This window comes from Pseudogemmobacter sonorensis, assembly GCF_042762395.1.
Lineage (GTDB): Bacteria > Pseudomonadota > Alphaproteobacteria > Rhodobacterales > Rhodobacteraceae > Pseudogemmobacter > Pseudogemmobacter sonorensis.
Genome location: NZ_JBEFZE010000006.1, coordinates 1 through 109,360 on the forward strand (window position 1 = coordinate 1; position 109,360 = coordinate 109,360).

At 67.8% G+C, this 109,360-nt stretch carries 106 protein-coding genes, 3 tRNA genes, 1 pseudogene and 2 riboswitches (1 of these 112 cut by a window edge); of the genes and pseudogenes, 58 read left to right on the top strand and 52 right to left on the bottom strand.

The features are described from left to right. Positions 1–51: 51 nt before the first annotated feature. Positions 52–1,005 (top strand): annotated as a pseudogene (locus ABNX41_RS06370) (glycosyltransferase family 4 protein); the annotation flags it as partial. On the opposite strand, the gene ABNX41_RS06375 reads toward ABNX41_RS06370, so the two are convergent. The 3 genes from ABNX41_RS06375 to ABNX41_RS06385 are packed head-to-tail and all read right to left on the bottom strand — an operon-like array spanning position 989 to position 5,453. Next, positions 989–1,804, bottom strand: coding sequence for a glycosyltransferase family 2 protein (locus ABNX41_RS06375; RefSeq protein ID WP_438668892.1), 816 nt, complete (start codon positions 1,802–1,804; stop codon positions 989–991). The pseudogene ABNX41_RS06370 and the gene ABNX41_RS06375 sit on opposite strands and share 17 nt — an antisense overlap. Then, on the bottom strand, positions 1,798–4,506 hold the full coding sequence (locus tag ABNX41_RS06380; RefSeq protein WP_438668893.1) for a hypothetical protein: 2,709 nt from the start codon (positions 4,504–4,506) through the stop codon (positions 1,798–1,800). Before ABNX41_RS06380 ends, ABNX41_RS06375 begins: the two co-directional genes overlap by 7 nt. Before the next feature lie 5 nt (positions 4,507–4,511). Further along, positions 4,512–5,453 (bottom strand): hypothetical protein, encoded by a 942-nt coding sequence (locus ABNX41_RS06385; RefSeq protein ID WP_438668894.1) that lies wholly within the window; start codon positions 5,451–5,453, stop codon positions 4,512–4,514. Positions 5,454–5,750: 297 nt separating this feature from the next. Between ABNX41_RS06385 and ABNX41_RS06390 the strand changes: the two genes are divergently transcribed. The 6 genes from ABNX41_RS06390 to ABNX41_RS06415 all read left to right on the top strand — a co-directional run bounded on the left by ABNX41_RS06390 (position 5,751) and on the right by ABNX41_RS06415 (position 13,053). Then, complete coding sequence (locus ABNX41_RS06390) at positions 5,751–7,475, top strand: heparinase II/III family protein (protein ID WP_438668895.1); 1,725 nt, start codon at positions 5,751–5,753, stop codon at positions 7,473–7,475. 26 nt (positions 7,476–7,501) lie between these two features. Then, positions 7,502–9,115 (top strand): bifunctional phosphoribosylaminoimidazolecarboxamide formyltransferase/IMP cyclohydrolase, encoded by a 1,614-nt coding sequence (gene purH, locus ABNX41_RS06395; RefSeq protein WP_438668896.1) that lies wholly within the window; start codon positions 7,502–7,504, stop codon positions 9,113–9,115. Positions 9,116–9,118: 3 nt separating this feature from the next. Further along, entirely contained in the window at positions 9,119–9,625 is a 507-nt protein-coding gene (lspA, locus tag ABNX41_RS06400) for a signal peptidase II (protein WP_438668897.1), read from the top strand. A 76-nt stretch (positions 9,626–9,701) separates the two neighbouring features. Continuing rightward, positions 9,702–10,244, top strand: a complete 543-nt coding sequence (locus tag ABNX41_RS06405) for a DUF3035 domain-containing protein (RefSeq protein ID WP_438669070.1) — start codon at positions 9,702–9,704, stop codon at positions 10,242–10,244. Positions 10,245–10,330: 86 nt separating this feature from the next. Further along, on the top strand, positions 10,331–11,725 hold the full coding sequence (locus tag ABNX41_RS06410; protein ID WP_438668898.1) for a M16 family metallopeptidase: 1,395 nt from the start codon (positions 10,331–10,333) through the stop codon (positions 11,723–11,725). Further along, complete coding sequence (locus ABNX41_RS06415) at positions 11,722–13,053, top strand: M16 family metallopeptidase (protein WP_438668899.1); 1,332 nt, start codon at positions 11,722–11,724, stop codon at positions 13,051–13,053. Before ABNX41_RS06410 ends, ABNX41_RS06415 begins: the two co-directional genes overlap by 4 nt. Before the next feature lie 40 nt (positions 13,054–13,093). Here ABNX41_RS06415 and ABNX41_RS06420 read toward each other — a convergent pair whose 3' ends face one another. Then, entirely contained in the window at positions 13,094–13,702 is a 609-nt protein-coding gene (locus ABNX41_RS06420; protein WP_438668900.1) for a LuxR C-terminal-related transcriptional regulator, read from the bottom strand. A 99-nt stretch (positions 13,703–13,801) separates the two neighbouring features. Between ABNX41_RS06420 and ABNX41_RS06425 the strand changes: the two genes are divergently transcribed. From ABNX41_RS06425 to ABNX41_RS06435, 3 genes are all read left to right on the top strand, one after another. Continuing rightward, positions 13,802–14,512, top strand: a complete 711-nt coding sequence (locus tag ABNX41_RS06425) for a CoA transferase subunit A (RefSeq protein WP_438668901.1) — start codon at positions 13,802–13,804, stop codon at positions 14,510–14,512. After that, a complete protein-coding gene (locus ABNX41_RS06430; RefSeq protein ID WP_438668902.1) occupies positions 14,512–15,168 on the top strand; it encodes a CoA transferase subunit B in 657 nt (218 codons plus the stop codon). The genes ABNX41_RS06425 and ABNX41_RS06430 overlap by 1 nt, the downstream gene beginning before the upstream one ends. Positions 15,169–15,300: 132 nt before the next feature. Further along, positions 15,301–15,771 (top strand): GNAT family N-acetyltransferase, encoded by a 471-nt coding sequence (locus tag ABNX41_RS06435; RefSeq protein ID WP_438668903.1) that lies wholly within the window; start codon positions 15,301–15,303, stop codon positions 15,769–15,771. 60 nt (positions 15,772–15,831) lie between these two features. Here the strand turns inward: ABNX41_RS06435 and gatB are convergent, their stop codons facing one another. Next, a complete protein-coding gene (gatB, locus tag ABNX41_RS06440) occupies positions 15,832–17,343 on the bottom strand; it encodes an Asp-tRNA(Asn)/Glu-tRNA(Gln) amidotransferase subunit GatB (protein ID WP_438668904.1) in 1,512 nt (503 codons plus the stop codon). Positions 17,344–17,491: 148 nt separating this feature from the next. On the opposite strand from gatB, the gene pdxR reads away from it, so the two are divergent. Then, positions 17,492–19,009 carry a MocR-like pyridoxine biosynthesis transcription factor PdxR gene (gene pdxR, locus ABNX41_RS06445; RefSeq protein WP_438668905.1) on the top strand — a complete coding sequence of 506 codons (1,518 nt, stop codon included), beginning with the start codon at positions 17,492–17,494 and terminating at the stop codon, positions 19,007–19,009. Between the two features lie 6 nt (positions 19,010–19,015). Here the strand turns inward: pdxR and hslU are convergent, their stop codons facing one another. The 5 genes from hslU to dapF all read right to left on the bottom strand — a co-directional run bounded on the left by hslU (position 19,016) and on the right by dapF (position 24,307). Next, the gene (gene hslU / locus ABNX41_RS06450; protein ID WP_438668906.1) at positions 19,016–20,317 is read right to left on the bottom strand and encodes an ATP-dependent protease ATPase subunit HslU; all 1,302 of its coding nucleotides are present in this window, start codon (positions 20,315–20,317) and stop codon (positions 19,016–19,018) included. 93 nt (positions 20,318–20,410) lie between these two features. Then, entirely contained in the window at positions 20,411–21,487 is a 1,077-nt protein-coding gene (locus ABNX41_RS06455) for a hypothetical protein (protein ID WP_438668907.1), read from the bottom strand. Next, positions 21,484–22,050: an ATP-dependent protease subunit HslV gene (gene hslV, locus ABNX41_RS06460; protein ID WP_438668908.1), complete on the bottom strand. Its 567-nt coding sequence runs from the start codon at positions 22,048–22,050 to the stop codon at positions 21,484–21,486. Before hslV ends, ABNX41_RS06455 begins: the two co-directional genes overlap by 4 nt. Positions 22,051–22,136: 86 nt before the next feature. Continuing rightward, positions 22,137–23,441, bottom strand: coding sequence for a tRNA (N(6)-L-threonylcarbamoyladenosine(37)-C(2))-methylthiotransferase MtaB (gene mtaB, locus ABNX41_RS06465; protein ID WP_438668909.1), 1,305 nt, complete (start codon positions 23,439–23,441; stop codon positions 22,137–22,139). Then, on the bottom strand, positions 23,438–24,307 hold the full coding sequence (gene dapF / locus ABNX41_RS06470; protein ID WP_438668910.1) for a diaminopimelate epimerase: 870 nt from the start codon (positions 24,305–24,307) through the stop codon (positions 23,438–23,440). The genes mtaB and dapF overlap by 4 nt, the downstream gene beginning before the upstream one ends. Positions 24,308–24,415: 108 nt before the next feature. Between dapF and ABNX41_RS06475 the strand changes: the two genes are divergently transcribed. Next, positions 24,416–24,491: transfer RNA gene (locus ABNX41_RS06475), tRNA-Lys, on the top strand. 155 nt (positions 24,492–24,646) lie between these two features. Then, positions 24,647–25,291: a DUF2268 domain-containing putative Zn-dependent protease gene (locus tag ABNX41_RS06480; RefSeq protein ID WP_438668911.1), complete on the top strand. Its 645-nt coding sequence runs from the start codon at positions 24,647–24,649 to the stop codon at positions 25,289–25,291. A gap of 278 nt (positions 25,292–25,569) precedes the next feature. Here ABNX41_RS06480 and hemN read toward each other — a convergent pair whose 3' ends face one another. Then, positions 25,570–26,925 (bottom strand): oxygen-independent coproporphyrinogen III oxidase, encoded by a 1,356-nt coding sequence (gene hemN, locus ABNX41_RS06485; RefSeq protein WP_438668912.1) that lies wholly within the window; start codon positions 26,923–26,925, stop codon positions 25,570–25,572. Positions 26,926–27,003: 78 nt separating this feature from the next. Between hemN and fnrL the strand changes: the two genes are divergently transcribed. After that, positions 27,004–27,750 (top strand): transcriptional regulator FnrL, encoded by a 747-nt coding sequence (gene fnrL, locus ABNX41_RS06490; protein WP_438668913.1) that lies wholly within the window; start codon positions 27,004–27,006, stop codon positions 27,748–27,750. A 217-nt stretch (positions 27,751–27,967) separates the two neighbouring features. Here the strand turns inward: fnrL and ABNX41_RS06495 are convergent. From ABNX41_RS06495 to ABNX41_RS06510, 4 genes are all read right to left on the bottom strand, one after another. Then, positions 27,968–28,043: transfer RNA gene (locus ABNX41_RS06495), tRNA-Thr, on the bottom strand. A 74-nt stretch (positions 28,044–28,117) separates the two neighbouring features. Next, on the bottom strand, positions 28,118–29,737 hold the full coding sequence (locus ABNX41_RS06500; protein WP_438668914.1) for a heme biosynthesis protein HemY: 1,620 nt from the start codon (positions 29,735–29,737) through the stop codon (positions 28,118–28,120). Positions 29,738–29,746: 9 nt separating this feature from the next. Continuing rightward, on the bottom strand, positions 29,747–31,048 hold the full coding sequence (locus tag ABNX41_RS06505; RefSeq protein ID WP_438668915.1) for a COG4223 family protein: 1,302 nt from the start codon (positions 31,046–31,048) through the stop codon (positions 29,747–29,749). A gap of 110 nt (positions 31,049–31,158) precedes the next feature. Next, entirely contained in the window at positions 31,159–31,887 is a 729-nt protein-coding gene (locus ABNX41_RS06510) for a uroporphyrinogen-III synthase (protein WP_438668916.1), read from the bottom strand. 57 nt (positions 31,888–31,944) lie between these two features. On the opposite strand from ABNX41_RS06510, the gene tsaD reads away from it, so the two are divergent. The 4 genes from tsaD to ABNX41_RS06530 are packed head-to-tail and all read left to right on the top strand — an operon-like array spanning position 31,945 to position 34,667. Then, complete coding sequence (gene tsaD, locus ABNX41_RS06515; protein ID WP_438668917.1) at positions 31,945–33,030, top strand: tRNA (adenosine(37)-N6)-threonylcarbamoyltransferase complex transferase subunit TsaD; 1,086 nt, start codon at positions 31,945–31,947, stop codon at positions 33,028–33,030. Next, positions 33,027–33,980, top strand: a complete 954-nt coding sequence (locus ABNX41_RS06520) for an NAD(P)H-dependent glycerol-3-phosphate dehydrogenase (protein WP_438668918.1) — start codon at positions 33,027–33,029, stop codon at positions 33,978–33,980. Before tsaD ends, ABNX41_RS06520 begins: the two co-directional genes overlap by 4 nt. A gap of 4 nt (positions 33,981–33,984) precedes the next feature. Continuing rightward, the gene (locus ABNX41_RS06525; protein ID WP_438668919.1) at positions 33,985–34,257 is read left to right on the top strand and encodes a YciI family protein; all 273 of its coding nucleotides are present in this window, start codon (positions 33,985–33,987) and stop codon (positions 34,255–34,257) included. Further along, complete coding sequence (locus ABNX41_RS06530) at positions 34,254–34,667, top strand: EVE domain-containing protein (RefSeq protein ID WP_438669071.1); 414 nt, start codon at positions 34,254–34,256, stop codon at positions 34,665–34,667. The genes ABNX41_RS06525 and ABNX41_RS06530 overlap by 4 nt, the downstream gene beginning before the upstream one ends. A gap of 376 nt (positions 34,668–35,043) precedes the next feature. Here ABNX41_RS06530 and ABNX41_RS06535 read toward each other — a convergent pair whose 3' ends face one another. From ABNX41_RS06535 to ahcY, 3 genes are all read right to left on the bottom strand, one after another. After that, positions 35,044–36,234, bottom strand: a complete 1,191-nt coding sequence (locus ABNX41_RS06535) for an MFS transporter (RefSeq protein WP_438668920.1) — start codon at positions 36,232–36,234, stop codon at positions 35,044–35,046. Positions 36,235–36,361: 127 nt separating this feature from the next. Continuing rightward, the gene (locus ABNX41_RS06540) at positions 36,362–36,703 is read right to left on the bottom strand and encodes a DUF2853 family protein (protein WP_438668921.1); all 342 of its coding nucleotides are present in this window, start codon (positions 36,701–36,703) and stop codon (positions 36,362–36,364) included. A 133-nt stretch (positions 36,704–36,836) separates the two neighbouring features. After that, on the bottom strand, positions 36,837–38,228 hold the full coding sequence (gene ahcY / locus ABNX41_RS06545) for an adenosylhomocysteinase (RefSeq protein WP_438668922.1): 1,392 nt from the start codon (positions 38,226–38,228) through the stop codon (positions 36,837–36,839). Between the two features lie 167 nt (positions 38,229–38,395). Between ahcY and ABNX41_RS06550 the strand changes: the two genes are divergently transcribed. Continuing rightward, positions 38,396–38,959 carry an HD domain-containing protein gene (locus ABNX41_RS06550; protein WP_438669072.1) on the top strand — a complete coding sequence of 188 codons (564 nt, stop codon included), beginning with the start codon at positions 38,396–38,398 and terminating at the stop codon, positions 38,957–38,959. A gap of 5 nt (positions 38,960–38,964) precedes the next feature. Here the strand turns inward: ABNX41_RS06550 and ABNX41_RS06555 are convergent, their stop codons facing one another. The 3 genes from ABNX41_RS06555 to ABNX41_RS06565 form a co-directional block, all read right to left on the bottom strand. Further along, positions 38,965–39,579 (bottom strand): Smr/MutS family protein, encoded by a 615-nt coding sequence (locus tag ABNX41_RS06555; RefSeq protein WP_438668923.1) that lies wholly within the window; start codon positions 39,577–39,579, stop codon positions 38,965–38,967. Between the two features lie 4 nt (positions 39,580–39,583). Further along, entirely contained in the window at positions 39,584–40,570 is a 987-nt protein-coding gene (gene mltA / locus ABNX41_RS06560) for a murein transglycosylase A (RefSeq protein ID WP_497883248.1), read from the bottom strand. A gap of 118 nt (positions 40,571–40,688) precedes the next feature. After that, positions 40,689–41,348, bottom strand: a complete 660-nt coding sequence (locus ABNX41_RS06565) for a Tim44/TimA family putative adaptor protein (RefSeq protein WP_438668925.1) — start codon at positions 41,346–41,348, stop codon at positions 40,689–40,691. 122 nt (positions 41,349–41,470) lie between these two features. On the opposite strand from ABNX41_RS06565, the gene ABNX41_RS06570 reads away from it, so the two are divergent. From ABNX41_RS06570 to ABNX41_RS06600, 7 genes are all read left to right on the top strand, one after another. After that, the gene (locus tag ABNX41_RS06570) at positions 41,471–41,986 is read left to right on the top strand and encodes an FxsA family protein (RefSeq protein ID WP_438668926.1); all 516 of its coding nucleotides are present in this window, start codon (positions 41,471–41,473) and stop codon (positions 41,984–41,986) included. A gap of 185 nt (positions 41,987–42,171) precedes the next feature. Further along, complete coding sequence (gene secB, locus ABNX41_RS06575) at positions 42,172–42,681, top strand: protein-export chaperone SecB (protein WP_438668927.1); 510 nt, start codon at positions 42,172–42,174, stop codon at positions 42,679–42,681. Positions 42,682–42,747: 66 nt separating this feature from the next. Further along, positions 42,748–43,863, top strand: a complete 1,116-nt coding sequence (locus ABNX41_RS06580; protein WP_438668928.1) for an aminotransferase — start codon at positions 42,748–42,750, stop codon at positions 43,861–43,863. 266 nt (positions 43,864–44,129) lie between these two features. Continuing rightward, the gene (locus ABNX41_RS06585) at positions 44,130–46,715 is read left to right on the top strand and encodes an Ig-like domain-containing protein (protein WP_438668929.1); all 2,586 of its coding nucleotides are present in this window, start codon (positions 44,130–44,132) and stop codon (positions 46,713–46,715) included. A gap of 22 nt (positions 46,716–46,737) precedes the next feature. Then, positions 46,738–48,063 (top strand): TolC family protein, encoded by a 1,326-nt coding sequence (locus ABNX41_RS06590; RefSeq protein WP_438668930.1) that lies wholly within the window; start codon positions 46,738–46,740, stop codon positions 48,061–48,063. Further along, positions 48,060–50,297: an ATP-binding cassette domain-containing protein gene (locus tag ABNX41_RS06595; protein ID WP_438668931.1), complete on the top strand. Its 2,238-nt coding sequence runs from the start codon at positions 48,060–48,062 to the stop codon at positions 50,295–50,297. Before ABNX41_RS06590 ends, ABNX41_RS06595 begins: the two co-directional genes overlap by 4 nt. Beyond that, positions 50,294–51,469, top strand: a complete 1,176-nt coding sequence (locus ABNX41_RS06600) for a beta-barrel domain-containing protein (RefSeq protein ID WP_438668932.1) — start codon at positions 50,294–50,296, stop codon at positions 51,467–51,469. The genes ABNX41_RS06595 and ABNX41_RS06600 overlap by 4 nt, the downstream gene beginning before the upstream one ends. Before the next feature lie 172 nt (positions 51,470–51,641). On the opposite strand, the gene fliP is transcribed toward ABNX41_RS06600, so the two are convergent. The 4 genes from fliP to fliF are packed head-to-tail and all read right to left on the bottom strand — an operon-like array spanning position 51,642 to position 54,847. Then, a complete protein-coding gene (fliP, locus tag ABNX41_RS06605) occupies positions 51,642–52,379 on the bottom strand; it encodes a flagellar type III secretion system pore protein FliP (protein WP_438669073.1) in 738 nt (245 codons plus the stop codon). After that, entirely contained in the window at positions 52,373–52,642 is a 270-nt protein-coding gene (locus ABNX41_RS06610; RefSeq protein WP_438668933.1) for a FliM/FliN family flagellar motor switch protein, read from the bottom strand. The genes fliP and ABNX41_RS06610 overlap by 7 nt, the downstream gene beginning before the upstream one ends. Then, positions 52,635–53,252, bottom strand: coding sequence for a FliH/SctL family protein (locus tag ABNX41_RS06615; protein WP_438668934.1), 618 nt, complete (start codon positions 53,250–53,252; stop codon positions 52,635–52,637). Before ABNX41_RS06615 ends, ABNX41_RS06610 begins: the two co-directional genes overlap by 8 nt. Next, entirely contained in the window at positions 53,252–54,847 is a 1,596-nt protein-coding gene (fliF, locus tag ABNX41_RS06620; protein ID WP_438668935.1) for a flagellar basal-body MS-ring/collar protein FliF, read from the bottom strand. The genes ABNX41_RS06615 and fliF overlap by 1 nt, the downstream gene beginning before the upstream one ends. A gap of 115 nt (positions 54,848–54,962) precedes the next feature. Here fliF and ABNX41_RS06625 point away from each other — a divergent pair, with 115 nt between their 5' ends. From ABNX41_RS06625 to ABNX41_RS06670, 10 genes are all read left to right on the top strand, one after another. After that, positions 54,963–55,442, top strand: coding sequence for a flagellar basal body-associated FliL family protein (locus tag ABNX41_RS06625; protein ID WP_438668936.1), 480 nt, complete (start codon positions 54,963–54,965; stop codon positions 55,440–55,442). 12 nt (positions 55,443–55,454) lie between these two features. Then, positions 55,455–55,835 (top strand): hypothetical protein, encoded by a 381-nt coding sequence (locus tag ABNX41_RS06630; RefSeq protein ID WP_438668937.1) that lies wholly within the window; start codon positions 55,455–55,457, stop codon positions 55,833–55,835. Further along, positions 55,832–56,386, top strand: coding sequence for a MotE family protein (locus ABNX41_RS06635; RefSeq protein ID WP_438668938.1), 555 nt, complete (start codon positions 55,832–55,834; stop codon positions 56,384–56,386). The genes ABNX41_RS06630 and ABNX41_RS06635 overlap by 4 nt, the downstream gene beginning before the upstream one ends. A 61-nt stretch (positions 56,387–56,447) precedes the next feature. Further along, positions 56,448–57,317: a flagellar motor stator protein MotA gene (motA, locus tag ABNX41_RS06640; protein WP_438668939.1), complete on the top strand. Its 870-nt coding sequence runs from the start codon at positions 56,448–56,450 to the stop codon at positions 57,315–57,317. Continuing rightward, the gene (locus ABNX41_RS06645) at positions 57,317–59,587 is read left to right on the top strand and encodes a hypothetical protein (RefSeq protein ID WP_438668940.1); all 2,271 of its coding nucleotides are present in this window, start codon (positions 57,317–57,319) and stop codon (positions 59,585–59,587) included. Before motA ends, ABNX41_RS06645 begins: the two co-directional genes overlap by 1 nt. 93 nt (positions 59,588–59,680) lie before the next feature. After that, complete coding sequence (locus ABNX41_RS06650) at positions 59,681–60,337, top strand: lysozyme family protein (RefSeq protein WP_438668941.1); 657 nt, start codon at positions 59,681–59,683, stop codon at positions 60,335–60,337. Between the two features lies 1 nt (position 60,338). Continuing rightward, positions 60,339–62,405 (top strand): flagellar biosynthesis protein FlhA, encoded by a 2,067-nt coding sequence (flhA, locus tag ABNX41_RS06655; protein WP_438668942.1) that lies wholly within the window; start codon positions 60,339–60,341, stop codon positions 62,403–62,405. Beyond that, positions 62,402–63,163 (top strand): flagellar biosynthetic protein FliR, encoded by a 762-nt coding sequence (locus ABNX41_RS06660; RefSeq protein WP_438668943.1) that lies wholly within the window; start codon positions 62,402–62,404, stop codon positions 63,161–63,163. Before flhA ends, ABNX41_RS06660 begins: the two co-directional genes overlap by 4 nt. Positions 63,164–63,167: 4 nt before the next feature. Further along, positions 63,168–64,241 carry an EscU/YscU/HrcU family type III secretion system export apparatus switch protein gene (locus ABNX41_RS06665; RefSeq protein WP_438668944.1) on the top strand — a complete coding sequence of 358 codons (1,074 nt, stop codon included), beginning with the start codon at positions 63,168–63,170 and terminating at the stop codon, positions 64,239–64,241. After that, positions 64,238–64,570 carry a hypothetical protein gene (locus tag ABNX41_RS06670; RefSeq protein WP_438668945.1) on the top strand — a complete coding sequence of 111 codons (333 nt, stop codon included), beginning with the start codon at positions 64,238–64,240 and terminating at the stop codon, positions 64,568–64,570. The genes ABNX41_RS06665 and ABNX41_RS06670 overlap by 4 nt, the downstream gene beginning before the upstream one ends. 17 nt (positions 64,571–64,587) lie before the next feature. Here the strand turns inward: ABNX41_RS06670 and ABNX41_RS06675 are convergent, their stop codons facing one another. The 9 genes from ABNX41_RS06675 to ABNX41_RS06715 are packed head-to-tail and all read right to left on the bottom strand — an operon-like array spanning position 64,588 to position 69,046. Then, positions 64,588–65,037, bottom strand: a complete 450-nt coding sequence (locus tag ABNX41_RS06675; protein ID WP_438668946.1) for a flagellar basal body-associated FliL family protein — start codon at positions 65,035–65,037, stop codon at positions 64,588–64,590. An 8-nt stretch (positions 65,038–65,045) separates the two neighbouring features. Next, complete coding sequence (gene flgH / locus ABNX41_RS06680) at positions 65,046–65,771, bottom strand: flagellar basal body L-ring protein FlgH (RefSeq protein ID WP_438668947.1); 726 nt, start codon at positions 65,769–65,771, stop codon at positions 65,046–65,048. Beyond that, the gene (gene flgA / locus ABNX41_RS06685) at positions 65,768–66,208 is read right to left on the bottom strand and encodes a flagellar basal body P-ring formation chaperone FlgA (RefSeq protein WP_438668948.1); all 441 of its coding nucleotides are present in this window, start codon (positions 66,206–66,208) and stop codon (positions 65,768–65,770) included. Before flgA ends, flgH begins: the two co-directional genes overlap by 4 nt. Next, a complete protein-coding gene (gene flgG, locus ABNX41_RS06690) occupies positions 66,205–66,990 on the bottom strand; it encodes a flagellar basal-body rod protein FlgG (RefSeq protein WP_438668949.1) in 786 nt (261 codons plus the stop codon). The genes flgA and flgG overlap by 4 nt, the downstream gene beginning before the upstream one ends. A 3-nt stretch (positions 66,991–66,993) precedes the next feature. Continuing rightward, the gene (locus ABNX41_RS06695; protein ID WP_438668950.1) at positions 66,994–67,701 is read right to left on the bottom strand and encodes a flagellar hook-basal body complex protein; all 708 of its coding nucleotides are present in this window, start codon (positions 67,699–67,701) and stop codon (positions 66,994–66,996) included. Positions 67,702–67,716: 15 nt separating this feature from the next. Next, a complete protein-coding gene (locus tag ABNX41_RS06700; protein WP_438668951.1) occupies positions 67,717–67,980 on the bottom strand; it encodes a flagellar biosynthetic protein FliQ in 264 nt (87 codons plus the stop codon). Continuing rightward, a complete protein-coding gene (fliE, locus tag ABNX41_RS06705; RefSeq protein WP_438668952.1) occupies positions 67,980–68,267 on the bottom strand; it encodes a flagellar hook-basal body complex protein FliE in 288 nt (95 codons plus the stop codon). The genes ABNX41_RS06700 and fliE overlap by 1 nt, the downstream gene beginning before the upstream one ends. A gap of 9 nt (positions 68,268–68,276) precedes the next feature. Then, the gene (flgC, locus tag ABNX41_RS06710) at positions 68,277–68,657 is read right to left on the bottom strand and encodes a flagellar basal body rod protein FlgC (protein WP_438668953.1); all 381 of its coding nucleotides are present in this window, start codon (positions 68,655–68,657) and stop codon (positions 68,277–68,279) included. 11 nt (positions 68,658–68,668) lie between these two features. After that, positions 68,669–69,046 (bottom strand): FlgB family protein, encoded by a 378-nt coding sequence (locus ABNX41_RS06715; RefSeq protein WP_438668954.1) that lies wholly within the window; start codon positions 69,044–69,046, stop codon positions 68,669–68,671. A gap of 84 nt (positions 69,047–69,130) precedes the next feature. On the opposite strand from ABNX41_RS06715, the gene ABNX41_RS06720 reads away from it, so the two are divergent. Further along, a complete protein-coding gene (locus tag ABNX41_RS06720) occupies positions 69,131–70,471 on the top strand; it encodes a FliI/YscN family ATPase (protein ID WP_438668955.1) in 1,341 nt (446 codons plus the stop codon). Here ABNX41_RS06720 and aroC read toward each other — a convergent pair. Further along, the gene (gene aroC / locus ABNX41_RS06725) at positions 70,438–71,538 is read right to left on the bottom strand and encodes a chorismate synthase (protein ID WP_438668956.1); all 1,101 of its coding nucleotides are present in this window, start codon (positions 71,536–71,538) and stop codon (positions 70,438–70,440) included. The genes ABNX41_RS06720 and aroC overlap by 34 nt on opposite strands. Positions 71,539–71,925: 387 nt before the next feature. On the opposite strand from aroC, the gene ABNX41_RS06730 reads away from it, so the two are divergent. The 4 genes from ABNX41_RS06730 (at position 71,926) to ABNX41_RS06745 (ending at position 76,494) form a co-directional block, all read left to right on the top strand. Next, positions 71,926–72,948: a TerC family protein gene (locus ABNX41_RS06730; RefSeq protein WP_438668957.1), complete on the top strand. Its 1,023-nt coding sequence runs from the start codon at positions 71,926–71,928 to the stop codon at positions 72,946–72,948. A gap of 181 nt (positions 72,949–73,129) precedes the next feature. Further along, positions 73,130–73,236: riboswitch (TPP riboswitch) on the top strand. A 42-nt stretch (positions 73,237–73,278) separates the two neighbouring features. Beyond that, positions 73,279–74,253: a thiamine ABC transporter substrate-binding protein gene (locus ABNX41_RS06735; protein WP_438668958.1), complete on the top strand. Its 975-nt coding sequence runs from the start codon at positions 73,279–73,281 to the stop codon at positions 74,251–74,253. Continuing rightward, on the top strand, positions 74,229–75,755 hold the full coding sequence (locus ABNX41_RS06740; protein WP_438668959.1) for an ABC transporter permease family protein: 1,527 nt from the start codon (positions 74,229–74,231) through the stop codon (positions 75,753–75,755). Before ABNX41_RS06735 ends, ABNX41_RS06740 begins: the two co-directional genes overlap by 25 nt. Next, positions 75,742–76,494, top strand: a complete 753-nt coding sequence (locus ABNX41_RS06745; RefSeq protein WP_438668960.1) for a thiamine ABC transporter ATP-binding protein — start codon at positions 75,742–75,744, stop codon at positions 76,492–76,494. The genes ABNX41_RS06740 and ABNX41_RS06745 overlap by 14 nt, the downstream gene beginning before the upstream one ends. A 75-nt stretch (positions 76,495–76,569) precedes the next feature. Here the strand turns inward: ABNX41_RS06745 and ABNX41_RS06750 are convergent, their stop codons facing one another. The 6 genes from ABNX41_RS06750 to ABNX41_RS06775 form a co-directional block, all read right to left on the bottom strand. Then, positions 76,570–77,364, bottom strand: coding sequence for a cytochrome c1 (locus ABNX41_RS06750; RefSeq protein WP_438668961.1), 795 nt, complete (start codon positions 77,362–77,364; stop codon positions 76,570–76,572). 19 nt (positions 77,365–77,383) lie between these two features. Then, on the bottom strand, positions 77,384–78,697 hold the full coding sequence (petB, locus tag ABNX41_RS06755; protein WP_438668962.1) for a cytochrome b: 1,314 nt from the start codon (positions 78,695–78,697) through the stop codon (positions 77,384–77,386). 11 nt (positions 78,698–78,708) lie between these two features. Continuing rightward, on the bottom strand, positions 78,709–79,272 hold the full coding sequence (gene petA, locus ABNX41_RS06760; protein ID WP_438668963.1) for a ubiquinol-cytochrome c reductase iron-sulfur subunit: 564 nt from the start codon (positions 79,270–79,272) through the stop codon (positions 78,709–78,711). 301 nt (positions 79,273–79,573) lie between these two features. Next, positions 79,574–79,867, bottom strand: a complete 294-nt coding sequence (locus tag ABNX41_RS06765; protein ID WP_438668964.1) for a hypothetical protein — start codon at positions 79,865–79,867, stop codon at positions 79,574–79,576. 215 nt (positions 79,868–80,082) lie between these two features. Then, on the bottom strand, positions 80,083–80,208 hold the full coding sequence (gene ykgO, locus ABNX41_RS06770; protein WP_202686358.1) for a type B 50S ribosomal protein L36: 126 nt from the start codon (positions 80,206–80,208) through the stop codon (positions 80,083–80,085). A gap of 75 nt (positions 80,209–80,283) precedes the next feature. Then, a tRNA-Val gene (locus tag ABNX41_RS06775) sits at positions 80,284–80,358 on the bottom strand. 235 nt (positions 80,359–80,593) lie between these two features. On the opposite strand from ABNX41_RS06775, the gene ABNX41_RS06780 reads away from it, so the two are divergent. Then, complete coding sequence (locus tag ABNX41_RS06780) at positions 80,594–81,463, top strand: N-formylglutamate amidohydrolase (protein ID WP_438668965.1); 870 nt, start codon at positions 80,594–80,596, stop codon at positions 81,461–81,463. Between the two features lie 66 nt (positions 81,464–81,529). On the opposite strand, the gene ABNX41_RS06785 is transcribed toward ABNX41_RS06780, so the two are convergent. Further along, entirely contained in the window at positions 81,530–81,844 is a 315-nt protein-coding gene (locus ABNX41_RS06785) for an H-NS histone family protein (protein ID WP_438668966.1), read from the bottom strand. 70 nt (positions 81,845–81,914) lie between these two features. Then, positions 81,915–82,469 carry an ActR/PrrA/RegA family redox response regulator transcription factor gene (locus ABNX41_RS06790; protein ID WP_438668967.1) on the bottom strand — a complete coding sequence of 185 codons (555 nt, stop codon included), beginning with the start codon at positions 82,467–82,469 and terminating at the stop codon, positions 81,915–81,917. 215 nt (positions 82,470–82,684) lie between these two features. Here ABNX41_RS06790 and ABNX41_RS06795 point away from each other — a divergent pair, with 215 nt between their 5' ends. Next, positions 82,685–85,030, top strand: a complete 2,346-nt coding sequence (locus ABNX41_RS06795; RefSeq protein WP_438669074.1) for a DEAD/DEAH box helicase — start codon at positions 82,685–82,687, stop codon at positions 85,028–85,030. A gap of 396 nt (positions 85,031–85,426) precedes the next feature. On the opposite strand, the gene pyrF is transcribed toward ABNX41_RS06795, so the two are convergent. After that, entirely contained in the window at positions 85,427–86,119 is a 693-nt protein-coding gene (pyrF, locus tag ABNX41_RS06800; protein WP_438668968.1) for an orotidine-5'-phosphate decarboxylase, read from the bottom strand. Between the two features lie 135 nt (positions 86,120–86,254). Here pyrF and ABNX41_RS06805 point away from each other — a divergent pair, with 135 nt between their 5' ends. After that, positions 86,255–87,028, top strand: a complete 774-nt coding sequence (locus tag ABNX41_RS06805; RefSeq protein ID WP_438668969.1) for a hypothetical protein — start codon at positions 86,255–86,257, stop codon at positions 87,026–87,028. 36 nt (positions 87,029–87,064) lie between these two features. On the opposite strand, the gene ABNX41_RS06810 is transcribed toward ABNX41_RS06805, so the two are convergent. Further along, entirely contained in the window at positions 87,065–87,556 is a 492-nt protein-coding gene (locus ABNX41_RS06810; RefSeq protein WP_438668970.1) for a hypothetical protein, read from the bottom strand. Between the two features lie 339 nt (positions 87,557–87,895). Here ABNX41_RS06810 and clpB point away from each other — a divergent pair, with 339 nt between their 5' ends. From clpB to ABNX41_RS06830, 4 genes are all read left to right on the top strand, one after another. After that, positions 87,896–90,511 (top strand): ATP-dependent chaperone ClpB, encoded by a 2,616-nt coding sequence (gene clpB, locus ABNX41_RS06815; protein WP_438668971.1) that lies wholly within the window; start codon positions 87,896–87,898, stop codon positions 90,509–90,511. Between the two features lie 123 nt (positions 90,512–90,634). After that, positions 90,635–92,479 (top strand): DNA mismatch repair endonuclease MutL, encoded by a 1,845-nt coding sequence (gene mutL / locus ABNX41_RS06820; protein ID WP_438668972.1) that lies wholly within the window; start codon positions 90,635–90,637, stop codon positions 92,477–92,479. Next, positions 92,476–93,666 carry a DNA recombination protein RmuC gene (locus ABNX41_RS06825; RefSeq protein WP_438668973.1) on the top strand — a complete coding sequence of 397 codons (1,191 nt, stop codon included), beginning with the start codon at positions 92,476–92,478 and terminating at the stop codon, positions 93,664–93,666. Before mutL ends, ABNX41_RS06825 begins: the two co-directional genes overlap by 4 nt. Beyond that, positions 93,663–94,592 (top strand): alpha/beta hydrolase, encoded by a 930-nt coding sequence (locus ABNX41_RS06830; protein ID WP_438668974.1) that lies wholly within the window; start codon positions 93,663–93,665, stop codon positions 94,590–94,592. Before ABNX41_RS06825 ends, ABNX41_RS06830 begins: the two co-directional genes overlap by 4 nt. Before the next feature lie 17 nt (positions 94,593–94,609). Here ABNX41_RS06830 and ABNX41_RS06835 read toward each other — a convergent pair whose 3' ends face one another. Continuing rightward, entirely contained in the window at positions 94,610–96,067 is a 1,458-nt protein-coding gene (locus tag ABNX41_RS06835) for an aldehyde dehydrogenase family protein (RefSeq protein WP_438668975.1), read from the bottom strand. Between the two features lie 317 nt (positions 96,068–96,384). On the opposite strand from ABNX41_RS06835, the gene ABNX41_RS06840 reads away from it, so the two are divergent. Further along, on the top strand, positions 96,385–97,041 hold the full coding sequence (locus ABNX41_RS06840) for a peroxiredoxin (RefSeq protein ID WP_438668976.1): 657 nt from the start codon (positions 96,385–96,387) through the stop codon (positions 97,039–97,041). Positions 97,042–97,106: 65 nt separating this feature from the next. Here the strand turns inward: ABNX41_RS06840 and ABNX41_RS06845 are convergent, their stop codons facing one another. Continuing rightward, the gene (locus ABNX41_RS06845) at positions 97,107–97,802 is read right to left on the bottom strand and encodes a glutathione S-transferase N-terminal domain-containing protein (RefSeq protein WP_438668977.1); all 696 of its coding nucleotides are present in this window, start codon (positions 97,800–97,802) and stop codon (positions 97,107–97,109) included. 159 nt (positions 97,803–97,961) lie between these two features. Here ABNX41_RS06845 and mscL point away from each other — a divergent pair, with 159 nt between their 5' ends. Both mscL and ABNX41_RS06855 read left to right on the top strand, forming a co-directional pair. Next, the gene (mscL, locus tag ABNX41_RS06850) at positions 97,962–98,348 is read left to right on the top strand and encodes a large conductance mechanosensitive channel protein MscL (protein ID WP_438668978.1); all 387 of its coding nucleotides are present in this window, start codon (positions 97,962–97,964) and stop codon (positions 98,346–98,348) included. A 91-nt stretch (positions 98,349–98,439) separates the two neighbouring features. After that, positions 98,440–98,904, top strand: coding sequence for an Lrp/AsnC family transcriptional regulator (locus ABNX41_RS06855; protein ID WP_438668979.1), 465 nt, complete (start codon positions 98,440–98,442; stop codon positions 98,902–98,904). 144 nt (positions 98,905–99,048) lie between these two features. Here the strand turns inward: ABNX41_RS06855 and rpsU are convergent, their stop codons facing one another. Further along, positions 99,049–99,255 carry a 30S ribosomal protein S21 gene (gene rpsU / locus ABNX41_RS06860; RefSeq protein WP_082400860.1) on the bottom strand — a complete coding sequence of 69 codons (207 nt, stop codon included), beginning with the start codon at positions 99,253–99,255 and terminating at the stop codon, positions 99,049–99,051. A 109-nt stretch (positions 99,256–99,364) separates the two neighbouring features. Here rpsU and ABNX41_RS06865 point away from each other — a divergent pair, with 109 nt between their 5' ends. Both ABNX41_RS06865 and ABNX41_RS06870 read left to right on the top strand, forming a co-directional pair. Further along, a complete protein-coding gene (locus ABNX41_RS06865; RefSeq protein WP_438668980.1) occupies positions 99,365–100,036 on the top strand; it encodes a COQ9 family protein in 672 nt (223 codons plus the stop codon). A gap of 16 nt (positions 100,037–100,052) precedes the next feature. Next, positions 100,053–101,045, top strand: coding sequence for an NAD(P)H-quinone oxidoreductase (locus ABNX41_RS06870; protein ID WP_438668981.1), 993 nt, complete (start codon positions 100,053–100,055; stop codon positions 101,043–101,045). Between the two features lie 87 nt (positions 101,046–101,132). On the opposite strand, the gene ABNX41_RS06875 is transcribed toward ABNX41_RS06870, so the two are convergent. After that, positions 101,133–101,780 carry a ribonuclease T2 family protein gene (locus ABNX41_RS06875; protein ID WP_438669075.1) on the bottom strand — a complete coding sequence of 216 codons (648 nt, stop codon included), beginning with the start codon at positions 101,778–101,780 and terminating at the stop codon, positions 101,133–101,135. 199 nt (positions 101,781–101,979) lie between these two features. Between ABNX41_RS06875 and ABNX41_RS06880 the strand changes: the two genes are divergently transcribed. The 5 genes from ABNX41_RS06880 (at position 101,980) to nrdF (ending at position 106,989) form a co-directional block, all read left to right on the top strand. Continuing rightward, the gene (locus tag ABNX41_RS06880; protein WP_438668982.1) at positions 101,980–102,720 is read left to right on the top strand and encodes a DUF1013 domain-containing protein; all 741 of its coding nucleotides are present in this window, start codon (positions 101,980–101,982) and stop codon (positions 102,718–102,720) included. A 174-nt stretch (positions 102,721–102,894) separates the two neighbouring features. Continuing rightward, positions 102,895–103,084, top strand: a riboswitch (cobalamin riboswitch). Positions 103,085–103,185: 101 nt separating this feature from the next. Next, positions 103,186–103,407 (top strand): glutaredoxin-like protein NrdH, encoded by a 222-nt coding sequence (gene nrdH, locus ABNX41_RS06885; protein ID WP_438668983.1) that lies wholly within the window; start codon positions 103,186–103,188, stop codon positions 103,405–103,407. Between the two features lie 18 nt (positions 103,408–103,425). Then, positions 103,426–103,842 (top strand): class Ib ribonucleoside-diphosphate reductase assembly flavoprotein NrdI, encoded by a 417-nt coding sequence (gene nrdI, locus ABNX41_RS06890; RefSeq protein WP_438668984.1) that lies wholly within the window; start codon positions 103,426–103,428, stop codon positions 103,840–103,842. Next, positions 103,824–105,950, top strand: a complete 2,127-nt coding sequence (nrdE, locus tag ABNX41_RS06895) for a class 1b ribonucleoside-diphosphate reductase subunit alpha (RefSeq protein WP_438668985.1) — start codon at positions 103,824–103,826, stop codon at positions 105,948–105,950. The genes nrdI and nrdE overlap by 19 nt, the downstream gene beginning before the upstream one ends. A 64-nt stretch (positions 105,951–106,014) precedes the next feature. Then, complete coding sequence (gene nrdF, locus ABNX41_RS06900) at positions 106,015–106,989, top strand: class 1b ribonucleoside-diphosphate reductase subunit beta (protein WP_438669076.1); 975 nt, start codon at positions 106,015–106,017, stop codon at positions 106,987–106,989. A gap of 80 nt (positions 106,990–107,069) precedes the next feature. Here nrdF and ABNX41_RS06905 read toward each other — a convergent pair whose 3' ends face one another. The 3 genes from ABNX41_RS06905 to ABNX41_RS06915 form a co-directional block, all read right to left on the bottom strand. Continuing rightward, a complete protein-coding gene (locus tag ABNX41_RS06905; protein ID WP_438668986.1) occupies positions 107,070–107,837 on the bottom strand; it encodes an ABC transporter permease in 768 nt (255 codons plus the stop codon). Between the two features lies 1 nt (position 107,838). Then, positions 107,839–108,627, bottom strand: a complete 789-nt coding sequence (locus ABNX41_RS06910) for an ABC transporter ATP-binding protein (RefSeq protein WP_438668987.1) — start codon at positions 108,625–108,627, stop codon at positions 107,839–107,841. A gap of 63 nt (positions 108,628–108,690) precedes the next feature. Continuing rightward, a protein-coding gene (locus ABNX41_RS06915; protein WP_438668988.1) for an ABC transporter substrate-binding protein crosses the window boundary here: on the bottom strand, positions 108,691–109,360 show its 3' portion. The gene runs 338 nt beyond the window's last position; 670 of the gene's 1,008 nt are visible here — the last part of the coding sequence; its start codon lies beyond the right edge, outside the window; it ends in the stop codon at positions 108,691–108,693.

Consider the following 109,360-nt stretch of genomic DNA (forward strand, 5'->3'; position numbering starts at 1 on the left):
CGCGCGATCATCCGCGCATAGGGCGGCGCGGGCGGCGCGCCGGGGACCGGCGGGCGGCTGCGGCATCTGGTCTATTGGCTGGAGGGGCTGGAGATCGCCCGGCGCTGCCGGTCGCTTGGCCTTGGCCATGTCCATGCCCATTTCGGCACCAATTCGGCCACGGTCGCCATGCTGGCCGCCGAGGCCGGAGGCTTCGGCTTTTCCTTCACCACCCACGGCCCCGAGGAATTCGACGCGGCCCGCGCGCATTCCCTGGGGGAAAAGACCGCGAGGGCGCGCTTTTCGGTGGCGATCTCCAGCTTCGGGCGCGCGCAGCTTTGCCGCTGGAGCGGCTATGAGATCTGGCCGCGCCTGAAGGTCGTCCATTGCGGGATCGAGCCCTGGCGCTTTCCCGAACCCGCCCCCCTGCCCGAAGGCCCGATCCGGCTGGTCGCCATCGGGCGGCTGGCCGAGCAGAAGGGCTTTCCCCTGCTGGTCGAGGCCATGGCGCAGGTGGCGTCCGAACTGCCGGGGCTGCATCTGACCATCGTCGGCGACGGCCCCTTCCGCCCGCTGCTTGCCGCGCGGATCGAGGCGGCGGGCCTTGGCGCGCGGGTCACGCTGGCCGGATGGCTGGACGAGGCGGGCGTGCGCGCGGCGCTGGCGGGGGCGCATGCGCTGGCGCTGCCCTCGTTCGCCGAGGGGCTGCCGATGGTGGTGATGGAGGCTTTCGCCGCCGGTCGCCCGGCCATCGCCACCGCCATCGCGGGGGTGCCGGAACTGGTCACGCCCGAAACCGGCTGGCTGGTGCCCGCAGGCGATGCGGGGGCCTTCGCCGGGGCGATCCGCCGCCTCGCCGCGCTTCCCCGCGCCGATCTGGCGCGGATGGGAGGGGCCGCCCGCGCCCGGGTTCTGGAGCGTCACGACATCGACCGCGAGGCGGCGCGTCTGGCGGCGCTGTTCGCCGGGGCGCTTGGCGGTTCAGCCCCCAACCTCACCGGCGCTCCCCTCAGCGACCGCGCGTGAACCCCGGCCCGGCCTTCCCGGCCCGGACGGCAAGGGACACCGCCGCATAGGCCGCGAACCCCGCCGGATCGCGCAGGATCAGCCGCGCAAGCCCGGCCTTGTCCAGACGCGGCTTGCCCTCGCGCGACATCAGGCCCGGGTGCATCGCCTCCAGCTCGCGCAGGCCCGCATCCTGGCGGCGGCGGGTGCGGACCAGGGCGCGCCAGCCCTCGACCATCGGCCAGTCGTAATGCCCGGGCACCTGCACCCTTTCCCCGGGCGCGAATTGCAGCCGCACGAAGGTATCGTCCGAGATGATCGGCGGAAACGCCCCCCATCGCGCCCGCCCGGCGGCATTCACCGCGAAAAGCCCGTAGCCCGGCGCCACCATGTGGTTGAACGGCAATTGCCGCCAGAACCGCGCATAGGCCCGCGTCAGCGCCGAGCGCGCGGGCGGGATCACCGGCGTCGCCCCGGCGTAAAGCGGGGCCTCGCCCGCCAGCGCCGTGGCGAGTTGGGCCAGCACCGGGGGCGAGAGGGTGCAATCGGCATCCAGATAGACCCGGATCCCGCCCCGTGCCGCCGCGTCGCCTGCATTCAGCGCCCCGGGTTTCGAGCCCTGGTCGCGCTCGATGACCTCAAGCCGCCAGCCCGGCGGCACCGCGACCCCGCGCGCCACCTCGGCGGTGTCGTCGCGGCAGCCATTGGCGACCACGATGGCCTCGGCCCCGCCCGGCACCGGGTCCGAGGCGAAGACCGCCCCCAGGCAACGGGCGATCCAGCCCGCCTCGTTCGAGGCCGGGACGATCACGCTCAGCATGTGGGGCAGCCCCGGGTCAGCGCGCGCCAGCGTGGATTGTCGTCGTGAAGATGGCGCAGCGTCCCCCAGCTTCCCCATTTGCCGGGGGCGGCGACATCGACGAAGGCGTTGAAGGGCGCATCGGTCGCCGCCGCCCAGCCCCGCAGCAGGCCGGAATAGATCTCGCCCATCTGCGGCGCATAGTTCAGCGCGGCGAAGAAGGCGGTCAGCTCCTCATCCTCGACGGCGGGGCCAAGGCCGACGACATGGGTGCCGCCCTCATACATCACCAGCCGCAGCCCGTGCCGGGCGGCGACCTCGGCGTGATAGGGGAAGATCTCGCCCGTCACCTGGGCCAGCGTGTCGACCGGCTGGCCGGTCACGCCGCCGTCGAGGATCTCGGCCGCCGCCCGTTCGATCGCCAGATCGAAGCGATGGGCCGCGACATGGGCCTCGGCCTCGGCCCCGGTCAGGCCGCGTTCCGCCGCGTCCTTCTCGGCGGTGGCGCGCGACTGCGCCAGCCATTCCATCAGCGCCGGGTGACGCTCATGCGAGCCGAGATGGCCTGAGACATAGCCCGTCACCGCATAGGCATCGAACCCTTGGGCGGGTGGAGGCAGGCCCTCGGCCAGGACATGCGGCGCGGCCAGAATATCCTCCTCCAGCCCCTGCCATCCGGTCTGGGTCGCCACCACCCGCACCAGCCGGTCGGCGGGCAACGCCTTGGACCAGATCGACATGACCTGGCCCGCGCGCAGGGCGTAATATTGCACCCAGGCATGTTTCGCGCCCCAGCGGGCCAGCCCCAGGTCCTCGGCCCAGGCGGCCTGGGCGAATTGCCAGTTCCAGACCTCGTTCGAATATTCCACCCAGGCGCGCAGGCCGGGGTCGAGCCCTTCGGCCACCGCCGCCGCCATATCGGCCACCAACGCATCCTCGGCCATATGGGGGATGTTCAGCCAGGGCTCGGCGCGCAGCCGGTTCGCCAGCGCCACGGCGATCTCGACCGGCACGCCCTCGCGCGCCCAGGAGTAATCCCCGGGCCGGGGCCGATCCGCTGCACGCGAAAGGGTGGAATCGTTCGTCGCCATCCAGTCCATGAAGCGCAGAAGCCGCGCGCCCTCGATCCGGGCCAGCCAGTCGGGGTTGAAGATCTCGCCCGCGGCGAAAAGCGCCTCGCGGTCCTCGCGCAGGATGCGGATGGCGCGGATGGGATCGGCCTCGTCGATTTCGAGCAGGGTCACGAGGACCGCGCCGGGGCCGGGGGTGTAGTCGAAGACGATGCGCCCGGGCGCGCGCGACACCACCCCGGCGCGCCCGTCGAGCCTGATCTCGCCGTGGCCCTCATGGCTGAGCACATATCGCCCGGCGACGCCGCCCGCATCGGCGGGCAGGTCGGTGAGGACAAGCGTCGCGATCCCGGTCAGCTCCGGGGGCAGGCGCAGGGGCCAGCCGTCCTGGTCCAGCGCGCCCGCGCGGCGCAGATCCGCCTCCCCCCAGCCGCCCCATTGTCCCGGCAGATGGCCTGTCCAGGGCCGCGCGGTCTTCATCACGTCGAGGAAGGGCTGCTGCACCGACCAGTCGTTTACCCCGGCCAGGCCGAAGCCCAGGTCGGGGTTGGTGATGGGGGCGAAGCCGGTCGGGGCTGTGGTTTCCGGGGGGGATGGGGCCGGGGCGGTTTCGGCGGCGGCTTCGGCGGCGGCCGTCTCTGGCGTCGCGGTTTCCGGGGCCTCGGCGGGCAGGCGTTCGGAGGCCGGGGTTTCGGAGCCGGTCGCTTCGGGGGCGATTGTCGCGGGTTCTGCCGCATCCGCGAGGGTTTCTGGCTGGATCTCGGGACCGGCCTCGGCCGGAACGCCGGGTATGAGGGAACTTGCGGAGGGGGTGTCTGCGGGCGGATCCTCGGCGGAGGGCGCGCCTGCGGAGGCAGCACCCGACCCGATGCCCACCCCTTCCGCCACGCTGGCCCCGCCCGCCGTGGTCTCGAACCCCGACACCGCCCGCCAGGCGATCCGCTGCAAGGCTGCCGCCTGCGCATCGTCGATCACCGCATCGCGCGAGGGCCAGATCCTGAACAGCCTTGCGGGCAGCCCCTCGGGCGAGGTGCCGGTCAATGCCGCGACATGCACCATCGCGACGAAATAATGCCCCTTGCCACCAAGCCGCCCCGCGTCGTCGAGGAAAGCGTCGATGGAGGAGAGGCCCGGCACCTCGCCCGCCTCAAGCGCAAGGGAAAGCGCCGCCATGGCCTGGCCCGCCGGGATGATCCGGGCCGCCTCGCCCGCCGCCGCCCGCCATTGGGGCAGGTCGGCCGCGATCCGCGCCCGCCATTCCCCGGCGCCGCCGGAGCCGAGCGGGGGCCAGCTCTCGTAAAGCCAGACACGGGTCTCGGGATTGGCGGCGCGGGCGGCCGTGGCCCAACGAGCGACAAGACCGGCGCTGTCCATCCCTTCGACGTGATCGGCGATCGGCTGGGCCTCGGTCAGCACCAGGTCGGTGATCCGCCCCGAGGTCAGCGCCGCGCGCCCGTCCACGCCGCCGACCTGGGCGGAATTGTCCCAATTCCAGGCCAGGGGCGCGCCCTCGATCCCCTGCACCTCGACCTCGGCGGGGGGCGTGCCGTCGCGCAGCGCAGCCGCCTGCATCCCGGCCTCGACCAGGCTGGGCAGATTGGGGTCGGCCAGCGAATGGCCGATGAAAAGGATCGCCGCCAGAAAACCGAACATACTCGTCACCCGTCTTGCATCACCGGAGGCAATCCATCGCGCCTTGCCACGCCGGTCGCAGCATAGGAGGTGACGACGCGCCAGACCACCTCTTGGATCGCGCGGGCGGCGGGCTCCGAGGGGGCGCCGCCCGGCGTGCCGTCGGCCTTCGGCAGCACATGGGGCAGGCCCAGGGGCGAGCGGCCATGGATCACCGCGAAATGGGTCATCGCCATGACCCAGGCGCCGAGGTCGGAGAAATGGATCTCGTCCGACAGCAGGTCTTCGCGGCCATTCACGCCGGGGATGCGCCCGGCCTCGGCCTCGCGCATGACGGCGGCCATGACCTGGCCGCCGGGAATGACATGGATCGTGCCGACCCCGGGCGCGGCCATGGCGGGGCGCAGGAGCCGCCCCTCCCACAAAAGCGCGAGGTCGCCGTCGATGCGTTCCAGCCATCCGGCGGGATCGTCGGTGCGGTGCCAGGTCTCGTAGAGATAGATCCGGGCCCCGGGATTGGCGGCGCGGATGCGGCGGGCCCATTCGGCCAGCGCGGCGGCGGAATCGTGATAGCGGATCGCATCCTTCAGCTCGACCATCTCGGTCAGGACGAAGACGGGGTAATCCGCGCTTGCCGCCGCCTCGTCGGCCGGGCGGAAGGCGGGGGTGGCGTTCTCCTCGGCAAAGCCCGGCACGGTGCCGTCGAGATGGCTTTTCAGCGAGGCGCCCCAGCCGAGCTGGCTGTTCCAGCCATGTCCGCCCGCTGCCGCCAGCATCGCGGGCATGTCGCGCCCGACCAGCGAATGGCCGAGGTGATAGACCCGGATCCCGCCCTCGGGCGGGGGCAGCGGCGTGGCATAGGCGGCGGCGAAGGCGGCATCGTCGAGCATGCGCGGTGGGGCAAGCCGCCACAGCAGCCCGCCCCAGAACGCCAGCGCCATCAGCCCGAGGCCGATCCAGATCGCCATTTTCGTCCCTTTCGCCCTGCGCCGCGCCGAAGCCATGCCGATCCCCCGCCTGCTGAACCCCTACCTGCCGACATATTGCCGTCCGGTTCGCCCTTGCGCCCGCCTTAGCACGATCCGCCGCCCGGCGGGACCGTTTCCGGCCGGGCGGGCGCCGCGATCGGGCAACACCGCCTTATCCGCCGGTTTCGCCCCGTGGTGACAGCGTGGCCGCCAGCGGCTATTGTCGCGGCCAAAGGCGCCCGGGCGAACCTGGGCAGAGGCGGGAACCAAAGGCCGGGCAGCAAAGGGCAATCGCGCGTGGAAGGACCGAACGCAATCCCCAGCGGCCGCGAGCGGTTGGCCAACCGCTATGCCGCATGGCGTGCGGGGCGGAAACCGACGGTCACCGCCTTCGTCTCGCAGCCCGAGCCGCGCTCTTTCGGGCTGCATGCGCGCGGCAAGCAGATTCTGGCGGGCAATATCCTGCTGGCGGGCCATCTGGCCGAGGCGCCGGGCAAGGCGATCTGGGACATTCCGCTCCCCGATGCCGCTTTCGGCGCCGAGGCGCATGGTTTCGCCTGGCTCGACGACCTGGCGGCGCTTGGCACGCCGCAGGCGCGCAGGCTGGCCCAGGACTGGACCGGGCGCTGGATCGCACGATTCGGCCAGGGGCGGGGGCCGGGCTGGACGCCGGGGCTGACCGGGCGGCGGATGATCCGCTGGATCCATCACGCGGCCTTCCTGATGTCGGGCCAGGACAAGGCCGCGCATGACGCCTGGTTCGCGGCGCTGGCGCGGCAGACGGCGTTTCTTGCCCGCCGCGCCCCCGCCGCCGCCCCGGGCCTGCCCCGGTTCGAGGCGCAGATCGGCCTGCTCTACGCCGGTCTGTCCCTGGCGGGGATGGATCCTCACGCCGCCCCCGCCGCCCGGGCGCTGGCGCGCGAATGCGCGGCGCAGATCGACGCGGGCGGCGCCATCGCCTCGCGCAACCCCGAGGAACTGGCCGAGATCCTCACGCTTCTGGCCTGGGCCGTGCGCGCGCTGGCCGAGGCCGAGCGCCCGATCCCCGCCGCCCTGTCGCAGGCGATCGACCGGATCGCGCCCTGCCTGCGCGTGCTGCGCCATTCCGACGGCAGCCTGCCGCGCTTTCACGGCGGCGGCGCGGGGATCGACGGGCGGCTGGACCAGGCGCTGTCGGCCTCGGCCATGCTGCGCCCGCCCGGCCATGCGGTGCAGGCCATGGGCTATATGCGGCTGTCGGGCGGGCGCAGCAGCGTCATCCTGGATGCCGCAGATCCCCCGGGGGGGGCTGCGCGGGCCGGCGCGCATGCTTCGACCGGGGCGTTCGAGCTGACCTCGGGGCGGCGGCCCCTGATCGTCAATTGCGGCTCGGGTCGGCCCTTCGGGGTGGAATGGCGCCTTGCGGGCCGGGCCACGCAATCGCATTCGGCGCTTTCGATCAGCGGGGCCTCGTCCTCGCGGTTCGGCAGCGGCACCGAGCTTCTGGAAGAGCGCGCCCGCGTCACCAGCCTGCGCCAGTCGGGGGGCGAGGACGCACTGGTCGTCATGGCGCATGACGGCTGGGTGGCGACCCATGGCCTTTTGGCGGGGCGGGAATTGCACCTGTCCTCGGACGGGCGCCGCCTGGGCGGCACCGATACGCTTTCGGCCCAGGGCGCGGCGGCGCAGGCGCGGTTTTCCATGCTGCTCGACCGCTCGAAGCTGGAAGGGATCGGCTTCACCATCCGCTTCCACCTGCACCCCGAGGTGGATGCCACGCTGGACATGGGGGGGCACGCGGTCTCGATGCAGCTTCGCTCGGGCGAGATCTGGGTCTTCCGCCATGACGGGCGCTGCCGCCTTTCGCTCGACGCTTCGGTGTTTCTTGAGAAGGGAAGGCTCAAACCCCGGCCCGCGCAGCAGATCGTGCTTTCGGGCCGGGCGCGGGAATTTGAAACCCGGATCGGCTGGACCTTGGCCAAGGCACAGGATACTCCGCTCGCCATCCGCGATCTGGACCGCGACGAGCCGGTCCCCATCTGACCGCCCGCCATCCACGAGAGGCCATCATGTCGATCACCGCCCCCGTTTCCTCTGCGCCCACCGAAGCCGTCCGCCTGCGCCGCGCGCTGATTTCTGTGTCCGACAAGACCGGCCTGCTGGAGTTCTCGCGCGCGCTGCACGACAGGGGGGTGGAACTGCTGTCCACCGGCGGCACGGCAAAGGCCCTGCGCGAGGCGGGCCTGCCGGTGCGCGACGTGGCCGAGGTGACGGGGTTCCCCGAGATGATGGACGGGCGGGTGAAGACCCTGCACCCGGCGGTGCATGGCGGGCTGCTGGCGCTGCGCGACAATGCCGATCACGTCTCGGCGATGGAGGCGCATGGCATCGGCGGCATCGACCTGCTTGTGGTGAACCTCTATCCCTTCGAGGAAACCGTCGCCAGGGGCGCCGATTACGCCACCGCGGTCGAGAATGTCGACATCGGTGGCCCGGCGATGATCCGGGCGGCGGCGAAGAACCACGCTTTCGTCGCGGTGGTGACCGATCCGGCGGATTACGCGCCCCTGCTGGCCGAAATCGAGGCGACCGGCGGCACCTCTTACCCGTTCCGCCAGCGCCTTGCCCTGACCGCCTATGCCCGCACGGCCGCCTATGACTCGGCGGTTTCGACCTGGCTCGCGGCGGCGATCGGCGAGGATGCGCCGCGCCATCGCGCCATGGCGGGCAAGCTGGCCCAGACCCTGCGCTATGGCGAGAATCCGCATCAGAAGGCGGCGTTCTACCTTGACGGCTCCGGCCGTCCCGGCGTTGCCACGGCGAAACAGTGGCAGGGCAAGGAACTCAGCTACAACAACATCAACGACACCGATGCGGCTTTCGAACTGGTGGCGGAATTCGCGGGCCAGGGCCCGGCGGTCGCCATCATCAAACACGCCAATCCCTGCGGCGTCGGCAAGGGCGCAACGCTGAAAGAGGCCTATCTGCGCGCCTATGACTGCGACCGGACCTCGGCCTTCGGCGGCATCGTGGCGCTGAACGGCACGCTGGACGGCGAAACCGCCGAGGAAATCGCCCGGATCTTCACCGAGGTCGTGATCGCCCCCGAGGCGACGGAGGAGGCCAAGGCGGTCTTTGCCGCGAGAAAGAACCTGCGGCTTCTGACCACGGGCGCGCTGCCACAGGCGGGGCAGGGCTTCCTGTCGTTCCGCCAGGTCTCGGGCGGGTTCCTCGTGCAGGATTCGGATGTGGACGGGGTCACGCCCGCCGACCTGAGGGTGGTGACCCGGCGCGCGCCCTCGGCCGCCGAGCTGGAGGATCTGTTCTTCGCCTGGAAGGTCGCCAAGCACGTCAAGTCGAACGCCATCGTCTATGTGAAGGACGGCGCCACCGTGGGGATCGGCGCGGGCCAGATGAGCCGCGTCGACAGCACCATGATCGGCGCGCGCAAGGCGGGCGAGATCGCGCAGGCGCTTGGCCTGGCCGAAAGCCCGGCTGTGGGGTCGGTCGCGGCCTCGGATGCGTTCTTCCCCTTCCCCGACGGGATCGAGGTGCTGGCCGCGAACGGCGTGCGCGCCATCATCCAGCCCGGCGGCAGCCTGAAGGACGCCGATGTGATCGAGGCGGCCGACCGGCTGGGTCTTGCCATGGTGCTGACCGGCCAGCGCCATTTCCGGCACTGATCCATGCGCGCCGCCGCCCTGACCGCCGCCGTGACCTTCGCGCTCGACCAGGTGTCGAAGATCGCGGTCGTGCACGGCATGGAGCTGATCCATCGCGGCGAGATCGCGGTCTGGCCGCCGTTCCTGGTCTTTCGCATGGCCTGGAACCGGGGGGTCAACTTCGGGCTGTTCTCGGGCGATGGCGAGGTGACGCGCTGGATCATCATCCTGGTCTCGCTGGTGATTTCGGTCTGGGTCTGGATCTGGCTGCGCAAGAGCGCGCCGGGGCTTGCGGCGCAGGTCTCGGGCGGGCTTCTGGTGGGGGGCGCGCTTGGCAATGTGATCGACCGGCTGCGCTATGGCGCGGTGGCGGATTTCCTGAACATGAGCTGCTGCGGCATCGACAATCCCTTCGCCTTCAACGTCGCCGATATCGCGATCTTTGCGGGCGCGGCGGGGCTGGTGCTGTTCGCCGGAAAGCCCGCAGGCGGGTCGGAGAGCGGGCCGGATGCGGGTGCCGGGGTCAGGTGAAAGACCCCGTGACGGGGACGATCCTTTAGGCTAAAGGTTGGGCCGGATGAGTGAGAACAAAACCTCGGGGGCTGGAATGCGGGCAAGGGCAGGCGTGACCGCCGTCGCAGTTGTTGCGGCTCTGGCGCTCGTCGGTTGCAGCCCGCGCGGCGAGGATGGCGCGCCGCTGCTGATGAACATCCGCTCGAATGGCCCGGACGAATTCGGCATCCTGCCGTCGAAACCCCTGCAGATGCCCGCCAGCCTGAGCGAACTGCCCCAGCCCACGCCGGGCGGGTCCAACCGGACCGATCCCACGCCCGAGGCCGATGCGATCGCGGCGCTTGGCGGGCGGCCGCAGGCCGCTGGCGGGGGCGTGCCCTCGGCCGATGCCGCGTTGTTCGCCCATGCCGGGCGCTTCGGCACCGAATCGGGGATCCGCCAGACGCTCGCCGCCGAGGATGTGGACTGGCGGCGCCGCAATCCGGGCCGCCTGCTGGAGCGGTTGTTCAACGTGAACGTCTACCACAAGGCCTATGAGGCAATGTCGCTGGACCAGCATGCCGAGCTTGCGCGCTGGCGCGCGCGCGGCGTCCGCACGCCTTCGGCCCCGCCCGATCCCGCCACCCTGGGGGATTGACCCCCGCCGCCCCCGTGCCCGCCCGCCCGGCCTTGCGGGCGACCGCGCACGGCAGCCCCGAGACACGCCTTGACCCGGAGGGACGGATGCGACTGCCCGGAATCCTGCATGGACTTTTGCCCGCGACCCCGACACTGACACGGGCCCTGACATGGGGCCTTGCGGGCGCCCTGCTTCTGCTGCTGGCGACCCTGCCCCTGCGGGCGGAAGAGGTCAGCGGCTTCACGCTCGACAACGGGCTTGAGGTGGTGGTGATCGAGGATCACCGCGCTTCGGTCGTGGTGCAGATGGTCTGGTATCGCGCCGGCGCCGCCGACGAGCCGCATGGCAAATCCGGCATCGCGCATTTTCTGGAACATCTGATGTTCAAGGGCACCGACACCATCGGGCTGGATCAGTTCTCGGCCATCGTCGAGGCCAATGGCGGCGACGACAACGCCTTCACCTCGTGGGATTACACCGCCTATTACCAGCGCATCGCCTCGGACCGGCTGGAGCTGGTGATGGAGATGGAAGCCGACCGGATGCAGAACCTGCGGATCACCGAGGAGATCGTCGTGACCGAGCGTCAGGTCATCCTGGAAGAGCGCAACCAGCGCACCGACAGCGACCCGGGCGCGCTGCTGAACGAACAGATGCGGGCGGCGCTGTTCCTCAACCACCGATACGGCCAGCCGATCATCGGCTGGCGGCACGAGATCGAGCGGCTTGGGCTTGAGGATGCGCTGGACTGGTATCGCCGCCATTACGCGCCGAACAACGCCATCCTTGTCATCGCGGGCGATGTGACGCCGGATCAGGTGCGCGCGCTTGCCGAAAAGCACTACGGCCCGATCCCGGCCTCGGGTGCCGTGCCGCCGCGCGACCGCCCGCAAGAGCCTCCCCATCTGGCCGAGCGCCGCATCACCTTCACCGACGAGCGGGTTTCGACCCCCTATGTCTATCGCAGCTATCTGGCGCCCTCGCGTCGGCCGGGCGATCAGAAGACCGCCGCCGCCGTGGGCATCCTGGCCGAGTTGCTGGGCGGATCCGGCCAGACCTCGTATCTGGCGCGGGCCTTGCAGTTCGACACCCAGGTCGCGGTCCATACCGCGGCTTTCCACAGCGGCACCATGCTCGATTCCGGCACTTTCGGCCTTTATATCGTGCCCGCCCCCGGGGTGGGCCTGGCCGAGGCCGAGGCGGCGCTGGACGCCACCGTGGCGCGTTTCCTTGAGGAAGGCGTCGATCCCGCCGCCTTCGAGCGGGTGAAGACCCGTTTCCGCGCCGCCGAGATCTACAGCCGCGACAATGTGCAGGGCCTTGCCAACATGTATGGCGAAGAGCGCGCGCTTGGCCTGAGCCTTGAGGACATCCAGGGTTACGGCGCCATCGTCGATGCGCTGACGCCCGAGGATGTGATGGCGGTGGCCGAGCTGGTGCTGAACAGGAATGCCGCCGTGACCGGCTGGCTCGACCTGCCCGGGGAGGGCGACGAATGATGTTTTCCCGCCTGATCCTGCGGCTGGTCGCCGGGGCCCTGCTGACCGCCGCCGCCCTTTCCGCCCCGCTGCGCGCCGATGTGACGATCCAGGAGGTGACCTCGCCCGGCGGGCTGACCGCCTGGCTGTCCGAGGATCGCGGCATCCCCTTCGTCGCGCTTGAGATCCGCATGCGCGGGGGCACCTCGCTCGACGCGCCGGGAAAGCGCGGCGCGGTCTATCTGATGACCGCGCTGATCGAAGAGGGCACCGGCGACCTCGACAGCTACGGTTTCGCCGATGCCCGCGATTCGCTGGGCGCGCGGTTCAGCTTCAGCGCCAGTTCGGATGCGATCTCGGTCTCGGTGCGGATGCTGTCCCAGACCCGGGACGAGGCGGCGGCGCTGCTCGCCCGCGCGCTGGCCGAGCCGCGCTTCGACCAGGACGCGGTTGACCGGGTGCGCGAACAGGTGCTGACCGGGCTGCGCAACGATGCGCGCGACCCGGCGCGGCTGGCGTCCGCGGCATTCGACCGGCTGGCCTTCGGCGATCACCCCTATGCCAGCTCGGGCAAGGGCACGATCGAAAGCGTGACCGATCTGACGCGCGACGACATCTTCGCCGCCCACCGGGCCAGCGTGACGCGCGAGAACCTCTATATCGCCGCCGCGGGCGATATTGGCGCCGAAGAGCTTGGCCTGCTGATCGACACCATCCTGGGCGACCTGCCCGGGACCGGCGCGACGCCGCCGGGGCCCGCGCCCTGGAACCTTGCGCCCGGAATCAGCGTGATCGACTTCCCCTCGCCGCAATCGGTGGTCTATTTCGGCCATCGCGGCATCCGGCAGGAGGATGAGGATTTCTTCGCCGCCTATATCCTGAACGAGGTTCTGGGCGGCGGCTTCTCGGCCCGGCTGATGACCGAGGTGCGGGTGCGGCGGGGGCTGACCTATGGCATCGGCAGCTATCTGGTCGGGCTCGACCAGGCCGAGATGCTGGTGGGGCAGTTCTCGGCCTCGAACGACAAGGTGGCCGAGGCGCTGGAGGTGATCCGCGCCGAATGGGACCGGATCGCCGCCGAGGGCATCACCGAGGATGAGCTGTCGCGCGCCAAGACCTATCTGACCGGCGCCTATCCGCTGCGGTTCGACGGTAGCAGCCGCATCGCCTCGATGCTGGTGGCGATGCAGGTGCAGGGCATGCCGATCGATTATCCCAACACCCGCAACGCCCGGATCGAGGCCGTGACCATGGCGGACATCCGCCGCGTCGCCGCCCGGCTGTTCCAGCCCGAAGAGCTGCGCTTCATCGTCGCCGGTCGGCCCGAGGGTGTCGCCGCGACGCCCTGAACCGGCCACCCGGGGCTGACTGACGCTGGGCTGACCGGCCCTAGGCCGCCTCGCGCGCGCCAAGCAGGCGGGCGACCAGTTCGGAGCTGTTCCTGACGCCCATCTTGCGGATCATGTTGGCGCGATGCACCTCGACCGTGCGGGGCGAGCATTCCAGCGCCTGCGCGATCTCCTTGCTGGTGAAACCCATCACCAGATGCCGCGCCACCCGCTTTTCCGCCGCCGTCAGGGCCGCGCCCGCCGCCGGGGCCTCTGCCCCCCGGCGCGCGGCCATTGCGGCGGGCTCCAGCGGCCGATAGCTCCAGATCGCAAGCCGGTGCGGCGCCTGCGGGTCCAGAGCCCGGCCACGCGCCTCCATCCAGACCACCTGTCCGTCCCGGCGCAGCATGAATCTTTCGTCACTGTGCAGCGCGCGGTCGCGCAGCGCCTTCGCGGCCCGGGCGCCGATCATCTCGTAATCGCTCCGGCGGGGATAGAGCATGCGGATCGACTGCCCCTCCAGCGCGGCGGCGGGCCAGCCGAAGACCTCTTCGACCATCAGGCTGGCGCGCAGGATCACCCGATCCGACAGCAGCAGGATCGCATCCGGCGCGTGACGGAAGGCCAGCCGTTCCGGGTCGGTCAGGTCGTGTGGCTCGGGCCCGGCCATGCGATGCCTTTCTACTTACATGTCTAAGTATTCTTACGGATGGAGCGCGGCACCGCAATCGCGGAAAATGCATGCGGATTTGAGGGGAGGCATGAGGGAATGGGGTTCAACAAGATCTACCCGGACGCGGCATCTGCGCTTGACGGCCTGTTGTCGGACGGTCTGCTGATCGCGGCGGGGGGCTTCGGGATCTGCGGCATCCCCGAGCTTCTGATCAAGGCGATCCGCGAATCGGGCGTGCGAGAGTTGACGGTGGCGTCGAACAATTGCGGCACCGACGGCTTCGGGCTGGGGCTGCTGCTGGAAAGCCGCCAGATCCGCAAGATGATCTCGTCCTATGTCGGCGAGAATGCGGAATTCATGCGCCAGTATCTCTCGGGCGAACTGGAGCTGGAATTCACCCCCCAGGGCACGCTGGCCGAGCGGATGCGCGCGGGCGGGGCCGGGATCCCGGGCTTTTTCACCCGCACCGGCGTCGGCACCGTGATCGCCGAGGGCAAGCAGCACCAGGATTTCGACGGCCAGACCCATATCCTTGAGCGCGGGATTGTCGCCGATCTGGCGATCGTCAAGGCCTGGAAGGCCGATCCCTCGGGCAATCTGGTGTTCCGCAAGACCGCGCGCAACTTCAACCCGCCCGCCGCGACCTGCGGCAAGGTCTGCGTGGCCGAAGTGGAAGAGATCGTGCCGCTCGGCGCGCTCGACCCCGACCATGTCCACCTGCCGGGGATCTACGTCCATCGCCTGATCCAGGGCGAACATGAAAAGCGCATCGAACAGCGCACCACGCGCAAGCGGGAGGAAGCGTGATGGCATCCGACACCAAGACGGCCGTGAAGGGCTGGGACCGCAACAGCATGGCCGCGCGGGCGGCGCAGGAATTGCGCGACGGCTGGTATGTGAACCTTGGCATCGGCATTCCGACGCTGGTCGCGAACCATATACCCGAGGGCGTGAACGTCACGCTGCAATCGGAAAACGGCATGCTGGGCATGGGCCCCTTCCCCTATGAGGGCGAGGAGGATGCCGATCTGATCAACGCGGGCAAGCAGACGATCACCGAATTGCCGCAGACCTCGTTCTTCGATTCGGCGCAGAGCTTCGCGATGATCCGGGGCGGCAAGATCGCCATGGCGATCCTGGGCGCGATGGAGGTCTCGGAAGAGGGGGACCTGGCGAACTGGATGATCCCCGGCAAGCTCGTCAAGGGCATGGGCGGGGCGATGGATCTGGTCGCGGGCGTGGGCCGCGTGGTGGTGGTGATGGATCACACCAACAAGGCGGGCGAATCGAAGGTCCTGCATGCCTGCACCCTGCCCTTGACCGGCAAGGGCGTGGTCGACCGGATCATCACCAATCTGGGTGTGCTGGATGTCGTCGAGGGCGGGCTCAGGATCGTCGAGACCGCGCCCGGCGTCTCGGAGGACGAACTGCGCGCCGCGACCGAGGCCAAGATCGTGGACTGATGGCTCCCGGCTGCCGGGCTTTGGCCTGGTGGGAAACCAAGAGCCGTCGGCGGGCCGGTCCTGCCGACGGGTGTCTTCTGCCGGAAAAGGGCCGCATCGACAGGCCCGCTCCTTCCGCGCTATGGCTTGGGCATGTATCCGATCCTTGCCCGTCCCTATCGCAGGGAAGACCTTTCCGCCTGCCTTTCGCTGTTCGACGGCAATGCGTCGCCGTTCTTCGCCCCCGAGGAACGCGCGGAGTTCCAGGACCACCTGAATGGGCTGGGCCCGGAGACACCTTTCCTTGTCCTGACCCAAGGCGGCCGCGTGGTGGTGGCCTGCGGCGGCCTGAGCCTCGCGCCCATGCTCACGCCCACGCGCCGAAGCGCCAGCATGTCATGGGGGATGGTCGATCGCCGGATGCATGGCCAGGGACTGGGCCGCCGGTTGACCGAGGCGCGGCTGGCGCTGGCCCGCCGGATCCCGGGCCTTGCCGAACTGACCCTCTCGACCAGCCAGCACAGCCGGGGCTTCTACGAACGGCTGGGCTTCACCGCGGAACGGATCATCCCTGGCGGCTTCGGGCCGGGGCTTGACCGCTGGGACATGATCCGGCGGCTTTGACCCGGGATCCGGCGCCCAGAGATCTGGCGCCCAGAGATCTGGTGCCCAAAGATCCGGGGCTCAGAGCCCCAGCTTCCTCGCCACCAGATCGTTCACCGCCGCGGGATTGGCCTTGCCGCCGGTCGCCTTCATCACCTGGCCGACGAACCAGCCCGCAAGCTTGGGATTGGCCTTGGCCTTTTCGACCTGGGCGGGGTTGGCCGCGATGATCTCATCCACCGCCGCCTCGATGGCGCCGGTATCGGTGACCTGCTTCATGCCGCGCGATTCGACGATTTCCGCCGGATCGCCGCCCTCGGTCCAGAGGATCTCGAACAGATCCTTGGCGATCTTGCCCGAGATCACCTGGGACGAGATCAGGTCGACGATCCCGCCAAGCTGCACGCTCGAGACCGGGCTGGCGCCGATGTCCTGCCCTTCCTTCTTCAGGCGGCCGAACAATTCGTTGATCACCCAGTTCGCCGCCAGCTTGCCGTCGCGCCCCCGGGCGACCGCGTCGAAATAGACGGCGTTTTCCTGTTCCGCCGTCAGCACCGAGGCATCGTAATCCGACAGGCCGTGCTCGGCCATGAAGCGCGCCTTGCAGGCATCGGGCAGTTCGGGCATCGAAGCCGCGATCCCGTCGACCCATTCCTGTTCGATCTCAAGCGGCAGCAGGTCGGGGTCGGGGAAGTAGCGGTAGTCATGCGCCTCTTCCTTCGAGCGCATCGAGCGGGTCTCGTTCCTGTCGGGGTCGTAGAGGCGGGTTTCCTGCACCACCGTGCCGCCGTCCTCCAGAATGGCGATCTGGCGGCGGGCCTCGTAGTCGATGGCGGCCTGGATGAAGCGCATGGAGTTCATGTTCTTCAATTCGCAGCGGGTGCCCAGATGGCCGAAATCCTGCGTCTCCTGGTATTTCTCATACTGACCGGGGCGGCAGACCGAGACGTTCACATCCGCGCGCAGGTTGCCGTTCTGCATGTTGCCGTCGCAGGTGCCCAGATAGCGCAGGATCTGGCGCAGCTTGACGACATAGGCGGCGGCCTCCTCGGGGCCACGGATGTCGGGGCGCGAGACGATCTCCATCAGCGCGACGCCGGTGCGGTTGAAATCGACGAAGCTCAGGTTGGGGTCGATGTCGTGGATCGATTTCCCGGCATCCTGCTCCAGATGGATGCGCTCGATCCGCACGCGGCGGGCGACGCCGGGCGACATTTCCACGATCACCTCGCCCTCGCCCACGATGGGGTGGTAAAGCTGGCTGATCTGATAGCCCTGCGGCAGGTCGGGGTAGAAATAGTTCTTGCGGTCGAAGGCGGACCTCAGGTTGATCCCGGCCTTCAGCCCCAGCCCGGTGCGCACCGCCTGTTCGACGCAATATTCGTTGATGACGGGCAGCATGCCGGGCATGGCGCAGTCGATGAACGAGACATTGGTGTTCGGCTCGGCCCCGAAGGTGGTCGAGGCGCCCGAGAACAGCTTCGCGTTGGACGAGACCTGGGCGTGGATCTCCATCCCGATCACCAACTCCCAATCGTGTTTCGCGCCTGCGATGACTTTGGGGGCGGGGGGCGTGAAGGTCAGGTCGAGCATGGCGGTCCTGCTTGGGCTTCGGGGCGCTTTCCCCGGTCTTTAGGCCGCGCGGGCCGCTGGGGCAAGGGGGCGGCGGGCCGGAGCGGATTGACAATCGCGGCGCGGCGGCGATCTGATAGGTCCAGTTTTTCCAAGATTAGGTCCAGCGATGGCGATCCCGGTCGAGGCGTTCTTTCTGGCCAGCGGCGGCGCGGGCACGCTGCAAAGCCGCATCCGCGCCATGGTGACCGAGGGCATCCTGTCGGGCCGCTTCCGCCCGGGGCAAAGGATGCCGTCCTCGCGCGGGCTGGCGGCGCATCTGGGCATCTCGCGCATCACGGTGACGCTCGCCTATGGCGATCTGGTGTCCTCGGACTATCTGACGGCGCGGGGGCGGTCGGGCTATTTCGTCTCGGACAATGCGCCGCGGGCGCCGGAATTTCCCAGTCCCGCCCGCCCCGCCGAAGAGGTGGATTACACCGCCTTTTCCGGCGGGCGGTTCTCGGCGGCGATGCGGGCGGTGGAGCGGCCGATGGACTGGGAAAGCTATCCCTGGCCCTTCATCTACGGCCAGACCGACCCCAGCCTTTTCGACCATCAGAACTGGCGCGCCTGCGCGCTTCGCGCGCTCGGGCGGCGGGATTTCCCGACCCTGACCTCGGATTTCTACGAACGCGACGATCCGGCGCTGATCGAACAGGTGCTGCGGGTGATCCTGCCCCGGCGCGGCATCGCCGCCGGGGCCGAGGAGGTGCTGCTGACGATGGGCGCGCAGAATGCGCTGTGGATCGCGGCGCAGGTGCTGCTGGGGCAAGGAGGGCGGCGACGCCGCGCGGTGGTGGAAAACCCCTGCTATCCCGGCCAGCGCCGCATCCTCGATGTCAGCGGGGCCGAGATCCTGCCCATCGACGTGGACGAGGCCGGGCTGCCGCCCTCGGGCACCCCCGGCTCCAACCCGGGCGCATTTGGTCGGCCGGGGCGGGGGGATGTGGTTTTCGTCACCCCCTCACATCAATGTCCGACCAATGCGACCATGCCGCTTGAGCGTCGCCTTGCCCTGCTTGCCGCCGCCAGCCGCGAGGATTTCGTCATCGTCGAGGACGATTACGAATTCGAGATGAGCTTTCTCAAGCCCGTCTCGCCGGCGCTCAAAAGCCTCGATCAGGCGGGGCGGGTGATCTATGCGGGCTCGTTCTCGAAATCGATCTTCCCGGGGATGCGGCTCGGCTATCTGGTCGGCCCCCCCGGCTTCATCGCCGAGGCGCGGGCGCTGCGCTCGATGGTGCTGAAACATCCCCCCGGCCATATCCAGCGCACGGTCGCCTATTTCCTGGCCGAGGGCCATTACGACGCGCTGATCAACCGGATGCGCAACGCCTTTCGCCGCCGCCGCCAGGTGATGGAGGAGGCGATCCTGGAGCAGGGGCAGCGCATCGCGGGCCAGGGCGGGTTCGGCGGCTCGGCCTTCTGGATGGCGGCGCCCGAAGGGGTGGATACCGCCGTGCTGGCCCGCAACCTGCGCGCCGAGGGCGTCCTGATCGAGCCGGGGCGGAATTTCTTCGATCCGGGGCGGGCGCGGATGAATTTCTACCGGCTGGCCTATTCCTCGATCCAGCCCGCGCGCATCCCCGAGGGGATCTTCCGCATCGGTCGCGCCATCCGCGCGCTTGAGGCGCGGGCGGGCTGACCCGCGCTACAGGACGTAGCGCGACAGATCGGGCGAGCGGACCAGCTCCCCCAGATTGACCTCGACGAAGGCCGCGTCGACCACCACCTGTGCGCCCGCGCGGTCGGGGGCGGCGAAGGAAAGCTCTTCGAACACCCGCTCCATCACGGTGTAAAGCCGCCGCGCGCCGATATTCTCGATGCTGCGGTTCACCTCGGCGGCGATGCGGGCGATGGCGGCGATGCCGTCTTCGGTGAAAGAGACGGCGACCTCTTCGGTGGCCATCAGCCCGGCATATTGCCGGGTGAGGGCATTGTCGGTCTCGGTCAGGATGCGGATGAAGTCGCCCTCGGTCAGGGCCTCAAGCTCCACCCGGATCGGCAGGCGGCCCTGCAATTCGGGCAGAAGGTCCGAAGGCTTGGCGACATGGAAGGCGCCCGAGGCGATGAACAGGATATGGTCGGTCTTCACCGGCCCGTATTTGGTCGAGACCGTGGTGCCCTCGATCAGCGGCAGCAGGTCGCGTTGCACCCCCTCGCGCGAGACATCGGCGCCGCGCGCATCGGCGCGGGCACAGATCTTGTCGATCTCGTCCAGAAAGACGATGCCGTTTTCCTGCACCGCGACCAGCGCGGCGGCCTTCACCGTCTCGTCGTCCAGCAGCTTGTCGGCCTCTTGCCCGATCAGCAGGTCGTAGCTTTGCGCCACGCTGATCCGCTTGCGGCTGGTGCGCTGGAAGGCCTTGCCGAAGAGGTCCTGCAGGCCCTGCAACTGCATCTCCATCCCCGCGCCGCCGCCACCGGGCAGGGGCAGGCTGGGCAGGGGGTCGGGGATCTCGATCTCGATCTCGGTGTCGTCCAGCTCTCCGGCGCGCAGCTTCTTGCGGAACATCTCGCGGGTCTGTTCGCGCGACTGCGCCCCGGCGATGGCGTCGATGACGCGATCCTCGGCGGCGCGGCGGGCCTTTTCGCGGACCTCTTCGCGCATCTGGGCGCGGGTCTCGATCAGGGCGGCATCGACCAGATCGCGGATGATCTGCTCAACGTCGCGCCCGACATAGCCGACTTCGGTGAACTTCGTCGCCTCGACCTTCAGGAAGGGCGCGCGGGCGAGCCGGGCGAGGCGGCGCGAGATCTCGGTCTTGCCGACGCCAGTGGGGCCGATCATGAGGATGTTCTTGGGATAGACCTCGTCGCGCAGATCGTCGGCAAGGCGCTTGCGCCGCCAGCGGTTGCGCAGGGCCACCGCCACCGCGCGCTTGGCGCCCTGCTGGCCGATGATGAAGCGGTCAAGCTCGGAGACGATTTCGCGCGGGGTCAGGTCGGTCATGGCATGGGTTCTTCGTTGTCAGGGATGGCCCAGAGGTAGGCCCCGCCCGCGCCCTGTTCAAGCACGGGCAGGCGGACGCCTGTCGGTGGCGGGTCACGGGGCGCGATAGGGGGGCAGGCGGCTTTTGCCGGGAAATTCGGGCAAGAGCCGCATCAGGCCGCCGCGCAGCGCCACCCACCAGGTGCCGATGGCGGTGACGCCAAGGCCAAGGGCGATCACGATCACCCCCCAGGAGATGTCGATCCCCTCTCGCGCATCCGCCATCCAGAACAGCACCAGCGCGATATAGGCCAGCGCCGCCGACAGGAAGGACCGCCGGTCGATCACCAGCGCCAGAACCGTGATCAGCACCAGGGCCAGCACCAGCCAGGCCATCGCCATGCCCGATCCGTCGCGGTAAAGCGTCAGCGCCACGGTGTTGACCAGCGCGGGCGCGGCCAGAAGGTGCAGCCAGAAGGCGGTGGCCGCGCGCCGCCCCAGCCGCCAGGGATCCGACATGTCGAAGGACATGCCGATCAGGAAGCAGACCGTGCCGAAGAGCAGCGTGGCGATGGCGAAGACCGGATTGGTGCCGATGTCGAAGAACACCGCCCAGGTGTCGCCGTCGTCGATGCCGGGCATGTCGTCATGCATCAGGGCGGTATAGATGGTCGCCAGCGCCAGACAGCCCAGGACGAAGGCCGAAAACGGCAGCCGGAACCGGGCATACCACAGCAGCATGCCCAGGCTTGCCAGCAACAGCGGCACCACGAAAAGCTCGCGCCCGGCGCGGAACAGGTTGGTGTTCATCGCCATCAGCCCCATCACGCCGAGCACGATGGCCCCGCCGAAGGCGACGGCCAGCACCATCGAGGGCAGGTTCATCCGCCGGATCCGGGTCAGATATTCGGCAAAGCCCCAGGCCAGGGCGGCGACCATGAAGGGGATCAGGTAAAGCCCCTGATCGCCCGCGAAAAGGAAGGTGACCGAGGTGACCCCGATCAGGGTGATCACCAGCCCGAGCGAGACGAAGATCTCGGAAAAGCCGCGGAAGAATTCGAAGGGCTCGTCCTCGGAGGGCATGGCGGCGCGCTGGCCCGCGCGGCTTTCGGCCAGGGCGCGCAGGCGGGTGGCCTGCGGTTCCGACAGGATGCCCGCCTGGACGGCGGCGCGAATGTCCTCATCGGTCATGCGGTGATCCTTTCGACGGTCAGATTGCCGTTGGTATAGACGCAGATCGAGGCGGCGATCGCCATGGCGCGGCGCGCGATCTCCTCGGCGGGCAGATCCGTCTCCATCAGCCCCCGCGCGGCGGCGAGTGCATAATTTCCGCCCGAGCCGATTGCGGCCACGTCGTGTTCGGGCTCCAGCACGTCGCCTGCGCCGGTCAGCACGAACAGGTCGCGCCCGTCGGTCACGATCAGCATGGCCTCAAGATTGCGCAGGTATTTGTCCATCCGCCAGTCCTTGGCCAGATCGACGCAGGCGCGGGCAAGCTGCCCGGGCGCGGCCTCAAGCTTTTTCTCAAGCCGCTCCAGCAGGGTGAAGGCATCGGCGGTGGAGCCCGCGAAGCCGCAGACCACCTCGCGCCCCTGGGCGCCGCCGGGGGAAAGCCTGCGCACCTTGCGCGCGCCGCCCTTGATCACGGTCTGGCCCAGGCTGACCTGGCCATCCCCCGCGACGACCACCTCGCCGCCCCGGCGCACCGCCAGGATCGTGGTGCCGTGCCAGCCGGGAAACCTGTCTTCTGCCATCTCGTCCTCGCATGGGTCATGGGCCCAGGGTCGTGGGCCCCGGATCATATGGCCGCACCCGAAGGCCTGCACAAGTCGGGAGCGCCTCAGCCTCGGGTTGCTTCGGGGGTCGCTTCGGGGCGGGCGGCCAGCCTGCCGCCCTGGATGCCGGTGATGCGGGCGGTCAGGATCCGGCCCTCGGGCTGGTCCGTCTCGAAGGCGACTTCGGTGAACTGCTCGGTCCGGCCCATGCGGGGGGTTTCGGTCAGAACCCGGTGCAGCGCGCCTTCCTGCGCCCGCAGGTGGCGGGCCAGCGCCAGATCGCCCTCGGCGCGCAGCCGGGCCGCGCGCTCGCGGATCTGGGGGCCCCTGAGCTGCGGCATCCGCGCGGCGGGCGTGCCCTTGCGGGCCGAGAAGGGAAAGACATGCAGGAAGGTCAGCCCGCAATCCGCCACCAGACGCAGCGAGTTTTCGAACATCGCCTCGGTCTCGGTCGGGAAGCCCGCGATGATGTCGGCGCCGAAGATCATGTCCGGGCGCAGGCGACGGGCCTCTTCGCAAAAGCGGATGGCGTCGTCGCGCAGGTGGCGGCGCTTCATCCGCTTGAGGATCATGTCGTCCCCGGCCTGAAGCGACAGATGCAGATGCGGCATCAGCCGCGGCTCGGTCGCGATGGCCTGCATGAGGTTCTCGTCGGCCTCGATGCTGTCGATGGAACTGATCCGCAGCCGGGCCAGATCCGGCACCAGCCGCAGGATCCGCATCACCAGATCGCCAAGGCGCGGCGTCCCCGGCAGGTCGGCCCCCCATGAGGTCAGGTCGACCCCGGTCAGCACCACCTCGTGAAAGCCCTTGTCGACCAGCCGCCTGATCTGCTCGATCACCACGCCCGCCGGGACCGAGCGCGAATTGCCGCGCCCGTAGGGGATGATGCAGAAGGTGCAGCGGTGGTCACAACCGTTCTGGACCTGGACATAGGCGCGGACGCGGCCGAAGCCGTCGATCAGATGGCCCGCCGTCTCTTTCACCGACATGATGTCGTTGACCTGGATCTTCTCGGTCTCGCCGATCAGGTCGGGGGCGGCCCCCGCGGGCGCGAGGCCCTGCCACGTCGCAGCCTGCATCTTCTCGTGGTTGCCGATGACGCGGGCCACCTCGGGCATGGCGGCGAAGGTGGCGGGTTCGGTCTGGGCGGCACAGCCGGTGACGATCACCGGCGCGCCGGGGTTCTCGCGCGCCAGGCGGCGGATCTCCTGCTTGGCCTTGCGCACCGCCTCGGCGGTGACGGCGCAGGTGTTGACCACCACCGCGCCCTGCAACCCGGCCTCGGCGGCCAGTTCCTTCATCGCCTCGGTCTCATAGGCGTTCAGGCGGCAGCCCAGGGTGGCGAAGACCGGCGGAACCGCGTTCATCGCACCCCGTCCAGAAAAGCCGCCGAGAGCCTGCCCTCGAAGACCAGCGCGGTCGGACCGGTCATCCAGACGCCGTCCTCGCGCCAGTCGATCTCCAGCGTGCCGCCGTCAAGCTCAAGGCCGACCCGCCGCCCGGTCAGGCCGCGCAGATGCGCCGCCACGGCCGTCGCGCAGGCGCCCGAGCCGCAGGCGAGCGTGATGCCCGCGCCCCGCTCCCACACCCGCATGCGCAGGCGGTCGGGGGCGATCAGGCTGGCGAATTCGACATTGGTGCGCTGCGGGAAAAGCGGGTCCCGCTCGATCAAGGGGCCCCGGCCCGCCACATCCTCGGCCTCGGCATCGGCGACGAAGAAGACGCAATGCGGATTGCCCATCCCCACCGCCACCGGATCGCCCGCAAGCGGCAGGTGCAGCGTGTCTTCGGCGCGGGCCAGGGGGATCTCGTCCCAATCGAGCTGCGGCGGCCCCATATTGACCGAGACGCGCCCGTCCGCCCCCCGCACCGCGCGCAACAGCCCGCGTTCGGTGCGCAGGGTGATCTCGGCCCGGTCCATCTCGCGCATCACCAGGTCCGAGACGCAGCGCGTGGCATTGCCGCAGGCGCCCGCGCGGCTGCCGTCCGCGTTCCAGAAATCCAGCGTGAAATCCGCCGCGCCCGCGAAGCCCTCTGGGCCTTGGCCGGAGGGCGGCCGGATCTCGGCCAGTTGGTCGAAGCCCACGCCCCGGTTGCGGTCGCCAAGCGCGCGCGCCAGCGCAGGCGTGACCACCGCCGATCCGCGTCCGCGCGAATCGATCACCACGAAATCATTGCCCGCTCCGTGCATCTTGACGAAGGGCAGGCCAGGGTTCGGATCATCCCGGTTCATGGCGCGACATATACGCGAGCTTCCTTCGCCTTGCCAGTGGGCCCGGTCGAGGGGTGGGCCGATTCGGCTTGCGGCCCGCGCGGGATGGGGGTAAAGCGCGCCCAGGATGGGCCGTTAGCTCAGTTGGTAGAGCAGCTGACTCTTAATCAGCTTGTCGTAGGTTCGATCCCTACACGGCTCACCATCCTCACGATCGAAGTCGTGCCGATGCGGCATGAGTCCGCACACCCTGTCAATCTGGTTTCCGTGGAGCGGCGAGAGGATCGGCCTCACATGGTATTGGTCGGTCGTTTCGGAGCCCATTGCGGTCATTGGCATTCAGGTGCGATGCTTCCAATCATGCCCAAGATGACCTTGCACATCGTCAATGCCCGCCATCAGCTTTCTGGCGTAGTTAATTGGCTTTCAGAGCGATTGGAGGATGCTTTTGCGGTATCTGCAAGGTATTTGCCTCTGCTCGATACGGATGTGATCCTAAGGGCCGGGAAAGCGGTCATTCAGGAGAAGGGGCATCTGGGATATGCTCCCGAAAGGGGGCTGATCTACGTTACCGTAGATCCCGAAAACCCTGCCCTGCGGGCGAACCCATCCCAGTCTTTGGAACGGATGCTGGCGCATGAACTGCATCACTCCTCGCGGTGGGACGGTCCAGGCTATGGCAAAACACTCGGCGAGGCGCTTGTTTCGGAAGGGTTGGCCGGGCATTTCGCGCAGGAAGCCTATGGCGGCGAGCGCGAGCCTTGGGAGCAACTATCAGCCATCACCTTGCGTTCCTACTTCCTCAAAGCTCAAGCTGATTGGCAAAGCGCCGATTACAACCATGGTGAATGGTTCTTCGGATCACAGGTGTTCCCGGCATGGGTGGGCTACTCCCTCGGCTATGAACTGGTTGGTCGTTATCTGGCAGCGCATGGCGATGCCCGTGCATCCAATCTGGTCCACGCCGACGCTGCCGATTTTCGTGCACTGCTCGACGCTGTTTGAACGGCAGCTTCATCCCGCAAGGCGGACAGTCGCGCCCGACGTGGGCAGGCTTACGCCATAGGCGTGCATGCTTCTGGTTCGGCTCTTCCGAGCTGATTAGCAACATGCTGATTTGGAAGAAAAGTAAATGCACGAGGATCGGGCAATCGGCCCGGGTGTGCATTCTTGTGCCCCAACGGCAAGTCGGATCGGCGGTGCCTGCGCCGAAGGCTTTCGGGCGGGTAGCGTCTACTAGGCCAAAAGCGGCTTTGCGGGCTTTCCGCGGTCGCTGAAGGGCGTCAGATCGCGGCGGAATGCTGGGCCTTCGACTGGTCGTAGGCGTCGAAGGCGCGGGCGATCAGCCGGGTCAGCGGCCGCGCGGCGGGCGGGATGGTCAGGACGCTGTTCACGACCGGCACCAGCCCCTCGAACCGGGCGGCGGCCTGGGTGAAAAGCGCGGTGAGCCAACCGGCGCTCACGCCGAATTCGGCGGCAAGCTCCGCGGCATCGGCGCGGAAGTCGCACATCAGCATTTCGATGATCCGGGCGCGCAGCGCGTCCTCGCCCTGGAAGCGGTGGCCCTTGACGGTCGAGAAGCGGCCCTCGCGGATCGCCTGGGTATGGGTGGCCGTCGCGGGCGCGTTCTGCGCGAATCCCTGCGGAAAGCGCGAGATCGACGAGGCGCCCAGCCCGATCAGCACCGGCGCGGTGTCATCGGTATAGCCCTGGAAGTTGCGCCGCAGCCGCCCGGCCTTCTGCGCGACGGCCAGCCCGTCGGCGGGCAGGGCGAAATGGTCGATGCCGATCTCGTCATAGCCATCGGCCGAGAACAGCGTCCGCGCGGTCTCGAACAGGCGCAGCCGTTCTTGCGGGGTGGGGATCGCATCCGAGGGGATCATCTGCTGGCGCCGACTCATCCACGGCACATGGGCATAGCCGTAAAGCGCCACCCGGTCGGGCGAGAGGCTGAGCAGCTTCTGCACCGAATCGGCGATGCGGCCCTGGGTCTGATGCGGCAGGCCGTAAAGGATGTCGGCGTTCAGGCTTTCGATCCCGCGCGCGCGGATCGCCTCGGCGATGCGGCGGGTCAGGTCGTAGGGCTGGTCGCGGCCGATGGTCTTCTGGATCTCGGGGTCGAAGTCCTGCACCCCGATCGAGGCGCGGTTCATCCCCGCCGCCGCCAGAGCGTCCAGCCTTGGCCCATCGACCTCGTTGGGGTCGATCTCGACCGAGAATTCGCCGCCCTCGGCCAGGGGCGCCACGCGGAAGATCGCCTCTGCCAGCGCGCTGATCTGGCCGGGGGGAAGAATCGTCGGCGTGCCGCCGCCCCAATGCAGCCGCGACAAGGTGACGCCCTTCGGCAGGTGCCGGGCCAGCAGCGCGATCTCGGCCTTCAGGGTTTCAGTATAGGCCAGGACCGGGGCGTCGGATTGCGTGCCTTGGGTGCGGCAGGCGCAGAACCAGCACAGCCGACGGCAGAAAGGCACATGCAGATAAAGGGAAATCCGCGTGTCCGGGGGCACGGCGTCGATCCATTCGGCGAATTGCCCGGGTCCGGTTTCGGCGCTGAAATGCGGGGCCGTGGGGTATGACGTATACCTGGGCACCCGCGCGTCAAAAAGCCCGAGGCGCGTGAGTTGCGCATCCATCTTCATGCGCATACCCTTAAGCGCGCGAGGGAAAGCCTTCCTTGACGTAGATCAACCCCCAGAAGGACCCTAGAAGGACCGCCGATGGCCCTCCAGGAAACCCCGATGCTGCATCTTGATTGCGGAGACTGCCCCATTCGCCATCGCGCCGTCTGCGCGCGCTGCGATGCGGATGAGATCGGCCGACTTGAGCAGATGAAATACTACCGCAGCTATCAGGCGGGCCAGACCATCGTCTGGTCGGGCGACCGGATGGATTTCGTCGCCTCGGTGGTGACGGGGATCGCCTCGCTGACCCAGACGATGGAAGATGGGCGCCGCCAGATGGTGGGGCTGCTGCTGCCGTCGGACTTCGTCGGCCGCCCGGGGCGGTCCGATGCGGCCTATGACGTGACGGCGACGACGGATGTCGTCATGTGCTGCTTCCGCAAGAAGCCGTTCGAAGAGATGATGCTCAAGACGCCGCATGTCGCGCAGCGCCTGCTTGAGATGACGTTGGACGAGCTGGATGCCGCGCGCGAATGGATGCTGCTTCTGGGGCGCAAGACCGCGCGCGAAAAGATCGCCTCGCTGATCGCGATCATCGCGCGCCGCGATGCCAGCCTGCATTTGAAACAGTCCAAGGGCACCCATGCGGTGGAACTGCCGCTGACGCGCGAGGAGATGGCCGATTACCTAGGCCTGACGCTTGAGACGGTGAGCCGCCAGATCTCGGCCCTCAAGCGCGACGGGGTGATCCGGCTCGATGGCAAACGCTCGATCACCATCCCGGATTTCGACCGCCTGCTGGAAGAGGCTGGGGACGATTCGGACGGCGGTCTGCTGGTGTAAGGCGCCGCGCGCCGTTGCCCGGGTGGCGCCGCACGAGCGGGCGGCAAGGCGCCTTGGCCCCGAATTCGCCAGCGCCGTGGCTCGCGGGCCAGGGATGGTCCGCAGGCGCGGATGCCGCCGACAAGAGCGGGCCTGGGCCATCGAGGCAAAGGGGCCCGGAAAAGCAAGGGGCCGCCCCGAGGGGCGGCCATCTTGTGCTGGTCTTCCAGTGATTTACTGGTGCCGGTGAAGGGACTCGAACCCCCGACCCCATCATTACGAATGACGTGCTCTACCAGCTGAGCTACACCGGCATCTTCAGGCCCGAACGCGGTGGCGTTCGGGTTCTGCGCGCGCTCATAACACCGGGATCGCGCGGTGTGTAGCCCTAATTTGCGCGGCGCAGGATCTCGTCCGGGCGCAGATCCTCGTCGAATTCGGGGGGTGGCTCCGCCTTGGTCGGAACACCCTTCGCCTGCCCGTCCGGCGCGGCGGGTTCCGGGGGCGGAGCGGGCTCGGCGGCCGGGACCGGCTCGGCCGGGATTGGCGCGGGCTGGGGTGGCAGCGCGGTCTCCTCGATCTCGGCCTCCTCGATTTCGGGCTTGCCGATGGCGCGGGCGTGATCGGCGGCATTGCCGAGGATGAAGGGCGACAGATCGGTGCCGCCTGCCGGTTCGGCGCCGTGCAGCGCATCCGGGTCGCGCCAGGTCAATGTGTCGAAGCCTTCGCAAGAGGGGCAGATCGGCACCCAATGCTCCAGCGCGGCCTGGCATTTGTCGCAGCACCATTGCGGTCCGCGCGGCGCGTTCAGCGCGCGGGTCAGGATGGCGCGCAACTCGGGTTCCGGGGCGCCCTGGCCGCGTTCGATCGCGGCCAGAAGCGCCAGCGCGCGCTGCGTCGGATGGCGGTCGGGGATCTCGCCAAGCGCCTTGCGCGCGCCTGCGAAATCCTCGGTTGCCAGAAGCAGCTCGGCCTCGGTCAGCCGCGATTCCTCATGGTCGGGCTGGCGCGAGAGCAGCAGGCGGAAGCGCTTGAGCCGGGCCTCGGGCGTCTCCTCGGGTTCGATGGCGGCGAAGGCCGCGGCCAGGTCGGGATGGGGCTGGGCCTCCCATGCCTTCTTGAGCACCCGGCTGGCGCTTTTACGGTCGCCCTTCTCGACCAGCGCGCGGGCGGCGATGGCGGCGGCGGGGATCAGGTCGGGGGAAAGCTTGTTCGCCTCGATCGCGGCCTCGCGCGCTTCAAGGCTGCTGCCCTCGTCCAGGACGGTCTTGGCCTCTTGCAGCGCCAGCAGCGCGTCGCGGCGGCGGTAGAGGCTGCGCGGCAGCTCGCCCGAGCGCAGCTTCTCGGACAAGGTGTTGCGCGCGCCCTTCCAGTCGCCGCCCCCGGCCTGCAATTTCAGCAAGATGTCCTGGGTCTCGGCATGGCGGGGCTTCAGCGCGAAGGCGCGTTCGGCAAGTTTCAGCGCCTTTTCGGTATCCCCTTCGGCCAGCTTCTGGCGCAAGAGGCCGCGCACGGCGACGAAACGGGTCTGCTCGTCGGACAAAAGCGCCTTCCAGGCCTCGGTCGCGGCCTTGCCGTCGCCCGCGGCCTCGGCGGCCTGGGCGGTCAGAAGCGTGGTCAGTTCCGGCCTGTCGAGCAGCTTTGACGCCGTTTTCGCCCGCGCCATCGCCAGATTGGCCTCGCCCGAGGCCAGGGCGATCATGCCGTCGGCCAGGGCGTTGTAGCCGCGCCTTTCGCGGTTGCGGTCGAAATAGCGGCTGACGGCGGTTTCATCGCCATTGAGGAAATGAAAGCAGGCGACCAGAAGCCCCATCAGTTTCAGCCCCAGCCAGACCAGCCCCACCAGCACCGCGATGGCGATGATGGTCATCAGCGGGCCAAGGGTGAATTCTTGGTCGAAGATCCAGATCCGCAGATCCGAGCCGCTTTCCGACAGATGCAGGCCAAGAAAGGCCAGCAGCGCCACCACCGCCAGAAACAGCACCACTTTCGAAAGGGACCAGAGCATTTCGCCTCCTTACGGCGCGGGGGCGGCAAGCGCCGCGATGGCGGTCTCGGCCGCGATACGGTTGCGCGCCGCGATGGTCCAGTCCGCCATGGCGGCCTGGCCCTCGGCGGGCAGGGCGGCGATTTCGGCCAGCGCGGTTTCCAGATCGCCCGCCGCGACGGCGGCCTCGGCCCGCGACAGCACGGCATCGGGATCGCCGCCCTCTTGCGGCGAGAGCGAGCGCGCCCCGGTCTGGATGCGCAGGAAGGCAAGCAGTTGATCGCCCAGCCCCTCGCCCCCGTTCGCGCGCAGAGCGGCGTCGAGCGTGGCGCGGGCCGCATCGGGAAAGCTGTCGCGCAGGGCCGCCAGGGTGGGCAGGCCCGTGGCGGCATGGGCGGTCAGCGCCTCGGGCCGTTCCGCCGGGGGGAAGGCGGCGAGCGCCTCTTCATAGGGCGCGCCGGTCAGCGCCGCCTCTTGCAGCGCCAGAAGGCCAAGCGCGCGGGTGGCGTCGGCCAGTTCGGTCGCGGCCCTTGCCTCGGCTTCGGCCCTTGCCTCGGCCTCAAGGCTGGCGGCGCGGGCGTCGAATTCGTTCTGGACCAGGGTGGCCAGGGTCTCGGTATCGACGGGGGCGGCCGCAAGGCTGGCGCGCAGCTCGGCGAGTTCGGCCTGCAGCGCGCGCAGCGCCTCGCCGTCGGTGCCGTCCTCTGCGCCGCCGCCACCGGCCAGGGCGGTATCCAGCGCCGTATCCAGCGTCTCGACCCGGGCGGTCAGGGCGGCGATCTGGTCGAGCAACTCTTGCGGCGGGGCGGGCGGGGGGGCATCGGCCAGTGCCTCCTCAAGCTTTTTCCCGACCTCGGCGGTCGCCGCCGTCGCCTCGGCGCGCAGGGCCGAAAGCCCGCTGTCGAGACCGGCTTCGAGCGTGGCCAGCCGGGCTTCGATCCCTTGGGTGTCGATCTCGGGGCGCAGGTTCAGAAGGTTCAGATGCGATGCGCCGAACCCGAGCGCCGCCGCCAGCGCGCCGCCCAGCAAAGGCGCGACAAAGCCGCCGCGCGCCCGCATCGGCGCGGCGGGGATCGGCGCGACCGTGGCGGGTGCGGCGGTGGGATCGACTTGGGCGGCCCGGATGTCCCCGGCGGATTTCGGGGTGAGCGCCGGGAAGGGTTCCGGCTCGGCTGCGGTTTCGGGCAGGGGCTCGGGCGGCAGCGGTTCGGGCGGCGGGGGGACGATGTCCGGCCCGGTGGGCTCGGCGGCCTCGGGCGGCACGGTTTCCGCCGGGATCTCCCCGGGCGATCCGGGCTCTGCACCGGCCTGCGGTTTGTCCTGATCTGACATGCTGGATCCCTCTTGCCGCATTCTGCCCTGAGGCCAAGGTAAGGGCACAGGCCCCCGAAGTTCAAGGCGATGGCATCGGTCCGGGCGGATTGTCACGGCCGCCCGCGATCCTACCTGTCGGCCAGCGCCTCGGCCAGCGCCTCGACCATCGCCTCGGCATCGGGGCGGGCGGCGATCCGCGTGCGCAGGGCCATCGGCGCGGGCAGGGCGTCGCGGGCATTGGCGCTGATCGCCACCGGGCGCAGATCCGCGCCGGGACCTGGCGGCAGCGCGGCGGCGAAAAGCCGCGCCGAGCGGGGCGAGAACAGCGGCACCAGAACCGGCCCGGGCCGCGCCAGAAGATCGAGCACGGGGGCGTCGAACCCGCGCGCCCGCTGGGCATAGACCGCGCAGGATCGCACCTTCCGCCCCGGCAGCAGCCGCGCCATGTCGGCGGCGCGGTCGATCCCGTGCAGGTGCAGCAGCGGGCCCGGATCGGGCCGCGACAGGATCAGCCGGGCCAGGTCGGTCGCGTCCCCCGCGGCGGCGACGGCCTGGAACCCTCGCGCGGCATGCGCGGTGCGGGTGCCGACGCAGAAGGCCGGGCCGGGCAACTCCGCACCTTCGGCGCGCAGGCGGCAAGCGGCGGCGGCCCCGGTCTCGGAGGTCAGGATCAGCGCGGCGAAGGGGCCGGGGGGAAGCGTGGGGGCCAGCGCCTCGGTCTCCATCAGGGGCGAGATCAGGATGGCAAGATCCGGCCCGAACCGCGCCCGCAGCGCCTCGGCAAAGCGGGCCGATTGCGCGGCGGGACGGGTCAGCAGCACCACCGGGCGCGGGTCTTGCAAGGATTGTGTCGCCATGATGCGGATGTTACCTGCGGGGAAAGGGCGGCGGCAAGGGACAGCGCGGGACGGGCCATGGCCGGGACGATCACCTTTCTGGGCATCGAATCAAGCTGCGACGACACCGCCGCCGCCGTGGTCCGGCTTGCCGTGCCCGGCGGGCGGGCCGAGGTTCTGGCCTCGGTCGTCGAGGGGCAGGCCGCGCTGCATGCCCCCTTCGGCGGGGTGGTGCCCGAGATCGCCGCCCGCGCCCATGCCGAACGGCTGGACCATGCGGTCGAGGCGGCGCTGGCGCAATCGGGCCTTGGCTTCGGCGATCTGGACGGCGTGGCGGTGACGGCGGGGCCGGGGCTGATCGGCGGGCTCTTGTCGGGGATGATGCTGGCGCGGGGGATCGCGGTGGCGACCGGGCTGCCGCTGGTGGGCGTCAACCATCTGGCGGGCCATGCGCTGACGCCCCGGTTGACCGACGGGATCGGCTATCCCTATCTGATGCTGCTGGTCTCGGGCGGGCATTGCCAGTTCCTCGCGGTGGAGGGGGCGGAGGATTTCCGCCGCCTGGGCTCTACCATAGACGATGCCCCGGGCGAGGCCTTCGACAAGGTGGCGAAGCTGTTGGCCCTGCCCCAACCCGGTGGCCCGCAGGTGGAGCGCGAGGCGGCGGCGGGCGATCCGAAACGCTTCGCCTTTCCCCGCCCGCTGCTGGACCGGCCGGGGTGCGACCTGTCCTTCAGCGGGTTGAAGACGGCGGTGCTGCGCGCGCGCGATGCGCTGATCGCGGAGAAGGGCGGGCTGGGCGTGCAGGACCGGCGCGATCTTTGCGCGGGGTTCCAGGCCGCCGTCGCCGATGTGCTGGCCGAGAAGACCCGCCGGGCGCTGGCGCTGTTCCCCGCGCCCGTGATCGCGGTAGCGGGGGGCGTGGCCGCCAATTCCGCGATCCGCGCGCGCCTGCAACAGGTCGCGGCGGCGGCAGATGTCCGCTTCCTTGCGCCGCCGCTGCGGCTTTGCACCGACAATGGCGCGATGATCGCTTTTGCCGGGATCGAGCGCCATCTGGCCGGGCATCGCGATGACACCGCCATGGTCGCGCGCCCGCGCTGGCCGCTGGACGAGGCGGCGGCGCCCCTGATCGGCTCGGGCCGCAGGGGGGCCAAGGCATGATCGGGATCGCCGGGGCAGGGGCGTTCGGAACCGCGCTTGCGCTGGCCCTGGCGGCCGAGGGGCGCGAGGTGCGGCTCTGGGCCCGCGACGGTTCCGCCCGGGCGGCGATGCGCGACAGCCGCGCGAACCCCAGGCTGCCCGGCGTGACCCTGCCCGAGGCGCTGCATGTGGTCGAGACCTTGCCCGAACTGGCGCAGACCGAGCTGGTGCTGCTGGCGATGCCGATGCAGGCCCTGCGCGGCTTCCTCTCCGGCCCGGGTCACGATTTGCTGGCGGCGGATCTGGTCGCCTGCTGCAAGGGGATCGACCTCGACACCCTGCAAGGCCCGGCCGAGGTGATCCTGGACGCCGGGGCAGGGGGCGCCATCGCCGTCCTGACCGGGCCGAGCTTTGCCGCCGACATCGCGCGCGGCCTGCCGACGGCGCTCACGCTGGCCTGCGCCCATCCCGGGTCCGAGGCGCTTCAGCACCGCCTGTCCACGCCTGCCCTGCGGCTTTACCGCACGGATGACGTGGTGGGCGCCCAACTGGGCGGCGCGATGAAGAACGTGATCGCCATCGCGGCGGGCGTGGTGGTGGGGGCGGGCTTGGGCGACAGCGCGCGGGCCGCGCTGATCACCCGCGGCTATGCCGAAATGGGGCGGTTGGCGCAGGCGCTTGGCGCGCGGGCCGAGACGCTCTCGGGGCTTTCGGGCCTTGGCGATCTGATCCTCACCTGCACCTCGGCGCAGTCGCGCAACTTCTCGCACGGTTTCGCGCTTGGTGCCGGGCGGGCGGTGCCCGTCGCGACGGTCGAGGGCGTGGCGACGGCGCGGGCCTCGGTCCGCCTCGCGGCGCGGCTGGGGGTGGAACTGCCGGTCGCGGCCATGGTGGCGCGGCTGACCAATGCCGAAATCGAAGTCGAAGAGGCGGTGCGGCAATTGATGTCGCGCCCGTTGAAACAGGAGTGAACCCATGCGCGTGGCGCTGATCTGCATCGACAAACCCGGCCATATCGAGACGCGCAAGGCCAATCGCGACGCGCATCTGGCCTATCTGTCCGACACCGGCGTGGTCGAGATGGCCGGGCCCTTCCTGGATGACCAGGGCGGCATGACGGGCAGCCTGCTGGTGCTGGACGTGCCCGATCTGGCGGCGGCGCGGGCCTGGGCGGCGGGCGATCCCTATGCGGGCGCGGGCCTCTTCCAGTCGGTCGAGATCCGCGAATGGAAGAAGGTGATCGGATGAACTACTGGCTTTTCAAATCCGAACCCGATGCCTGGAGCTGGGACCAGCAGGTCGCACGCGGCGAGGCGGGCGAGGAATGGCATGGCGTGCGCAACTATCAGGCGCGCAACAACATGCGGGCGATGAAGATCGGCGATCTGGGCTTCTTCTACCATTCCAACATCGGCAAGGCGGCGGTCGGCATCGTCGAGGTCTGCCGCGAGAGCAGCCCCGACAGCACCACCGACGACCCCCGCTGGGATTGCGTCTGGATCAAGGCGGTCAAACCGCTGTTGCGCCCGGTCACGCTTGAGGAATGCAAGGTCACGCCGGGGCTGGAGAAGATGGTTCTGGTCAACAACACCCGGCTTTCGGTGCAGCCGGTGACGGCGGCGGAGTGGGAGATCGTCAGCCGTCTCGGCGGGGTCTGAGCCGGTCTGCCCAGGGCGCAGGGCGGCGCCGGACCGGGCCAGAGGCTCTGCCGTTTTCAGGACGTCCCGGGCCGCGCGGTCGGCAACTGGAAAACCTTGTGCCGCCCCGCCACATGGGTGCGCGGCGGACCCCGAGCGCCGGGGGCAGCGGATATGCGGGGCACTGCGGGCAAACGGGACAGCACAAAAAGGATGGAGGGCCCGCACCCCTACGGAACCCTCCACCACCCCACGCGACCCCGTGCCTCCGCGTGATATGAAAAGGTTCCGGACATCCTGTCCTGCCAGGCAGTTCTAGCGCGGTCGGCGCGGAATCGCCAAGCCGAAAGCCCCGGGCATTTGAGCCAATTGCTACCGGTTTCCGGGGGGGGCGGCCTCAGGGCCGGGTGTCGGGCAGCAGGAAACCCGCAAGGCCGAGCATCGGCAGGAAGGCCACGATGCCATAGACCGTCACGATCCCCCATTGATCGGCCAGGATGCCAAGGATCGCGGCCCCGAAGGCGCCCAGCCCGAAGGCCAGCCCGAAAAGCAGCCCTGCCACCATGCCGGTGTTCTGCGGCAGCAGGTCCTGGGCATAGACCACCATCGCCGGGAAGGACGAGGCCAGTACCATCCCCGCCGCCGCCGCCACGATCACATTCGGGACCAGCGGCAGCCAGGGCAGCACCAGCGCCAGCGGCAGGATACCGAGGATCGACCACAGGATGACCCTGCGTCGCCCGATCCGGTCTCCGATCGGGCCGCCGATCATCGTCCCCGCCGCGACCGAGGCGAGGAAGACGAACAGGCAAATATTGGCGGCGCTTTTGCTCAGACCGAACCGCTCGATCAGGTAGAAGGTGTAATAGCTTGAAAAGGCGGCCGAATAGACGGCCTTTGAGAGCATCAGCACCAAGAGCAGGCCAAGGCCGAGCCGCACCACCCGCCCTGGCAGCGCCACTGCTGCCCGTGTCTTGCGCGCCTGCGCGCGGCCGATGCCCTCGGCCACATACCAGCGCCCGACGCCCCAGAGCAGCCCGATGGCCAGAAGCGCCACCAGCGCGAACCATTCGATCGAGACCTGCCCGCGCACCAGCACGATATAGGCTGCGGCCAGCGGCCCCACCGCCGAACCGGCATTGCCGCCGACCTGGAACAGGGATTGGGCGAAACCGGGTCGCATCCCCGCCGCCAGCCGGGTGATGCGCGAGGCTTCGGGGTGGAACACCGCCGATCCCAGCCCGATCAGCGCCACCGCCAGCAGCACCAGCGCGAATTGCGAGGCATGGGCCAGCAGAACCAGCCCGGCCCCGGTCGATCCCATCCCCGCCGCCATCGCATAGGGCAGCGGCCGACGGTCGGTATAAAGCCCGATCAGCGGCTGCAATACCGAAGCCGTGCCCTGAAAGACGAAGGTGACCAGCCCGATCTGGGTGAAAGAGAGTTGAAGGTTCTCTTTCAGCAGCGGATAGGCCGCCGGGATCAGGGATTGCATCAGATCGTTCAGGAAATGCCCCAGCGTCACGGCCAGGATGACCGGGACCACCGTTGAATCGGTGCGGGCTGCGGGTTGCGAATGGACGGACATCGGGGCCTCGGGCGCTTGGATCTGCGCTTGCTGGCGCAGGAATGCATAACGGCGCGGCACAATGCCGCGCCGTTATGCATTTGACAATCGCCAACAGGCCGTCCCGGTCTCGGTCCCGATCGCGCGATCAGGCGTAGACGGCTTCCTTGCCGAAATGCTTGACGAGCAGATAGTAGAACACCGCGCGATATTTGTTGCGCTCGGACGAGCCATAGGCCTCGACAGCGGCCTTGATGCCCGCATCCAGTTCCGGCCCGTCCGCCAGACCCAGCTTCTTGATCAGGAAGTTCTTCTTCACCGTCTCAAGCTCTTCGGGGTCCGAGGCGGCGACGGTCGATGCGTCGCTGCTGTAGATCGCCGGGCCGCAGCCGATGGTGACCTTCGTCAGAAGCGCCAGATCCGGGGTCACCTTGATCTTGCTGGTCAGGTCCTCGGCATATTTCGCGATCAGTTCGTCCCGCTTGCCCATCACATCCTCACTTTTCCAGTTTCCCCCACCCTTGGGAGAGGCGGGGGGAAGTTTAGGCGGCCCGTCCCAAACGGCAATGGGAAAAAAGCCGCGTTCCGACGCATAATCGCGCCGGAACGGCCAAAACCGGGCCTCAGTAGCGGTAATGGTCGGCCTTGTAGGGCCCGTCGACCTTGACGCCGATGTAGTCGGCCTGTTCGGGCTTCAGCTCGGTCAGCTTGACGCCGATCTTCTTCAGATGCAGGCGGGCCACCTTTTCGTCCAGCGCCTTGGGCAGGATATAGACGCCGGGCGCATAGTCCTCGCCCTTGGTCCACAGCTCGATCTGCGCCAGGGTCTGGTTGGTGAAAGAGGCCGACATCACGAAGCTGGGGTGCCCGGTCGCATTGCCCAGGTTCAAGAGCCGCCCTTCGGACAGCAGGATGATCCGCGCGCCCGAGGGCATCTCGATCATGTCCACCTGGTCCTTGATATTGGTCCATTTGTGGTTCTTCAGCGCGGCCACCTGGATCTCGTTGTCGAAATGCCCGATGTTGCCGACGATGGCCATGTCCTTCATCTCGCGCATATGCTCGATGCGGATGACGTCCTTGTTGCCGGTCGTGGTGATGAAGATGTCGGCGCTGGCGACCACATCCTCCAGCACCACGACCTCGAAACCGTCCATCGCGGCCTGCAGCGCGCAGATCGGATCCACTTCGGTCACCTTCACCCGCGCGCCCGCGCCCTGCAGCGAGGCGGCCGAGCCCTTGCCCACGTCGCCATAGCCGCAGACCACGGCGACCTTCCCCGCGAGCATGACGTCGGTCGCGCGGCGGATGCCGTCCACCAGCGATTCCTTGCAGCCGTATTTGTTGTCGAACTTCGACTTGGTGACGGAATCGTTGACGTTGATCGCCGGGAAGGGCAGCAGGCCCTTCTTGTGCAGGTCGTAAAGGCGGTGGACGCCGGTGGTGGTTTCCTCGGACACGCCTTTGATCGCCTCACGCTGCTTGGTGAACCAGCCGGGGCTGGCCTCCAGGCGCTTCCTGATCTGGTTGAAGAGGCAGACCTCTTCGTCCGAGGTGGGGACCGCGATCAGATCGGTTTCGCCCGCCTCGACCCGCGCACCCATGAGGATGTAGAGCGTCGCATCCCCGCCGTCGTCGAGGATCATGTTGCAGGTGCCCTCGGGGAACTGGAAGATGCGGTCGGTGTAGTCCCAGTATTCCTCAAGGCTTTCGCCCTTCACCGCGAAGACCGGCGTGCCGCTTTCGGCGATGGCGGCGGCGGCGTGATCCTGGGTCGAGAAGATGTTGCACGAGGCCCAGCGAACATCGGCGCCAAGCGCCTTCAGGGTCTCGATCAGCACGCCGGTCTGGATCGTCATGTGCAAGGAGCCAGCGATCCGCGCGCCCTTCAGCGGCTGCGAGGGGCCGAATTCCTCGCGGCAGGCCATCAGCCCGGGCATTTCGGTTTCGGCGATGGTCAGCTCCTTGCGGCCGAATCCGGCCAGGGCGATGTCCTTGACGATGTAATCAGCCATGCGCGGCCTTGCTCCTTTTGGCAATTCAGGCCGGGGCATAACACCCCGGGGCGGGGGTATCAACGCGGGCCGCGCTTTACACCGGGCCCCGCCCGGCGTTATCGGGGGCGCGCAGGACAGGTCGGGGGAACGGGGCGGTGGCACGGCAGGCGCGGGCATGGCAGCGGATGCTGTCGGGGCGCAGGCTCGACCTGCTGGACCCGACGCCGATGGATGTCGAGGTCGAGGACATCGCCCATGGCCTGGCCTTCGTCGCGCGCTGGAACGGGCAGACGCGGGGCGATTTCCCCTATTCGGTGGCCGAGCATTCGCTGCTGGTCGAGACGATCTTCCATCGCATGAACCCCGATGTGGGCCTGCGCTGGCGGCTGGCCGCGCTTTTGCACGACGCGCCGGAATATGTGCTGGGGGACATGATCAGCCCGGTCAAGGCGATGATCGGCGCGGGCTATGGCGAGTTGGACCGGCGGCTGGCGGCGGCGGTGCATCTGCGCTTCGGCCTGCCCGCGGCGCTGCCCGCCGCGATCAAGCGCCAGATCAAGGCCGCCGACATCGTCTCGGCCCGGCTGGAAGCCGAGCAGATCGCCGGTTTCTCGGCCCCTGAGGCGGACCGGATCTTCGGCCGGGTCGATGCCGTTCTGGTGCGCGGGCTGGAGATCCGGCTGCGCCCGCCGGTCGAGGTGCGGCGCGATTACGTCGCCCGCCATCTGGCGCTTCTGGCGGTGTGCTAGAGCGGTCAGAACCGCCGCAGATAGACGTAATAGGCGCCGCTGCCGCCGTGTTTCAGATGCGCCTCGGTCAGTTGCAGCACGATATGGCTGAGCGGCGGCAGGCGCAGCCAATGCGGGACCTGATGGCGCAGGGCGCCCATCGGGCGGGGCACCGGGTCATGCATCTCGCGGCCCTTGCCGGTGATCACGAGGACCAGCCGAAGCCCCTCGGCCTGGGCCCGCATCAGGAAGCCGATCAATTCGGGATGGGCCCGGGCCAGCGTCATGCCGTGCAGGTCGATCCGCGCCTCGGGGCGGATCTTGCCCCGGGTCATCCGGGCATGGGTCTTCATGTCCATCCGCAGGGGCATGTCCTTCAGCGGCGGGGCAAGGTCGTGGGGGCGGGCGGCAGTGGCCTTCGCGGTGGCTTTCTGGCCGATGCGGAAGGCAGGCGGGTTTGCCAGCGGGGGCAGGGGCAGTGGCCGTGCGGCGGCCGGATTGGGCGTGACGGCATCGGGGGCGGGCAGGTCGAAGGCCGCGGGCGCGCCCTTCGCCGCGCGGCCGGGCAGGGCGCGGGCGGTGCGGGCGACCGCCTGCCACAACTCGGCCTCGTCGGGGCGCAATATGCGTTTGCGCGCCAAGGGATCAGCGCCCTTCCAGCGCGGCATAGGCCCGGTCGATGGGCAGAAGCTGCACCATCCGCCCGCCGTCGCGCACGATGCCCGCCGCCTCTCCGGCGCTGTCGCCGAAGCCGTAGAAGATATCCGCCCGCTGCGGGCCCTTGATCGCGCCGCCGGTGTCCTGCGCCACCATCAGCCGGTTCAGGGCCACGCGCCCGCCCTTCTCGATCCAGACAGGCGCGCCCAGGGGTGTGAAGGCCGGATCCACCGCCAGCGAGCGCAGCGGCGTGATCGAGCGCCCCATGGCGCCGATCGGCCCAAGATGGGCGGGCAGGTCGTCCAGCCTGCGGAAAAAGATGTAGGAGGGGTTGTGGTTGAGCATCTCGGCCCCGAGCCCAGGGTTGCGCCGGACCCAGGCCGCGATGGCCTGGGCCGAGACCTGGTGTGGCTGGAAATAGCCGCGCCGCACCAGTTCCTGCCCGACCGAGCGATAGCCATGGCCGTTGCGCCCGGCGTAGCCCAGCCGGATCACCGAGCCGTCGGTCATGCGGATCCGGCCCGAGCCCTGGATATGCAGGAAGAACACTTCGACCGGATCGTCGAGCCAGGCGATCTCAAGCCCGCGTCCGCGCAAGGCGCCGCCCTCGATCGCCGCGCGGGAATGATAGACCATGCCGTCGCGCAGCTCCGGCGGGCGGCGGTAGACCGGCCAGGCGTGGCGCGGGGTGCGCACGGAGGATCCGTTCAGTTCCGGCTCGTAATAGCCGGTGAAAAGCGCGGGCGGGCTGCCGACGATCACCGGGCGGAACAGCAACTCGAAAAACGCCCGGGCCGAGGTGTCGTCCCCCGGCACGTCGCGGGCCAGCGCGCAGACCGCGCGCCAGTCGGGCGCATCCAGCCGGTCGCAGGTGACAAGAAAGGCGGCCAGCGCATCGGCCTGACCGCCCTCGTGCCAACCTGCAAGGGATTCGAATGCCAGGACCTCGGCCCTTGGCGGCTGGCCGGTCGCCATCAGAGCGGCCAGGCCGGGGGCCGCAAGGCGCCGCAGCGCCCGGGCGGCCTTGCCGCGCAGCCCCGGCAGGAAGTTGCGAAACCTGCCCATCTGTCCCCCATCGCCCCGCCCTGCGGCCTCAGCCGCCGGTGGCGACGAGTTGCCAGTTCGGATCGTCGGAGCCCAGCTTGCGGGCGAAGGTCCAGACGTCGCGCTGGCGCTTCGCCGTCTTGGCGTCGCCCTCGATGATCTCGCCCGACTTGTCGCGCACGACCGAGGTCAGCTCGCCGACGAAACGCACGGTGATCTCGCCCAGGCCGGATTCCGGGTAGAATTCGGCGTCGTCGACGGCAAGTTCCTTCAGGCCGATGAAATCGGCCTCGACGGTCAGGCCCTGGGCCTCGCGCGCCTCGATCACCTCGGCGAAGCTGGCTTCCACATCATCGGAGAGGAAGGGGCGGATGCTGTCCAGATCGCCGCGCTCGAAGGCCATCAGGATCATCTCATAGGCCTGGCGCGCGCCCTGCAGGAAGGGCGTCAGAGCGAAGGCGGGCTCGGCCCGTTTCATCGCCGCAAGCGCCTTGGCCTGGGGAGAGCCCTCGGGGACGTGATCGAGGATGTCGTGGTCCGGGCCGCCCTCGATCACCGCGAAATCGCGCTTCGCCCGGGGCGCGGCGTCTTCCAGCGGCAGCGGCGGCTTTTCGAACCCGTCACGGGTGCCAAGGACCGAGCGCAGCTTCAGGATCAGGAAAATGGCGATCCCGGCCAGCACGAGAAGTTGGATCAGCGACGAATTCATCGGTATCCCTGCAAGAACATGGTGAAACCCGCTTGGGTTGGCGGGGATGCAGACCTATGTAGGCAGCCCAGGGCCGCAAGTAAACCTTGCGGCGTGAAAACCGGTATGGAGGTCGGCGGGAAATGTGGCGGATGATGCTGGTGCTGGCCTGGCCCCTGGCCGAGATCGCGGCTTTCGTCGTGATCGGCGGTGAAATCGGGGTCTGGGCGGTGCTGGGATGGATCCTGCTGACCGCGATCCTGGGCGTCTTCCTGCTGCGGGTCGAGATCGCGCGCGGCGCGGTTTTGCTGCGGGGCGGCGGGCCCGGCCAGGTCGGGTTGCGCGAGGGCGCGCCGGTGGCGGGGTTGTTTCGCGCGCTGGCGGCGGTCTTGCTGATCCTGCCGGGCTTTCTGACCGATGCGGCGGGGATCGTCCTGCTGCTGCCGCCGGTCCAGGGCCTGCTGACAGGGATGGTGATGCGCCGGGTTCGCATCGTCACCGCGGGGATGGAAAGCCGCGCGGCCGAGGATGTGATCGACGGCGAGTGGGTCGAGGTTCCGCCCGCCGCCACCAGGGGCTCCACCGGAGGCTCCACCGGGGACGACGGCCACCCCGGTTCCGCCCGTCCGCCGTCGAAATGGGTCGGCCGGGACGATTGATCGGCGCGTCGCTCCGCCCCCCCCCCCCGCGCTGCTGCGGTCCCGGCTTTGCCTTGTGGGCCCGGCGTTGCCTTGTGGGCATTGAGCCGGGACGGTCGCTCTGCTAGGGACGATGGCGATATGACGCCCCCGATGACGCCTCCGGGCCCCCAGTCACGGGCGGCAGACTGGCAAACGAGGATCATATGACCGAAGAAACCGCAGGCAATGGCGCCGCCGCCCCCGGGCAACCGCAGGTTCGCATGCAGGTGCTGGCACAATATGTGCGCGACCTGAGCTTCGAGAATGTCGTGGTGCAGAAGGGCATCAATGCGGGCGACATCCAGCCGGACATTCAGGTCTCGGTCAGCTTGGACGCGCGCAAGCGCCAGGCCGAGGGCCAGTTCGACGTGCTGACCAAATACAAGGTCACCTCGAAGAACAAGACCAACGGCGACGTGCTCTTCCTGCTGGAGCTGGACTACGGCGGCACCCTCCTGATCGCGGGCGTCCCCGAGGACCAGCTTCACCCCTTCCTTCTGATCGAGGCGCCGCGCCTGCTGTTTCCCTTCGTGCGCCGCATCATCTCGGACGTGACGCGCGATGGCGGCTTCCCGCCGCTCAACATCGACAATGTCGATTTCGTCGCGCTCTACAGGCAAGAGATGGTGCGCCGCGCCCAGGCCCAGCAGGCCGCCGCGCAACCGGCGAACTGATCCGGGACGGGGCTTGCGAAAGGGGCGGGACATCCCGCCCCTTCTGCTTGGTGACGGGGGCAGGCGATGAAGATCCGCGAATTCGGCGTCGAGATCTGGATGAACGCGCATGAGAATGACGCGCGGTTCAACCTGGCCGAGACCTGCGTCGACTCCCTGACCATCGGCGAATTGCTGGCTCTTTGCGGGCGGGGCGGCGGTGATCTGGCCGAACTCTTGCCGATGCGGATGGGCTATGGCGCCATCGAGGGCTCGGCCCGGCTGAAGGCGGCGATCTGCGGCCTTTTCGACCGGCAGCGGCCGGAGAACGTGATCGTCACCCATGGCGCGATCGGGGCGAACCATCTGGTGCATTCCGCGCTGGCGGGCCCGGGCGACATCGTGGTTTCGGTCGTGCCGAGTTATCAGCAGCATACCGCGATCCCCGAGGCCTGCGGCGCGAACCTGCGCGAGGTGCGGCTGCGGCCGGAAAACGGCTTCCTGCCGGATCTGGAGGAACTCGCCCGCGCGGCGCGGGGCGCCAAGCTGATTGCGCTGACCAATCCCAACAATCCGACCGGCGCGCTGATCGACCGCGCGGGACTTGAGGCGATCATCGCCATCGCCCGGGCGGAAGGCGCCTGGATCCTGTGCGACGAGGTCTATCGCGGCGTCGACCAGGACGGGGACGGCTTCACCGCCTCGATCGCCGATCTTTACGAAAAGGGCATCTCGACCGGCAGCATGTCCAAGGCCTTCTCGCTGGCGGGATTGCGGCTGGGTTGGGTCGTGGCCCCCGAAGAGGTGATCCATGCCGTCTCGATCCATCGCGACTATACCACGATCAGCGTGGGGGGCCTGGACGACCATTTCGCCGCGCTGGCGCTGGAGCATGCCGACCGCATATTGGCCCGCAGCCGCGAGATCACCCGGCGGAACCTGGCGATTCTGACCGACTGGGTCGAGGCCGAGCCCCGGATCGACTGGGTGCGGCCGCGCTCGGGCACGACGGCGCTGCTGCGCCATGACCTGCCCGTCACCTCCGCCGAATTCTGCCTGGCGCTTCAGGCCGAGACGGGGGTGATGCTGCTGCCCGGCTCGGCGCTGGACATGGAGGGCTGGCTGAGGATCGGCTACGCCTGCGACACCGCCACCCTGCGCGAGGGCCTGTCGCGGCTGTCGGGCTTTCTTCTCGCAAGGTGAGGGGCCGTTCGCGCAGGACGCGAAGGGTTGCGGGGCCGGGCCGGGCGACGGTTGCCAAGATTTTGCCACAATCGGCCCGGATGGTTGCCAAAAAGTCCCACTTCCGCCGCATTGGCGCGAAAATCTGCGGCACCTGCCTTAAAGACGCCCGATACCCACTGGAAATTTAAGCGAAACCTGGTTACTGCTTCGCCTAATAGCGGCGAAAAGCCCTAACATAAAAACATGTCCGGCAAAGATCGGGCGCTTGAGGCGGAGTAGTAAGTATGGCCAAGGCGATTGATTTCGCCGTCCGCGATTCTGTGGGCGGTGTCGCACGGGGTTCCGTTGCGGCGAATGCGAGCAGCAATTTCGTTCAGATGGGCATCGGCGACGAGATCTCGCTGAACCTGGCGCGCGCCAGCATCGCGGGATATTCGCGTTCGGGCAATGACCTGACGATCACCCTGATCGACGGGCGCCAGATCGTGCTGAGCGGGTATTTCAACCCGGTGGGCGAGCCGAACCAGCTTTACCTCTCGCAAGATGGCGAGGTGATCGCGGTTGAATTCTCGAATGCGGCGAACGGCAATCTGGTCGCCACCTATGGCGGCGCGGATGGCTGGGACAAGTTCTCGACCCTCGACGATCTGCGCCATGCCGGGCGAGACGACCTGGCGATGGTCCAGTCCGTCAATGACGAGCCTTCGGGCATGGGCCTCTTCGTTCCCGGCCTGATCGGCGCGGGCGGCATCGGCGCCGCGGTGATCGGAACCGGCATCGTCGGCGGCCTGATCGGCGGCGGTGGCGGAGACGGCGATACCGGGCCGCGCCCGCCCACCGTCAACGAGCCCGATTCCAGTTCGAGCATCTCGACCAAGACCGAGGACAAGGAGCTCGAGGTCTCGGGCACCGGCGAGCCGGGCGACAAGGTGACCGTTGTCGTCGGCGACAAGACCGAGACCACCACCGTCGACGAGGACGGCAACTGGTCCGTCGTCTTCCCCGAAGACGGCCTGCCCGCCGACGGCACCCACAAGACCGAGGTCGAGTTCGAGCATTCCGACGGCTCCAAGACCGAACTGCCGGGGCCCGAGTTCATCATCGACCTCACCCCCCCGGATGTCGAAATCACCGATGGCGCGAAAAGCACCGGCCATGTCGAGAATGCCGTCGATTACACCGATGGCGTGAAGATCTCGGGCACCGGCGAGGCGGGCGCGACCGTCGTCGTCGAGATCAACGGCCACAGCCACACCACCACGATCACCGAAAGCGGCACCTGGACGGTCACCTTCCCGACCACCCAGATCGAGACCGGCGAATACGAGACGGCGATCAAGGTCACCGCGACCGATTCCTTCGGCAACGAGACGGTGATCACCGACACGCTGGTCGTCGATACCATCCCCCATCCGATCACCTTCGATTCGGTCACCACCGACAACACCGTGAACGGCAGCGAAAGCGGCGCGGGCTTCTCGATCACCGGCACCTCGACGGCGGGCGCCTCGCTGACCGTGACGGTTCAGGGCGTCACGCAGACCGTGACCGTGGGCGCGGACGGCAAATGGACCGTGACCTATCCGGCCGGGGCGCTTCCGGCGGGCCAATATGATGCGACCGTCACCGCGACCACCACCGATGCGGCCGGAAACGTCAGCAATGTCTCGCATGTGTTCCGCGTCGATACCCAGGTGACGCCCTTCGCCAAGACCGGGGATTCGACCGGCACCGACAATGTGCTGAACCACACCGAATCGCTCTCGGGCCTGACCGTGACCGGCGTGGTGGAGCCCGGCTCGACCGTGACGGTGCAGCTTGCCGGTGGCGCGGTCGTGGCCGCCGTGGTCGCCGCCGACGGAAGCTGGAGCGCGGTCATCCCGGCGGGCCAGATCCCGCAGGGCGAAAGCACTGCCGCCCTGGTGATCCGGGCGACCGACCATGTCGGCAACACCGCCGTCCTGAACGAGACGATCCAGATCGACACCGTGGTCGATCCGCTGACCCAGACCGGCAACATCGCCGGGAACAACGTGGTCAATGCCGCGAATGTCGCGGCCGGGATCTCGATCTCGGGCACGGTCGAGGCGGGTTCGACGGTGATCGTCAAACTGTCCACCGGCCAGAGCGTGACCGCCACGGTCGATGCCTCGGGCAACTGGACGGCGGTCTTCTCTTCGGCCGACCTGCCGCGCGGCGAGGACGCGATCACCTATACCGTCACCGCGACCGATATCGTGGGCAACACCCGCATCATCGGCGATGACGGCTCGCTCGGCTTCACGCTCGACACCGTGGCCCCGTCGGCGCCGCTGATCATCAACGATCTGGGCACCGGCAACCAGCTCAACGGGATCCAGGTGACCCAGGCCGAGGGCGATCTGACCTTCTTCGCGATCGGCGGCAGCGGTGTCGCGACCCAGATCAACGCCTCGGTGGTGGATCTGGCCGGAGGCGGCAATCTGGCGACCTTCAACGGCACCTCGGTTCCCGATGGCAGCTATCTGGTGATCCGCGACGAGGATGCGGCCGGAAACGAATCCAGCACGCTTTACGTCCGCAACACTTCGGGCAGCACCACGACCATCGACCTCAGCCTCGATGCGCTGAAGGATTTCGACTTCGGCACCATCGACCTGTCCTCGGCCAGTGGCAAGCTGACGCTGACCAGCGCCGATCTTGCAGTGCTGACCGGCCCCGAGCAGGAACTGATCATCCGCGGCGCAGACGACGACCAGGTCGAGCTGAAAGCCTCGGAGGCCGTCCTGACCGGCGAGACCACCAGCATCCAGGGACAGACCTACGATGTCTACTCGCTGGGCGGCCACCGGCTGCTCGTCGATGACGACATCACCGTCACCTATATCTGAGGCCCTGTTCGAAGGATCAGCCATGGAGAGGTCCAACGGCCTGAACGGCACGGTGGGGCGGATGCGCCCTGCCGTGATGATGGCGGCGTTCGCGCTGCTGGCGGCCTGCTACGCCGGGCCGCAGGCGGGGCGCGCGCCCGGCAGCCCCACCGATCTGGCCGATGGAACCCCGGAACTCGACCAGACGGGCGAGGTCGTCTCGCCCCTGATCGCGGAACTGACGCAGCGCCGTTCGGTCCTGCCCGCGGGCAGCGCCTATGCCCAGGTGGCCGATGCGGTGCTTGAGGCCGGTCGCGCCTCGGCCGAGGCCGAATTGCGCGTCAAGCGGCTGACCGCCCGGGCCAGGTCGAAGAACTGGCTGCCCAGCGTGGGGCCGGATGTCAGCCTGACCTCGCTGTCCTCGATCGCGGCCAGCCTCATCCTCGACCAGGCGGTCTTCGACAACGGCCGTCGCAAGGCCGAGCGCGACTTCGCCGCCGCCGATGTCGAGGTGGCGGCGATCTCGCTGGTCTCCGACCTGAACCAGCGCGTCTATGACGGGCTGCGGCTTTACGTCGAGGCCGCCCGCGCCCGCGAGCTTGCCGGAATTTCCGAAACCGCGCTGGTCAGGATGCGCGATTTCGAACGGATCATGACCCTGCGCATGCAGGGGGGCCTGGCCGACCAGTCCGAATTGCGGGTGATCAGCCAGAAGAAGGCCGAGATGGAGGCCTCGCTGACCAGCGAGCGGCAGGGCGCGGAATCCGCCCTGGCCGAGCTTGCGGTGCTGGCGGGCGGGCCGGTCAAGGCCACCGGCATCTCGAACCTGCCCGCCGACCCCGGCAGGCCCGAGGCCCTTTCGGTGTTGCTGGCACGGGGCGAGGCCGCCCGCACCGGGGCCGAGGTACGCATCGCGCGCGCCGGGCTTCGTCCGGGCTTGGGCGCTTCGGCCAGCGTGGCCCGCGATGGAGGACTGGACGGCGGGCTTTCGATGAACGGCGACGTGCTGGGCTTTGGCCGCGCCGACAAGCTGCGCGCGCTGGACGAGGCCGAGGAAGTCTCACGCCGCAAGGTCGAGGAGGCCGGGCTCGACGCCGCGCGCCGGATCGTCGCGCTGGAGCGCGAGATCGCCTCGCTGAGCGCGCAGCAGGTGCAGGACGGCAAGGTCCTGGCCGAGATGGAGGCGAACCTCACCCTTTTCACCGAGCAATACCGGGCCGGGGGGCGCAGCCTGCTTGAGCTGGTGACCCAGTTCGAATCCCTGGTCTCGATGAAACGCAGCCATGCTTCGCTGAAATATCAGATCAGCATGGCGCGGCTTGAAATCGCCCTGACGCGCGGGGTTCTCGTGGATGGAGGCAGGATGTGACGACGGATCGGGTCATCGCCTTTGACATCAACGCCCAGAAGACGGGCCAGGTCGCGGGCCAGATCGGTGGTACGCGACCCGCCCCCGCCGTCCTGCCCGAGACCGCGCAACCCGCCGCGCCCCGCTTTTCCGAACGGGTGAAGAAACGCGCCGAGCTGGCCTCGGTCTATGCGGCGGTGCTGGGTGCCGATCTGGCCGCCGCCGATCTGGCCGAACATGTGAACAAGGCTGCCGCCGGGGGCCGTCCCGGGCTTGCCGAAATGGGGGCCGCGCTGCGCTCGATGGGGCTTTCGGTGCGGCGTTCGACCGAAAAGGCGCTGGCGCCGAACCGGCTTCCGCTGCTTGCGGGGATGACCAACGGCCAGATCGTGCTGGTTCTGGCGCTTGGCCAGACCGGCCCGGAAATCTACGATCCCGCCGCGCGCGAACATCGCACCGAGGTCACCTGGGAAGATTTCAATTCGGTCTGGTCGGGCGAGGTGCTGCAGGCGCGCATTCCCGTCGCCGATCTTGAGGGCCGCCATGTCCAGGCCGCCCGTCCGCCGCATTGGTTCTGGGGCGAGTTCCGCAGCTTCCGCCGCCCCTTCGTCGAGATTTCCGCCGCCTCGCTGGTCGCCAACTTGCTGGCGGTTTCGGTCGCGCTGTTCTCGATGCAGATCTACGACCGCGTGATCCCCTATCAGTCGCAGCCCACGCTTTGGGTGCTGGCCGTCGGCGTCCTGCTGGCCGTGGTGCTTGAGGCCGCGCTGAAGATCGCCCGGGCCGCGCTGATGGACAGCACCGGCAAGAAGGTCGAACTCTCGGTCCAGGACCGGCTGATGGCGCGGCTTCTGGGCATGAAGATGGGCCCGGGCGAGCGCAAACCCTCGGAAGTGTTCCAGGCGATGCGCGATTTCAGCCAGGTGCGCGAGTTCTTCACCTCGTCCACCGTGGGGCTGATGGCGGACCTGCCCTTCCTGATCGTCTTCCTGGCGCTGGTCGCCTCGATCGGCGGCAATCTGGTTTGGGTGCTGATCCTGGGCGGCGTGCTGATGGTGCTGCCGGGCTTCCTGTTCCAGAAGAAGATGATGCAACTGACCGCCTCGACCCAGGGCGCGGCGATCAAATCGGCGAAACTCCTCTACGAATCCGTCTTCGAGCACGAGACCGTGACCACGCAGCGCGGCGAGGGCCGGGTGCGGCGGCTCTGGGCCGAACTGGTCACGCTGAGCGCGGTCAAGGGCTCCGAGCAGCGCCACCTGACCCATGTGCTGTCGACCTGGGCGCAGGGCGTACAGCAGGCGACCTATGTCGCCGCCGTGGTCGTCGGCACCTATATGGTCTTCGCGGGCCATTTCACCGTGGGCACGATCATCGCCATCGGCCTGCTGACCGGCCGCACCCTTGGCCCGCTTGCCCAGGTCGCCTCGATGCTGGCGCGCTGGAGCCAGGTCAAGGCGGCGCTGACCGCGCTTGAGGCGGTGGCGAATGCGCGCCAGGCCGAAGAGCCCGGCCGCCGCTATCTGCGGCGCGAGCGGCTGACCGGCAGCTACGAGCTTTCCAACATCGAATTCCGCTATGACGACGGCGCGCCGGTGACGGTGGAAATCCCCGCCGCCGCGATCCCCGCCGGGCAGAGCGTGGCGGTGCTTGGCGCGAACGGCTCGGGCAAGTCGACGTTTCTGCGGCTGCTCGCCGGTCTTTACGAGCCGACCAAGGGGCGGGTGCTGCTCGACGGGCTGGATCTGGGCCAGATCCATCCGCGCGACCTGCGGCGCGGCATCGGCTATCTGGGGCAGGACGTGCGGCTGATCGCGGGCACGATCCGCGACAACCTGAACATGACCCAGCTTGAGCGAGACGATGCGCGGTTGCTTGCGGCGCTGGATTTCGCGGGGCTCGGGCCCTTCGTGCGCAATCACCCGCGCGGCCTGGATCTTGAGATCCGCGAGCTGGGCGAGGGGCTTTCGGTCGGCCAGCGCCAGTCGATCGGCTGGGCCCGGCTGTGGCTGCAGGATCCGCAGGTGGTGCTTCTGGACGAACCCACCGCCGCGCTGGACCAGACGCTTGAGGCGACGCTGGTCAGCCGGTTGAAGACCTGGCTTCCGGGCCGCACCACGATCATCGCCACCCATCGGGTGCCGATCCTGCAACTGACCACGCGCACATTGATCCTGCAGAACGGCCATCTTGCGGTGGATGGCCCGAAAGAGGCGGTGCTGGCGCATCTGGCCAAGGCGGGGGCGGGGGCATGACGGTCTGGACCGAGGAATTCGAAACCCGCTCGCGCCGCCCCTCGGCGGTGATCTGGGCGATCGCGGCGGCGCTTGGGGTGTTTCTGCTCTGGGCTTCCTTCGCCTGGGTCGACGAGATCGTGCGCGCGCAGGGCACGGCGGTCTCCTCTTCGCGCGCGCAGATCATCCAGAACCTCGAAGGCGGGATCCTGGCCGAGTTGAACGTGACCGAGGGCGATGTGGTGGAGCCGGGCCAGCTCCTCGGCCGGTTGCAATCGACGCAATACCAGTCGGCCACCGACGACCTGGCCGACCAGATCGCCGGGCTTGAGATCCGCAAGCTTCGGATCGAGGCCGAGATGCGCGGCGAAGCGCGTTTCTTCGCGACCGAGGCGGTGGCGGCGCGGGTGCCCGAGATCATGGCCTCGGAGGCGACGCTGCTGAAGGCGCGGCTTGAGGATTTCGAGGCCCGCAAGGCTGGCGCGCGCGCCGTTCTGGAACAGGCGGCCAAGGAGCTCGACATCATGCAGCGGATGTATGACCAGGAAGTCGCGCCGCTGATCGAGGTGACCCGGGCGAAAAAGGCCCATTCGGATGCCGAAAACAAGCTCTCCGGCACGATCACCCAGACCGAGCTGGAACGCGCCCGCGAATATTCCGACACCCTGGCCGAGCTATCGTCGCTGACGCAGCGCCTCAAGATCGGCGAGGATCAGCTTGCGCGCACCGCGCTGGTGGCGCCGATGCGCGGCGTGGTGAACAAGATCGCCATCTCGACCATCGGCGGCGTGGTCCGGCCGGGCGAGGAGATCCTCCAGATCATCCCGCTCGACGAAGAGCTTTACATCGACGCCAAGGTGAAGCCGCGCGACATCGCCGCCGTGCGCCAGGGCCAGATGGCGACGATCAAGCTTTCGGCCTATGATTATACGATCTGGGGCAGCCTGAAGGGTGAGGTCACGCTCATCTCGGCCGACACTTTCCTTGACGATCGTTCGCGCGCGACCGATGGCGATCCGCATTACATCGTGACCCTGAAGGTGGATCTGTCGCAGTTGACGCCCCGGCAGAAGGATATCGAGATCCGGCCGGGCATGCAGGCCGATGTGGAGCTTGAGACCGGCGGCAAGACGATCCTGACCTATCTGCTCAAGCCGCTTTACAAGTCCAACGAGGCGTTTCGCGAGCGGTGATCCCTCGCGCGAGCGTGCCCCGATTTGGCGGAGCGCATCTCGCAACCGCGCCGGGCACGGGGCGGCCCGAAGAGCCCGCCTGCCGACCCAAGGCGCCCGGCGCGGTGTCTGTGCGGCCAGATCCGGCAGTTTTCCTGCCGAAGGCGACCATCCGAAGGCGTGAGGCCGGGGCTCATGTCAGGTAACTGCGCACCAAAGCGGCGGCGAGCAGGCTCCAGCCATCGGCGACGACGAAGAAGGCCAGCTTGAACGGCAGCGAGACCACGGCGGGCGGCACCATCATCATGCCCATCGACATCAGGATCGCCGAAACCACCAGGTCGATGATCAGGAACGGCAGGTAGATCAGAAACCCGATCTCGAAGGCGCGCTGGATCTCGGAGAGCAGGAACGACGGCACCAGCAGCGAAAGCGGCGCCTGGGCCAGCGCCTCCGGCGCGGCCGTCCCGGCATCGGGGCGCAGCGCCTCCATCGTCGCGAAGGTCGCGGGGTCTATCCGCAGCGCCATGAAACCGCGAAAAGGCGCGACGGTTTCCTCGAAGGCGGTGGCCATGTCGATCTCGGCCCGGCTGAACGGGCCGATCCCCGCCGCCCAGGCCTCGGTCAGGACGGGGTCCATCACGAACCAGGTCAGGAACATCGCTAGGCTGATGATCAGCATGTTCGGCGGGGCCTGCTGCAACCCCAGCCCCTGGCGCAGGATCGACAATACGGTGACGATGAAGGGAAAGCAGGTCACCATGATCGCAAGGCCCGGAACGATCGACAGCACGGTGATCAAGGCGATCAGATGCACCGAGCGCTGTGCAAGGCTTTCGCCCTCGCCGAGCGACAGCGAGATCTCCTGCGCGTCGAGCGGATGCGCGAGCAGCAGCCAGACCAGCAGGGCAAGCCGGACCGCCGTCACAATCCGCCCTTCAGATTGGAGACCTCGGTCAGGCGGACGGCAAGCTGGCCTGCCATTTCGCCCTCCATCTCGGTCAGTTCGCCGCGTGCGATCAGGCGGTCGCCGACGTAAAGCTCCACCGGGTCGTCGACCCGGCGGTCGAGCGGCAGGATCGCATCGCGGTCGAGCCGCAGCAGCTCCTTGACGGCGGGCCGGGCGCGGCCGACCGAGATGGTGATCTCGATCGGGATGCGGGCGAAGGGGCTGGTTTCGGAAAGGTCATCCATCGGAAGGGGGCTCCTGCAACAGGGTGAAGAAGGCTCGGACGGCGGTTGCGATCTCATGGGTGGTGCGGCCCAGGTCGATCCGGGCCTCTTCGGCGCCGAGGCGGAGGAAGGCCTGGCCCTCGCCCAGCGAGGGCTCCTCCTCGATCCGCAGGGGCAGGCCGGTGGCATCGGCGACCAGCCCCTCGGTCAGGCGTTCGACCGCCGCGCGCGAGACCGGGTTGAGGACGAGGGTCACGGGCTGGTCGGAACCGGCCTCGGCCAGGGGCATCAGGCGCTCCACCACCATCGGGGCCAGCGTCTCGCGCGAGGTTTCCGGCAGGATGCGCCCGACCACCTCGATCAGCAGCGGCTCCAGCGCGCCGAGCACATGCGCGCGCGCCTCGTGATAGGTGAAGGACAGCGCCTGGAGATTGCGGCCCAGATCGGCACGGATGCGGGCGATATCCTCGGATTGGGCGGCCACGGCATCGTCCCACCCGGCTTGAAAGCCCTGCTCATAGGCGGCGAGCTTGGCCTCTTCGATGCTGGCCAGATCGGTGGTGACGATTTGCTTTGCCCCGGCGGGCTGGGGCGTGTCGGTCTCGAAGACTTCCAGCCGTGGGATCGGCATCAGGCGCGCTCCTCCTCGGGTTCGAGCCAGCCGCGCAGGATTTCGAGCGATTCCTCCTGGCGTTCGTCGATCAGGCGGCGCAGGCGGGTGGCGGGATCCTCGCCGACGAAGGCGGCGTGGCGGGTGTAATCCGCGACCGGAAGCTCATTGGGCAGGATGTCGTCGTCGATCTCGCCGGTCAGGGCCTTGGCCAGCGGTGCGTGCGGGGGCAGGGCCAGGGGCGGCTCTGGCGGTGGTAGGGCGGCGCCGCCCGAGGCCAGGATCGGGCGCAGCACGAAAAGCCCCAGGACCAGCGCAACCAGTGCAAGCGCCCCGATCTGGATCAAGGTCATCATGTCGAGCCCGCTCATCCCGCCCAGCAGGCCGGGGGTGGCAGCCTCGGTCCCGGCCACGGCAAGTGGTTCGAACTCCATGGATTTCAGCACCAGGACATCGCCCCTTGCCTCATCCAGGCCGGTGGCCGAAGCCACCAGCTCGCGCAGGGCGGACAATTCCTCTTCCGGCCGGGGGATGCGGGTGACACTCCCGTCCGGGGCGGTGGTGATCTGGCCGTCGACCAGGACCGCGACGGTCAGGCGGCGAATCCCGCCGGGGGCCTTGGTCACCGCGCGGCTGCTTTCCGAGACCTCGAAATTCACCCTTTCGCGGCTCTCGGTCGATTGCGAGCTGCCCTGGCCACCCCCTGCGGCGTCGCCATCGGGCAGGTTAGAGGCCACGGTGACATCGCCGCCGGATCCCCGGTCCTGGCGGCTGGTCTCTTGGGTCTCGGTCGAGATGGCGACCCTTCCCTGAGGGTCGAAGACCCGTTCGGTGATCTGTTCGCTTTCGGTGATCAATTCCACCGCGACCTCCACCACCGCGCCGCCGGGGCCGACCCGCGCGGCCAGCAGCCGCTCCACGCTGCGGCGGATCTCTTCGGCCTTTGCCGAGGCGGCAGAGCCGCTTGCGGCGCCCGCCTCCGCCTCGCCCGCGATCAGCCCGCCGACGGTGTCGATCACCTGCACATCCTCGGGCCGCATCCCGGCGACCGCCGAGGCGACGAGGTGGCGCAGGGCGCGCGCCTGATCCTCGGGCAGGCGGCCCGAGGCGGTGGTGACCGTCACCGAGGCCGTGGGCCGTTCGCTGCGCCGGAACGGATCCGAGGGCCCCTGCGAGATATGCACCCGCGCCGCGCGCACCTCTGGAACTGAAAGCACGGTGCGGGCAAGTTCCCCCTCTTTCGCACGCCAATAGGCGGCATCGAACATCTGCGAGGTGGTTCCGAAACCCGAGAGCGAATCGAGGATCTCGTAGCCTGCCCCGCCGGTGGCGGGCAGGCCCTCGCCCGCCAGCGCCATCCGAAGCGCATCGCGCGCGGCGGCATCGACATAGATCGAATCGCCGCGCACCTCATAGTTCACCGCGCGCTGATCCAGCGCCGAGACGACCTCTCCGGCCGCCCGCCCGTCTAGCCCGGCGTAAAGCAGCACCATGTTCTGCCCGCCCGACAGCCGCGCCAGCGCGAGAATCGCGACAAAAACCGCGATCGTCGCGCCGATCACCACCGCACGCCGCCGCAGATCCAGTCCGTTCCAGGTCGAAATCACATTCTGCACGTCTCGCCTCCAGCGGAAATCCTTCCCGCTCGGGCCGAAATTGCCGGGTCTGGATTAACAATCGGTTAGTGACCTTCGATCTATTTTCGTTCCTGTCCCCGAATGGAGGCCGAACGTGTCGGATGCCACCCTTGCGCCACAGATGGCGCCCGAAAGAAAAACGAAGATCCCGCTTCTGCTCGGGGTCTTGCTTGCCCTCGCCCTGGGGGGTGGCGGCTTTTTCGCTGCCTGGTCGGGGATGCTCCCCGGCATCGGTGCCCAGGCTCCGGCAACGGCCGGGCCGGACCCGCTTCCCGATATCGGCTTCGTCGCGATGGAGCCGATCATCGTCGCGCTCGGCCCGGCGGCGGGCGGGCGCTTCCTGAAATTCACCGCGCAGCTTGAGGTCGCCCGCCCGCATATGTCCGAGGTCAATCTTCTGATGCCCCGCATCGTCGATGTGCTGAACGGCTATCTGCGCGCGATATCGGTCAGCGAGATCGAGGATCCCGGCGCGATGGCCCGGCTGCGCGCCCAGATGCTGCGGCGCGTGCAGATCGTGACCGGCGAGGGGCGGGTGCGCGACCTTCTGGTCAACGAATTCATCCTGAATTGATAGGGGCGGCGAATGGATCTGATCATGGATGTCCTGCTTCTGGCGGCGACGGTCGGCGCGGCGGTCTACTGCTATGTGCTGGCGCTGCGCCTGCGCCGGTTCACCACGCTCGAATCGGGCATGGGCGGCGCGATCGCCGTCCTCTCCGCCGAGGTCGACGGCATGACCCGGGCTCTGGAGCGGGCGCAGGGTGTGGCCAGCGGCTCGGAGGAGCGGCTGGCGGAATTGACCGGACGCGCCGAGGTGCTGGCGCGCCAGCTCGAACTCATGGTGGCTTCCCTGCACGATCTGCCCGAGGCGGCCGCGCCGGAAGAGGCCGGAACAGCCGAATCGCGCAAGATCCGTTTCGTGCGTCGACGGGCCTCGCACGACCGGATGGAGGCGGCGGAATGATCCGCAGGACCGGCCAGGGCGCGCTGATCGCCATCGCCTTGATGTTCGCTTCGTCGGGTGCGTTGCGCCTGGGCAACGGGCTTGGCCTGACGATCGCCCGCGCGTCCGAGGATCCGCCGGTGGTTGCGGCGACGGAATGCGCGGCGCCGCCCGATGCGCTGGCGGCCGCCCTGGCCGAGCGCGAATCGCGCCTGCTGGCCGAAGACGCGGCGATGAGGGACCGATCGGCCGCCTTGTCCCTGGCCGAGGCGGCGCTGCGGGGACGGCTTGAGGAACTTGCCGAGGCCGAGCGTGCGTTGCGCGCCACCCTCGCCATCGCGGACAGCGCGGCGGAAGAGGATCTCGCCCGGCTGACCGCGGTCTACGAGACGATGAAGCCCCGCGACGCGGCGGCGCTTTTCGACGCGATGGACCCGCAGTTCGCGGCGGGCTTCCTTGGCCGCATGCGCCCGGATGCGGCAGCGGCGGTGCTGGCGGGAATGACGCCGGAAAAGGCCTTCGCGGTCAGCGCCATTCTGGCCGGTCGCAACGCGCGGGCGCCAAGAGAGTGAATTGGCGGTTTGTTAACGTCGCGCCAGCAGGATCGGCGCCGAACTTTCCAGGATGGGGCGCATGATTGGAATCGTCGGTATCGCGGTGATCTTCGTGATGGTCTTCGGCGGCTATGTCGCGGCGGGGGGCAAGCTGGGGATCATCCTCGCGTCATTGCCTTTCGAACTCGCCATGATCGGCGGGGCGGCGATCGGTGCCTTCCTGATCTCGAACGACCTGGCCGCGGTGAAGCAGACGCTCCGCGACATCGGCAAGGTCTTCAAGGGCACGCGCTGGAAGCCTGCCGACTATCGCGACCTGCTCTGCCTTCTCTTCGAGCTGATCCGGCTGGCACGCAGCAATCCCGTCGCGCTGGAGGAGCATATCGAAAATCCCGATGGCTCGTCGATCTTCGCGCGCTATCCCCGCATCCAGCACGATCCCGATGCGATCGAGCTGATCTGCGACACCCTGCGCGCGGCTTCGATGAACTATGACGATCCCCATCAGGTCGAAGAGGTTCTCGACAAGCGGATGGAGGTGCAGATGCATCATGCCATGCATTCGAGCCATTCGCTCCAGACCATGGCGGATGGGCTGCCGGCCCTGGGAATCGTGGCGGCGGTTCTGGGCGTGATCAAGACCATGGCCTCGATCGACCAGCCGCCCGAGGTGCTGGGCAGGATGATCGGCGGCGCGCTGGTCGGCACCTTTCTGGGCGTCTTCCTGGCCTACGGGCTGATGGGGCCCTTCGCGGCCAGGGTGAAGGCGGTGGTCGAGGAGGATGCCCATTTCTACCAACTGATCCGCGAGGTTCTGATCGCCAACCTGCATCGGCATCCGGCGAATATCTGCATCGAGGTCGGCCGCCAGAACACGCCGCATCACGTCCGCCCCGGCTTCGGCGATCTGGAATCCGCCTTGCGCGATCTCAAGCAGGAAGCGGCGTGATGCGGCTCGCCCTCTTGCTGGGGGTCCTGCTCGCCACCCCACTACGGGCCGAGATCGCCCAGGTCCGGGGCGGCGAACATCCCGATTTCACCCGGATCGTGGTCGAGGCCCAGGCGCCGGGCGACTGGCGCCTGGGGCGGGGCGAGGCGGGCTATGCGCTGGAACTTGGTCCGGCCGTGACCGGATTCGACCTGACCCGCGCCTTCGACCGGATCCCGAGGGACAGGGTCTCGGGGCTCTGGCGCGACCCGCAAAGCGGCAGGCTGCGGATCGCCCTGTCCTGCAACTGCCATATCATCGCTTTTGAGTTCCGCCCCGACATGATCGTGCTGGATGTGAAGGATGGCTCCGCCCCGCCCGGATCGGATTTCGAAGATGTGCTGGACGCTGCGGAGCTGCCTCCCCCTCTTCCCGCACCCGCCCCTTCCCCTTCGGGCTACGACTGGATCGCGCTTTGGCAGGCCGGGCGCGCGGTGGAGACGGCATCGGCGCCGGGCCAGGTCGCAGGGCCCTTGCTTGCCGACTTCGGTCCGCTCAGAGAGGCATTGCTGATGCAGATCAGCCGCGGTATGGCCGAAGGTGTCGTGGAACTTGCCGAGAGGGCCGAGTTTCCGATGCTCGCCGCCCTGCCGAGCGACACGCCGGGGCTTCGGATCGGCATCGAAGGCTTGCCGGGGATCGCGGCTTCGCGCCCCTCCTCGCCGGAGGCCGAGGCGCTGCCGCCGACCGATATCTGCATCGCCGATGACCGGTTGGCCTTGGCCGAATGGCTGTTGCCCGAGCCGGTCGCGGCGCATTTCGCCGCGCTGAGGGATGGGCTTCTGGGCGAGTTCGACATGCCAGATCCGGATCGTGTCCCGGATGCCGCGCGACGATATCTGGCTTTGGGCTTCGGCGCCGAAGCCCGCCAGCTTCTTTCGCTGCTTCCTTCGGAGGAACGAGAGAAACACGCCCATCTCGTCGCCATGTCGCATATCGTCGATCTGGCCGCGCCGCCCGGCGCTGCCTTCGACGGAATGGCGGGGTGCTCTGGCCAGGCCGCGCTTTGGGCGACATTGGCGCTGGCGCTGAAAGACCAGCGCGCCGGGATGGATGCCGATTCGGTGGTGCGCGCCTTTTCGGCCCTTCCGCCGCATTTGCGTGTCCATTTCGGACCGGTTCTGACCGGATATTTTCTCAAGATCGGCGACGAGGCCTCTGCGCGTCGCCTACGCGATGCCGCATTGCGCGCGCCGGGCGCGGCGAGTGCAGATCTCGCGCTGATGGATGCGGGATACCAGCTTGCCACCGGCGATGAAGCGGCTGCGGCAGAGCGGGCCGAGGCCGCGCTTTCCGGCAACGCCATGACCGGTGCCGGGGCCTTGGCCATGCGGGTCGAAGCGGCCTTTCGCGGCGACAGGGTCGTTCCGCCCGGGACCGAGATCCAGATCGCGGCGTTCCTGACAGAGGTCAGGGGCACATCGGTCGAGGCCCCTCTGCGCCGCGCGCAAATGCTTGCGCTAGCTATGATCGGGGATTTTCCGGGCGCCTTTTCGATTCGGACCGATGCCGGGGGCATGGCCCAGGGCCGCTTTTCCGAGAATGGTTCGGATCTCTGGTCCCTGGCGGTTACCGCTGCGCCTGATGGCATCTTCATGGCCGAGGCGACAGGCCATGCCGCCGACCTTCGTGTCGAAACCATTCGGCCTCAGATCCGCCTTGCGGTGGCCGAGCGGCTCCTGGCCCTGGGCTTTGCCGCCTCCGCGCTCGATTGGGCAGGCTCGCAACCTTCGACCGGGGCAGAGGAAGCCCGCCTTCTTGTCGCCCGGGCCCGGCTGGCGTTGCGCGATGCGCGTGGGGTGATCGCGGGTCTTGCCGGATTGGATGGAAGCGAGGCCGAAGGCCTGCGCGCCCGGGCCGTTCTGCAACTCGGAGAACCTGCGACGGCGGCGGTGATGTTCGGGCGCGCGGGGGATGAGGCCGCGCGCGAGCGAGCGCTGATATGGGCCGGGGACTGGCGCCATGTCGCGCAGGCTGGCGAGGCGCCTTGGGACAGGGCTGCGGCTTTCGCGCTTGGGGAGGTCCCATTTCTTGACACCGATGCCTTGTCGGCGGGATCTGGCGAAGACTTCCCCGCAGCCTTGGAGGCCGATCCGGCCGTGGCGGTCTCCCCGCCGGGGCCACCTGCCGGGCCTCTTGCGCGTGGTGAGGTCCTGCTTGCCGAAAGCGCCGCTTTGCGCGAGGCGATCCTGGATCTTCTGGTCATGACGGAGAGAGGCGGGGCGCCGTAACGCTTTGGAAACCATTCGCTTCTAGCTTGGGGGCGAGAAACCTCTGGGCAGAATGCCCGGGCGCAGCGGACCAACCCAATGCAATGGACCAGAATGGCATTTCCGTCTCTCCTCAGCCTGCTTTTCGCCCTGCCCACGGCAAACGGGGCGCTTGCGGACGAGGATCCCGCAGATCTGTGTCTCACGGCGGCCCGGCTGGCGGCGGTGGAGACGGGGGTTCCACATGACGTCCTGATCGCGATCGCGCTTACCGAAACCGGCAGGGCGGGCGCGGGCGGGGCGCTGCGGCCCTGGCCCTGGACGCTGAACCAGGCAGGCAAAAGCCATTGGTTCGCTTCGCGGGAAGAGGCGCTGTCCCATCTGGCGACCGTGGTTCCCCAAGGGGTGAGCAATGTCGATATCGGCTGCTTTCAACTGAACTGGCGCTGGCACAATCAAGCGTTTCCCTCCTCGGACGCGATGCTTGACCCGGGCCAGAACGCCCTTCACGCTGCGCGTTTCCTGGCCAGCCTGCATGCGAAAAGCGGCGACTGGACCAACGCCGTGGGGCGCTATCATTCGGCCACGCCCGAACTGGCCGAACGCTATCTTGCGCGTTTCACGCCCATTCTCCTCGCGCTTGGGGCCGAGCCGCCCGCTATCGGCAAACGCCCGAACGGCTTTCGCCTGCTTCAGGCGGGTCCGGGCGCGACCATGGGATCCCTGGTGCCGAAGAGCGGGGCGATCCGGCCGCTGGTCGGGGGGTCCTGAGATGGGAGGGATGCTGACCTCGGCGCTGCGCCCGACGGTTCTGCTCGCCATCGCGCTGATGGCGGTGATCGGGATGATGGTGCTGCCCGTTCCGGCCGGACTTCTCGATATCGGGCTCGCCATTTCTTTCGCCCTGGCGATCCTGATGCTGACGGTCACGCTCTTCATCGAGCGCCCGCTGGATTTTTCCGCCTTCCCGACCATTCTGCTGGCCTCGCTGCTGCTGCGGCTGGCGCTGAACGTCTCCTCGACCAAGCTCATCATCGGCGAGGGCCACACCGGCACCGATGCCGCGGGCCATGTGATCGAGGGATTTGCCAATTTCATCATGGGCGGGAATTTCGTCCTCGGCCTCGTGATCTTCGTCGTGATCATGATCGTGAATTTCATCGTGATCACCAAGGGCGCGGGCCGCATGGCCGAGGTCGGCGCCCGTTTCGCGCTGGACGGGATGCCCGGCAAGCAGCTCGCCATCGACGCCGACATGTCCGCGGGCGCGATCACCCATGAGGAGGCGAAGAAGCGGCGTGAGACGGAGCTGGCCGAGACCACCTTCTTCGGCTCGCTCGACGGGGCGTCGAAATTCGTCAAGGGCGATGCGATCGCGGGGCTGCTGATCACCGCGCTCAACCTGATCGTCGGGCTTCTGGTCGGCATCCTGATGCATGGGATGGAGATCGGCCGCGCCTTTGAGACCTATTCGATCCTGACCGTTGGCGACGGGTTGGTCGGACAGATCCCGGCGGTGATCATCTCGGTCGCGGCGGCGCTGCTTCTGTCGCGCGGCGGCACGCAAGGGGCGACCGATGTGTCCTTCTTTATCCAGCTTGGGCGCTATCCGGCCGCGCTGGCGACGGTGGCGGGGCTGATGGCGCTGTTCGCCGTGGTGCCGGGGATGCCTTTCACGCCTTTCATCGCCGCATCTGGCGTGCTGGCCTGGGCGGCCTGGCGGGGTGGGCGGGCAAAGCCTGTCCCCGAGGTGCCGGGCGCCGAGAGCGAGGCGCCGCCGCCCCGCCGCCCGATCGGTGACATGCTCGATTTCGACGAGATCCATATCGAATTCGCAACCAATCTCGTCGGCATGGCATTGGATCCGGCCACCGGGCTTGACGGGCGGATCTCGAACATGCGCAACCATATCGCCACCACCTATGGGCTGATCCTGCCGGAGATCCGCCTGACCGACGAGATGATGCTCCCTCCTGGGGCCTATCGCATCCGCATCCAGGGGGTGGAGAGGGTGGCGGACAATCTGATCCCGGACCGGATGCTGGTGCTTCTGGCCGAAGACGTGCCTGCGCCGGAGGGGATCGACGTCAAGGAGCCGGTCTACGGCGCCCCCGCACGCTGGATCCGGAAAGAACTTCAAGAGGATGCGATCATTTCCGGCCTGACCGTGGTCTCGCCCGCCGAGGTGCTGGCGACCCATCTGCTTGAGGTGCTGCGGGCCAATCTCTCGCATCTTCTGTCGCTGCGCGGGCTGCGACGGCTGCTCGACGAGTTCACCACGCTTTCGGATCGGGCCCGGGGCGAGGCGAACCGGCGCATGCTCGATGACCTGATCCCCGACAAGGTGCCGATGGACCTGCTGCACGGCGTCCTGCGCCTGCTGCTCGAGGAGCGGGTCTCGATCCGCAATCTGCCGCTGATCCTCGAAGCGATTTCCGAGGCGCGCGGCCTTGGGGCGCCCGAGGCGATCTGCGAGCATGTGCGCCGCCGCCTCGGCTTCCAGATCGTGGCCGAGCATCGCCGCGCGGATGGCTCGGTGCCGCTGATCCAGCTTGCCCCGGAATGGGAGCGCAGCTTCCAGAGCCACCAGATGGAGGGCGCGGGCGGGTTGCGCGACGTGGCGCTGCCGCCCGATCTTTTCGCCCGTCTCGCCAATGGCCTGGCCGAGCGGCTGGCGCAGGTCTCGCCGGGTGGGCCGGTGGCGCTGGTGACCTCGGCGGCGCGGCGGCGCTTCCTGCGCACTGTGGTCCAGGCCAAGGGGCTGAATCTTCCGGTGCTGTCCTATGAGGAGATCGGCATGGAAAGCCGCCCGGCGCTTCTGGGCCAGGTCGCGGCATGAACGGGCTTTGGGCCGGGCTCGCCGGGCTTGTCGGCTTGGCGGAAGAGGCGATCGCGCATTTCGCCCTGGTCTTTCTGCGGGTGGGGGCGGCGGTGGCACTGATCCCGGCATTCGGGGAGCAGGCCGTGCCGCAGCGCATCAAGCTTGCGCTGGCCTTGGCTACGACCTTTGTCGTCGCGCCTGCGGTGGCGTGGGCCCCCGCGCCGGGGTCCGCCGCGTTCCTGGCCGAGGCCGTCGTCGGGGTGATCCTGGGCATCGGCTTGCGGCTGGTGCTGCTCGGGCTTCAGACGGCGGGCAGCATCGCGGCGCAATCGGTCTCGCTGGCGCAGATGTTCAATGGAACCGGCCCGGATCCGCAGCCGATCATCTCGAATGTGCTGGTGCTTGCGGGGCTCGCGCTTTTCGTGGCGACGGGGGGGGTGGCGCGCGCGGTGGAGCTGCTGGTGCTCTCCTACCAACTGATGCCAGCGGGTGAACTGCCCCGGGCGGCGGTGATCGCCGAATGGGGGATTGGGCGGATCAGCCGGGCCTTTGCCCTGGCCTTCGCCCTTGCGGCCCCCTTCGTTCTGGCGGCGCTGCTCTACAATCTCGCGCTCGGGGTGATCAATCGCGCTATGCCGATGCTGATGGTCACCTTCATCGGCGCCCCGGCGCTGACGCTTGGGGGGCTCGTCCTGCTGGCGCTGATCGCGCCGCATCTGCTGGTCGTCTGGCGCGAGGCGATGGACCGGGCGCTTCTGCTTCCCTTGGTGCCGTGACCCCATGGCCGAGGAGCAAAGCGCCGAAAGCAAGGAGTTCGACCCGTCGCAGCGGCGCCTCGACCGCGCGCGGGAAGAGGGCGACAGCGTGCGGTCCGAGGAACTCCAGGCGGCCGTCGCCGCCTCGGGGTTGCTGCTGGCTTTCGCCGGGGCGGGCGGATATGCGTTGTCGGTCTGGGGCGGGACCGCGATCGCCTTTCTGGACCGCCCGCAAGAAATGCGCCTGCAATCGGCGCTTCTGCTGCCCGCAGTCACGGCCATGACCGGCCCGGTGCTTTTGCTGCTGCTGGTGCCGGGGATTGCGGTCCTGGTCTGGCTCATCGCGTCACGCGGGCTGGTCTTTGCGCCCTCGCGCATTGTTCCGAAGCCCGAGCGGCTTTCCATTCCTGCGAATGCGAAGCAGAAATTCGGGCGGGCCGGCCTGATGGATTTCGCGCGCCGGGCGCTGAAACTGATCGTGATCGGCGCGGTCCTGGCGCTTTATCTGCGGGCCAGCGCCGGGGTGCTCTACACCAGCCTCAGGATGGATGCGGGCCAGATCGGGCTGGCGATCGTCGAGAGGATGGGCGGATTTGCGGTGCTTGTCATCCTGATCTCGCTGGTCTTCGGCCTGCCGGATTTCATCTGGCAGCGGGCGCAGTTTTTGCGCCGCAACCGGATGACGCGCAAGGAAATGACCGATGAGATGAAGGATGCCGAGGGCGATCCCCATATGAAGGCCGACCGCCGCCGTCGCGCCCAGGAAGTGGCCGGGCGGCAGATGATGGCCGAGGTGCCGAAGGCCGATGTCGTGATCGTCAATCCGACCCATTACGCGGTGGCGCTGAAATGGGACCGGGCGGGGGGCCGGGCGCCTGTCTGCGTGGCTAAGGGCGTGGACGAGATCGCCGCCCGGATCCGCGAGGCGGCGCAGGAGGCCGGGGTGCCCCTGCGCCGCGATCCGCCCACGGCGCGGGCGCTGCATGCCTCGACCGAGATCGGGCAGGAGATCCGGCGCGAGCATTATGCCGCCGTTGCCGCCGCGATTCGTTTCGCCACCGCCATGCGGCGCAAGGCGGCGAAAAGGAGGCACGGATGACGGAGAAGCCCTTGAGCCGGATGGTGGATATGGCGGGGTTGCTCCTGGAGGCACGCTCGGCCCGGCTGCGCGAGGCCGCGGCCCGTATCGCGGCCTTGCAGGCGCGGCTCGACGACCTCGGCCGACCCGCGTCCCAGGATGCGCTGGACCCGGTGGTGGCGCCATCGCTTTTTGCATATGAAAGCTGGGCGGCGTTGCGCCGCGCGGAATTGAGGGCGCAGCTGCTCAAGGCCCAGGCGGAGTGGCAGGCCCATCTGGGCGAGGCCTGTGCCGCCTTCGGCCGAAAGGACGCGCTGGAGCGGGTTTCGCGGCTGACGAGGCCGCGATAAATGCCACGGCGCCGGGTTCAGCCATCCTGGCGGTTGATCTCGATGATCAGGACATTGCTGACGATCGGGCCGAGAATGCCCTGGGCGGTCTCGGTCAGCGCCTTGCGCAGGAAGACCAGATTGGCGGCATCGGTGAAGGCGCCGTAGAATCCGCCGGTATTCGCGTGGTCGAACAGCACTTCGAGGAAGGCGTCGCGGATTTTCGGCTCCCGCGCGAAGACGGTTTCGGAATTTCCTGGGGCGATCTCAAGGCTCAGGGTCAGAACGACCATCGAGGCGATCCGACCGCCTTCCAGCACTGGCACTATGAACTGGTTGTTCAGGCGGACATATTCGGGCTGAACCCCGGCGATGGGGGCTGCCGCGATATCCTCCTGACCGTCCGGGGCGGGCCGCAGCGCAAGCCCCGCCCCAAGGCCGATGCCCAGACCGACAAGGCCGAGAAGAAGGGGAAGAAGCATTTTCATCTGCGGGCTCAATAGGGCAGAAGGATATCGGTGATCTGCTGGCCGTATTTGGGCTGTTGCACATCGGAGATCTGGCCCCGCCCGCCATATGAGATTCGCGCGCCGGCGATCTTGTCGTAAGTGACCTCATTCTGGCGCGAGATATCGGCGGGGCGGACATAGCCGGTCACGATCAATTCGCGCAGCTCATTGTTGACGCGGACCTCCTGCTGGCCCTCGATCCGCAGCACGCCGTTGGGCAATTTCTCGACCACGGTGGCGGCGACGCGCAGCATCATCCGCTCGGAGCGGGTGACATTGCCGCTGCCCGAAAAGGTCGAGGCGCCATTGGTCGCCACCGCATCCTCCATGCTGGCCCCTTCCGGCAAACGCTCGTCCAGGCGCTGCGGAATACCGAAGAATTCGGAGATCCCCATGCTTTGCGAGCCGGTTCGCGACCGCCCGGTGGAGTTCGAGATCCGCGCGCTGTCGTCGATCTCGATGACCACGGTCAGGATGTCGCCGCGCCGCGCGGCCCGGCGGTCGCCAAGAAGCGATTCGGTGTGGCCGGTCCAGAGCGAAGAGGCATCGGTCGGGCCCGAAGGATCGGCGATTTCCGGCATCGGGGCGGAATAGATTGCATGATGCTGATAGCTGCCTTCAAGGGCCGAGAAGTCGGGCGCGCGGCCGACCTGCGAAAGGCTTCCGCATCCGGCCAGCACGGTGGCGAGAGTGAAGGGCAGGAGGGGTTTCATGGTCGACGGTCTCCTCCGACAAGAATGCGGCCATCGCTTTGGACGATGCCCGAGACGGTTACTTTCGAGGCGAGGTTCATGACGCGCACCGTCTCGCCCTCTGCCCCGCGGGCGAGGGCCCGGCCCTCGGCCTGGATCGACAGGCCGAGGTTGCGATAGAGCAATATGACGCTGGCATTGCGCTCGACCAGGGCGGGGGCGCCGAGATCGGCCGCGCGCACCGCGCGCCCGGCATAGATCGCGACGCGGGTTTCCTTGCCGATGGCCGCATCAGCCCGGGTCAGCGCATCGGGGATTTCGGCGTCGACCAGCGCGACATCGCCCGGCGCGATCACGGTGCGGGCGGGCAGGCTGCGCAACGCCACGAGGCTTTCGGCGGCCCCTGCCACCGGCGCGAGCATCAGGGTCAGGGTCAGGGTCAGGGTGATCCGCATCATCGCACCTGCGTCGTTGCGGCCAGCATCTGGTCGGCGGCGGTGATCACCTTGGCGTTCAACTCGTATCCGCGCTGCGCCTTGATCAGTTCGGTGACTTCTCGCACCGGATCGACGGAGCTTTCCTCCAGATAGCCCTGGCGCAACGTGCCCAGGCCGTCGATCCCGGGATCTCCGATCATCGGCGGGCCGGAGGCGGCGGTTTCCAGAAACAGGTTGGAGCCGATCGCCTCCAGCCCCTTTTCATTGGTGAAGCCCGCGAGGGTGAACTGGCCCAGAAGCTCGGGCTCGACCCGATCGTCGAAATAGGCGTAGATTTCACCCGCGGCGTTGATGGCGATGGAGCGCGCATCGCCGGGAATGGTGATGCCGGGCTGGACCTGATGGCCGTCCGAGGTCACGATCAGCCCGTCGGCTGAGCGTTTGAGCCCGCCGTCGCGGGTGAAGGCCGACAGCCCCGAGGGCAAGGTGACCTCAAGATAGCCGCCGCCCTCGATCGCGAGATCGAGATCGCCCCCGGTCAGCGCGAGCGAGCCCTGCGCCACGATCACCGAGACCGAGGTGGGCCGCACCCCGAGCCCGATCTGGATCCCGGTCGGCAGCATCGAGCCATCCTCGGCGGTGACGGTGCCCGGGCGGGCATATTGCTGGTAATGCAGATCGGCGAAATCGGCGCGCCGGGCGTTGTAGCCGGTGGTCGACATGTTCGCGAGATTGTTCGAGACCACATCCACCTTCATCTGCTGGGCGGTCATGCCGGTCGCCGCGATGTGAAGCGCTTTCATCTTCTACCTTCCAAGGGTCTGGAGCAGGGTGCGGGCGCGGTTGTCCTCGGCCTCGAGGAATTTCTGGCCCATCTCATAGGCGCGCTGGACCTCGATCATGCGGGCGATCTCGGCCACGGGGTTCACGTTGCTTTCCTCCAGAAAGCCCTGGAGCATGACGGGGGTCTCGACCGGCTCGATCTCGCCGCCGTCGAACATGCTTCCGGCGGTATGGCGCAAAGCCAGCGGATCCAGCGGGCGCCAGAGCCCGATCTGCCCGACCGGCAGGCCGTCGGCCGAGATCGTGCCGTCTTCGGCCACCGCGACCTGGGTGCCGGGGGGCAGGACGATGGGCGCGGCCCCGAGGTCGAGCAGGGGGAAGCCCTCTGCCGTCACCAATTCGCCATCGGCCGAAGGGGTGAAGCTGCCCGCGCGGGTCAGCCGTTCGCCCTCGGGCGTGGCGACAAGGAAGAAGCCCTCGCCCTGGATGCCCAGGTCGAAGGCGCCCCCGGTCTGCGCCAGACCGGCCTGGCGCAGATCGACCATGCGGGCATTGCCATGCGCCATGGACAGCGAGGGCCCCCGCTCCATCCGCGCGACATGTTCGGCGAAGGTCACGCCTTCGCGCCGAAAGCCGGTGGTCGAGAGATTGGCGATGTTGTTGGCGACCACCCCCATCTCGCGCATCAGGCCGGATTGGCGGCCAAGCGTCACATATCCCGCTGCATCCATTGTGTCTTTCCTTTGTCAGCCAGTGATGCCGGGGATCACGACTCCGGTGAAGAAGGCAACCAGCGTGGCGGTCATGAAGGTCATCGACACCCAGAACACCGCCAGCATCGCCGCCATTTTCGGCACGAAGGTCAGCGTCATCTCCTGGATCGAGGTCAGGGCCTGGAACAGTCCGATCACCACCCCGGTCACCAGCGCCACCACCAGAAGCGGAGCCGAGATCACCACGGCGATCCACAGCGCCTGGCGCGTCACGTCATAGATCGCCGCCTCGGTCATCAGACCGGCATCCTGAGGATTTCCTGATAGGCCTCGACCACGCGGTCGCGGACGGTCACCACAGTTTCCACCGCGAGCTGGGACGAGGCCAGAGCCTCGACCAGCGCATGGGGATCCGCGCCGCCCGTCATGGCGGCGCGGGCCGTGGTTTCATGGCGGAGGAGGGTTTCGGCGAAATTCTCCGCCGCCCCCGCCAGGCTGAAGCCCCCCCCGTCGGAGGGGCCGGGCGCTGCGGCTGTTCTGGCCTGCGCGTAATTCCTTGCGGCGATTGAGGTGATCGGGTCCATAGGTTTCTCCTATCGGCGCAGGATGTCGAACAGGCTTTGCGTCATCTGGCGTGCCTGGTCGAACAGTCTCAGATTGGCCTCGTAGCTGCGCTGCGCCTCGCGCGCGTCGGCGATCTCGATGATCAGATCGACATTCGATCCGTCGTAATACCCCGCAGCATCGGCAAGCGGATGGCCGGGGTCGTGGATGCGGGGCAGGTCGGTCCGGTCAAGCCGCACCCGCCCCGGTTCGATCCGCCCGGTCTCGGTCGAGGCCTCGAAGGAGATCACCTTGCGGCGATAGCCGGGCGTATCGGCATTGGCGATGTTTTCGGAAACGTGGCGCAGGCGGCTGGCCTGGGCCTCCATCCCGGCGGCGGCAAGGCCGAGCGCGCTGTCGAGCGTGTTCATCCCCGCCCCCCTCAGTTGCGACCGAGGGCCGAGCGGATCACGCCTGAACTGGCGCGATAGATCGCCAGCGCCATTTCGTGATCCTGCCGGGCGGAGGCGGATTTGACCATTTCCATCTCGAGCGAGACGGTATTGCCGTTCGGGGATTCGGATCCCCTGCCGTCGATCATCTCGGCGGTGCGAGCGATCACGGGGCCGGTATGGCCGGGCCGGGTGGCGCGCATCTCGCCGCTCCCGGCTTGCCAGACCGTGGCGAAATCCGTCAGATCGCGCGCCTTGTAGCCGGGCGTATCGGCATTCGAGACATTGCGGGCGATTACCCCCATCCGCGAACCGGCATGGGCAGCCAAAGCCTGGGCCATTCTGGACAATTCCAGCTTTTCAAACATCGGGGCTTCTCCCTCGACCAACTTCACCAAGGCTTAAGGGTGATTCCTTTAGAAAGGGTAATCGGCGAACCAAGGGGGAACGGGATGCCCGGCGTATTTGAATCACTTCAGGCGGAAATCGCGGCGATCCAGCCGATGCGCGATGTCGGACGGCTGCGCGAACTGTCGCGGGGGCTGCTGCGGGTCTCGGGCCTGTCGCGGGCGGCACTGGGCGACCGGGTGGAGGTGGAGACCGCCTCGGGCCCGCTGGGGGGCGAGGTGATCCGACTGTCGTTACGGGGCGCCCTGGTCCTGCCCGAGGCCGACCCCGAGGGGCTGGCGATCGGCGCGGCGGTGGAATTGCTGGGGCCGGTCGCCATCGCGCCGGATCGGGGCTGGCTGGGGCGGATCGTCGATCCGCTGGGGCGGCCCCTGGACGGGCGGCCCCTGCTGTCGGGCGTCGCGCGGCGCCCGATGCTGGGCCCGCCGCCGCCCGCCGCCGCGCGCCGCGGCTTGGGGGGGCGGCTTTCGACCGGAATCGCGGCCTTCGACACGCTTCTGCCGCTTGCCCGTGGCCAGCGGATCGGGCTTTTCGCCGGATCGGGCGTCGGAAAATCCAGCCTGCTTGCGAAATTCGCCCGGGGCGTCGCGGCGGATGTGGCGGTGATCGCGCTGGTGGGCGAGCGCGGGCGCGAATTGCGCGAATTCACCGAGCGCGTGCTGGGCCCGCAGGGCATGGCGCGTTCGGTCGTGGTGGCGGCGACCTCGGACCAGTCGCCCCTGATGCGGCGGCGCTGCGTGCTGACGGCGATGGCGGTGGCCGAGCATTTCCGCGACCGGGGCGAGCATGTGCTGCTGCTGGTCGATTCCGTCACCCGCTTCGCCGAGGCGCATCGCGAGGTTGCCGTCGCCTCGGGCGAGGCGGCGAGCCTGCGCGGCTATCCGCCCTCGACCGCCCATGCCATCATGGCCCTGGCCGAACGGGCGGGGCCTGGGACCGACGCCAGCGGCGACATCACCGGGGTCTTCTCGGTCCTGGTCGCGGGATCGGACATGGAAGAGCCGGTGGCCGACATCCTGCGCGGCACCATCGACGGCCATGTCGTGCTGGACCGCCGCATCGCCGAACGCGGGCGCTATCCGGCGGTGGATCTGCTGCGCTCGGTCTCGCGCAGCCTGCCGGGCGTCGCCTCCGAGACCGAGAATCGGCTGATCGAGGATGCCCGGCGCACGCTCGGCGCCTGGGACCGGGCCGAGATGATGATCCAGGCCGGGCTTTACGTCTCGGGCAGCGATCCCGGGGTCGACCGGGCGATCCGGCTCTGGCCCGGGCTCGACGCCTTCCTGGCCGAGGATGCTCCCCCCGGCGGCCCGCCCGCGAGCTTCGCGCGGCTGCGCGAGATCCTTGAGGCTCAGCCGATGCGGCCGCGCGCGCCCCCGGTCTGAGCGCGGTCGAGCAGCAGGTGGTCGAGCAGGACGCAGGCCATCATCGCCTCGCCCACCGGCACGGCGCGGATGCCGACGCAGGGGTCGTGGCGGCCCTTGGTCACCACCTCGACCTCGCGCCCGTCCAGATCGACCGAGGCGCGCGGCGTCAGGATCGAGGAGGTGGGCTTGACCGCGAAACGGCAGACCACCGGCTGGCCGGTCGAAATGCCGCCCAGGATCCCTCCGGCGTGATTGGAGAGGAATTCGACGCCCGCCGCGCCCATCCGCATCTGGTCGGCATTCTCGCTGCCGGTCAGGGCGGCGGCGGCCATGCCCTCGCCGATCTCGACCGCCTTCACGGCGTTGATCGACATCATCGCCGCCGCGAGGTCGCCGTCGAGCTTGCCGTAAAGCGGCGCGCCAAGGCCGGGGGGGACGCCGCTTGCCACCACCTCGACCACGGCGCCGACCGAATCATGGGCTTTGCGCAGGTCGTCGAGGTAATCGGCCCAATCCGCCGCCGCGACCGGATCGGGGCACCAGAAGGGATTGCGCTCGATCTCGGCGGCATCGAAGCGGGCGCGGTCGATCGCGCGCGGGCCCATCTGCACCATATAGCCCGAGATGCGCAGATCCGGCGCCAGCCGCGCCAGCGCGGCGCGCGCAACCCCCCCAGCCGCCACCCGCGCCGCCGTCTCGCGCGCGGAGGAGCGCCCCCCGCCGCGATGGTCGCGAATGCCGTATTTAAGGTGATAGGCGATATCGGCATGGCCGGGGCGGAACTGGCGGGCGATCTCGCCATAGTCCTTCGACCTCTGGTCGGTGTTCTCGATCATCAGTTGCAGGGGGGTGCCGGTGGTCCTGCCCTCGAAAAGGCCTGAGAGGATGCGCACCTCGTCGGCCTCGCGCCGCTGGGTGGTGAAGCGCGAGGTGCCGGGCTTGCGGCGGTCGAGCCAGGGCTGCAGATCGCCTTCCGAAAGCGGCACGCCCGGCGGCACCCCGTCCACCGTGCAGCCAAGCGCGGGCCCGTGGCTTTCGCCCCAGGTCGTGACGCGGAAGATATGGCCGAAGCTGTTCAGGCTCATCTCGGATCTCCTCGCGCGCGGGGGCGCGGTGTTGGGGCGCGGTGTTCGTGGGGCGCGGGCCCTGGCGGGCGGCGCCCGGATCGGTGCCGGGCCGCGCGCACCGGCGCGCCTTGCGCGGGCGAGCATTAGCCGCCACTGCCCCGGGGCTTCAACCGAAATCCGCAAGAATCCCCTCCACCCCCTAGGCAAAAGCGGGGGATGGGTCTATCTAGGGCGCGCGGGCCGGGCCCCTCTGGCGGCAGGCTTATGCCCTTTCGGGCGATGGCTGACGTGATGTCGGACCGCATCGGGAAAACGCGCCCGATGGTATGCCCGGATAGTCGAGCCCCCCACGGGACCCCCTGACGGACAGACCCTTCGGCGCCTCATACAAGGGCAAGCGGGGTCATGGACCTTCTTTTCATCGCATTCCTGGGAAAGCCGCTGTGGCTGTGGCTGACCTTCCTTTCCGTCGTGCTGTTCCTTCTGGTTCTGGACCTTGGCGTCCTGAACAAGGGCGATCATGAGATCGGCGTGGCGAAAAGCCTGAAGCTGTCGGCCTTCTACATCACGCTGGGGGTGCTTTACGCAGGCTTCATCTGGTGGCAGATCGGCGCCGACGAGGCCAAGCTCTATCTGACCGCCTTCGTGGTCGAGAAATCTCTGGCGATGGACAATGTCTTCGTCATCGCGATGATCTTCGGCTTTTTCGCCATCCCGCGCAAATACCAGCACCGGGCCCTGTTCTGGGGGATTCTGGGCGTGATCTTGCTGCGCGGCCTGATGATCGGCTTCGGCGCGGCGCTGGTGAACAGCTATCATTGGGTGCTTTATATCTTTGCGGCCTTCCTGATCTTCACCGGGATCAAGATGCTGTTCAGCAAGAGCGACGACGAGCCAGACATCGCCAACAACCCGCTGCTGAAGTTCCTGCGCAAGCGCCTGCGGGTGACCGACGATCTGCGCGGCCATAACTTCGTCGTGCGCGAGCCCGATCCCAGGACCGGAAAGCTGAAGCTGTTCGCCACGCCTCTTTTGCTGGCGCTGATCATGGTCGAGATCGCCGACGTGATCTTCGCGGTGGATTCGGTGCCCGCGGTCTTCGCGTTGACCTCGGATCCCTATATCGTCTTCACCTCGAACATCTTCGCGATCCTGGGCCTGCGCGCGCTTTATTTCGCGCTGGCGGCGATCCTGCACCGTTTCACCTATCTGAAATATGCGCTGGCGGTGCTGCTGATCTTCATCGGCTCGAAGGTGTTCATCGTCGATCTGATGGGGTGGGAGAAGTTCCCGGCCAGCGTCTCGCTTGGGCTGACCTTCGTGATCCTCACCGTCGGGGTGATGGTCTCGCTGTGGAAGACGCGCGGCCAGCCCGCGCATGGGACCCTGCCGGGCGAGCCGGGGGACGAGCATCCCGCGCGGCATTGACGCGGGAACGAGGGCAAGGGGAGAGGGGCGCGGGAAACCGCGCCCCTTCGCGTTCCGGGCCCCCCTGGGCGCGCGCGGGGGCCTTCGGCCCGGGGCCCGGCGCGGCGGGCGCCCCTGCCCGCGGCGTATCGGCCACGGGGTTGCGCCCCCTTGCGTCCGCGCGGCCCTCTGCCCTATGGTCGGCACCACCTCGGGGTGCCCTGTCTTCGGATGGGGCTGAGATGCGAAAGCGGACCCGTCGAACCTGAACCGGCTGATACCGGCGGAGGGAAGGTGCATCGGAAAACGCGTCCCGAGCCCGGCCGTCCGTCGCAACGAAAGGATGCTTCCATGCGGCTTTCCCTTGCGGCGCTTCTGTCCTGCCTTGCCCTTCCGGCGGCGGCGGAACTGCCTGTGCTGACCGTCATGACCTATGACAGTTTCAATTCGGAATGGGGCCCGGGCCCCTTCGTCGAGGTCGCTTTCGAGGATCTCTGCGGCTGCGACCTGCGCTTCGTCTCGGGCGGGGATGGCGCGGCGCTTCTGGCGCGGCTTCAGCTTGAAGGCGCGTCGAGCGATGTGGACGTGGTGCTTGGCCTCGACACGAACCTGACCGCCCAGGCGGCGGCCAGCGGGCTTTTCGCGCCGCATGGCCAGCCTGCGGCGGCGGCGCTGCCAATCACATTCGACGACCCTCTGTTCCTGCCCTATGACTGGGGCTGGTTCGCCTTCAACCACGACCGTGGGCTTCTTCCCGAGCCGCCGCGCTCGTTCGAGGCGCTGGCGGCGTCGGATCTGAAGATCGTGATTCAGGATCCGCGCTCTTCCACGCCCGGGCTGGGCCTGCTGATGTGGGTGAAGGCGGCCTACGGCGACCGCGCGCCCGAGATCTGGGCGGCGCTGTCCGACAATATCCTGACGGTCACGCCGGGCTGGTCGGAATCCTACGGCCTCTTCCTTGAGGGCGAGGCGGATATGGTGCTGTCCTACACCACCTCGCCCGCCTATCACCGCATCGCCGAAGCGGACGACAGCAAGGACTGGGCCCCCTTCGATGAAGGGCATTACCTTCAGGTCGAGGTGAGCGGCATCCTTGCCGGGTCGGACCAGACCGATCTGGCCCGCGCCTTCCTGGCCTTCACGCAGGACCACGCCTTCCAGTCGGTCCTGCCAGAGACCAACTGGATGTATCCCGCCTCGCCGGTCGAACTGTCAGAGGGGTTCGAGACCGCGCGGCCCGAAATCTCGCTCTTGCTTTCCGCCGACGAGGCGGCCGCGATCCGCGCCGGGGCATTGGCCGAATGGCAAGCCGCGCTGGCGCGGTAGCGGCGGTCGCGCTGCTGCTGGTCATCGCGCCGATCGGCGCGGTGGCCTATCGGGCCGGGGGGATCTGGCTTTCCGCCCCGGATCTGGCGGCGCTGCGCTTCACGCTTCTCCAGGCTTCGCTTTCGGCGGCGATCTCGGTCGTGCTGGCGGTGCCGGTGGCCCGCGCGCTGGCGCGGCGGCGCTTCTTCGGGCGCGGGCTTCTGATCACGCTGATGGGGGCGCCCTTCCTTTTGCCGGTGATCGTGGCGGTCATGGGGCTTCTGGCGGTCTTCGGGCGTTCAGGCCTGTTCAACGACATGCTGGCGGGTCTGGGGATCGGGCGGGTCTCGATCTACGGGCTGGGGGGCGTGCTGCTGGCGCATGTCTTCCTGAACCTGCCGCTTGCGGTGCGGATGGTGCTGCAGGGCTGGCAGTCGATCCCGGCCGAGCGGTTCCGGCTGGCCGAGAGCCTGTCCTTCACGCCCGCCGACATCGCCAGGCATCTGGAGCGTCCGATGCTGGCCGGGGTCCTGCCCGGGGCGCTGGCCACGATATTCGCGATCTGCCTGACCTCTTTCGCGGTGGCTTTGACCCTTGGCGGGGGGCCGGGGGCGACGACGCTGGAACTGGCGATCTATCAGGCGCTGAGGTTCGAATTCGACCTGGGCCATGCGGCGGGGCTGGCGCTGGTGCAGACCGGATTGGGCGGGGTCTCGGCCCTGCTGGCCTGGCGCCTGGCGCGGGCGACCGGCTTCGGTGCCGGGATGGACCGGGTGCTGGCGCTGCGCCCGCCTGGCGGCTGGCGGCGCGCGGCGGATGCGATGGTGCTTGTGCTGGCGGCGGCTTTCCTGTTGCTCCCCCTGCTGGCGCTGGCCTTTCGGGGGTTGCCGGGGCTTTGGGACCTGACGCCCTCGGTCTGGGTGGCGGCGGGGCGTTCGGTCGCGGTCGCGCTGGTTTCGACCGGGGTGACCATCAGCGCGGCCTTGGTGCTGGCGCTGGCCGTGGCGCGCGGAGAGGGGCGGCGCTGGCTGGAGCTGGCGGCGGTGCTGCCGCTGGCGGCCTCGGGCCTGGTGCTGGGGACGGGGCTTTTCCTGCTGGTCCTGCCGGTGATCGCGCCGCATCGGGTTGCGCTGCCGGTGACGGTCGTGGTGAATGCGCTGATGGCCCTGCCCTTCGCCTTTCGTCTGATCCTGCCCGAGGCCCGCGCGCTTGAGGCGGGCTATGGCCGCCTTTCGGCCTCGCTGGGGCTGCGCGGGCCCGCGCGGCTGCGCTATCTGGTGCTGCCCCGGCTCGCGCGGCCCCTGGGCTTTTCCGCCGGGCTGGCGGCGGCGCTGTCGATGGGGGATCTGGGGGTGATCGCGCTTTTCGCCGACCGGGGCGGGGCGACGCTGCCCCTGATGGTGCAGCATCTGACCGCCGCCTATCGCACCGATGCCGCCGCAGGCGCGGCCCTGCTGCTGGTGGGGCTGAGCCTTGGGATTTTCTGGGCCTTCGACGCGGGAGGGCGGCGTGCTGCGGCTTGAGGGGCTGGTGTTGGAACAGGGTGATTTCCGCCTGTGCGCCGATTGGCAGATCGGCCCAGGTGCGCGGGTGGCGCTGATCGGCCCCTCGGGCGCGGGAAAATCGACGCTGCTTGCCGCGATCGCCGGGTTTCTGGCGCCGCGCGCGGGCCGTATCCTGTGGCAGGGGCAAGACCTGGGTCCGTTGCCGCCGGGGGCGCGGCCGCTGTCGATCCTGTTCCAGGACCAGAACCTCTTTCCGCATCTGACGCTTGCGCAGAACCTCGGCCTTGGCCTGCGCGCCGATCTGAAGCTTTCGCCCGATCAGCGCGTGGAGGTCGACGCGGCGCTGGAACGGGTCGGCCTTGGCGGCTTCGGTCCGCGCAAGCCCCCGGCGCTGTCGGGCGGTCAGGCGGGGCGGGCGGCGCTGGCGCGGGTGCTTTTGCGCGCCCGCCCGCTGCTTTTGCTGGACGAGCCTTTTGCCGCGCTCGGCCCGGCCCTGAAGGACGAGATGCTGGCGCTTCTGGCCGAGGTGGCCAGTGCGACCGGGGCGGCGGTGCTGATGGTCACCCATGCGCCCGAGGATGCGCTTCGCTTCGCCGATTCCGTCTCGCTGGTCGCGGGGGGCGAGGCCGCGGCCCCGGTGCCGGTGGAACGGATCTTCGCCGATCCGCCCGAGGCGTTGCGCGACTATATGGGCCGGGCGCCCGGCACCGCGACGGGCGCCGTGACGGGCAAGGGGGGGCGGATCGGGGGGGCCTGAACGGAAAACCCCCCGCCCTTTTCCAAAGGCGAGGGGCTTGTCGCATCAAGGCGGAAACCCGCGTCGGGGCTTGTGTCAGGCGTTGAACTCTTTGCCCTTCACCCCGGCCCACAATTTCTTGTTGGTCAGATAGAGCAGCGAGCTCAGCAGTACGAGGAAGGCCACCGCGACGAAACCGGCCTGTTTGCGGGCCATCATCTTCGGCTCGGCCGTCCACATCAGGAAGGCGGCGACGTCCATCGCCATGGCGTCGACCGTGGTGGGGCTGCCATCGGCGAACGAGACCTGATCGTCGAAGAGCGGGGTGCCCATCGAGATCCAGCCGCCCGGGAAGGCGTGGTTCTCGTAGAAGATCGAGCCAGCCTCTTCCTTGTCCTCGCCGGTATAGCCGGTCAGGATGGCGTGGATGTATTCCGGCCCGCCTATGCCACGGAAAAGCTGGTTGATCCCGGTGCCGTAGGGCCCCGAGAAACCGGCGCGCGCCTTGGCCATCAGGGAAAGGTCCGGCCCCATGCCGTCGCCCGAACGCGCGGGGAAGTGGTCGGTCCATTCGCGCGGCCGCGATTCGCCCCCGGGCAGTTCGACATCGTCGAGACCGGCGGCATAGGCGCGGACCTGATCAGCGGGAATGCCCGGGCCGTCGGCATCCGCAAGGGTGCGGATCGGCACGAATTTCAGCCCGTGGCAGGCCGAGCAGACCTCGGTATAGACCTGAAGGCCGCGCTGAAGCTGCAACTGGTCGTATTTGCCGAACGGACCCTCGAAGGAGAAGGTCACGTCCTCGATCTCGACAGCTTCGCCAGCGGCCATGGCAACCCCGCCCGAAAGGGCGATCGCCGAGGTGGCTGCGAGGATGATCTTGCGGAACATTTGCGTCAGATCCTTTCCGTCACTCGGCGGCATGGGGGTAATGGGCCTTGAAGTCTTCCTCGATCGTCGCGGGCGTGGGCAGCGGCTTTTCGATGATGCCCAGTAGCGGAAGGATCACGAGGAAATAGCCGAACCAATAGGCCGCGCCGATCAGCGAGATCGAGGCATAGGGCTCTTCCGCGGGCATGGCACCGGCCCACATCAGCACGATGAAGTCGATGGCCAGCAGCCAATACCACCATTTGAACATCGGCCGGTAGCGGCCCGAGCGCACCGAGGAAGTGTCGAGCCAGGGCGCCAGCGCAAGGCACAGGATCGCGCCGAACATCGCCACCACGCCGAAGAACTTGGCGTCCACGATGCCGAAGGTGATCCATTCGACCGCGATCACCACCCAGACATCGGCGGTGAAGGCGCGCAGGATCGCGTAGAACGGCAGGAAATACCATTCCGGCACGATATGCGCGGGCGTCGCCAGCGGGTTTGCCTCGATATAGTTGTCGGGGTGGCCCAGGTAGTTCGGCATGAAGCCGACGATGGCGAAGAAGACGACAAGGATCACCGCCAGCGCGAACAGGTCCTTGATGACGTAGAAGGGCCAGAAGGGAACGGTGTCCTTTTCCGCCTCTTCCTTCGAGCCGCGCCGCACCTCGACCCCGGTGGGGTTGCCGTTGCCGACGTGGTGGAAGGCCCAGATATGCACGATCACCAGGCCCGCGATCACGAAGGGCAGCAGATAATGCAGCGAGAAGAAACGATTGAGCGTGGCATTGTCCACGGCGGGCCCGCCCAGAAGCCAGGTCTGGATCGCCTCGCCCACGCCGGGGATCGCGCCGAACAGGCCGGTGATCACGGTGGCGCCCCAGAAGGACATCTGGCCCCAAGGCAGCACATAGCCCATGAAGGCGGTGCCCATCATCAGAAGATAGATCAGCATGCCGATGATCCAGGTGACCTCGCGCGGTGCCTTATAGGAGCCGTAGTAGAGGCCGCGGAACATGTGCAGATAGACCGCGACGAAGAACAGCGACGCGCCGTTGGCGTGCAGGTAGCGGATCATCGTGCCGCCGTTCACGTTGCGCATGATGTGTTCGACGCTGGCGAAGGCCAGATCGACATGCGGGGTGTAATGCATCACGAGGATGATGCCCGTCACGATCTGAAGCGCCAGGCAGAAGGCCAGCACGATGCCCCAGATCCACATCCAGTTCAGGTTCTTGGGCGTGGGGATCATCAGGGTGTCATAGGCAAGCGCCACGATGGGCAGACGCTTGTGCAGCCATTTCTCGATACCCGTCTTGGGCACATAGGGGTCGTGGGGAATTCCGGCCATGTCTAGCTACCTCAGCCCAGAAGGATCGTCGTTTCATCGGTGAACTGGGCCACCGGAACTTCGAGGTTGCGGGGTGCCGGGCCTCTGCGGATGCGGCCCGAAGTGTCGTAATGCGATCCGTGGCAGGGGCAGAACCAGCCGCCGAAATCGCCGGCGCCATTGCCCAGGGGAACGCAGCCCAGGTGGGTGCAGACCCCCATCATCACCAGCCATTCGCCGGCTTCGTCCAGCGTGCGGTTGGCGTCGTCGCTGTTGGCGTCGGGTTTGGTGAAATTGTTCGAGGTGCGGTCGATCAGGTCCGAGGCGCTGTCATCGGCGCGGGCCTGGTCGATTTCCGCCTGGGTGCGACGGCGGATGAACACGGGCTTGCCGCGCCATTTGACCGTGAGCTGCGTGCCCACCTCGACACCCGACACATCGACGAAGATCGAGGCCAGCGCGCGGGTATCGGCGGAGGGGTTCATCTGGTTCACCAGCGGCCAGACGGCGGCTCCGGTGGCGACGACGCCCGCTCCTGCGGTGGCATAATACAGGAAATCGCGGCGTGTGCCTGCGTGGTCTTCTGCTTGGGACACGAGTTCCTCTCCCTGGCACGGCCGGACTTGCGGCCGGTTGAATAGCGGGGGCGGGCGGACAACCGCCTTCCATCTGTCTGACGCGGGTTTTAGACAACGGTTTCGTGATCGTCCAGCGGACAAACGGGCGCAGTGCCAAGGTTTCCGCTGACTGTTCCCCCGCTGCCGCGCCGAAAGGGCTGTGGCAGAGCGTCTCAGGCGGGCCCGCCGTCACGCCGGGCCGCCCGGTCCGACCGAGGGAATCGCCTGCGGCCCCCATATGCCGCCCCGGCGCGCGCGCCTTGCGATCCGGGTCCGCCGCTCAGGCCCGGCGGATGCGCAGCCGGGCCAGAAGGCCCGCGTCGATCTCCCATTCGTGGCCGCCAAGCCGCAGCCTCCGGCGCAGGCGCAGCGCCGCATTCGACTGCCGCGCCTCATCCGCGAGGTCGCGGGGGGAATGCAGCGCCAGCCCGTCTTGCAGGTCGTCCAGGGCATCCTCGGCGCGCTGGTCGGTCCGCCCAGCATGGCTTCGCCGCGCGAGCCAGAGGCTGGCGGCATATCCGGCGCAGGCGGCGGCGCCGATCCGCAGCGCCAGGGGCAGAAGGGGCAGGGCCATGGTCATTTCCTTTGGCGGTGCGACCCTTGCGAATCTAGGCGCGGTGCCCGGGGCTGTAAACGGATTTCGCCGCCGCCCGTGCGGCCCGATCTGGCATGATGATTCGCAGGCGTCAGCGGGCGGCGGATCCTGCGCCCGCGATGGCCAATGGAAAAGGCCGCCGGGAGAGATCTCCGCGACGGCCTTGACGCTGAATTCCGTTCGCTGGAAAGCGATCAGCCCTGACGGGCCTTGAAACGCTTCTGCGTCTTGTTGATCACATAGACGCGGCCCTTGCGGCGCACGACCTGGCAATCGCGATGACGCGTCTTCAGCGAGCGGAGCGAGTTCGCAACCTTCATGGATGCCTCCTTTTCCTTTCGCGGCGCATCGGCGCCATTGCAGACCTTTGCCTCCGGTTGCCCGGAAGCGGTGAATGGTGGGCGGTACTGGGATCGAACCAGTGGCCACTACGATGTCAACGTAGTGCTCTACCGCTGAGCTAACCGCCCCACCTCGCGCGTCGTCATCCCGGCTGCCCGCGTCCCCAAAAGGAAACGGACGCGGGCTGACCGCATCGGCGTGGGCGGGTCTATAGCCAGAGTCGGATCGGCCCGCAAGGGGGGTCTGCACTCTTCCCGGCCGTTTCGGCTTGATCCCCGGGCCGTTATGGCCAAAACAGGGGCAGGGGGCGGCTTTGCCCACGGCCCCGGATCCGCATTTTCCCCGCCCTGCGCGAGGTGGCCTGTGCCGCAAGAGATTTCCGAAGCCTATATCGTCCGTCGCCCGCCTCGGCAGACCGCCTCGGTGGTGTTTGCCTCGCCGCATTCCGGCACCGTCTACCCCGAGGATCTTCTGGCGCGCAGCCTGCTGGACCGCCGCCAGATCCGCTCGTCGGAGGACGCTTTCGTGGACCGGCTGTTCGACATGGCGCCGGATCATGGCGCGCCCTTGCTTTCGGCCCGGGCGCCGAGGGCCTATCTCGATCTCAATCGTGCGGTGGACGAACTCGACCCGGCGCTGATCGAGGGGATCGAGCGCGCCCCGCACAATCCGCGCATTTCCTCGGGCCTGGGGGTGATTCCGCGCGTCGTCGCCGGCGGGCGGGCGATCTATTCGGGCAAGCTGGCGCGGGCCGAGGCGGAAGAGCGGATCCGCCGGTTCTGGCATCCCTATCACGGCGCCCTGCGGCAATTGATCGAGGAAACCCGCGAGGCTTTCGGGATCGCGCTGCTGGTGGATTGCCATTCCATGCCGCATGAGGCGATCGGTTTCCAATCGCGTTCGGGCGGGCAGATGCCCGATATCGTTCTGGGCGACCGTTTCGGCGCGGCGGCGCGCGGCGATATCGTGGATCGGGTCGAGGCGGCTTTCGCGGCGACGGGATTGAAGGTCGGGCGCAATGCCCCATTCGCCGGCGCCTATATCACCCAGGCCTATGGCCGCCCCTCGCGCGGGGTCCATGTGGTGCAGGTGGAAATCGACCGCTCGCTTTACATGGATGAAACCCGGATCGAGCCGAGACCGGATTTCGAGGATTTCCGCCGTCTCATGGCGGGCGCCGTGGGGCGCATCGCGGATTCAATGCCGGAAGAAAGGCCTCTGGCGGCGGAATGACGCCCCAGGGCAGGGCATTGCGCCTGGATTGTGGCCCGGGCGTGAGGGGCCCGGGCCACATAGGGATCAGATCGCCAGGTCCTCGGCCGATTGCCCGGCCGCCAGCGCATCCGAGAACCATTGCGGCTTGCGCCCGCGCCCCGACCAGGTTTGCGAAGGATTGGCCGGATTTGCGTATTTCGCCGCCGAGGTCGAGCCTTTGCGCCCAACCGGCGCGCCGGTCAGTTCGGCAAGGGAAAAGCCAAGCTCGCGGGCTTTTTCCTCAAGTTCGGACAAGGCTTTTTGCTTGGCCCGATCTTCAAAGGTCAAAATGGCTTTTGCAACTTTGGATTGAAGGCTCTTCAACTCTTTAAGCGAGAGGTTGGTCAGATCGAACGACATCGCAGGTTTCCTTTGCGGAGATGATGGCGCCTTTCTAGGCAATCTCTTTGCAATCTGCAATCCGGGTCGTTTATTTCGGACTGCGCTTCGCCAGAATGCGTTGCAATGTCCGCCGGTGCATATTCAGGCGGCGCGCGGTTTCGGAAACATTGCGCTCGCACATTTCATAGACGCGCTGGATATGTTCCCATCTGACCCGATCCGCCGACATCGGATTTTCCGGCGGCGGCGGCAGGGATTCACCACGCGCAAGCAATGCATTGGTGACGTCATTGGCATCGGCGGGCTTTGAAAGATAATCGATCGCCCCGATCTTGACCGCGGCGACGGCGGTCGCGATCGCGCCATATCCGGTCAGCACCACGATGCGGCAATCGGGGCGGGTCTCGCGCAATGTCTCGACCACATCCAGCCCGTTGCCGTCCTCAAGCCGCAGATCGACCACGGCATAGGCGGGGGGGCGGGCCAGCGCGATCTCTTTGCCAGCCGCAACGCTTTCCGCCGTTTCCGGCTGGAAGCCGCGTTTTTCCATCGCCCGGGCCAGCCGCTTGACGAAGGATTCGTCGTCATCGACCAGAAGCAATGTGCGGTCCGGTCCCAGTTCGGCGGCAAGATCCTCGGCCATTCTTGATGTCCCTTGTTTTCCTTCGCAGGAAACTAGTGAGGATTGCGCGCAGGGTCAAACGCGCAGGGCCTATACAGAAAGCGCGAATGCGTGTATGGCCCCGCGATGGCCTGAAGCACCGCATCCCCCGCCGAGGCGGCAGGGTCGGGACGATGGGCCTTTTGACAATGGCTCATATCAGGGTGCGGCCAAGGCCCGCCCGGACAGGACAGATGATGGATATCGAACAGGTGGCCGGGCCGCTTCATGCGGCTTTGGCGGCGAAGGGCTATTCGGCCCTGACGCCGGTGCAGTCGGCGGTGCTGGCGGAAGAGGTGCGCGGGCGCGACCTGCTGGTCTCGGCCCAGACCGGATCGGGCAAGACGGTGGCCTTCGGCCTTGCCATGGCGCCCGAGGTGCTGGGGGGCGTGGAGGCGCTGCTTCCGGCCGAGCATCCGCAGGGCCTGGTGATCGCGCCGACGCGCGAGCTTGCGCTTCAGGTCCAGCGCGAATTCGAATGGCTCTATGCCGATGCGGTGGTCGCTTCCTGCGTGGGCGGCATGGACTACCGGACCGAGCGGCGCACCCTTGCGCGGGGGGCGCATCTGGTGGTGGGAACGCCGGGGCGGCTGCGCGACCATGTCGAGCGTGGCTCGCTTGATCTGTCCGAGCTCAAGGCGGTCGTGCTGGATGAGGCCGACGAAATGCTCGACATGGGCTTTGCCGAGGATCTGGAGTTTCTGCTGGGCTCCGCGCCCGAGGAAAAGCGGGTGCTGATGTTCTCGGCCACCGTGCCGAAGGAAATCGCCAGCCTCGCCGCGACCTATCAGAAGGATGCGCTGCGCATCGAGGTCAAGAGCGATGCCAAGCAGCATGCCGATATCGAATATCGCGCGATCTCGGTTTCCAATCGGGACAAGGAGCCCGCGATCTTCAACCTGCTGCGCTGGCACGATTCGCGGCTGGCCATCGTCTTCGCCAAGACCCGGGCCAATGTGAACCACCTGCATGCGCGGATGGTGAACCGGGGCTTTCCGGTGGTGGCGCTTTCGGGCGAACTGAGCCAGACCGAGCGTCTGCACGCGCTGCAAGCCCTGCGTGACGGGCGGGCGCGGGTCTGCATCGCCACCGATGTCGCCGCGCGCGGCATCGACCTGCCGGGGCTGGATCTGGTGATCCATGCCGATCTGCCGTCGAATTCCGAAACGCTTCTGCACCGTTCGGGCCGGACCGGCCGGGCCGGGCGCAAGGGCACTTCGGTCCTGGTCGTGCCGCAGGCCGAGTTCCGCAAGGCCAACCGGCTGCTTCAGGGCGCCAAGCTGGTCGTCGAATGGGGCAAGGCCCCCGGCGCCGACGAGGTGCAGGCGCGCGAGGATCGCCGTTTGATCGAGGATCCGGCGCTGACCGAGGCCCCGGGCGAGGAGGCCGCGATCGCCGCCGGCCTGCTTGAGGCCCATGGCGCCGATGCGGTCGCCGCCGCCTTCGTGCGGCTGTGGCGGGCGGGCCGCTCGGCCCCCGAGGAGTTGTCCGAGGACCTGCCGCCCCCGGCCGCCCTGCCGCAGCGCGAGCGTGGCGAGTTCGGCCCAGCGGTTTGGTATCGCCTGTCGGTCGGCCATACCGGCCGCGCCGAGGCGCGCTGGCTTTTGCCGAAGATCTGCGAGGCCGGGTCGATCGCGAAGGACGGCATCGGCGCGATCCGCGTCCAGCAGGAGGTGACCTTCGTCCAGATCGCCGAGCCGCTCGCGGGCCGCTTCGGCCAGATGGTCGAGATCGAGCCCGGGCTGGTGATGGAACGCCTTGACGAGGCGCCGGATTTCGCTCCGCCCGCCCGGGGCGGCGCGCGTGTGGGCGCCAAGGCCGAAGGCCGCGCGCCGCGCCGCGATGGCGCGAAGCCGCCCTATCAGCCCCGTCCCGCCCGCGTGGTCGAGGATGAGGCCGAAGCGCCGCGCAAGCCCCGTCCCCGGCACGAGGATGGCGAGGGCCCCCGGCTTTGGGGCGCGGGCGAAAGTGGCGCGCGCGCCGCCCGTCCCGCCGCACCGGGGCCGAAACCGACTTGGGATCCCGACCGAAAGCCCGCCCGCCCCGCCCGCGCGCATGCCGCCGAAGCGCGTGGCGAAGCCGGAGAGCGCAAGCCCTATCTCCGCCAAGGCGAAGACGCCGCTGCCGCCCGCAAGCCACGCGAGGACCGTGCTGCACGGGCCGACAAGCCGGTCTATAAATCCGCCGGTTTCCGCTCGCATGGCGGTGCAGAGGGCAAGCCCGCCCGCGCCTCCGGCTACAAGAGCCATTCGGCCGAGGCGGGCTTCAAGCGCCGCGATGATTTCGTCGCGCCGGGCGAAACCCGCAAGCCGCGGGCCGAACCCGGGGCCGAGGGGCGTGCACCCGCGCGCCGCGAAGGGGCCGGGCGGCCCGTCAAGCCCGAAGGGCGTAGCTGGGGCAGCAAGGCCCATGGCGTGAAGCCCGCAAGCGGCAAGCCGTCGGGCGCCAAACCGGCCCGGCCCGGCGCCAAACCGGCCGCGCCGCGTTCGGATGCCAAGGACACCTCCAAGCGCTTCGTGCCGCCGAAAAAGCCCAGGGGCTGAGCCCTTGCGCCGCGCTGGCCCTGCGGGGAAGCATTCTTAACGAGCGAGGCGGCGGGCTGGTTCCTGCCGCTTCGCCTTGGTTGAAATCTCCGTCGTCTTCGCTGTCGCCTCCGGGGGAGGCGCTCCGCGCGGGGATATTTGGGCCAAGATGAAGATGGATCGGGTTTCTGGATCGGGTCTCCCGCGGGGTTTGGTTCTTTCGTTATGCGAAGGATTATTCGGTGACGGGAGCGGTTCAGTCGACGGGGCGGCGAATGCCGGGGTTTCCTCGCGCCCTTCGTCGTCGCGAGGCAGATCGGCTCTCCGGTGAAGGGCGTTTTCAGGCGCTGGAAAGCGGTCCGTATCGGCCGGTTCCGCTGAAAGCGCCGCCCCGCCCGAACGGGGCCCGGGCAGGCGTCAACGCGGTGGAAGCTCGGCGATGATCGCGCGGGCGGCCTCGGCGGGGGATCGGGCTTGCCAGACCGGGCGGCCCACCACGATATGGTCCGCGCCATCCCGGATCGCCTGTGCCGGTGTGGCGACCCTTTTCTGATCGCCAAGCGCCGCGCCCGAGGGCCGCACGCCGGGGGTCACGATCAGCCTGCCCGCCGCCTGGGGCAGGGCGCGGATCAGCGCCGCCTCCTGCGGGCTGGCGATCACGCCATCGGCCCCGGCCTCCAGTGCCCGGGCGGCGCGTTCGCGGGTGATCTCGTGGATGTCGCCGGGCATGATCAGATTGGCATCCAGATCGGCGCGGTCGAGCGAGGTCAGCACCGTCACCGCCAGGATCTTCAGATCCGTCCCCGCGCGCCCTTCGGCCGCCGCCCGCACCACCTGCGGATCGCCATGCACGGTCAGGAAATCGAGCCCGAGCGCCGCGATCCCGCGCACGGCATTCTCGATGGTCTGGCCAATGTCGAAAAGCTTGAGGTCCAGGAACACGCGCTTGCCGTGCTGCTGCTTCAATTCCATCGCCAGCGCCAGGCCGCCCCCGGTCAGCATCCCCAGGCCGATCTTGTAGAAAGAGGCGGCCTCGCCGATGGTTTCGGCCAGTTTCAACGCGCCCAGCACATCGGGCAGGTCGAGGGCGACGATCAGGCGGTCATCCATCGGGGCCTCCATTCATGGATCTTTCGGGATTTCGCGGTCTCCTTAGGCGCGGCGCGGGCGGGGCGCAACTGCGTGTCGCGTTGACAGGGGAATGTTTCGGGGCGAGTCTCGAGCCGGAAGACGAAAGGGCGGGCCATGGAAATCACCATCACAGTCGACCGACCCGAGGACGGACCGGGCGCGGGCCCGATGCAGGTGGGCTGGTTCCTGACCTCGGACCGCAATGCGGTGCTGTTCGACCCGCCGGAACGGGTGCTGTTTCGCCAGACCAACAAGACCCATGCCAAAAGCGCCGGACGCTGCCCCGGGGTGGTCCAGTTGGAAAGCCGGTATTTCATGGTGAAATGCCCCTATGACCTGCATATCGGCTTTCGCCGCGACGAGAAGGGCAAGGCGGTGCTGGTCAATCGCGCGGGCAGCGCGAGCCCGGTGCGGGCCAACAAGCTCAACGAGGTCCTGACGTTGGTGAACGAGACGGAATGGCGCTACCCCGACCGTCCGACCATCCAGCTGTCGCTGCCCTATTGCTTCATCGCCGACGAGCTTATGTATGTGACCCAGCTTTCGGCATTCATGCATTACCGCGCCGATCCGCTGCCCGGCACGATCTTCGGCGGGCGCTTCCCGATCTCGGTCTGGCCCCGGCCGCTGATGTGGGCCTTCGAATGGCACGAGCCGGAGAAGGACATCGTGCTGCGGCGCGGCGAGCCGCTGTTCTACGTCCAGTTCGAGGGGATGGACCCCTCGCGCCCGGTGCAGGTGATCGAGGCCGAGCGCACGCCGGAGCTTGCCACCTATATGGAGCAGATCGGCGGGGCGGTGAATTACGTCAACCAGACCTTCGGGCTGTTCAAGGCCGCCGAGCGGTTGCGGCCGACAAGGCTGCTGACGCCCAGGGCACGGGGGTGAGGCGATGCCGCGCCATCCGGCGCGGCGTGCGGCCCTTCAGGCCGCGCGGAACGCCTCGTCGCCCGAGGGATCCGGCGACGGGTCCTGCGGCGTGTCTTCGGCCGCAAGGTGGTCCGGCGCGGATGCGGCGTGGAAATCCGGCGGCGGCAGGAAATGGTCCTGAAGGCTCAGGAACGGCGCCAGAAGGCGCGGATCGCCCCAGACCGAGACATGGATCTCGGGCGGGCCCGAGGTTGCCAGATGCTCGGGCGTCAACTGCACCACCCGAAGCCGCAACCCGACCCCTTCGGCCAGCGCCGGGGCCAGGATCGATTCGGCCAGCGGGCCCAGATGGCCCAGATAGGTCTCGCGCCAGGCGGGAATGAAGCCGAGGATCGGGCGGCGCACCCGCCCGACGATGCCGACCTTGCCCTGCGGCAGCAGCGTCGCGCGCACCGCATCCCCCATGCACAGGCGCGCGCGCCCGATATGGACGGCGATTCCCTCGACGGGGACCTGCGGCAGGATGGGTTCCAGTCTTTCGGCCATTTGCTCGTTCCTCTTTCCAGGCCTCTTTTGGCCGGGTCTCTTTTCGCGACAGGTTGCGCCGCCGGGGCCGGGGCGGCAAGGGGCGGCGGGCCGGGCCGGGGCAAAGCCGCCGAAACCGGGGCGCGCCTTCGGCGGAAATCCGATCACGCCCCGGGCGCGAACCTTGCGCGGACCTAAAGTGAGGGCTGCGGCGATTTGGCCGCACGGATCCTGACCGCCCGGGGGCGGCGAGGCTTGAACCCCGCCCGTCGCCGCCCCAGATATGCCCCAAGGCCGGTCGGGCCGCGCCTTTTCAGGGCGGCCCGGACAGACGGCGCTTGATGAAAAGGAGAATGCCCGATGAATTTGGAGAAATTCACGGAACGGTCGCGCGGATTCCTTCAGGCCGCCCAGACCATCGCGATGCGCGAAGGCCACCAGCGCGTGTTGCCCGACCATCTGCTGAAGGCCCTCATGGATGACGATCAGGGGCTGGCCTCGAACCTGATCCGCCGCGCGGGCGGCGCGCCCGAGCGGGTGGCCGAGGCGGTGGATGCCGCGCTTGCCAAATTGCCCAAGGTCAGCGGCGGCGACGGGCAGACCTATCTCGACCCCTCGCTCGCCCGGGTGCTGGACGAGGCCGAGCAGGTCGCGAAAAAGGCGGGCGACAGCTTTGTCCCGGTTGAGCGACTGCTGACCGCGCTTGCGCTGGTGAACACCCGCGCCAGGGATGCGCTGACGGCGGGGGCCGTGACGGCGCAGGGGTTGAACTCCGCGATCAACGACATCCGCAAGGGCCGGACCGCCGACAGCGCCTCTTCCGAGGATACGATGGAGGCCCTGAAGAAATATGCCCGCGACCTGACCGAGGCCGCCCGCGAAGGCAAGATCGACCCGATCATCGGCCGCGACGAAGAGATTCGCCGCGCCATGCAGGTGCTGTCGCGCCGCACCAAGAACAATCCCGTGCTGATCGGTGAGCCCGGCGTCGGCAAGACCGCCATCGCCGAGGGGCTTGCGCTGCGCATCGTCGACGGCGACGTGCCGGAATCCCTGCGCAACAAGAAGCTGATGGCGCTGGACATGGGCGCGCTGATCGCCGGGGCGAAATATCGCGGCGAATTCGAGGAGCGGCTGAAGGCCATCCTCAAGGAAATCGAGGCCGCCGCCGGTGAGATCGTGCTTTTCATCGACGAGCTTCACGTCCTGGTCGGCGCGGGCAAGACCGATGGCGCGATGGATGCGGCCAATCTGATCAAGCCCGCGCTGGCGCGGGGAGAGCTGCATTGCGTCGGTGCCACCACGCTGGACGAATATCGCAAATATATCGAGAAGGACGCGGCCCTGGCGCGGCGATTCCAGCCCGTTCTGGTCACCGAGCCGACGGTCGAGGACACGATCTCGATCCTGCGCGGCATCAAGGAGAAATACGAGCTTCACCACGGGGTCAAGATCTCGGATTCCGCGCTGGTCGCGGCGGCGCAGCTTTCGCATCGCTACATCACCGACCGCTTCCTGCCCGACAAGGCCATCGACCTTGTGGACGAGGCCGCGAGCCGCCTGCGGATGGAGGTGGACAGCAAGCCCGAAGAGCTTGACGCGCTGGATCGCCAGATCCTGCAACTGACCATCGAATCCGAGGCGCTCAAGAAAGAGGACGACGCGGCCTCGAAGGACCGGCTGGAAAAGCTGGAAAAGGAGCTTGCCGATCTCAGGGACAAATCCGCCGAACTGACCGCGAAATGGCAGTCCGAGCGCGACAGCCTGGAAAAGGCGCGCGACCTGAAAGAGCAACTCGACCGGGCCCGCGCCGAATTGGAACAGGCCAAGCGCGAGGGCCATTACCAGCGCGCGGGCGAGTTGCAATACGGCCGCATCCCCGAGCTGGAAAAGGCCCTGGGCGAAGCCGAGGGCCGAGAGGGCCAGGCCCTGGTCGCCGAATCGGTGCGGCCCGAGCAGATCGCCGAAGTGGTGGAGCGTTGGACCGGCATCCCGACCTCGAAAATGCTTGAGGGCGAGAAGGAAAAGCTGCTGCGCATGGAGGAAGAACTCGGCCGCCGCGTGATCGGCCAGCATCAGGCGGTCGAGGCGGTGTCGCGGGCCGTGCGCCGCGCGCGTGCCGGGCTCTCGGACGACAAGAAGCCGCTTGGCAGCTTCCTCTTCCTCGGCCCGACCGGGGTCGGCAAGACCGAGCTGACCAAGGCGCTTGCCGAATATCTCTTCGACGACGACGGGGCGATGGTTCGCATCGACATGTCGGAATTCATGGAGAAACATTCGGTCGCGCGGCTGATCGGCGCCCCTCCGGGCTATGTCGGCTATGACGAGGGGGGCGTGCTGACCGAAGCGGTGCGGCGCAGGCCCTATCAGGTCGTGCTGTTCGACGAGGTGGAAAAGGCCCATCCCGATGTGTTCAACGTGCTGTTACAGGTGCTGGACGACGGTCGCCTGACCGATGGCCATGGCCGGGTGGTGGATTTCAAGCAGACGCTGATCATCCTGACCTCGAACCTGGGCGCGCGGGCCCTGTCGGAACTGCCGGAAGGCGCCGATCCCGCCCCGGCGAAGGCCGAGGTGATGGAGGCAGTGCGGGCGCATTTCCGGCCAGAGTTCCTGAACCGCCTGGACGAGATGGTGATCTTCGACCGGCTGAACCGGGCGGATATGTCCGGGATCGTCGAGATCCAGCTTCGTAGGCTGGAAGAGCGGCTGGCCGCGCGCAAGATCACGCTGGAGCTTGACGATCAGGCCAGGGCCTGGCTTGCGGATGAGGGTTACGATCCGGTCTTCGGCGCCCGGCCGCTGAAACGGGTGATCCAGCGCCAGTTGCAGGACCCGCTGGCCGAGATGCTGCTGGCGGGCGATGTGCTGGACGGCATGACGCTTTCCGTCAGCGCGGGCCCCGACGGGCTGATCGTGGGCGACCGGGTGATCGCGTCGCGGCGCGAGCGGCCCGCCCAGGTGCCGCTGCACTGAGAGGCCGCAAGGCCATGCACTCCGAAAGGGCCGCCCGCTTGGCGGCCCTTTTCGCATCGGCGCCATGGGGCCTGCCTGCGTGGAGGCTTTCGCGACTCGACCGTCCCTGCTAGATATCGAAGCATGACACTCCATACCCCCAAGATAACGGGCGCGGATGGCCGCCCGGTGATCCGCCAACTGGACGAGGCCGCGATCAACCGCATCGCGGCGGGCGAGGTGGTGGAGCGTCCGGCCTCGGCGGTGAAGGAACTGGTGGAGAATGCGCTCGACGCCGACGCGGGCCGGATCCAGGTCGATTATACCGATGGCGGCAAGACGCTGATCCGGGTCACCGATGACGGCTGCGGCATGACGCCCGCGGATTTGCCGCTGGCGCTGTCGCGCCATGCCACCTCGAAGATCGACGGCTCGGATCTCCTGGACATCCGCTCCTTCGGCTTTCGCGGCGAGGCCTTGCCCAGCCTGGGCGCGGTGGGTCGGCTGGCGATCACCTCGCGCGTGGCCGGGCATGAGGCGGCACGGATCTCCTGTCATGGCGGGCGGATCGAGGGGCCGGTGCCCGCGGCGCTCACGCGCGGCACAGTGGTCGAATTGCGCGACCTGTTCCATGCCACGCCCGCGCGGCTGAAGTTCCTGCGCAGCGACCGGGCCGAGGCGCAGGCCATCAGTGAGGTGATCAGGCGCCTTGCCATGGCCGAGCCTTCGGTGGGCTTCACCCTGACCGAGGTCAAGGGCGAGGAGCGGCGGGTGATCCTGAGGCTCGACCCCGAGCCGGGCGATCTTTTCGACGCGCTGCACCGCAGGCTGGGGCGGCTGATCGGCGCCGATTTCGTCGCCAATGCGATGCGGATAGATGCCGCGCGCGACGGGCTGGGGCTGGCGGGCTACGCCGCGCTGCCGACCTATTCGCGGGGTTCCTCGGCGCAGCAATATCTGTTTGTGAACGGTCGTCCGGTTACCGACAGGCTGCTTCTGGGCGCGCTGCGGGCCGCCTATTTCGACGTGCTGTCGCGCGACCGCCACCCGGCGGCGGTGCTGAACCTGATTGTCGATCCCGAGCGGGTGGACGTGAATGTCCATCCCGCGAAGGCCGAGGTGCGGTTCCGCGAGCCGGATGCGGCGCGCTCGCTGATCATCACCGCGCTGCGTTCGGCGCTGACCGGGGCGGGGCATCGCGCCTCGACCACGGTGGCGGGAGAGACGCTCGCGGCCTTCCGTGCGCCGGGTTTCGCTCCCGCGCCGCCATCGCAGGCCGCGCTGGCCCAGGCCTTCGCCTTTCAATCGCCCGAGCCCGTCGCGCCAAGTCAGGGCTTTGCCGAATTTCCGCAGGCCCGCGTGGCCGAGCCGCAGGCGCAGCCTGTCGTCGAGGCCGGGCCGGTCCAGGATTTCCCGCTTGGGGCCGCCCGGGCGCAAATGCATGAAAACTGGATCATTTCCCAGACAAAAGACGGGATCGTCATCGTCGACCAGCATGCCGCGCATGAGCGTCTGGTCTATGAACGGCTCAAGCGCCAGATGGCCGAAAAGGGCATCGCGCGCCAGGCGCTGCTGATCCCCGAGATCGTCACCCTGTCGCCTTCGGATGCCGCGCTGCTGCTGTCGACCGCGCCGCAACTGGCCGAGGCCGGTCTGATCGTGGAGCCTTTCGGCGGCTCGGCGGTGGCGCTGACCGAAACGCCCGCCGTGCTGGGGGCGGTGAACGGCGCGGCGCTGCTGCGCGACATCCTTGATGAACTCGCCGACCAGGGCAGCAGCCATCTGACGCGGGCGAAGGTGGATGCGGTGCTGTCGCGCATGGCTTGCCATGGCTCGGTCCGCTCGGGTCGACAATTGCATGGCGAAGAGATGAACGCCCTGTTGCGCGAGATGGAGGTCACACCGAATTCGGGCCAGTGCAACCATGGCCGCCCGACCTGGGTCGAGCTGAAGCTGCACGATATCGAACGTCTGTTCGGAAGACGATGATCACGCTTTTCGGCGAAAGCTATCCGCTGACCGCGCCCGAGATCCTTCTGCCCGGGGGCGTCGTGCTGGGGCTGCTGGTTTTCCTGGCTCTGATCCTGCGCGCTTCGGGCCGGGCGGCGCGCGCCACCGCGCCGCTTCTGGCCGAGGTCGCCTGGATGGGGCGGCGGGTGCAGTCGTTGGCCGACGGGCAGGAGCGGCTTGCGGGCGGGCTGCATCATGTGTCCGAGGCCCAGGCGGTGGCGCAGGGCTCCATGCTCAAGCTGATGGAGGCCCGGCTGTCCGAGGTGCAGCGCCAGATGAACGAGGCGTTGCAGGGCACCTCGACCCGCACCGCCCGCAGCCTGGGCGAATTGCAGCAAAGGCTTGAGACCATAGACCGCGCCCAGGAAAAGATCGAAAAGCTGTCGGGCAATGTGCTTAGCCTTCAGGACATTCTTTCGAACAAGCAGACCCGGGGCGCCTTTGGCGAGATCCAGCTTCACGACATCGTCCAGAAGGCGCTGCCGAGCGATGCCTACAGGATGCAGGTGGTGCTTTCGAACGGGCGGCGCGCCGATTGCCTGATCCATCTGCCGAATCCGCCCGGCCCGATCGTGATCGACGCGAAATTCCCGCTGGAGGCCTATGAGGCCCTGCGCCGCGCGGATACGCCGCGCCTGGCCCAGGAGGCGGCGACCCAGTTGAAGGCGGCGGTGCGCGCCCATATCCGCGCGATCTCGGACCGCTATATCATCGAGGGCGAAACCGCGGATGGCGCCTTGATGTTCCTGCCCTCCGAGGCGGTCTATGCCGAATTGCACGCCAATTTCCCCGAAACCGTGCGTGAAGGCTTCGCGGCCAAGGTCTGGATCGTGTCGCCGACCACCTGCATGGCGACGCTGAACACGATGCGTGCGGTCTTGAAGGATGCCAGGATGCGCGAGCAGGCTGGCGCGATCCGCAAGGAGCTTGCGCTGCTTTATGGCGATGTCGAGCGGCTTGGCGCGCGGGTGGACAATCTGGGTCGCCATTTCGGCCAGGCGGCGAAGGATATCGAAGAGATCCGCATCTCGTCCGACAAGGCGACGAAACGGGCGCGCAGACTGGACAATTTCGATTTCGAGGAGTTGGCACCCGACGAGTTGGCACCCGAGGAACTGTCGCCGATGCTTCCGGGGCAGGGCGTCGTACCGGATGCGCAGCGATGAGGGCTGGGCTTCTTGCCGCGCTTCTGTCGGCCGCCGCGCCGCTCGCGGTGGCGCAGGAGGTTCGGATCCCCGGTCCGGAAGGGCCGCTCTCGGGTTTCGTGCAGGCTGCCCCAGGGGCGCGGCATGTCCTTGTCATCGTGCCGGGTTCGGGCCCGACCGATCGCGACGGCAACGGGCCGCTGCTGCGCTCGGACAGCTATCGGCTGCTGGCCGAGGGGCTGGCCGGGGCGGGGATCGCAAGCCTGCGGATCGACAAGCGCGGCATGTTCGGCAGCCATGCCGCGATCGGGGATGCCAATGCGGTGACCCTGGCCGATTACGCCGCGGATGCCCGGGCCTGGGTGGCCGAGGCCCGGGCGGTCGCGCCCTGCGTCTGGCTGGCCGGGCATTCCGAGGGTGGGCTGGTCTCGCTTCTGGCGGCGCAACCCGCGCCCGAGGGGCTTTGCGGCGTGATCCTGCTGGCCGCGCCGGGTCGCAGGGTGGGGCAGTTGATGCTGGAGCAGGCGGCCTCGAATCCCGCCGCCTTCCTGTTCATGCGCGAGATGCGCGAGATCGTCGCGGCGCTTGAGGCGGGCGAAACCCGCGACCCGGCGATGATCTCGCCCTTTCTGGCGCCGCTTTTCCCGGCGGCGGTCCAGCCCTTCCTGATCGACGTCTTCCGCCATGACCCGGCGGTTCTGGCGGCGGGCTGGACCGGGCCCGCGCTGATCGTGCAGGGCGAGCGCGACATCCAGGTGACCGGGCGCGACGCCGCGATCCTGGCCGGGGCGATGCCGCAGGCGCGGCGGGTGGATCTGCCCGGGGCCGGTCACATGTTCAAGCCCGACCAGCCCGGCAACCCGATGGCGGGCTATGTCGATCCGGGCCTCGCGCTCGACCCCGGGCTGGTTCCGGCGATCAGGGATTTCCTGACCGCGCAGGAGTGATTGCACGGGCCGCGGGTTTATTCCCGACCTTCGGAAAGGGTGAAATCCCAGCCCGAGATGCCCTTGGGTTCAAGGAATTCCTCGATCCCCCAGATCCCGCCTTCGCGTGCGCGGCCCGATTGCTTGATGCCGCCGAAGAAGGCACCCGCGCCCCGCGACCAGCCGTTCATTTCGACCATGCCGGATTGCAACTGCCGCGCCAGCCTGTTCGCCCGCGCCTGATCGCCGGTCTGGACGTAGTTCGTCAGTCCGTAGGGCGTGTCATTGGCGATGGCGACAGCCTCTTCCTCGGTCTCGAAGGGGATGATCGACAGCACCGGGCCGAAGATCTCCTCGCGCTCGATGGTCATGCCGGGCTTCACATCGGCGAAGACCGTGGGCTTGACGTAGAAGCCGCGATTGAACCCCTCGGGCAGGCCGGGGCCGCCCGCGACAAGGCGCGCGCCCTCGTCGATCCCCTTCTGGATATAGCCCTGGATCTGGTCCCACTGGCGCTTGTTCACCACCGGGCCGATATGGTCGCCGGGCGCGTCGGCCGGGCCGACCTTGATCCCTTGCGCAAGCTCGGCGGCGCGGGCGACGGTCTGGTCGTAGACCGGCCGCTCGACCAGAAGGCGCGAGGGCGCGTTGCACGATTGCCCGGTGTTCTCCATCATCCGCAGGACCGAGCGTTCCACCGCCTTTTCGTCGGCATCGGCGAACAGCAGGTTGGCGCCCTTGCCGCCCAGTTCCAGCACCACACGCTTGAGCGTGCCGACCGCCGCCGCCGAGATCGCCTTCCCGGCGCGGGTCGAGCCGGTGAAGGAGATCATCTGCACGTCGGGATGGGTGGAAAGCTGCGTTCCCACCCCTGCGCCGTCACCGTTCACAAGGTTGAAGACGCCGGGCGGGATGCCTGCGTCATGGCAGAATTCCGCGAACATCATCGCGTCCAGCGGCGCTTCCTCCGAGGGTTTCATGACGCAGGTGCATCCGGCGAGCATGGCCGGAATCGCCTTCAGCGCGACCTGGTTCACCGGCCAGTTCCAGGGCGTGATCAGGCCGACGACGCCGATCGGCTCCATCGCCACGGCGGATCGCGGTGCCTGCGGGCCCAGGGGGCGGACCCATTCGATCTGCTCGAAGGCCTTGAGGAAATTGCCGGTGTGCCAGGGCAGGCAACTGGCCTGTTCGGCCAAGGCGAAGTCGATGGGCGCGCCCATCTCAAGCGAGATCGCTTCGGCGAATTCCTGCTTGCGGGCCTCATACTGATCGAGGATCGCGGCAACCTTGCGCGCGCGTTCGGCCGGGGGCGTAGCGGCCCAGCCCGGGCCCGCCGCCTTCGCCGCCGCCACCGCGCGGTCGGTATCGGCCTGATCGCCAAGCGAGATCACCGCGCAGGCCTCTTCGTTCGAAGGGTTGATCACATCGTGATCGCGCGGTTTCGCGGGCGCGACCCATTGGCCGTCGATGTAGAAATCTCGTTTGATGCGCATCGGCTCCTCCGGGAATCCTGCTGGAATTTGATCAGATTTTGCGCCCCCCCGCCCGCGGGCGCAAGCCGGGTTGCGACGCATTGGCAAGACTTTCGCGCCACACGCCTCAAGAGGTGCGGCGGCGCGGGCCGGACGAAATCTTCCCGGATCCGAAGCCCCGCCGGAACGCCGCCCGTCTCTTTCCGGGGTTTTCGGGAACAGGTTTCTATTTTGAACCGCCCGCGCCCATGGGGGATGAAATATCCGTCCCTTTGGCATAGATCTTGCGCAGGAGAGCCACGACCACCGGCCCCCGCAGGTTTCCAAGGAGTTTTCCGATGTCCATCCGCATCAACGACACCGCCCCCGATTTCACCGCCGAATCCACCGCTGGAACGATTCGCTTCCATGAGTGGCTGGGCGACAGCTATGGCATCATCTTCAGCCATCCGCGCGATTTCACCCCGGTCTGCACCACCGAATTCGGCGCCGTGGCCCAGCTTGCCCCGGAATTCGTCAAACGCAACACCAAGGTCATCGGCGTCTCGGTCGATTCGGTGCAGGACCATAAGAAATGGAAGCGCGATATCGAGGCTTTCGGCGGCGCCCCCGCCGATTTCCCGATCATCGACGACACCTCGTTGAGCGTCGCCAAGGCCTATGACATGCTGCCTGCGGAATATTACCTGCCCTCGGACGGCCGGACGCCCGCGCATTCGGCTACCGTGCGTTCGGTCTATGTCATCGGGCCCGACAAGAAGGTGCGGCTGACCCTGACCTATCCGATGTCGATCGGGCGCAACTTCGCCGAGATCCTGCGCGTGCTCGATGCCGTGCGGCTGACCGATGGCGTGCCGCTGGCGACGCCCGCTAACTGGGCGCCCGGTCAGGACGTGATCGTCGCCCTGTCGCTGAACAACGAGCAGGCGGCCGAGAAGTACGGCGATCTGGACATCAAGCTGCCCTATCTGCGCTTCGCCAAACAGCCGGGCTGAAGAAGACGAAAGGGCGCCCGCGTGGCGCCCTTTCCATTCCGGTCGCAGGTCCGGTCGCGGGGCTGTCAGCCGTTCGAGGGGATCTTCAGCCCGCGCTGCACCGCCGGACGCGCGAGGAACCGCTCAAGATAGGGGCCGAGGTTCTTGCGATCCGCCCATCCGGTGATGTCGCCCGCCTTGTAGAAGCCGGTCAGCGTGTTCAGCCAGGGGCCGATGGCCATGTCGGCGATGGAATATTCCCCCGCGATCCAGTCGCGGCCTTCAAGTGCGCCGTCGAGCACTTTCAAAAGCCGCTCGGCCTCGGCCCGGTAGCGTTCCTTGGGGCGCGGATCCTCGATCTCCTTCCCGGCGAAGGCGTGGAAGAAGCCAAGCTGGCCCAGCATCGGGCCCAGCCCGCCCATCTGCCACATCAGCCACTGGATCACCTCCCAGCGGTTGGCCTCAGGCAGGAAGCGGCCGGTCTTCTCGGCCAGATAGATCAGGATCGCGCCGGTCTCGAACAGGGCCAGCGGCTTGCCGCCCGGCCCGTTGGGGTCGATGATCGCGGGGATCTTGTTGTTGGGGTTGAGCGACAGGAACTCGGGCGTGAACTGGTCGTTGGTGGCGAAGCTGACCAGATGGGCGTCATAGGCCAGCCCGGTTTCCTCCAGCATGGTCGAGACCTTGATCCCGTTCGGCGTGGCCAGCGAATAAAGCTGGATCGCGTCGGGATGGACGGGCGGCCAGCGTCGGGTGATGGGGAAATCGGCAAGTCCGGTCATTTCCGTGCTCCTGGGATGTGTGCTACCCAGATAGGCGAAAATTCCCCGTGGGTAAGCCCCCCAAACTGTGCAATAGTCGCCACGCGCCTGTGCAGGCGGGCGGAACAGTCGAAATCGGGAAATGACCCGGCAACGTCCGGGCAACAAGGGAACAGTGAAATGCTCAATGAGTTCAAGGCATTCATCGCCAGGGGCAATGTCCTTGACATGGCCGTCGGGATCATCATCGGCGCGGCCTTCACAGCCATCGTCACCTCGCTGGTCGACGATCTGGTCAACCCGCTGATCGGGCTTGTCGTCGGCGGGATCGACTTTTCGGGGCTGAGTGTCGGCCTGGGCGAAGCGCAGTTCATGTATGGCAATTTCATTAACGCGATCATCAAGTTCCTGATCATCGCATGGGTGGTGTTCTTGCTTGTGAAGGCGGTGAACCGCGCCAGCGGATTGGGCCGTAAGGCCGAAGAGCCCGCGCCCGAGGCGCCCGCCGCGCCGACCGAGGTCGAGGTGCTTCAGCAGATCCTGACCGAACTGCGCGCCAAGCCCTGAGCCAGGCCGCAGGACCGCCCGGCCTGGCTCAGGGCGGTCCTTGCCATCGGGGCCGCGCGCCCCCCGCCCCAGCAGCAGACCGAGGACCGACATGGAGACGGAGCTTGACGCCACGGACCGCCGGATCCTTGGCGTCCTGCAAAAAGAGGGCCGGATTACCAACGCCGAACTCGCCGAGCGTGTCCATCTTTCCGCCTCGGCCTGCCACAGGCGGATGCAGCGGCTTGAGGCCGAGGGCTATATCGCCGCCTATGTCGCGCTTCTGGATGCGCGTCGGCTGGGGCTTTCGACTACCGTCTTCGTCGAGATCACCCTGGAGGGCCAGGCGGAAGAGACGCTGGACGCCTTCGAGCGCGAGGTCGCCAAGGTTCCCGACCTGCTGGAATGCCATCTGACGGCGGGGACGGCGGATTACCTGCTGAAGATCATGGCCCGCGACACCGAGGATTTCGCCCGCATCCACCGCCGCTTCCTGTCGCGCCTGCCCGGCGTTGCCAAGATGCAGTCGAGCTTTTCGCTGCGCACTGTGGTGCGAACCACGGCGCTGTCGGTCTGAATGCCTTGCCGTCTCCTCGCCCGTGCAAAGGCGCGAAAAAGCAAAACCCCCGGGCCTGGGGCGTCGGGGGTTCCACCTGATCGGGCCGTTTCCGGCCCCAGAGTCGCTTGAACGCCTGAAGCCACGCGAAAGCGTGGCGAAATCTCAGAGCGCGCCTTCGCGTTGGGCCTTTTTGCGAGCGAGTTTACGGGCGCGGCGGATTGCCTCGGCCTGTTCGCGCGCCTTCTTGACCGACGGCTTCTCGAAATGCTGCTTGAGCTTCATTTCGCGGAAGACGCCTTCGCGCTGAAGTTTCTTCTTCAGGGCCCGAAGGGCCTGTTCGACGTTGTTGTCGCGGACGCTGACCTGCATGTGGTTGTCACCACCTTCCTAAGCTAGAGTTGCACTGATGTGCAGGCGCGCGCCATATAACAAGCCGGGGCGGGTCTGTCCACCTCTGCGAAACCCGGGGGAAACTGCGATGGAAGAGCGCGAGGCGAAAGAAAGACTGCTGGAGGCGGTGCTGGGCCATGTGCCCTTCGACGGCTGGTCGGAGACGAGCTTTGCCGCCGCGATCGCCGATTCGGGCGTGGCGCCGGGGCTGGCGCGGGCGCTTTTCCCGCGCGGCGGGCTGGATCTGGCGCTGGCCTGGCATCGGGCGGGTGACGCCGAGATGGCGCGGCGGCTGGCGGCCGAGGATCTGTCGGGCCTGCGTTTCCGCGACCGGGTGGCGCGGGCGGTGCTCTTGCGGCTTGAGCTTGCCGACCGCGAGGCGGTGCGGCGCGGCACCGCGCTTTTCGCCCTGCCGCAGAACGCTGGCGTTGGCGCGGGCGCGCTTTGGGGCACGGCGGATGCGATCTGGACCGCGCTCGGCGACAGGTCGGACGATCTGAACTGGTATTCCGAGCGCGCCTCGCTGGCGGCGGTCCATGGCGCGACCGTGCTTTACTGGCTGGGCGACGACAGTCCCGGCCATGCCGCGACCCGCGACTTCCTCGATCGCCGGATCGAGGGCGTGATGCGCTTCGAGAAGCTGAAGGCGGGGCTGGCGGAGAATCCGCTGGGGCGGATGCTGGCGGCGGGGCCGCTGAAGTTCCTGGGCCGGATCCGCCCGCCCGCGCGGCCCGAGGGCTTTCCCGGCAGAAATTCCTGATCGAAAAGGCCAAGACATGAAGCTTTCCCATTCCATGCTGGCGATGGAGATCGTCGCGCCCGGTGGCCCGGATGTGCTGCAACCGGCCATGGTGCCGGTGCCGATGCCCGCCCATGGCCAGATCGTCATCCGCGTGGCCTGGGCCGGGGTGAACCGGCCCGACGCGCTGCAACGCGCCGGGGCCTATGCGCCGCCGCCCGACGCCTCGCCCCTGCCGGGGCTGGAATGCTCGGGCACCGTGGTCGAGGTCGGGCCGGGGGTGGCGCGCTGGCGGATCGGCGACCGGGTCTGCGCCCTGCTGCCGGGCGGCGGCTATGCCGAATACGCCATCTGCCACGAGGCCCATGCCCTGCCGGTGCCCGAGGGGATGGACCTGCGCGAGGCCGCCTGCCTGCCCGAAACCTGTTTCACGGTCTGGTCGAACATCGTCATGCGCGGCGGGCTGCGGGCGGGCGAGAAATTCCTGGTCCACGGCGGCAGCTCGGGCATCGGCACGACGGCGATCCAGATCGCCCGGGCGCTTGGCGCGCGGGTCTTCGCCACCGCCGGATCGGACGAGAAATGCCGCGCCTGCGAGGATCTGGGCGCCGAGCGGGCCTTCAACTACCGCGAGGCCGATTTCGTGGCCGAAATGCGCGCCCTGGGGGGCGCGGACCTGATCCTCGACATGGTGGGGGGCGATTACATCAAGCGCAACGTCAAGGCCCTGGCCGACGACGGGCGGCTGGTGCAGATCGCCTTCCTGCAGGGCGCCCGCGCGGAACTGGCGTTCTCCGAGGTGATGATGCGGCGCCTGACCATCACCGGATCGACGCTTCGCCCGCAAAGCGAGGCTGCCAAGGCCCGCATCCGCGCCGAGGTCGAGCGCGAGGTCTGGCCGATGATCGCCAAAGGTGCCTTCCGCGTGGTGATCGACAGCGAATTCCCGCTGCGCGAGGCGCCCGCCGCGCATGAGCGGATGGAGGGATCGGGCCATATCGGCAAGATCGTCCTCAAGGTCGCGGAGTAGGGCGCGGCCCTCGGGTCGAGGGCACGCGGGCTGGCCGACCCGCGCCGGGGGGGATCCGGGGTCGAAGGCGGTTGCGGCCGGGCGGGTTCAGCGCACCGCTTCCAGCACCGCATCCTTCAGCGTGCAGTCGCGGATGGTGTCGGCGCCGCAGCGGCGGGGCTCCAGATCCTTGGTCAGGCAGACCCGCACCTCCTGGATCATGCCCGATTTGCATGTGACGGTGACCTGGTCGCGGCGCAGATGCGGATTGCTTTCCAGGAAGGCGCCCTCGATCACCTCTGCCGGGACGTTCAGCGTCTTCACCATCCGGGCGAAGACCGGCGGGATGGTCACGCTTTCATAGGCCTCGCGCGAGGTCCGGTAATATTCCGCCGCCGACAGGCCCGAGCAGCGGCCATGCTTGCGCCACTGGTAGAAGGCAAGGCCCGAGCCGCCCATGATATCGGCCATCTCGCCGGATTCGCGCCGCGAGGGGTCGCGCTCGGTCGTGCGGCAGAACGAGGGCCAGCCCCGTTCGTTCTGCGGCCAGAGCCCGTGCAGGACGAAGGTCAGCCCCCGGCCCGGATCGCATTGCGGATCGCGCCGGTCGTCGCCTTCCAGCGCGCACCAGGCCGAGGACCAGGACAGGGACATGACGTAATAGTCGAAATCCCCCGCCCGCTCGCCCTCGGCGCGGGCGGGAGAGAGGGGGGCAATCGCAAGGGCAAGGGCGGTCGCAAGAGCGGGCGCGCGCATCAATTCCACTTTCCCTTCCTGTGCAAAGGCGGTATATCGGGCACAATTCCCCGCATCGGAGAACGCGAGCCCAAGGTTCGCAGCCGTTTTCCCGGCACGGGAGAGATTTGTAAAGACCCGGGACCCGGTCGTTTCGCCAGGGCCGGGGCGACAGTGACATGAGCCGCCGCGACAGCGGCGGAAGCAGAAGGGAAGCCTGATGACAAAGCCGATCATGGCCCGCGCGACCGCCGTCTGGCTGGTGGACAACACAACGCTCACCTTCAGGCAGATCGCCGATTTCTGCGGCATGCATGAGCTTGAGGTGCAGGGCATCGCCGATGGCGATGTGGCGGGCGGCGTAAAGGGCTTCGACCCGATCGCCAACAGCCAGCTTGACCAGGTCGAGATCGACCGGGGCGAGAAGGATCCGCTCTACCGCCTCAAGCTCAAGCACAACCCCAATGCGGCGGGCGAGGAAAAGCGGCGCGGCCCGCGCTATACCCCGCTTTCCAAGCGCCAGGACCGCCCGGCGGCGATCCTGTGGCTGGTGAAGTTCCATCCCGAACTGCCCGATGGCGCCATCGGGAAGCTGGTCGGCACCACCAAGCCGACGATCCAGTCCATCCGCGAACGGACGCATTGGAACATCCAGAACATCACCCCGATCGACCCGGTGGCGCTTGGCCTGTGCAAGCAGTCGGAACTGGATGCCGCCGTGCAGGTCGCGGCGCGGCGCAAGGCCGCCGAAGGCGGCGTCATGTCGGATGACGAGCGGCGCAAGCTGGTCTCGACCGAGCAGAGCCTGGGCATGGCGCCCGAGCCGAAGATCCCCGAGGGACTAGAGGTCTTCGGATCGGAAGAGGCCGAGGAGAAGCAGCCTTCGGACTTCTCGGATGCGGAAAGCTTCTTCAACCTGCCCTCGGGCGGCCAGGATGACGAGGACGAAGAGGATCGCTGATCCGCACCTTTATATCCCCACCGGAACCGCCAGCGCGCGCCGAGAGGCGCGCGTTTTGCGTCTCATGCGCCCGTTCTTCGGGCAGCTTGTTGCATCTTGGGCGCTGTTTTCCGCAAGTGGCAGGAGGCTGGCGGGAAGACGACCACCAGATATTGACAGCGTGCATTGAACGGGGGCAAATGATGGTGTTCCGGTGCTCTTGAGGAGACTCAGGGTGAAGATGGGAAGTCGGCGTGAATCCGGCGCTGCCCCCGCAACTGTGAGCGGTAAGCGAAGCTGAAATGTCACCGGGTCGGGACGCCCGGGAAGGCCAGCCAAGCCGTGACCCGCAAGTCAGGAGACCTGCCGGAACGCAGATGACGAAACCGTGCGGCGGGCACGGGAAGCCTTTGTTCGGGCTGGCCTTCGGCTGGCCCTGCGGGTCTGTGTCCGCTTGTGCCAAAAAACCTATCGGGGACAGATCCAATGACCATCACCGTCTATTCGAAGCCCGCCTGCGTTCAATGCACCGCCACCACCCGCGCGCTGGACGCCCGGGGCGTGTCCTACAACATCATCGACCTGACCCAGAACGCCGAGGCGATGGAAAAGGTCATGGCGCTTGGCTATCGTCAGGCTCCGGTCGTGGTGGCGGGCGAGGCGCATTGGGCCGGGTTTCGTCCCGACATGATCGGCCGCATTTCCTGACCATCGAAGGGGCGCGCGATGCCGGGGCTGGTCTATTATTCTTCGGCTTCCGGCAATACGGCGCGCTTCATGGCCCGGCTGGGGCTTCCGGCCGAGCGTATCCCGATCCGGCCCGATGCCGCCATGCCCGAGCCGGATCGCCCCTATGTCCTGGTCTGCCCGACCTATGCCGACGGCATGGGGCGGGGTGCCGTCGCCAAGCCCGTGATCCGCTTTCTGAACGATCCGGCGCGCCGCGCCCTGATCCGCGGCGTGATCGCCAGCGGGAACCGGAATTTCGGCGCGACCTACGCTTGCGCCGGCGCGGTGATCTCTGCCAAGTGCAATGTCCCGGTGCTCTATCGATTCGAGCTGGCCGGGACGGATACCGACATCGACCGCATCCGTGCGGGGCTTTCCAGGTTTTGGGGGAATGAATGCTCGACAGTGCAGTGAAACCCGCGCTCGACTACCATGCGCTGAACGCGATGCTGAACCTCTACGACGGCGAGGGCAGGATCCGCTTCGATGCCGACCGGATGGCGGCGCGGCAGTATTTCCTGCAACATGTCAACCAGAACACGGTGTTCTTCCACAGCCTGGACGAGAAGCTGCGCTATCTGGTCGAGGAAGGCTATTACGAAGCCGAGGTGCTGGACCAGTATTCGCGGAACTTCCAGCGCAAGATCTGGGACACCGCCTATGAGCGGAAGTTCCGTTTCCCGACCTTCCTGGGCGCGTTCAAATACTACACCTCCTACACGCTGAAGACCCGCGACGGGCAGCGCTACCTGGAGCGCTACGAGGACCGCGTCGTCATGGTCTCGCTGGCGCTGGCGCGCGGCGACGAGACGCTGGCGATGGCCTTGATGGAAGAGATCATCGCGGGCCGCTTCCAGCCCGCGACGCCGACTTTCCTCAACGCGGGGAAGAAGTCGCGGGGCGAGCTGATCTCGTGCTTCCTCTTGCGGCTGGAAGACAATATGGAATCGATCGGCCGCTCGATCAATTCGGCGCTGCAACTGTCGAAGCGCGGCGGCGGCGTGGCCTTGATGCTGACCAACCTGCGCGAGGCGGGCGCCCCGATCAAGGGGATCGAGAACCAGTCCTCGGGCGTCATCCCGGTGATGAAGCTGCTGGAGGATTCTTTTTCTTACGCCAACCAGCTTGGCGCGCGGCAGGGCGCGGGCGCGGTCTATCTGAACGCGCATCACCCCGACATCCTGCGCTTCCTCGACACCAAGCGCGAGAATGCGGATGAGAAGATCCGCATCAAGACGCTGTCCCTGGGCGTGGTGATCCCCGACATTACCTTCGAACTGGCGAAGAAGAACGAGGATATGTATCTCTTCTCGCCCCATGACATCCAGAAGGTCTATGGCGTGCCGTTTTCCGAGATTTCGGTCTCGGAGAAATATGCCGAGATGGTCGACGACAAACGCATCAAGAAGAAGAAGATCAACGCGCGCGAATTCTTCCAGACCATCGCCGAGATCCAGTTCGAGAGCGGCTATCCCTATGTGATGTTCGAGGACAGCGTGAACCGGGCCAATCCGGTGCATGGCCGGATTTCGATGTCGAACCTGTGTTCCGAGATCCTGCAGGTCAACGAGGCCTCGGAATTCGACGAGGATCTGAGCTATTCGCATCTGGGCACGGATATTTCGTGCAACCTGGGCTCGTTGAACATCGCCGCCACCATGGATGGGCCGGATTTCGGCGCCACGATCGAAACCTCGATCCGGGCCCTGACGGCGGTCAGCGAGATGTCGGCGATCGATGCGGTGCCCTCGATCCGGCGCGGCAACGACGAGGCCCATGCCGTGGGCCTGGGCCAGATGAACCTGCACGGCTTCCTGGCCCGCGAACGGATCCATTACGGCAGCCCCGAGGGGGTGGAATTCACCAGCGTCTATTTCGCGGCGGTGGCCTATCACGCGATCCGGGCCTCGAACCTGCTGGCACGCGAGCGCGGTTCGAGCTTCAAGGATTTCGAGAAGTCGAAATATGCCGACGGCTCGTTCTTCGACAAATATACCGAGCGCGACTGGCTGCCGACGCTGCCCGATGTGGCGCGGGTCTTCGAAAAGATCTCGCTGCCCACGCGCGAGGATTGGGCCAGGCTCAGGGCCGATGTGATGAAGCACGGCATGTTCAACCGCAACCTTCAGGCGGTGCCGCCGACCGGCTCGATCAGCTATATCAACAACTCGACCTCCTCGATCCATCCGATTGTCGCCAAGATCGAGGTGCGCAAGGAAGGCAAGATCGGCCGCGTCTATTACCCGGCCGCCTTCATGTCGAACGACAACCTCGAATATTACGAGGATGCCTATGAGATCGGGCCCGAGAAGATCATCGACACCTATGCGGCGGCGACCGAACATGTCGACCAGGGGCTGTCGCTGACGCTGTTCTTCCCCGCCGAGGCGACGACGCGCGACATCAACCGGGCGCAGATCTACGCCTGGAAGAAGGGCATCAAGACGATTTACTACATCCGGCTGCGCCAGACCGCGCTGGAAGGGACCGAAGTGCAGGGCTGCGTTTCCTGCACCTTGTGAGACAGAGCGCCGGGGGTTTCACACCCCCGGGCCCCCGTGGGATATTTGTGCAAAGAAGAAGATGATGAAGGATCATGTGGCGCCGCGGACCGTGCTGAAGGCGATCAACTGGAACCGGATCCAGGATGAGAAGGACCTTGAGGTCTGGAACCGGCTGACCGTCAATTTCTGGCTGCCCGAGAAGGTGCCGCTGTCCAACGACGTGCAATCCTGGTCCACCCTGCGCCCCGAGGAGCGCGAGTTGACGATCCGGGTCTTCACCGGGCTGACGCTTTTGGATACGGTGCAATCGTCGGTGGGCGCGATCTCGATGATGCCGGATGTGGTCACGCAGCATGAGGAAGCCTGCCTGACCAATATCGCCTTCATGGAATCGGTCCATGCGCGCAGCTATTCCTCGATCTTCTCGACGCTGTGCTCGACCAAGGAGATCGACGATGCCTTCCGCTGGTCGGAGGAAAACCCGCATCTGCAATCCAAGGCACGGATCGTGCTGGAGAAATACAAGGCCGGGGAAGATCCGCTGAAGCGAAAGATCGCCTCGGTCTTTCTGGAAAGCTTCCTGTTCTATTCCGGATTCTACCTGCCGATGTATTGGTCATCGCGTGCCAAGCTGACCAATACCGCCGACCTGATCCGGCTGATCATCCGCGACGAGGCCGTGCATGGCTATTACATCGGCTACAAATACCAGCGCGGGGTCGAGCTTCTGCCCGAGGCGCGGCGCCAGGAGTTGAAGGATTTCGCCTTCGCGCTGATGTTCGACCTTTACGACATCGAGTCGAAATACACCGCCGAACTTTACGACGGCATCGGCCTGACCGAGGATGTGAAGGCCTTCCTGCATTACAACGCCAACAAGGCGTTGCAGAACCTGGGCTACGAGGCGCTGTTCCCGCCCGCCGCCTGCGAGGTCAATCCGGCGATCCTTGCGGCGCTTTCGCCCGACAGCGAGAATCACGACTTCTTCTCGGGCTCGGGGTCGAGCTATGTGATCGGCAAGGCGGTCGCCACCGAGGATGAGGACTGGGATTTCTGAACACCGCCCGCTTGCCTTGCGCGGAAGATGAAAAAGGCCCCGCCGTCATGGCGGGGCCTTTGTCCGTCCGGCGGGCAGGATCAGCTTTGCGGGCGTTCGGCCCATCCCGCGAAGATCTTTTCGAGAAAGACCACGGCGTAGTAGAGCAGGATCCCCAGCAGGGCGAGCGCGATCAGCACTGCGAACATCAGGGGGTAATCGCCGTTGGTCTCGCCCGATTTGAACAGCGCACCAAGGCCGCGGCCATGGGGGCTGACGATCTCGACCAGATTGGTTCCGATGAAGGCCAGCGTCACCGCGACCTTCAGCGCGCCGAAGAATTCGGGCAGGGTCTTGGGCAGGGCGATCTTGCGGAAGATCGTCAGCCGCGAGGCGCCGAGCGAGCGCAGGATGTCGCGGTATTCCGGCTCCAGCGTCGAAAGCCCGATCCCGACCGACACGGCGATCGGGAAGAACGAGATCATGAAGGCCATCAGGATGGTGTTGAAATCGTGCTGGCCGATGAAGATCAGCGCCAGGACCGGCACCAGCGTTGCCTTGGGGATGGCGTTGAAGCCGACCAGCAGCGGATAGAGCCCGTCGCGCGCGATCCGCGAAAAGCCCATGATCATGCCCAGAAGCGTGCCGACCACCACGGCCAGGCCAAGACCGACCACGGTGCGCCAGAGGGTTTGCCAGCTCATTTCGAGAAACAGCCAGCGGAAGCGCCAGAAGGCGGGGGGCAGGTCAGAGGGGGCCGCCATCTTGTAGGTGGGCCAGCCCATGAACCAGACGATCCATTCCCAGAAGGCCACGAAGAGGACGATGGCGGCGACGGGAACCAGGAATTTGCCAAGCTTTTCGTTCATCTCAATGCACCTCTCCGTCACGGCCCTGGGCGATGCGGATCTGGTCGCGCAGGAGATGCAGCATCTCCTGGGCTTTCGGCTCGTAGAGAATGTCGAGCGTGCGGTCGTCGGGCAGGTCGACATCCAGCACATGCTGGGTATGGGCCGGGCGACCCGAAAGCACGATCACCTGATCGCCGAGGAAGATGCTTTCGCGCAGGTCATGGGTGATCAGGACGCAGGTGAAGGGCTCTTTCTTGCGCAGGTCGCGCATGGTCTGCCACAGATCCTCGCGGGTGAAATTGTCCAGCGCGCCGAATGGTTCGTCCATGATAAGCACGTCGGGGCGATGCACGATGGCGCGGCAGAGCGAGGCGCGCTGGCGCATGCCGCCCGAGAGTTCCGAGGGGCGCTTGTTCTCGAACCCCTTGAGCCCGACCATTTCGAGCAGGTGGCGGGCCCGGCCCTCGCGTTCCATCCGGTTCAGGCCGGAATCGACGATCTCAAGCGGCAGAAGCACGTTTTGCAGGATCGTGCGCCATTCCAGCATGACCGGGTTCTGGAAGGCCATGCCCACGGTCTTGCGCGGGCTGGTGACGCGCTCGCCATGCAGCCAGACCTCGCCCCGGTCGGGTTTCATCAGCCCCGAGACCAGCCGTGTCAGCGTGGATTTCCCGCAGCCCGAGGGCCCGACCACGGCGGCGAATTCACCCTCGGGAACCGAGATGTTCAGATCGTCCAGCACCGGAAGCGGCCCGGCCTTCGTGCGATAGGCGTGGGTGACGCCCTTGATTTCGATAAGATTTGTCATCCGGCGTCCCCCGATTTTTTTACTGCGGACCGCCCGGCCTGGGCGGGCGGCCCGTGGCTTTGGTCACTCGACGCTCAGGCTGCCGTCGTTCGGCAGGAAGCGAGGGTCGAAGAAGATCGCCGCATCGGGTTCGTTGATGAATTCATAGACCGATTTGGTCTGTTCGATGGAAAGCGCGAACCGCTCGGGGTCGACGCCGCCGAAGCCGTTCTCCTTCACCCAGTCGGTGAAGACATTGTCGGCGATGGCCATGCCCAGGCGTTCGGCCTCAAGCGCGGGATCGGCGGCGGGGTTGCGGGCGACCAGGCTTGCGATGGCGCCCTCGGGATCGGCGGCGGCATCCTTCCAGCCAAGCGCGACGGCGCGCAGGAAGCCCACGAGTTGCTCGGGATTGGCGGCGGCGAAATCGGTGTTGGCGATCACCACATTGCCGTAGAGCGCGACGCCGTGGTCGGCCATCAGCACGATCGAGAGATCCTCCTCCGGCACGCCGAGCCGCTTGAGGTTCAGCGACGACGAAAAGCTGAACCCGGTGACCGCCGCGACCTTGCCTTCCGCCAGCATCGGCTCGCGCGTGGGGAAGCCGACCGGCTCGACGGTGACGGTGGACATGTCGATGCCGTTCTCGGCGGCGAAGATGGGGAATTGCGCCCAAGCCCCGTCCGGCGGCGGGGCGCCGAGGATCTTGCCCTCGATATCCTTCGGTCCCTCGATGCCCAGGGATTTGCGCCCG

Bases quoted from the DNA above. Each gene is read 5' to 3' on its own strand.
- ABNX41_RS06375 (WP_438668892.1), bottom strand. From the start codon at position 1,804: ATGCTGAGCGTGATCGTCCCGGCCTCGAACGAGGCGGGCTGGATCGCC.
- ABNX41_RS06380 (WP_438668893.1), bottom strand. From the start codon at position 4,506: ATGTTCGGTTTTCTGGCGGCGATCCTTTTCATCGGCCATTCGCTGGCC.
- ABNX41_RS06385 (WP_438668894.1), bottom strand. From the start codon at position 5,453: ATGGCGATCTGGATCGGCCTCGGGCTGATGGCGCTGGCGTTCTGGGGC.
- purH (WP_438668896.1), top strand. From the start codon at position 7,502: ATGTCGATCACCGCCCCCGTTTCCTCTGCGCCCACCGAAGCCGTCCGC.
- lspA (WP_438668897.1), top strand. From the start codon at position 9,119: ATGCGCGCCGCCGCCCTGACCGCCGCCGTGACCTTCGCGCTCGACCAG.
- ABNX41_RS06405 (WP_438669070.1), top strand. From the start codon at position 9,702: ATGCGGGCAAGGGCAGGCGTGACCGCCGTCGCAGTTGTTGCGGCTCTG.
- ABNX41_RS06410 (WP_438668898.1), top strand. From the start codon at position 10,331: ATGCGACTGCCCGGAATCCTGCATGGACTTTTGCCCGCGACCCCGACA.
- ABNX41_RS06415 (WP_438668899.1), top strand. From the start codon at position 11,722: ATGATGTTTTCCCGCCTGATCCTGCGGCTGGTCGCCGGGGCCCTGCTG.
- ABNX41_RS06420 (WP_438668900.1), bottom strand. From the start codon at position 13,702: ATGGCCGGGCCCGAGCCACACGACCTGACCGACCCGGAACGGCTGGCC.
- ABNX41_RS06425 (WP_438668901.1), top strand. From the start codon at position 13,802: ATGGGGTTCAACAAGATCTACCCGGACGCGGCATCTGCGCTTGACGGC.
- ABNX41_RS06430 (WP_438668902.1), top strand. From the start codon at position 14,512: ATGGCATCCGACACCAAGACGGCCGTGAAGGGCTGGGACCGCAACAGC.
- ABNX41_RS06435 (WP_438668903.1), top strand. From the start codon at position 15,301: ATGTATCCGATCCTTGCCCGTCCCTATCGCAGGGAAGACCTTTCCGCC.
- gatB (WP_438668904.1), bottom strand. From the start codon at position 17,343: ATGCTCGACCTGACCTTCACGCCCCCCGCCCCCAAAGTCATCGCAGGC.
- pdxR (WP_438668905.1), top strand. From the start codon at position 17,492: ATGGCGATCCCGGTCGAGGCGTTCTTTCTGGCCAGCGGCGGCGCGGGC.
- hslU (WP_438668906.1), bottom strand. From the start codon at position 20,317: ATGACCGACCTGACCCCGCGCGAAATCGTCTCCGAGCTTGACCGCTTC.
- ABNX41_RS06455 (WP_438668907.1), bottom strand. From the start codon at position 21,487: ATGACCGATGAGGACATTCGCGCCGCCGTCCAGGCGGGCATCCTGTCG.
- hslV (WP_438668908.1), bottom strand. From the start codon at position 22,050: ATGGCAGAAGACAGGTTTCCCGGCTGGCACGGCACCACGATCCTGGCG.
- mtaB (WP_438668909.1), bottom strand. From the start codon at position 23,441: ATGAACGCGGTTCCGCCGGTCTTCGCCACCCTGGGCTGCCGCCTGAAC.
- dapF (WP_438668910.1), bottom strand. From the start codon at position 24,307: ATGAACCGGGATGATCCGAACCCTGGCCTGCCCTTCGTCAAGATGCAC.
- ABNX41_RS06480 (WP_438668911.1), top strand. From the start codon at position 24,647: ATGCCCAAGATGACCTTGCACATCGTCAATGCCCGCCATCAGCTTTCT.
- hemN (WP_438668912.1), bottom strand. From the start codon at position 26,925: ATGAAGATGGATGCGCAACTCACGCGCCTCGGGCTTTTTGACGCGCGG.
- fnrL (WP_438668913.1), top strand. From the start codon at position 27,004: ATGGCCCTCCAGGAAACCCCGATGCTGCATCTTGATTGCGGAGACTGC.
- ABNX41_RS06500 (WP_438668914.1), bottom strand. From the start codon at position 29,737: ATGCTCTGGTCCCTTTCGAAAGTGGTGCTGTTTCTGGCGGTGGTGGCG.
- ABNX41_RS06505 (WP_438668915.1), bottom strand. From the start codon at position 31,048: ATGTCAGATCAGGACAAACCGCAGGCCGGTGCAGAGCCCGGATCGCCC.
- ABNX41_RS06510 (WP_438668916.1), bottom strand. From the start codon at position 31,887: ATGGCGACACAATCCTTGCAAGACCCGCGCCCGGTGGTGCTGCTGACC.
- tsaD (WP_438668917.1), top strand. From the start codon at position 31,945: ATGGCCGGGACGATCACCTTTCTGGGCATCGAATCAAGCTGCGACGAC.
- ABNX41_RS06520 (WP_438668918.1), top strand. From the start codon at position 33,027: ATGATCGGGATCGCCGGGGCAGGGGCGTTCGGAACCGCGCTTGCGCTG.
- ABNX41_RS06525 (WP_438668919.1), top strand. From the start codon at position 33,985: ATGCGCGTGGCGCTGATCTGCATCGACAAACCCGGCCATATCGAGACG.
- ABNX41_RS06530 (WP_438669071.1), top strand. From the start codon at position 34,254: ATGAACTACTGGCTTTTCAAATCCGAACCCGATGCCTGGAGCTGGGAC.
- ABNX41_RS06535 (WP_438668920.1), bottom strand. From the start codon at position 36,234: ATGTCCGTCCATTCGCAACCCGCAGCCCGCACCGATTCAACGGTGGTC.
- ABNX41_RS06540 (WP_438668921.1), bottom strand. From the start codon at position 36,703: ATGGGCAAGCGGGACGAACTGATCGCGAAATATGCCGAGGACCTGACC.
- ahcY (WP_438668922.1), bottom strand. From the start codon at position 38,228: ATGGCTGATTACATCGTCAAGGACATCGCCCTGGCCGGATTCGGCCGC.
- ABNX41_RS06550 (WP_438669072.1), top strand. From the start codon at position 38,396: ATGCTGTCGGGGCGCAGGCTCGACCTGCTGGACCCGACGCCGATGGAT.
- mltA (WP_497883248.1), bottom strand. From the start codon at position 40,570: ATGGCGACCGGCCAGCCGCCAAGGGCCGAGGTCCTGGCATTCGAATCC.
- ABNX41_RS06565 (WP_438668925.1), bottom strand. From the start codon at position 41,348: ATGAATTCGTCGCTGATCCAACTTCTCGTGCTGGCCGGGATCGCCATT.
- ABNX41_RS06570 (WP_438668926.1), top strand. From the start codon at position 41,471: ATGTGGCGGATGATGCTGGTGCTGGCCTGGCCCCTGGCCGAGATCGCG.
- secB (WP_438668927.1), top strand. From the start codon at position 42,172: ATGACCGAAGAAACCGCAGGCAATGGCGCCGCCGCCCCCGGGCAACCG.
- ABNX41_RS06580 (WP_438668928.1), top strand. From the start codon at position 42,748: ATGAAGATCCGCGAATTCGGCGTCGAGATCTGGATGAACGCGCATGAG.
- ABNX41_RS06585 (WP_438668929.1), top strand. From the start codon at position 44,130: ATGGCCAAGGCGATTGATTTCGCCGTCCGCGATTCTGTGGGCGGTGTC.
- ABNX41_RS06590 (WP_438668930.1), top strand. From the start codon at position 46,738: ATGGAGAGGTCCAACGGCCTGAACGGCACGGTGGGGCGGATGCGCCCT.
- ABNX41_RS06600 (WP_438668932.1), top strand. From the start codon at position 50,294: ATGACGGTCTGGACCGAGGAATTCGAAACCCGCTCGCGCCGCCCCTCG.
- ABNX41_RS06610 (WP_438668933.1), bottom strand. From the start codon at position 52,642: ATGGATGACCTTTCCGAAACCAGCCCCTTCGCCCGCATCCCGATCGAG.
- ABNX41_RS06615 (WP_438668934.1), bottom strand. From the start codon at position 53,252: ATGCCGATCCCACGGCTGGAAGTCTTCGAGACCGACACGCCCCAGCCC.
- ABNX41_RS06630 (WP_438668937.1), top strand. From the start codon at position 55,455: ATGGATCTGATCATGGATGTCCTGCTTCTGGCGGCGACGGTCGGCGCG.
- ABNX41_RS06635 (WP_438668938.1), top strand. From the start codon at position 55,832: ATGATCCGCAGGACCGGCCAGGGCGCGCTGATCGCCATCGCCTTGATG.
- motA (WP_438668939.1), top strand. From the start codon at position 56,448: ATGATTGGAATCGTCGGTATCGCGGTGATCTTCGTGATGGTCTTCGGC.
- ABNX41_RS06645 (WP_438668940.1), top strand. From the start codon at position 57,317: ATGCGGCTCGCCCTCTTGCTGGGGGTCCTGCTCGCCACCCCACTACGG.
- ABNX41_RS06650 (WP_438668941.1), top strand. From the start codon at position 59,681: ATGGCATTTCCGTCTCTCCTCAGCCTGCTTTTCGCCCTGCCCACGGCA.
- flhA (WP_438668942.1), top strand. From the start codon at position 60,339: ATGGGAGGGATGCTGACCTCGGCGCTGCGCCCGACGGTTCTGCTCGCC.
- ABNX41_RS06660 (WP_438668943.1), top strand. From the start codon at position 62,402: ATGAACGGGCTTTGGGCCGGGCTCGCCGGGCTTGTCGGCTTGGCGGAA.
- ABNX41_RS06665 (WP_438668944.1), top strand. From the start codon at position 63,168: ATGGCCGAGGAGCAAAGCGCCGAAAGCAAGGAGTTCGACCCGTCGCAG.
- ABNX41_RS06670 (WP_438668945.1), top strand. From the start codon at position 64,238: ATGACGGAGAAGCCCTTGAGCCGGATGGTGGATATGGCGGGGTTGCTC.
- ABNX41_RS06675 (WP_438668946.1), bottom strand. From the start codon at position 65,037: ATGAAAATGCTTCTTCCCCTTCTTCTCGGCCTTGTCGGTCTGGGCATC.
- flgH (WP_438668947.1), bottom strand. From the start codon at position 65,771: ATGAAACCCCTCCTGCCCTTCACTCTCGCCACCGTGCTGGCCGGATGC.
- flgA (WP_438668948.1), bottom strand. From the start codon at position 66,208: ATGATGCGGATCACCCTGACCCTGACCCTGACCCTGATGCTCGCGCCG.
- flgG (WP_438668949.1), bottom strand. From the start codon at position 66,990: ATGAAAGCGCTTCACATCGCGGCGACCGGCATGACCGCCCAGCAGATG.
- ABNX41_RS06695 (WP_438668950.1), bottom strand. From the start codon at position 67,701: ATGGATGCAGCGGGATATGTGACGCTTGGCCGCCAATCCGGCCTGATG.
- ABNX41_RS06700 (WP_438668951.1), bottom strand. From the start codon at position 67,980: ATGACCGAGGCGGCGATCTATGACGTGACGCGCCAGGCGCTGTGGATC.
- fliE (WP_438668952.1), bottom strand. From the start codon at position 68,267: ATGGACCCGATCACCTCAATCGCCGCAAGGAATTACGCGCAGGCCAGA.
- flgC (WP_438668953.1), bottom strand. From the start codon at position 68,657: ATGAACACGCTCGACAGCGCGCTCGGCCTTGCCGCCGCCGGGATGGAG.
- ABNX41_RS06715 (WP_438668954.1), bottom strand. From the start codon at position 69,046: ATGTTTGAAAAGCTGGAATTGTCCAGAATGGCCCAGGCTTTGGCTGCC.
- ABNX41_RS06720 (WP_438668955.1), top strand. From the start codon at position 69,131: ATGCCCGGCGTATTTGAATCACTTCAGGCGGAAATCGCGGCGATCCAG.
- aroC (WP_438668956.1), bottom strand. From the start codon at position 71,538: ATGAGCCTGAACAGCTTCGGCCATATCTTCCGCGTCACGACCTGGGGC.
- ABNX41_RS06730 (WP_438668957.1), top strand. From the start codon at position 71,926: ATGGACCTTCTTTTCATCGCATTCCTGGGAAAGCCGCTGTGGCTGTGG.
- ABNX41_RS06735 (WP_438668958.1), top strand. From the start codon at position 73,279: ATGCGGCTTTCCCTTGCGGCGCTTCTGTCCTGCCTTGCCCTTCCGGCG.
- ABNX41_RS06740 (WP_438668959.1), top strand. From the start codon at position 74,229: ATGGCAAGCCGCGCTGGCGCGGTAGCGGCGGTCGCGCTGCTGCTGGTC.
- ABNX41_RS06750 (WP_438668961.1), bottom strand. From the start codon at position 77,364: ATGTTCCGCAAGATCATCCTCGCAGCCACCTCGGCGATCGCCCTTTCG.
- petB (WP_438668962.1), bottom strand. From the start codon at position 78,697: ATGGCCGGAATTCCCCACGACCCCTATGTGCCCAAGACGGGTATCGAG.
- ABNX41_RS06765 (WP_438668964.1), bottom strand. From the start codon at position 79,867: ATGGCCCTGCCCCTTCTGCCCCTGGCGCTGCGGATCGGCGCCGCCGCC.
- ykgO (WP_202686358.1), bottom strand. From the start codon at position 80,208: ATGAAGGTTGCGAACTCGCTCCGCTCGCTGAAGACGCGTCATCGCGAT.
- ABNX41_RS06785 (WP_438668966.1), bottom strand. From the start codon at position 81,844: ATGTCGTTCGATCTGACCAACCTCTCGCTTAAAGAGTTGAAGAGCCTT.
- ABNX41_RS06790 (WP_438668967.1), bottom strand. From the start codon at position 82,469: ATGGCCGAGGATCTTGCCGCCGAACTGGGACCGGACCGCACATTGCTT.
- ABNX41_RS06795 (WP_438669074.1), top strand. From the start codon at position 82,685: ATGGATATCGAACAGGTGGCCGGGCCGCTTCATGCGGCTTTGGCGGCG.
- pyrF (WP_438668968.1), bottom strand. From the start codon at position 86,119: ATGGATGACCGCCTGATCGTCGCCCTCGACCTGCCCGATGTGCTGGGC.
- ABNX41_RS06805 (WP_438668969.1), top strand. From the start codon at position 86,255: ATGGAAATCACCATCACAGTCGACCGACCCGAGGACGGACCGGGCGCG.
- ABNX41_RS06810 (WP_438668970.1), bottom strand. From the start codon at position 87,556: ATGGCCGAAAGACTGGAACCCATCCTGCCGCAGGTCCCCGTCGAGGGA.
- clpB (WP_438668971.1), top strand. From the start codon at position 87,896: ATGAATTTGGAGAAATTCACGGAACGGTCGCGCGGATTCCTTCAGGCC.
- mutL (WP_438668972.1), top strand. From the start codon at position 90,635: ATGACACTCCATACCCCCAAGATAACGGGCGCGGATGGCCGCCCGGTG.
- ABNX41_RS06825 (WP_438668973.1), top strand. From the start codon at position 92,476: ATGATCACGCTTTTCGGCGAAAGCTATCCGCTGACCGCGCCCGAGATC.
- ABNX41_RS06830 (WP_438668974.1), top strand. From the start codon at position 93,663: ATGAGGGCTGGGCTTCTTGCCGCGCTTCTGTCGGCCGCCGCGCCGCTC.
- ABNX41_RS06835 (WP_438668975.1), bottom strand. From the start codon at position 96,067: ATGCGCATCAAACGAGATTTCTACATCGACGGCCAATGGGTCGCGCCC.
- ABNX41_RS06840 (WP_438668976.1), top strand. From the start codon at position 96,385: ATGTCCATCCGCATCAACGACACCGCCCCCGATTTCACCGCCGAATCC.
- ABNX41_RS06845 (WP_438668977.1), bottom strand. From the start codon at position 97,802: ATGACCGGACTTGCCGATTTCCCCATCACCCGACGCTGGCCGCCCGTC.
- mscL (WP_438668978.1), top strand. From the start codon at position 97,962: ATGCTCAATGAGTTCAAGGCATTCATCGCCAGGGGCAATGTCCTTGAC.
- ABNX41_RS06855 (WP_438668979.1), top strand. From the start codon at position 98,440: ATGGAGACGGAGCTTGACGCCACGGACCGCCGGATCCTTGGCGTCCTG.
- rpsU (WP_082400860.1), bottom strand. From the start codon at position 99,255: ATGCAGGTCAGCGTCCGCGACAACAACGTCGAACAGGCCCTTCGGGCC.
- ABNX41_RS06865 (WP_438668980.1), top strand. From the start codon at position 99,365: ATGGAAGAGCGCGAGGCGAAAGAAAGACTGCTGGAGGCGGTGCTGGGC.
- ABNX41_RS06870 (WP_438668981.1), top strand. From the start codon at position 100,053: ATGAAGCTTTCCCATTCCATGCTGGCGATGGAGATCGTCGCGCCCGGT.
- ABNX41_RS06875 (WP_438669075.1), bottom strand. From the start codon at position 101,780: ATGCGCGCGCCCGCTCTTGCGACCGCCCTTGCCCTTGCGATTGCCCCC.
- ABNX41_RS06880 (WP_438668982.1), top strand. From the start codon at position 101,980: ATGACAAAGCCGATCATGGCCCGCGCGACCGCCGTCTGGCTGGTGGAC.
- nrdH (WP_438668983.1), top strand. From the start codon at position 103,186: ATGACCATCACCGTCTATTCGAAGCCCGCCTGCGTTCAATGCACCGCC.
- nrdI (WP_438668984.1), top strand. From the start codon at position 103,426: ATGCCGGGGCTGGTCTATTATTCTTCGGCTTCCGGCAATACGGCGCGC.
- nrdE (WP_438668985.1), top strand. From the start codon at position 103,824: ATGCTCGACAGTGCAGTGAAACCCGCGCTCGACTACCATGCGCTGAAC.
- nrdF (WP_438669076.1), top strand. From the start codon at position 106,015: ATGAAGGATCATGTGGCGCCGCGGACCGTGCTGAAGGCGATCAACTGG.
- ABNX41_RS06905 (WP_438668986.1), bottom strand. From the start codon at position 107,837: ATGAACGAAAAGCTTGGCAAATTCCTGGTTCCCGTCGCCGCCATCGTC.
- ABNX41_RS06910 (WP_438668987.1), bottom strand. From the start codon at position 108,627: ATGACAAATCTTATCGAAATCAAGGGCGTCACCCACGCCTATCGCACG.